At 35.0% G+C, this 115,343-nt stretch carries 105 protein-coding genes, 1 pseudogene and 3 riboswitches (2 of these 109 running past the window's edge); of the genes and pseudogenes, 89 read left to right on the forward strand and 17 right to left on the reverse strand.

All coding sequences use genetic code 11. From position 1 onward, the window contains the following. The 3 genes in view from NSQ89_RS05140 to NSQ89_RS05150 are tightly spaced (at most 20 nt apart) and all read left to right on the forward strand, a layout consistent with a single transcriptional unit that may run on beyond the window. On the forward strand, positions 1 to 297 hold the end of the coding sequence (locus NSQ89_RS05140) for a cytosine permease (RefSeq protein WP_047941537.1). Its footprint begins 978 nt before the window's first position; the window shows 297 of its 1,275 coding nt (coding positions 979–1,275); the start codon falls outside the window, past its left edge; it ends in the stop codon at positions 295 to 297. Positions 298 to 317: 20 nt separating this feature from the next. After that, positions 318 to 1,406, forward strand: a complete 1,089-nt coding sequence (locus NSQ89_RS05145) for a DUF917 domain-containing protein (protein ID WP_047941538.1) — start codon at positions 318 to 320, stop codon at positions 1,404 to 1,406. A gap of 3 nt (positions 1,407 to 1,409) precedes the next feature. Beyond that, positions 1,410 to 2,960, forward strand: a complete 1,551-nt coding sequence (locus NSQ89_RS05150; protein WP_328283114.1) for a hydantoinase/oxoprolinase family protein — start codon at positions 1,410 to 1,412, stop codon at positions 2,958 to 2,960. Positions 2,961 to 3,016: 56 nt separating this feature from the next. On the opposite strand, the gene NSQ89_RS05155 is transcribed toward NSQ89_RS05150, so the two are convergent. Next, positions 3,017 to 3,229, reverse strand: a complete 213-nt coding sequence (locus NSQ89_RS05155) for a helix-turn-helix transcriptional regulator (protein ID WP_047941540.1) — start codon at positions 3,227 to 3,229, stop codon at positions 3,017 to 3,019. A 239-nt stretch (positions 3,230 to 3,468) separates the two neighbouring features. Between NSQ89_RS05155 and NSQ89_RS05160 the strand changes: the two genes are divergently transcribed. The 7 genes from NSQ89_RS05160 to NSQ89_RS05190 all read left to right on the forward strand — a co-directional run bounded on the left by NSQ89_RS05160 (position 3,469) and on the right by NSQ89_RS05190 (position 8,349). Beyond that, complete coding sequence (locus NSQ89_RS05160; protein ID WP_095320348.1) at positions 3,469 to 4,350, forward strand: CPBP family intramembrane glutamic endopeptidase; 882 nt, start codon at positions 3,469 to 3,471, stop codon at positions 4,348 to 4,350. A 106-nt stretch (positions 4,351 to 4,456) separates the two neighbouring features. After that, a riboswitch (PreQ1 riboswitch) is annotated at positions 4,457 to 4,499 on the forward strand. A gap of 36 nt (positions 4,500 to 4,535) precedes the next feature. Then, a complete protein-coding gene (gene queC, locus NSQ89_RS05165; protein ID WP_141232321.1) occupies positions 4,536 to 5,213 on the forward strand; it encodes a 7-cyano-7-deazaguanine synthase QueC in 678 nt (225 codons plus the stop codon). 4 nt (positions 5,214 to 5,217) lie between these two features. Next, positions 5,218 to 5,700 carry a 6-carboxytetrahydropterin synthase QueD gene (gene queD / locus NSQ89_RS05170; RefSeq protein ID WP_047941544.1) on the forward strand — a complete coding sequence of 161 codons (483 nt, stop codon included), beginning with the start codon at positions 5,218 to 5,220 and terminating at the stop codon, positions 5,698 to 5,700. Further along, entirely contained in the window at positions 5,693 to 6,421 is a 729-nt protein-coding gene (gene queE, locus NSQ89_RS05175) for a 7-carboxy-7-deazaguanine synthase QueE (protein WP_047941546.1), read from the forward strand. Before queD ends, queE begins: the two co-directional genes overlap by 8 nt. A 32-nt stretch (positions 6,422 to 6,453) precedes the next feature. Then, a complete protein-coding gene (gene folE, locus NSQ89_RS05180; RefSeq protein ID WP_047941547.1) occupies positions 6,454 to 7,017 on the forward strand; it encodes a GTP cyclohydrolase I FolE in 564 nt (187 codons plus the stop codon). Between the two features lie 152 nt (positions 7,018 to 7,169). Next, the gene (locus NSQ89_RS05185; protein WP_235850579.1) at positions 7,170 to 7,658 is read left to right on the forward strand and encodes an RNA polymerase sigma factor; all 489 of its coding nucleotides are present in this window, start codon (positions 7,170 to 7,172) and stop codon (positions 7,656 to 7,658) included. Further along, on the forward strand, positions 7,648 to 8,349 hold the full coding sequence (locus tag NSQ89_RS05190; protein ID WP_047941550.1) for a hypothetical protein: 702 nt from the start codon (positions 7,648 to 7,650) through the stop codon (positions 8,347 to 8,349). Before NSQ89_RS05185 ends, NSQ89_RS05190 begins: the two co-directional genes overlap by 11 nt. A 41-nt stretch (positions 8,350 to 8,390) precedes the next feature. Here the strand turns inward: NSQ89_RS05190 and NSQ89_RS05195 are convergent, their stop codons facing one another. Next, positions 8,391 to 9,782 carry an L-cystine transporter gene (locus NSQ89_RS05195; protein ID WP_172866135.1) on the reverse strand — a complete coding sequence of 464 codons (1,392 nt, stop codon included), beginning with the start codon at positions 9,780 to 9,782 and terminating at the stop codon, positions 8,391 to 8,393. A 183-nt stretch (positions 9,783 to 9,965) separates the two neighbouring features. Between NSQ89_RS05195 and NSQ89_RS05200 the strand changes: the two genes are divergently transcribed. The 3 genes from NSQ89_RS05200 to NSQ89_RS05210 all read left to right on the forward strand — a co-directional run bounded on the left by NSQ89_RS05200 (position 9,966) and on the right by NSQ89_RS05210 (position 11,569). Beyond that, entirely contained in the window at positions 9,966 to 10,445 is a 480-nt protein-coding gene (locus NSQ89_RS05200; RefSeq protein WP_095320349.1) for a methylated-DNA--[protein]-cysteine S-methyltransferase, read from the forward strand. 367 nt (positions 10,446 to 10,812) lie between these two features. Further along, positions 10,813 to 11,016, forward strand: a complete 204-nt coding sequence (locus NSQ89_RS05205; RefSeq protein WP_341132339.1) for a hypothetical protein — start codon at positions 10,813 to 10,815, stop codon at positions 11,014 to 11,016. Between the two features lie 307 nt (positions 11,017 to 11,323). Continuing rightward, positions 11,324 to 11,569, forward strand: coding sequence for a DUF1450 domain-containing protein (locus tag NSQ89_RS05210; protein WP_047941554.1), 246 nt, complete (start codon positions 11,324 to 11,326; stop codon positions 11,567 to 11,569). Between the two features lie 92 nt (positions 11,570 to 11,661). Here NSQ89_RS05210 and NSQ89_RS05215 read toward each other — a convergent pair whose 3' ends face one another. Next, the gene (locus NSQ89_RS05215; protein WP_047941555.1) at positions 11,662 to 12,321 is read right to left on the reverse strand and encodes a helix-turn-helix transcriptional regulator; all 660 of its coding nucleotides are present in this window, start codon (positions 12,319 to 12,321) and stop codon (positions 11,662 to 11,664) included. 256 nt (positions 12,322 to 12,577) lie between these two features. Between NSQ89_RS05215 and NSQ89_RS05220 the strand changes: the two genes are divergently transcribed. The 9 genes from NSQ89_RS05220 (at position 12,578) to NSQ89_RS05260 (ending at position 23,020) form a co-directional block, all read left to right on the forward strand. Continuing rightward, entirely contained in the window at positions 12,578 to 13,195 is a 618-nt protein-coding gene (locus NSQ89_RS05220; RefSeq protein ID WP_095320351.1) for a superoxide dismutase, read from the forward strand. Positions 13,196 to 13,249: 54 nt separating this feature from the next. After that, positions 13,250 to 13,774 carry an NADPH-dependent FMN reductase gene (locus NSQ89_RS05225; protein ID WP_047941557.1) on the forward strand — a complete coding sequence of 175 codons (525 nt, stop codon included), beginning with the start codon at positions 13,250 to 13,252 and terminating at the stop codon, positions 13,772 to 13,774. Positions 13,775 to 14,415: 641 nt separating this feature from the next. Further along, the gene (locus tag NSQ89_RS05230; RefSeq protein ID WP_095257741.1) at positions 14,416 to 15,750 is read left to right on the forward strand and encodes an ABC transporter substrate-binding protein; all 1,335 of its coding nucleotides are present in this window, start codon (positions 14,416 to 14,418) and stop codon (positions 15,748 to 15,750) included. Positions 15,751 to 15,969: 219 nt separating this feature from the next. After that, positions 15,970 to 16,812 (forward strand): carbohydrate ABC transporter permease, encoded by an 843-nt coding sequence (locus NSQ89_RS05235; RefSeq protein WP_047941630.1) that lies wholly within the window; start codon positions 15,970 to 15,972, stop codon positions 16,810 to 16,812. 13 nt (positions 16,813 to 16,825) lie between these two features. Continuing rightward, complete coding sequence (locus NSQ89_RS05240) at positions 16,826 to 17,662, forward strand: carbohydrate ABC transporter permease (protein ID WP_047941559.1); 837 nt, start codon at positions 16,826 to 16,828, stop codon at positions 17,660 to 17,662. 16 nt (positions 17,663 to 17,678) lie between these two features. Further along, positions 17,679 to 18,947: an arabinan endo-1,5-alpha-L-arabinosidase gene (locus tag NSQ89_RS05245; RefSeq protein ID WP_341132340.1), complete on the forward strand. Its 1,269-nt coding sequence runs from the start codon at positions 17,679 to 17,681 to the stop codon at positions 18,945 to 18,947. A 3-nt stretch (positions 18,948 to 18,950) separates the two neighbouring features. After that, a complete protein-coding gene (locus tag NSQ89_RS05250) occupies positions 18,951 to 19,574 on the forward strand; it encodes a YesL family protein (RefSeq protein WP_047941560.1) in 624 nt (207 codons plus the stop codon). A gap of 193 nt (positions 19,575 to 19,767) precedes the next feature. Further along, the gene (locus NSQ89_RS05255; RefSeq protein ID WP_047941561.1) at positions 19,768 to 20,730 is read left to right on the forward strand and encodes a glycoside hydrolase family 43 protein; all 963 of its coding nucleotides are present in this window, start codon (positions 19,768 to 19,770) and stop codon (positions 20,728 to 20,730) included. Positions 20,731 to 21,322: 592 nt separating this feature from the next. Continuing rightward, positions 21,323 to 23,020, forward strand: coding sequence for a sigma-54-dependent Fis family transcriptional regulator (locus NSQ89_RS05260; RefSeq protein WP_341132341.1), 1,698 nt, complete (start codon positions 21,323 to 21,325; stop codon positions 23,018 to 23,020). 461 nt (positions 23,021 to 23,481) lie between these two features. Here the strand turns inward: NSQ89_RS05260 and NSQ89_RS05265 are convergent, their stop codons facing one another. Then, positions 23,482 to 24,756, reverse strand: coding sequence for an IS110 family transposase (locus tag NSQ89_RS05265; protein WP_047945042.1), 1,275 nt, complete (start codon positions 24,754 to 24,756; stop codon positions 23,482 to 23,484). Positions 24,757 to 25,200: 444 nt separating this feature from the next. On the opposite strand from NSQ89_RS05265, the gene NSQ89_RS05270 reads away from it, so the two are divergent. Genes NSQ89_RS05270 through pdxA form a run of 3 tightly spaced genes read left to right on the forward strand, consistent with a single transcriptional unit; the run spans position 25,201 to position 28,502 of the window. Continuing rightward, positions 25,201 to 26,184, forward strand: a complete 984-nt coding sequence (locus tag NSQ89_RS05270; protein WP_047941563.1) for a 2-keto-3-deoxygluconate permease — start codon at positions 25,201 to 25,203, stop codon at positions 26,182 to 26,184. An 18-nt stretch (positions 26,185 to 26,202) separates the two neighbouring features. After that, on the forward strand, positions 26,203 to 27,504 hold the full coding sequence (locus NSQ89_RS05275) for a four-carbon acid sugar kinase family protein (RefSeq protein ID WP_341132342.1): 1,302 nt from the start codon (positions 26,203 to 26,205) through the stop codon (positions 27,502 to 27,504). Continuing rightward, on the forward strand, positions 27,501 to 28,502 hold the full coding sequence (gene pdxA / locus NSQ89_RS05280; protein ID WP_047941564.1) for a 4-hydroxythreonine-4-phosphate dehydrogenase PdxA: 1,002 nt from the start codon (positions 27,501 to 27,503) through the stop codon (positions 28,500 to 28,502). Before NSQ89_RS05275 ends, pdxA begins: the two co-directional genes overlap by 4 nt. Before the next feature lie 208 nt (positions 28,503 to 28,710). Here pdxA and NSQ89_RS05285 read toward each other — a convergent pair whose 3' ends face one another. After that, positions 28,711 to 30,324: a response regulator transcription factor gene (locus NSQ89_RS05285; RefSeq protein ID WP_047941565.1), complete on the reverse strand. Its 1,614-nt coding sequence runs from the start codon at positions 30,322 to 30,324 to the stop codon at positions 28,711 to 28,713. 3 nt (positions 30,325 to 30,327) lie between these two features. Further along, positions 30,328 to 32,031, reverse strand: a complete 1,704-nt coding sequence (locus NSQ89_RS05290) for a sensor histidine kinase (protein ID WP_341132343.1) — start codon at positions 32,029 to 32,031, stop codon at positions 30,328 to 30,330. 236 nt (positions 32,032 to 32,267) lie between these two features. Between NSQ89_RS05290 and NSQ89_RS05295 the strand changes: the two genes are divergently transcribed. The 6 genes from NSQ89_RS05295 (at position 32,268) to NSQ89_RS05320 (ending at position 39,158) form a co-directional block, all read left to right on the forward strand. Further along, on the forward strand, positions 32,268 to 33,230 hold the full coding sequence (locus tag NSQ89_RS05295) for an ABC transporter permease (protein WP_217275619.1): 963 nt from the start codon (positions 32,268 to 32,270) through the stop codon (positions 33,228 to 33,230). A 17-nt stretch (positions 33,231 to 33,247) separates the two neighbouring features. Next, positions 33,248 to 34,168 (forward strand): carbohydrate ABC transporter permease, encoded by a 921-nt coding sequence (locus tag NSQ89_RS05300; protein ID WP_235850429.1) that lies wholly within the window; start codon positions 33,248 to 33,250, stop codon positions 34,166 to 34,168. Between the two features lie 17 nt (positions 34,169 to 34,185). Then, entirely contained in the window at positions 34,186 to 35,727 is a 1,542-nt protein-coding gene (locus NSQ89_RS05305) for an extracellular solute-binding protein (RefSeq protein WP_047941567.1), read from the forward strand. Positions 35,728 to 35,831: 104 nt separating this feature from the next. Then, the gene (locus tag NSQ89_RS05310; protein WP_061799610.1) at positions 35,832 to 36,470 is read left to right on the forward strand and encodes a YesL family protein; all 639 of its coding nucleotides are present in this window, start codon (positions 35,832 to 35,834) and stop codon (positions 36,468 to 36,470) included. 1 nt (position 36,471) lies between these two features. Next, a complete protein-coding gene (locus tag NSQ89_RS05315) occupies positions 36,472 to 37,530 on the forward strand; it encodes a Gfo/Idh/MocA family protein (protein ID WP_047941569.1) in 1,059 nt (352 codons plus the stop codon). Positions 37,531 to 37,640: 110 nt separating this feature from the next. Continuing rightward, on the forward strand, positions 37,641 to 39,158 hold the full coding sequence (locus tag NSQ89_RS05320; protein ID WP_047941570.1) for a glycine betaine uptake BCCT transporter: 1,518 nt from the start codon (positions 37,641 to 37,643) through the stop codon (positions 39,156 to 39,158). 19 nt (positions 39,159 to 39,177) lie between these two features. On the opposite strand, the gene NSQ89_RS05325 is transcribed toward NSQ89_RS05320, so the two are convergent. Then, entirely contained in the window at positions 39,178 to 39,570 is a 393-nt protein-coding gene (locus NSQ89_RS05325; RefSeq protein WP_047941571.1) for an SET domain-containing protein, read from the reverse strand. Positions 39,571 to 39,875: 305 nt separating this feature from the next. Here NSQ89_RS05325 and truA point away from each other — a divergent pair, with 305 nt between their 5' ends. The 4 genes from truA (at position 39,876) to NSQ89_RS05345 (ending at position 44,491) form a co-directional block, all read left to right on the forward strand. Next, positions 39,876 to 40,613: a tRNA pseudouridine(38-40) synthase TruA gene (gene truA, locus NSQ89_RS05330; protein ID WP_341132344.1), complete on the forward strand. Its 738-nt coding sequence runs from the start codon at positions 39,876 to 39,878 to the stop codon at positions 40,611 to 40,613. A gap of 314 nt (positions 40,614 to 40,927) precedes the next feature. Beyond that, positions 40,928 to 42,379, forward strand: coding sequence for a nicotinate phosphoribosyltransferase (locus NSQ89_RS05335; protein WP_047941573.1), 1,452 nt, complete (start codon positions 40,928 to 40,930; stop codon positions 42,377 to 42,379). 15 nt (positions 42,380 to 42,394) lie between these two features. Continuing rightward, a complete protein-coding gene (gene nadD / locus NSQ89_RS05340) occupies positions 42,395 to 43,009 on the forward strand; it encodes a nicotinate-nucleotide adenylyltransferase (protein ID WP_061799595.1) in 615 nt (204 codons plus the stop codon). A gap of 92 nt (positions 43,010 to 43,101) precedes the next feature. Beyond that, positions 43,102 to 43,181: riboswitch (ZMP/ZTP riboswitch) on the forward strand. Between the two features lie 110 nt (positions 43,182 to 43,291). Next, complete coding sequence (locus NSQ89_RS05345) at positions 43,292 to 44,491, forward strand: phosphoglycerate dehydrogenase (protein WP_095257723.1); 1,200 nt, start codon at positions 43,292 to 43,294, stop codon at positions 44,489 to 44,491. Between the two features lie 195 nt (positions 44,492 to 44,686). On the opposite strand, the gene NSQ89_RS05350 is transcribed toward NSQ89_RS05345, so the two are convergent. After that, positions 44,687 to 45,643, reverse strand: coding sequence for a ribose-phosphate diphosphokinase (locus tag NSQ89_RS05350; RefSeq protein WP_061799589.1), 957 nt, complete (start codon positions 45,641 to 45,643; stop codon positions 44,687 to 44,689). 354 nt (positions 45,644 to 45,997) lie between these two features. Between NSQ89_RS05350 and NSQ89_RS05355 the strand changes: the two genes are divergently transcribed. The 6 genes from NSQ89_RS05355 to NSQ89_RS05380 all read left to right on the forward strand — a co-directional run bounded on the left by NSQ89_RS05355 (position 45,998) and on the right by NSQ89_RS05380 (position 51,174). Beyond that, entirely contained in the window at positions 45,998 to 47,350 is a 1,353-nt protein-coding gene (locus NSQ89_RS05355; RefSeq protein WP_047941577.1) for an amino acid permease, read from the forward strand. Between the two features lie 158 nt (positions 47,351 to 47,508). Further along, positions 47,509 to 48,486 (forward strand): ABC transporter ATP-binding protein, encoded by a 978-nt coding sequence (locus NSQ89_RS05360; RefSeq protein ID WP_336044771.1) that lies wholly within the window; start codon positions 47,509 to 47,511, stop codon positions 48,484 to 48,486. Further along, positions 48,483 to 49,295: an ABC transporter permease gene (locus NSQ89_RS05365; RefSeq protein WP_235850058.1), complete on the forward strand. Its 813-nt coding sequence runs from the start codon at positions 48,483 to 48,485 to the stop codon at positions 49,293 to 49,295. The genes NSQ89_RS05360 and NSQ89_RS05365 overlap by 4 nt, the downstream gene beginning before the upstream one ends. 5 nt (positions 49,296 to 49,300) lie before the next feature. Then, on the forward strand, positions 49,301 to 50,083 hold the full coding sequence (locus tag NSQ89_RS05370) for an ABC transporter permease (RefSeq protein WP_047941579.1): 783 nt from the start codon (positions 49,301 to 49,303) through the stop codon (positions 50,081 to 50,083). Between the two features lie 85 nt (positions 50,084 to 50,168). Continuing rightward, positions 50,169 to 50,327, forward strand: a complete 159-nt coding sequence (locus tag NSQ89_RS05375; RefSeq protein ID WP_082138285.1) for a YozQ family protein — start codon at positions 50,169 to 50,171, stop codon at positions 50,325 to 50,327. Between the two features lie 139 nt (positions 50,328 to 50,466). Then, positions 50,467 to 51,174 carry a polysaccharide deacetylase family protein gene (locus tag NSQ89_RS05380; protein WP_047941580.1) on the forward strand — a complete coding sequence of 236 codons (708 nt, stop codon included), beginning with the start codon at positions 50,467 to 50,469 and terminating at the stop codon, positions 51,172 to 51,174. Positions 51,175 to 51,243: 69 nt separating this feature from the next. Here NSQ89_RS05380 and NSQ89_RS05385 read toward each other — a convergent pair whose 3' ends face one another. After that, entirely contained in the window at positions 51,244 to 52,272 is a 1,029-nt protein-coding gene (locus NSQ89_RS05385; RefSeq protein ID WP_061799585.1) for a DUF3231 family protein, read from the reverse strand. Between the two features lie 183 nt (positions 52,273 to 52,455). Between NSQ89_RS05385 and NSQ89_RS05390 the strand changes: the two genes are divergently transcribed. From NSQ89_RS05390 to NSQ89_RS05440, 11 genes are all read left to right on the forward strand, one after another. Continuing rightward, on the forward strand, positions 52,456 to 53,139 hold the full coding sequence (locus NSQ89_RS05390; RefSeq protein WP_061799584.1) for a response regulator transcription factor: 684 nt from the start codon (positions 52,456 to 52,458) through the stop codon (positions 53,137 to 53,139). Between the two features lie 2 nt (positions 53,140 to 53,141). Beyond that, the gene (locus NSQ89_RS05395; RefSeq protein ID WP_095257719.1) at positions 53,142 to 54,146 is read left to right on the forward strand and encodes a sensor histidine kinase; all 1,005 of its coding nucleotides are present in this window, start codon (positions 53,142 to 53,144) and stop codon (positions 54,144 to 54,146) included. A 16-nt stretch (positions 54,147 to 54,162) separates the two neighbouring features. Then, entirely contained in the window at positions 54,163 to 54,321 is a 159-nt protein-coding gene (locus NSQ89_RS05400) for a hypothetical protein (protein ID WP_176474005.1), read from the forward strand. Positions 54,322 to 54,676: 355 nt separating this feature from the next. Further along, positions 54,677 to 55,360 (forward strand): ABC transporter ATP-binding protein, encoded by a 684-nt coding sequence (locus tag NSQ89_RS05405; RefSeq protein WP_047941584.1) that lies wholly within the window; start codon positions 54,677 to 54,679, stop codon positions 55,358 to 55,360. After that, positions 55,357 to 57,948 (forward strand): ABC transporter permease, encoded by a 2,592-nt coding sequence (locus NSQ89_RS05410; RefSeq protein WP_341132345.1) that lies wholly within the window; start codon positions 55,357 to 55,359, stop codon positions 57,946 to 57,948. Before NSQ89_RS05405 ends, NSQ89_RS05410 begins: the two co-directional genes overlap by 4 nt. A 119-nt stretch (positions 57,949 to 58,067) precedes the next feature. Further along, positions 58,068 to 58,301, forward strand: coding sequence for a hypothetical protein (locus NSQ89_RS05415; protein ID WP_341132346.1), 234 nt, complete (start codon positions 58,068 to 58,070; stop codon positions 58,299 to 58,301). Continuing rightward, on the forward strand, positions 58,273 to 58,449 hold the full coding sequence (locus NSQ89_RS05420) for a hypothetical protein (RefSeq protein ID WP_176473240.1): 177 nt from the start codon (positions 58,273 to 58,275) through the stop codon (positions 58,447 to 58,449). Before NSQ89_RS05415 ends, NSQ89_RS05420 begins: the two co-directional genes overlap by 29 nt. A 317-nt stretch (positions 58,450 to 58,766) precedes the next feature. Next, the gene (locus NSQ89_RS05425) at positions 58,767 to 60,260 is read left to right on the forward strand and encodes an aldehyde dehydrogenase family protein (protein WP_095319870.1); all 1,494 of its coding nucleotides are present in this window, start codon (positions 58,767 to 58,769) and stop codon (positions 60,258 to 60,260) included. A 162-nt stretch (positions 60,261 to 60,422) separates the two neighbouring features. Then, positions 60,423 to 60,941 carry a sigma-70 family RNA polymerase sigma factor gene (locus NSQ89_RS05430; protein WP_047941587.1) on the forward strand — a complete coding sequence of 173 codons (519 nt, stop codon included), beginning with the start codon at positions 60,423 to 60,425 and terminating at the stop codon, positions 60,939 to 60,941. Then, positions 60,934 to 62,247: a DUF4179 domain-containing protein gene (locus NSQ89_RS05435; RefSeq protein ID WP_328283103.1), complete on the forward strand. Its 1,314-nt coding sequence runs from the start codon at positions 60,934 to 60,936 to the stop codon at positions 62,245 to 62,247. The genes NSQ89_RS05430 and NSQ89_RS05435 overlap by 8 nt, the downstream gene beginning before the upstream one ends. Positions 62,248 to 62,337: 90 nt before the next feature. Then, positions 62,338 to 62,610: a hypothetical protein gene (locus NSQ89_RS05440; RefSeq protein WP_341132347.1), complete on the forward strand. Its 273-nt coding sequence runs from the start codon at positions 62,338 to 62,340 to the stop codon at positions 62,608 to 62,610. Between the two features lie 58 nt (positions 62,611 to 62,668). Here NSQ89_RS05440 and NSQ89_RS05445 read toward each other — a convergent pair. Continuing rightward, positions 62,669 to 64,017, reverse strand: a protein-coding gene (locus NSQ89_RS05445; protein ID WP_095259293.1) for an IS3 family transposase whose coding sequence is annotated in 2 segments (ribosomal slippage) — positions 62,669 to 63,561 and positions 63,561 to 64,017 — 1,350 coding nt in all. Because the reading frame shifts where the segments join, the coding sequence is not laid out codon by codon here. 363 nt (positions 64,018 to 64,380) lie between these two features. Between NSQ89_RS05445 and NSQ89_RS05450 the strand changes: the two genes are divergently transcribed. The 19 genes and pseudogenes from NSQ89_RS05450 to NSQ89_RS05540 all read left to right on the forward strand — a co-directional run bounded on the left by NSQ89_RS05450 (position 64,381) and on the right by NSQ89_RS05540 (position 90,106). Beyond that, positions 64,381 to 65,388 (forward strand): LacI family DNA-binding transcriptional regulator, encoded by a 1,008-nt coding sequence (locus NSQ89_RS05450; RefSeq protein WP_341132348.1) that lies wholly within the window; start codon positions 64,381 to 64,383, stop codon positions 65,386 to 65,388. Between the two features lie 66 nt (positions 65,389 to 65,454). Further along, positions 65,455 to 67,083, forward strand: a complete 1,629-nt coding sequence (locus NSQ89_RS05455; RefSeq protein ID WP_095257714.1) for a glycoside hydrolase family 13 protein — start codon at positions 65,455 to 65,457, stop codon at positions 67,081 to 67,083. 282 nt (positions 67,084 to 67,365) lie between these two features. After that, positions 67,366 to 68,418, forward strand: coding sequence for an aldose epimerase family protein (locus tag NSQ89_RS05460; protein ID WP_047941594.1), 1,053 nt, complete (start codon positions 67,366 to 67,368; stop codon positions 68,416 to 68,418). A gap of 255 nt (positions 68,419 to 68,673) precedes the next feature. Continuing rightward, positions 68,674 to 69,618, forward strand: a complete 945-nt coding sequence (locus NSQ89_RS05465; protein WP_341132349.1) for a carbohydrate ABC transporter permease — start codon at positions 68,674 to 68,676, stop codon at positions 69,616 to 69,618. A 13-nt stretch (positions 69,619 to 69,631) separates the two neighbouring features. Further along, entirely contained in the window at positions 69,632 to 70,465 is an 834-nt protein-coding gene (locus NSQ89_RS05470) for a carbohydrate ABC transporter permease (protein ID WP_341132350.1), read from the forward strand. A 15-nt stretch (positions 70,466 to 70,480) separates the two neighbouring features. Continuing rightward, positions 70,481 to 72,322 carry a heparinase II/III domain-containing protein gene (locus NSQ89_RS05475; RefSeq protein ID WP_341132351.1) on the forward strand — a complete coding sequence of 614 codons (1,842 nt, stop codon included), beginning with the start codon at positions 70,481 to 70,483 and terminating at the stop codon, positions 72,320 to 72,322. Between the two features lie 11 nt (positions 72,323 to 72,333). Continuing rightward, the gene (gene rhaM / locus NSQ89_RS05480; protein WP_047941597.1) at positions 72,334 to 72,648 is read left to right on the forward strand and encodes an L-rhamnose mutarotase; all 315 of its coding nucleotides are present in this window, start codon (positions 72,334 to 72,336) and stop codon (positions 72,646 to 72,648) included. A 30-nt stretch (positions 72,649 to 72,678) separates the two neighbouring features. Continuing rightward, positions 72,679 to 73,335 carry a YesL family protein gene (locus tag NSQ89_RS05485; protein WP_095319876.1) on the forward strand — a complete coding sequence of 219 codons (657 nt, stop codon included), beginning with the start codon at positions 72,679 to 72,681 and terminating at the stop codon, positions 73,333 to 73,335. A 159-nt stretch (positions 73,336 to 73,494) separates the two neighbouring features. After that, positions 73,495 to 74,838: an ABC transporter substrate-binding protein gene (locus NSQ89_RS05490; protein WP_445668957.1), complete on the forward strand. Its 1,344-nt coding sequence runs from the start codon at positions 73,495 to 73,497 to the stop codon at positions 74,836 to 74,838. Positions 74,839 to 74,864: 26 nt separating this feature from the next. Continuing rightward, complete coding sequence (locus NSQ89_RS05495; protein ID WP_176473241.1) at positions 74,865 to 76,682, forward strand: cache domain-containing sensor histidine kinase; 1,818 nt, start codon at positions 74,865 to 74,867, stop codon at positions 76,680 to 76,682. Beyond that, positions 76,675 to 78,276, forward strand: a complete 1,602-nt coding sequence (locus NSQ89_RS05500; protein WP_341132352.1) for a response regulator transcription factor — start codon at positions 76,675 to 76,677, stop codon at positions 78,274 to 78,276. Before NSQ89_RS05495 ends, NSQ89_RS05500 begins: the two co-directional genes overlap by 8 nt. 185 nt (positions 78,277 to 78,461) lie before the next feature. Next, positions 78,462 to 79,601 carry a glycoside hydrolase family 88 protein gene (locus NSQ89_RS05505; protein WP_095319879.1) on the forward strand — a complete coding sequence of 380 codons (1,140 nt, stop codon included), beginning with the start codon at positions 78,462 to 78,464 and terminating at the stop codon, positions 79,599 to 79,601. A gap of 42 nt (positions 79,602 to 79,643) precedes the next feature. After that, positions 79,644 to 81,476, forward strand: a complete 1,833-nt coding sequence (locus tag NSQ89_RS05510; protein WP_341132353.1) for a DUF2264 domain-containing protein — start codon at positions 79,644 to 79,646, stop codon at positions 81,474 to 81,476. A 228-nt stretch (positions 81,477 to 81,704) separates the two neighbouring features. Continuing rightward, positions 81,705 to 81,786, forward strand: a riboswitch (cyclic di-GMP riboswitch). Between the two features lie 226 nt (positions 81,787 to 82,012). After that, a complete protein-coding gene (locus tag NSQ89_RS05515) occupies positions 82,013 to 82,438 on the forward strand; it encodes an ATP-binding protein (protein WP_047941603.1) in 426 nt (141 codons plus the stop codon). Between the two features lie 166 nt (positions 82,439 to 82,604). Next, positions 82,605 to 83,363, forward strand: a complete 759-nt coding sequence (locus NSQ89_RS05520; RefSeq protein WP_144579894.1) for a GNAT family N-acetyltransferase — start codon at positions 82,605 to 82,607, stop codon at positions 83,361 to 83,363. Between the two features lie 65 nt (positions 83,364 to 83,428). Next, positions 83,429 to 84,447: pseudogene (locus NSQ89_RS05525) on the forward strand (asparaginase). Between the two features lie 21 nt (positions 84,448 to 84,468). Further along, positions 84,469 to 85,368 (forward strand): CPBP family intramembrane glutamic endopeptidase, encoded by a 900-nt coding sequence (locus NSQ89_RS05530; RefSeq protein WP_095257698.1) that lies wholly within the window; start codon positions 84,469 to 84,471, stop codon positions 85,366 to 85,368. 350 nt (positions 85,369 to 85,718) lie between these two features. Beyond that, entirely contained in the window at positions 85,719 to 86,684 is a 966-nt protein-coding gene (locus NSQ89_RS05535) for a S8 family peptidase (RefSeq protein WP_095257696.1), read from the forward strand. 239 nt (positions 86,685 to 86,923) lie between these two features. Beyond that, the gene (locus tag NSQ89_RS05540) at positions 86,924 to 90,106 is read left to right on the forward strand and encodes a DEAD/DEAH box helicase (RefSeq protein ID WP_341132354.1); all 3,183 of its coding nucleotides are present in this window, start codon (positions 86,924 to 86,926) and stop codon (positions 90,104 to 90,106) included. 48 nt (positions 90,107 to 90,154) lie between these two features. Here the strand turns inward: NSQ89_RS05540 and NSQ89_RS05545 are convergent, their stop codons facing one another. The 4 genes from NSQ89_RS05545 to NSQ89_RS05560 all read right to left on the reverse strand — a co-directional run bounded on the left by NSQ89_RS05545 (position 90,155) and on the right by NSQ89_RS05560 (position 93,226). Then, positions 90,155 to 90,319 (reverse strand): ribbon-helix-helix domain protein, encoded by a 165-nt coding sequence (locus tag NSQ89_RS05545; RefSeq protein ID WP_047942897.1) that lies wholly within the window; start codon positions 90,317 to 90,319, stop codon positions 90,155 to 90,157. Between the two features lie 12 nt (positions 90,320 to 90,331). Next, entirely contained in the window at positions 90,332 to 91,174 is an 843-nt protein-coding gene (locus tag NSQ89_RS05550) for an SPFH domain-containing protein (RefSeq protein WP_047942898.1), read from the reverse strand. A 129-nt stretch (positions 91,175 to 91,303) separates the two neighbouring features. Beyond that, entirely contained in the window at positions 91,304 to 92,179 is an 876-nt protein-coding gene (gene dpsA / locus NSQ89_RS05555) for a dipicolinate synthase subunit DpsA (RefSeq protein ID WP_341132355.1), read from the reverse strand. Between the two features lie 129 nt (positions 92,180 to 92,308). Further along, a complete protein-coding gene (locus NSQ89_RS05560) occupies positions 92,309 to 93,226 on the reverse strand; it encodes a helix-turn-helix domain-containing protein (RefSeq protein WP_095257691.1) in 918 nt (305 codons plus the stop codon). A 181-nt stretch (positions 93,227 to 93,407) separates the two neighbouring features. On the opposite strand from NSQ89_RS05560, the gene NSQ89_RS05565 reads away from it, so the two are divergent. From NSQ89_RS05565 to NSQ89_RS05615, 11 genes are all read left to right on the forward strand, one after another. Next, positions 93,408 to 94,124, forward strand: coding sequence for a ThuA domain-containing protein (locus NSQ89_RS05565; protein ID WP_047942901.1), 717 nt, complete (start codon positions 93,408 to 93,410; stop codon positions 94,122 to 94,124). A 19-nt stretch (positions 94,125 to 94,143) separates the two neighbouring features. Then, entirely contained in the window at positions 94,144 to 95,169 is a 1,026-nt protein-coding gene (locus NSQ89_RS05570; RefSeq protein WP_095257689.1) for a Gfo/Idh/MocA family protein, read from the forward strand. A 53-nt stretch (positions 95,170 to 95,222) separates the two neighbouring features. Beyond that, positions 95,223 to 96,191 (forward strand): sugar phosphate isomerase/epimerase family protein, encoded by a 969-nt coding sequence (locus NSQ89_RS05575; RefSeq protein WP_095257688.1) that lies wholly within the window; start codon positions 95,223 to 95,225, stop codon positions 96,189 to 96,191. Positions 96,192 to 96,261: 70 nt separating this feature from the next. After that, positions 96,262 to 97,311, forward strand: a complete 1,050-nt coding sequence (locus NSQ89_RS05580; RefSeq protein WP_341132356.1) for a Gfo/Idh/MocA family protein — start codon at positions 96,262 to 96,264, stop codon at positions 97,309 to 97,311. 624 nt (positions 97,312 to 97,935) lie between these two features. Further along, positions 97,936 to 98,943 carry a metal ABC transporter substrate-binding protein gene (locus NSQ89_RS05585; protein ID WP_341132357.1) on the forward strand — a complete coding sequence of 336 codons (1,008 nt, stop codon included), beginning with the start codon at positions 97,936 to 97,938 and terminating at the stop codon, positions 98,941 to 98,943. Positions 98,944 to 99,081: 138 nt separating this feature from the next. Then, entirely contained in the window at positions 99,082 to 99,726 is a 645-nt protein-coding gene (locus NSQ89_RS05590) for an SGNH/GDSL hydrolase family protein (protein WP_176473244.1), read from the forward strand. 177 nt (positions 99,727 to 99,903) lie between these two features. Next, a complete protein-coding gene (locus tag NSQ89_RS05595; protein WP_095319897.1) occupies positions 99,904 to 101,184 on the forward strand; it encodes an MDR family MFS transporter in 1,281 nt (426 codons plus the stop codon). A 227-nt stretch (positions 101,185 to 101,411) separates the two neighbouring features. Next, the gene (locus tag NSQ89_RS05600; RefSeq protein WP_341132358.1) at positions 101,412 to 101,963 is read left to right on the forward strand and encodes a sigma-70 family RNA polymerase sigma factor; all 552 of its coding nucleotides are present in this window, start codon (positions 101,412 to 101,414) and stop codon (positions 101,961 to 101,963) included. Further along, entirely contained in the window at positions 101,948 to 102,364 is a 417-nt protein-coding gene (locus NSQ89_RS05605) for a PadR family transcriptional regulator (RefSeq protein WP_095257683.1), read from the forward strand. The genes NSQ89_RS05600 and NSQ89_RS05605 overlap by 16 nt, the downstream gene beginning before the upstream one ends. Beyond that, positions 102,357 to 103,592 carry an FtsW/RodA/SpoVE family cell cycle protein gene (locus NSQ89_RS05610; RefSeq protein WP_341132359.1) on the forward strand — a complete coding sequence of 412 codons (1,236 nt, stop codon included), beginning with the start codon at positions 102,357 to 102,359 and terminating at the stop codon, positions 103,590 to 103,592. The genes NSQ89_RS05605 and NSQ89_RS05610 overlap by 8 nt, the downstream gene beginning before the upstream one ends. Positions 103,593 to 103,608: 16 nt before the next feature. Then, positions 103,609 to 104,217: a VanZ family protein gene (locus NSQ89_RS05615; RefSeq protein WP_341132360.1), complete on the forward strand. Its 609-nt coding sequence runs from the start codon at positions 103,609 to 103,611 to the stop codon at positions 104,215 to 104,217. Between the two features lie 22 nt (positions 104,218 to 104,239). Here the strand turns inward: NSQ89_RS05615 and NSQ89_RS05620 are convergent, their stop codons facing one another. Continuing rightward, positions 104,240 to 105,127 carry a LysR family transcriptional regulator gene (locus tag NSQ89_RS05620; RefSeq protein WP_341132361.1) on the reverse strand — a complete coding sequence of 296 codons (888 nt, stop codon included), beginning with the start codon at positions 105,125 to 105,127 and terminating at the stop codon, positions 104,240 to 104,242. A 205-nt stretch (positions 105,128 to 105,332) separates the two neighbouring features. On the opposite strand from NSQ89_RS05620, the gene NSQ89_RS05625 reads away from it, so the two are divergent. Beyond that, positions 105,333 to 106,373 (forward strand): 2,3-butanediol dehydrogenase, encoded by a 1,041-nt coding sequence (locus tag NSQ89_RS05625; RefSeq protein WP_341132362.1) that lies wholly within the window; start codon positions 105,333 to 105,335, stop codon positions 106,371 to 106,373. 95 nt (positions 106,374 to 106,468) lie between these two features. Here NSQ89_RS05625 and NSQ89_RS05630 read toward each other — a convergent pair whose 3' ends face one another. Then, positions 106,469 to 108,001: a DHA2 family efflux MFS transporter permease subunit gene (locus NSQ89_RS05630; protein ID WP_047942913.1), complete on the reverse strand. Its 1,533-nt coding sequence runs from the start codon at positions 107,999 to 108,001 to the stop codon at positions 106,469 to 106,471. A 275-nt stretch (positions 108,002 to 108,276) separates the two neighbouring features. Between NSQ89_RS05630 and NSQ89_RS05635 the strand changes: the two genes are divergently transcribed. Beyond that, on the forward strand, positions 108,277 to 109,185 hold the full coding sequence (locus NSQ89_RS05635; protein ID WP_047942914.1) for a TetR/AcrR family transcriptional regulator: 909 nt from the start codon (positions 108,277 to 108,279) through the stop codon (positions 109,183 to 109,185). Positions 109,186 to 109,261: 76 nt separating this feature from the next. Here the strand turns inward: NSQ89_RS05635 and NSQ89_RS05640 are convergent, their stop codons facing one another. Further along, on the reverse strand, positions 109,262 to 110,608 hold the full coding sequence (locus NSQ89_RS05640; RefSeq protein WP_047942915.1) for an amino acid permease: 1,347 nt from the start codon (positions 110,606 to 110,608) through the stop codon (positions 109,262 to 109,264). Positions 110,609 to 110,823: 215 nt separating this feature from the next. On the opposite strand from NSQ89_RS05640, the gene NSQ89_RS05645 reads away from it, so the two are divergent. From NSQ89_RS05645 to NSQ89_RS05665, 5 genes are all read left to right on the forward strand, one after another. Further along, complete coding sequence (locus NSQ89_RS05645; protein WP_095319892.1) at positions 110,824 to 111,015, forward strand: hypothetical protein; 192 nt, start codon at positions 110,824 to 110,826, stop codon at positions 111,013 to 111,015. A gap of 885 nt (positions 111,016 to 111,900) precedes the next feature. After that, positions 111,901 to 112,326, forward strand: coding sequence for a DUF1641 domain-containing protein (locus NSQ89_RS05650; protein WP_047942916.1), 426 nt, complete (start codon positions 111,901 to 111,903; stop codon positions 112,324 to 112,326). 116 nt (positions 112,327 to 112,442) lie between these two features. Next, entirely contained in the window at positions 112,443 to 113,627 is a 1,185-nt protein-coding gene (locus tag NSQ89_RS05655) for an NAD(P)/FAD-dependent oxidoreductase (protein WP_047942917.1), read from the forward strand. Between the two features lie 279 nt (positions 113,628 to 113,906). Then, positions 113,907 to 115,091, forward strand: a complete 1,185-nt coding sequence (locus NSQ89_RS05660) for a Ger(x)C family spore germination protein (RefSeq protein WP_095257676.1) — start codon at positions 113,907 to 113,909, stop codon at positions 115,089 to 115,091. Positions 115,092 to 115,277: 186 nt separating this feature from the next. After that, a protein-coding gene (locus tag NSQ89_RS05665; RefSeq protein WP_095321836.1) for a nitroreductase family protein crosses the window boundary here: on the forward strand, positions 115,278 to 115,343 show its 5' end (the start). The gene runs 420 nt beyond the window's last position; the window shows 66 of its 486 coding nt (coding positions 1–66); the start codon lies at positions 115,278 to 115,280; its stop codon lies beyond the right edge, outside the window.

Consider the following 115,343-nt stretch of genomic DNA (forward strand, 5'->3'; position numbering starts at 1 on the left):
ATTATGTCCGTGCTTTCTGCCATGATTCCTCCTGTCGCAGGGGTAATGATTGCTTCTTATTGGGTTATTCAAAAAGGGGACAAATCAAAATGGGCTAGTAAAGAAGGAATAAATTTCTTAGGAGTAATCTCTTGGCTTGTTGGGGCAGCGATTGCAGGCATTCCTGTTATCTTCTCTTTTTTTCCAAGCTTACCACAGCTGCCAAATCAGCCATTGATTGGAATGGTTATTTCCTTTGTATGTTATCTAGTAGCCAGAAATATTATCGTTCAAAAACAAGTATCTATTAATCAATAATCACAACTGGAGGGTATCACATGCGATATTTAGATGAAGAAGCGATTGAAAATATAGCAGTTGGAGCAGCATTTCTAGGTACAGGGGGTGGAGGGGATCCTTACATAGGAAAAATGATGGCTCTTTCAGCGATAAAAGAAAATGGTCCCGTTCAACTTTTGTCACCCGAAGAAGTAGAAAATGATGATTTTTTTATCCCAGCGGCAATGATGGGGGCTCCATCTGTGTTGATAGAGAAATTTCCAAAAGGTGATGAATTCGTACGTGTATTTAAAAAACTAGGTCAATATTTAAATAAAGAAGTAAAGGGAACATTTCCCATGGAAGCAGGGGGAGTCAATTCCATGATTCCTATTGTAGTTGCTGCCCAGTTAGGATTGCCGCTCATTGATTGTGATGGAATGGGACGGGCATTTCCAGAACTACAAATGGTAACCTTCCATCTAAATGGCGTTTCTTCTACACCGATGGCTATAACAGATGAAAAAGGAAATATCGGTATTATGGAGACAATTGATAATAAATGGACAGAACGGATTGCTAGAGTAGCTACCGTTGAAATGGGTGCAAGTTCATTAGTTAGTATTTATCCATGTACAGGGGAGCAGTTGAAAAAATATAGTGTGAAAAATATTATTACCTTATCTGAAAAAATTGGACAAATTATCCGCTCCAATACAAAGGATGAATTAACCAAACTACACGAACTCTTAGATACTACTAGTGGATATCATTTGTTTGATGGGAAAATTATAGATGTTGAACGAAACACAATGGGAGGGTTTAATAGGGGCTGTGTAACATTAGATGGATTGGAGCAATTTACCGGAGAAGAAGTACAAGTATTTTTCCAAAATGAAAATTTAGTAGCCCAAAAAAATGGTAAACCATTAGCTATGACTCCTGACCTCATTTGTTTAGTAGATTTAGAAACATTAAATCCAGTTACGACAGAAGCGCTGAAATATGGAAAAAGAGTGAGGCTGCTGGCATTGCCTTCTGATCCCCAGTGGAGAACAGAGAAAGGGATTGAAACAGTAGGACCAAAGTATTTTGGTTACGATATTTCCTATACACCATTAGAGGATCTTGTGAGAAAGGAAGTGTGATAGATGTATAAAGTAGGAATTGATGTTGGGGGAACAAATACAGATGCTATTATACTTGATGAAGGTTTAAATTTAATCCATCAAGTAAAAATGCCTACAAGTGAAGATATCGAGTCAGGGATTGTCTCTTCCTTAAAAAGAGTATTAAAAGAAGCAGGGATTGATAGAAAAAAAGTAACCCATGCGATGTTAGGAACTACTCAGTGTACAAATGCTATTGTGGAAAGAAAAAAACTGGCTAAAGTAGGTGTGATTCGACTGGGATATCCAGCAACGGCCTCTGTCCTTCCTTATACTGCTTGGCCAAAGGAAATGGTCTCTGCCTTAACGGGAGAGTATCGTTTAGCCGGAGGCGGGTATGAGTATGATGGACAAGTACTGTCTAGCTTTTCAGAGGAAGAAATACGCTCCATTTTAAAGGAATGGAAAGGAAAAGTAGAAGCGATAGCAGTTGTTGGTGTTTTTTCTTCCTTGAAAAACGATCAAGAACTTCGAGTAGCCGATTTAGTGGCAGAAGTGATGGGAGAAAAAACCCCAGTATCTTGTTCTTCCTTAATTGGTTCTGTTGGATTAATTGAAAGGGAAAATGCAACGATATTAAATAGTGCTTTATTTAAGGTTATTGCAGCAACAAGCAATGGCTTTGAAAATGCATTAAGAGAAGAAGGAATAACAGATGCGCAAGTATTTCTCTGCCAAAATGATGGAACATTGATGTCGATAGAGTATGCTCGAAAATTCCCCATTTTAACGATTGCATGTGGACCAACTAATAGTATTCGTGGGGCATCTTACTTAGCTGGGATTAAAGATGCGATGGTATTAGATGTAGGTGGAACGACATCGGATATTGGTGTCTTAACAGCCGGATTTCCGCGTGAGTCTGCGCTTGCAGTAGATGTGGGCGGAGTCCGAACAAATTTCCGTATGCCGGATATTGTATCCATTGGATTAGGCGGGGGAAGTATTGTCCGAAACGTGAATAATGAAGTAACGATTGGACCAGACAGCGTAGGTTACCGAATTACTGAAGAAGCGCTTGTCTTCGGGGGGGGAACACTCACAACAACGGACATTGCAGTACGCTTAGGAGTTGCAGAGATAGGAAATCCAGAATTAGTGAAACATATTGATGAAGAATTCGCTCAACAAGCATACGCGAAAATAGCAGCAATGACGGAAGAAGCAATTGATAAAATGAAAACAAGTAATAATGATGCCACGGTTGTTTTAGTAGGAGGCGGCAGCATCATTATCCCAAGACAGTTAAAAGGGGTAAAAGAGATCATTCATAATGAGAATGGTGCGGTTGCCAATGCAATAGGCGCATCCATTTCGCAAATCAGCGGACAATATGAGCAAATATATATCTATTCACAAACTCCTCGTGATGAGGCGCGAAAAGATGCGGAAGAAAGAGCGAAACAGCAAGCAATATTAGCAGGTGCAAAAGTGGAAACAATTGAACTTGTAGAAATAGAAGAAATTCCGTTAGCATATCATCCAGGAAATGCGACAAGACTAAGAGTAAAGGTAGTAGGAGAACTAACGTAAAGCTAGCTGATTAAAACAATTGGACACTCAGAATAAAGAAAGAGAAAATGATTGCCTCATTTTCTCTTTCTATTTATATGTGCCATGATATCAGATTTTAAATAGATTCTTTCTTTATTGCCAACATTAAGCGGTTCTAGAATCCCCTTTTTTACACAGTCATGGATATATTGCCGTGTACACCCTAATAACTCGGTAACCTGAGAGGTAGAAACTAATTCTTCTTCTAAAAACTTTCTAAACTCCATATCATTTTTAAATTGAATCATAAAAATCGTCCCAATCTTTATAGTATATTATCGAGTAATTATTCAATACCCAAAATTTTAACGAACTAATCATTTCGATTAAATGAAGATATAGTAAGAATCATAAAAAATGGTCTGATTTTTTTAGAGATTCATTTTCTATTTATCCTAACGAATAAAAGCATATATTTTCCAAAAAGAAATAGATATAATGAGAAGGAGAATTTTTAAATTAAGTATGGTAAAAAGTGGAGGGGAATATGTTCAAAAATAAGTTGGGCAAGGTAAGATCTGGATGGATTATTTTGTTGGCCTTATTGGCTACTACGATAGCACAATTGCTGCTATCAGCGCCAGGTATGATTATTGCTATCATAATTGAATCACAAATTCACCCTAATCTTTCTGATGAGATGATTGATCAAGTATTAGACGGTTCACCGCTCTCGCTTTTGGCACAGGGGTTAGGATTAATTGGCGGTATTGCAGTATTATGTCTTTTATGGAAGTTTGTTAATAAGAAGAGAATTTCAGAAATGGGATTTAAAAGGCTTTCTCCAGATTTTATTATTGGGTTAGGACTTGGCGCATTGTCTATCGTCATTATCTTTTTTATTCTATTATTCACCCAAAATATAGAGATGGCTAATTCACTTGGTTCACCGGATTTTTCAACCTATACCATTTTGTATCTACTGTTTTTTATTTTAGTCGGTTTTTCTGAAGAATTGACCTTCAGAGGTTATATTATGTCTACACTTACCGATAATGGAAATTCAAAATTGGTAGTATATATCGTTTCATCATTAATTTTTGGGATAGCTCATTTATTAAATCCAAATGTAGCGGCTCTTGGAATTATCAATATTTTTCTTGTAGGACTTTTATTTGCTTATATGTATGATAAGACGAAAAGCCTATGGATGCCAATTGGTTATCATATAACGTGGAATTATTTCCAAGGAAATGTGTTTGGTTTTCCAGTTAGTGGTACCACTGCCTACGGGCTATACGGAATAGATGTTTCTGTGGGAAATGATTGGCTAACAGGTGGTTCTTTTGGGTTAGAAGGTGGTTTTCTAGCAACAATTATGATCATTATTGGCTTTATTGTTACCAAACTATTTACTATGAAAAGATAATTTTAATACACTTTGTCTAGATTTTAATCAATATTGTCATAGAATAATAGAGGAATATGCGTTATAATAAATCGAGCTGCATAATAGCATAATAAAATCCGTTTCGACGGTGGAGGTTCTAGCTACCCTCTTTAAAAAACTAAGAAAAAACAGTACTACTTTCTTAGTAGTGCTGTTTTTTCTATATGAAGGAGATTTGCGAAATGAAAAACGAAAAAGCGGTTGTTGTATTTAGTGGGGGTCAAGATAGCACTACTTGTTTATTTTGGGCTATAAAAAATTTCAAAGAAGTAGTAGCTGTAACGTTTGACTATAATCAAAGACATATTACAGAGATTGAATGTGCACAGAAAATCACCGAAGAGCTTGGCATTAAACACCATATTCTTGATATGTCTCTGCTAAATCAGCTGGCGCCAAATGCCTTAACAAGAGACGATATTGCAGTCGAAGATGGCAAGGAAGGAGAGCTGCCTTCCACATTTGTTCCAGGACGAAATTTATTGTTTATGTCGTTTGCTGGTGTATTAGCAAGTCAAATACAAGCAAAACATATTGTAACAGGTGTGTGTGAGACAGATTTTAGCGGCTATCCAGACTGTCGCGATATCTTTGTTAAATCATTGAATGTAACGTTAAATCTTTCCATGGATAACCAATTTGTCATTCATACTCCACTTATGTGGTTAAATAAGGAAGAAACATGGGGCCTTGCGGATGAGTTAGGTGCCTTTGACTTTGTTCGTGAAAAAACATTAACATGCTACAACGGAATTGTGGCAGATGGCTGTGGAGAATGTCCTGCTTGTAAGCTGCGTAAAAAGGGATTAAATGATTATCTCGCTGTTCGAAAGGGGTTATAAGAGAATGCATGACTTTCGAATAGTAGATAGACTGCAAAAATTTGGGGAAGATATTTCCTCTAAGCAATTAAAATATCATTGCAAACGTGTTATGGTTAGTAAAGAGTTTACCTTTGATGCAGCACATCACCTGCATGCTTATGAAGGAAAATGTATGAATCTTCATGGACATACATACAAGGTAGTTTTCGGAATTAGTGGATATTTAGATAACCGAGGATTAATGATAGACTTTGGTGACATTAAAAAAATATGGAAAACCGAGATTGAAATTTACTTAGATCATCGCTACTTGAATGAAACTCTTCCACCAATGAATACAACAGCAGAGAATATAGTATATTGGATCTTTGAAAAAATGGAAGAGGCTTTGAATAAAGATGAGGTAAAGCAAGCAGATAATGGGGCGAGAGTAGAATTTGTTCGTCTCTATGAAACTCCTACTAGTTATGCAGAAATGAGAAGGGAGTGGATGGAGAGTGAGTAAAGTACCTGTCATGGAGATTTTTGGACCAACGATACAAGGAGAAGGAATGGTCATTGGCCAAAAAACGATGTTTGTCAGAACAGCTGGCTGTGATTATTCCTGCGCTTGGTGTGATTCTGCCTTTACTTGGGATGGCAGCGGAAAAGAGCTGATTAAGCAAATGCAAGCAGAGGAAATATGGGAGGAACTAGTTCGACTAGGTGGAGACGGATTTTCTTTTGTCACCCTTTCAGGAGGAAATCCGGCCCTCTTGAAAAATCTTTCCTTTCTGGTAAATTTATTAAAGGAAAAGGAAATAAAGATTGGGCTTGAGACACAAGGGAGCAAATGGCAAGATTGGTTTATAGATATTGATGAACTTACTATTTCTCCTAAGCCGCCAAGTTCTAAAATGAATACGGATTTTGACATGTTGGATTCGATTGTGCAAAGATTAAGAGATGCTAATCGAAGTACTCATATTAGCTTAAAAGTTGTTGTATTTTCTGATGAAGATTACAACTATGCCAAAAAAGTGCATTTGCGTTATCCTGATATTCCTTTTTTCTTACAAGTTGGGAATGAAGATAATAAAACGACTGATGATACTAAATTAGTCGAACATTTATTGGCGAAGTATGAGTGGTTGATTGATAAAACCATGCTTGATCATCAATTCAAAAATGTGAAGGTACTTCCACAGCTACATACGTATATTTGGGGAAATAAGCGTGGAGTGTAGATAGTCGGGAAGGATTTTAGGAGGATTTTAGAATGAGTAAAATTAATACTCCTCAAATAGAGGAGGCTATTCGCTTACTATTAGAAGCAGTTGGAGAAGATCCAAATAGAGAAGGATTATTGGATACTCCAAAACGGGTAGCGAAAATGTATGAAGAGGTTTTTTCTGGTCTTACCATCGATCCAAAAGAGTATTTTGAAACGATTTTTCATGAAGACCATGAAGAATTGGTATTAGTAAAGGATATTCCTTTTTACTCCATGTGCGAGCATCACTTAGTCCCTTTTTACGGGAAAGCGCATGTTGCTTATATCCCGAAAGGCGGAAGAGTGGCTGGGTTAAGTAAGCTTGCTCGAGCAATAGAAGCTGTTTCAAAACGTCCTCAGCTTCAGGAACGAATAACGTCCACTGTGGCAGATACTATGATGGAAACACTTGAGCCCCATGGAGTAATGGTCGTGGTAGAGGCAGAGCATATGTGTATGACCATGCGTGGAGTGAAAAAGCCTGGTGCTAAAACAGTTACATCAGCTGTACGAGGTGTTTTTCAGACTGACAGTGATAAACGCGCAGAAGTATTTGCGTTGATTAAATAAGATAAAGCTAGTATTTATTAAAAATCCTGTGAGAGCAGGATTTTTTTATTGGAATTTATTTAAATTAACTTACATTTTTTATAATAAAAGGGGAACTTTTTGGTTGATAAACTGGTCTTAAAGTATAAAGGGAGGTGGTTAATATTACGAAAATGAATGAAAAGGAAATATATGAATACTTTTTTGAAAAGGTATATAAAGCAACTTTTTACATTCTGAAAAATGAGGAACTAGCGAAAGATGCAACACATGATACCTTTATAAAAGTATTTAAAAATTTAGGGAAAATAAATGATCATTCAAAGTTAAGTGCTTGGATAACTACTATTGCTACAAGAACTGCTATTGATATATATAATAAAAACAATAGACAATCAACACGTATGTTTGAAGAAGAAAACTATATTTCAACTACGAATGAATTTAATGATGAGAGAGATGAAATAGAATATTATTTAGCTGATTTACGACCAAAATACAAACAAATATTAATATTAAAATATTTGGATGGTTTATCAGAAAAAGAAATTGCTAATCTACTTTCCCTTAAATTAGGAACAGTTAAATCAAGGATATACCGAGCGAAACAGAAAATATATCGACAGTATCACTCTGGAGGTGAAAGTAAGCTTGAAGAATAATCAAGAAAATGAAAGATTAAAGGAGCAGATAAAGAAGGAATATAACTCCATTAATATACCTAAAGGATTAAAAGAAGAATTATGGACACAGATTTCTGTAACAAGAAAGAAAAGACGAATTTTTTCGAAACTTTTTCCGGTTATAGCTGTAGCTGCGTTTATCATTATATTAATTCCGCTTGGCTTAAGTTTAATATCTTCAGATTCAGCACAAAATCCAAGTGACAGTATTTCAATGAAAGAAGCAGCAGATATAAAAACAATTGAAGCTGTTATAACAAATAACTTTACAGGACCTGATGAGAATTGGTTAAAAATAATGAATGATACGAGTTCGGAAGAAGAAGAGGGAGAAATAAAGGGCTTAAGCGAATATGAAGAGGATTTATTTAAAGAGTATTTTGCAAGTGATAGAGCGTATGTTGAATACGTTTCAAGATATGGGTCCGTAATATGGAATGAACCTGCGAAAAATCATTACACTTTAAGAGTATTGGATATTAATTATGAAAAGACCAGTTCTGATGAGATTATATACAATTTTATGGCAAAAATAGAATATAAGAAAAAAGGCAGTAGTACAGCAAATGTTGGAACAATTACTGGGCAAGCTAATTTAAATGAAGAACATAAAATAGAAGTGATGATGATTGAATATTTTGATCTTATTAATGAATTAGAGTTGAAATAAATAAAAAAGCAAAGCACCTTAGAAGGAGCTTTGCCTTTTTATTATGCCATATTCTCACTAGTATCTATTTCATTCGACTGATACTGTTTTGTATCTAATTCACCAAGTGTTTTACTTGTTACAACACCTGACACCATTGATCCACTTACGTTTAGAGCAGTGCGCCCCATATCAATTAATGGTTCAACAGAAATTAATACCCCAGCCAAGGCTACTGGTAGGTTTAAAGTAGAAAGAACGATCAATGTTGCAAATGTTGCTCCTCCACCCACTCCAGCAACTCCAAATGAACTGATCATAACGACAATAATTAATGTCGCAATGAAAGATGGGGATAAAGGATTAATTCCTTGTGTTGGTGCAATCATGACTGCAAGCATTGCAGGATAGATACCAGCACAACCATTTTGGCCAATTGAAACCCCGAAGGATGCAGAGAAGTTAGCAATGGATTCAGGTACACCTAATTTATTCCTCTGTGCTTCAATATTTAATGGCATTGTTCCTGCACTTGTACGTGATGTGAATGCAAAGGTAAGAACAGGCCAAACTTTTTTTAAATATTGTTTTGGGCTGAGTCCCATAATCGCAAGAATAATTAAATGAATAATAAACATTGCAATTAAGGCAACATAGGACGCAATAACAAATTTTCCTAGCTTCACAATTGCATCAAGGTTACTTCCTGCAACTGTTTTTGCCATAAGCGCAAGTATACCATATGGAGTTAATCGCAGTACTAATGTTACAATTCGCATCACTATTGTATGTAATGATTCAACAATTTTTTGGAAGAAAGCTGCTTGCTCTGGATTTTTTCTTCTAATCCCTAGGAATGCAACTCCAACGAATGCCGCAAAAATTACTACCGCAATAGTAGAAGTTGGTCTAGCACCAGTTAAATCTTGAAATGGATTAGCTGGTAAAAAGCTAAGAATTTTCTGTGGTACAGTTGTGCTTTGGACTTCCCCTAAAGATTCTTCTAGTTGCTGTCCGCGAAGTACTTCAGCATCTCCAGCATTTACATCAATTGCTTTTAAGTCAAAACCTGCAGCAGAGGCGATTCCGATTCCTGCAGCTATAGCTGTTGTTAGTAATAATGTTCCGATTACGAGACCACTAATTTTCCCAAGGTTAGCTGATTTTTCTAACTTTGTGAAGGCAGCCACAATAGAAATAAAGACTAGTGGCATAACAATCATTTGTAGTAGTTTTACATATCCGTTTCCAACTAAACCGAACCAATCATTCGTAACCGTGATTACTTCTGAAGTCGGCTCAAAAAATAATTGTAAAATTGCTCCAAATAATACACCCAGTCCTAAAGCGGTAAACACGCGTTTAGAGAAGGATATATGTTTCTTTTGCATATAGAATAGAACACTAAGCAAAATAAGTAATATAATAATGTTTAAAATAGCAAAAAGGTTCAATGCTATGTCCTCCTTTTATTGTAATTCCTATAGGTTAAATAGGGATTGCGTAAATTCTTTAAAAGACTAACACTATTTTCCTCATTTGTAAATATGATTTTTGAAAAAATAAAAATGTTTTTTATGAAGCAAAATGATACTGTTCTGTTAAAATAATAGAAAATAGTTTTTCGGGGGGATAGGATGTTTGCACTAGATTATCAATCTCCAATTGGAGTAATAGAGATAATTGGAACAGAAAAGGCGATCTATTCTATCTTATTTTCAGAGAAAGAGTCACCAGAGAACCAGATAGATGATCAGACACCTCAGGTTTTAATTACATGCTATAAGCAGCTAGATGCTTACTTCAGTGGGAAAAGTCATAATTTTTCTTTTCCAATTGAAATGGGTGGAACTCCATTTCAAAGACAGGTATGGAATGCTTTAACTCATATTCCCTATGCGGCAACGGGATCATATAAGGATATTGCAAGCAGCATCGGTAACAAAAAAGCAGTTCGTGCAGTGGGAAGTGCGAATGGAAGAAATAAACTATGCATTGTCATTCCATGTCATCGAATTATAGGAGCGAATGGAACGCTGACTGGTTATGCCGGTGGTTTATGGCGGAAGGAATGGCTGCTTAGACATGAGCAGAAATGGAAAACTAACACCATATAATAAATCAAGACAAAATCCATAAACGGGGGACTTTTCCTTTAGCTAATGTTTATTTTGTAGGTTAATGAAAAGTATCCGATTCTTATTGAATCGGATACTTTTCTGCTTCTCATTTAGAACTAATAAAGCTCTATTGAAGTACCAGCTCCACCTACGCTGTGTACAGTGATAACCACTAATGTTATCCAACCTAATTTACATTATAAATGAAAACGATTTCAAAATCAAATATTGTGAAGTAATGAACTCTTTTTCAGAATATTATTTCTTTTTAGCGAGATGTTTTTTGTTCGCTAAAATATATATGTTAATGGAAGAGAATAATTTTCTGCTTTCTGTAAAACTTATAAAAAAAGGAGTGATTTGGATGAACGAACAAAAGGGAGCGAATATGTCTGATTTTGGCCAAATAAATGATAATATGATGGAAGCTGATTCAGATAAGACAAGTGTATCGATTAAGACAAATGTAGATCCTAAAAATGTGCTTGAAGATAATCCTTATTTTGAAAAAACAAAAACGTATAGTAAGGAAGAGTTGGAAAAGTTCAAGAAATTTTTTAGGGGATAAATAGAAAAAATTCACCTGTAAATTCATATCGGTAGGACATACTCCTTGGCAGCTGATGAAAAAACTTGTTAATACATAATATAACAGCTGTAAGGGAGTATTTTTATTCTTAGTCTATCAGAATTATGGAGAGCTTCTTTACTTGCATTTTTATATAGAAAATGATTAAATGTATATACTTGTTTTTTATACTGTATGGTATAAAAAACTTTTATAAAGTGTGATTTAGTTTTTTCCTTATATCTTTGGTCCATAAAAATAATCGTTTATATATATTGTTTGTAAAATAGAAGGGAGGAACGAGCAAATGGGGATTGTAGTTGTAGAAATTTGTGATGGAAGTTTGATCACTTCAATAAATTTAGAAGAAATACTAGAATCTAAATATCCAGAAGTAGCTGTGATTGAAAGCAGCTGTCTTTCCTTTTGTGGAATGTGTGCAAAACGTCCTTATGCAATTGTAAACGGAAAAAGAATTTTTGCAAAAACTACTGAGGAATGTCTTGAATTAATAATGAAACAAATTGAAGCAGAATTAGCTGTATTTGCTTAATAGAAGAAATACTAGAAAGGGGAAGTCTTAAGAATTAATTTCTTGATGACTTCCCTTTTCCTATTAGTTTAAGTTTTTTCTAAGAAAAAGCCTTACAATACTACGAACGAGGAATCATGCTGGGAAACAAACTTTACGACAAACTTACAGTGATTGTCTCCTTCTGTTCGGCAGTATGTTCTCGTAACATCCTTTGCATGGAGAACTTTTTTGAGCATTTCTGTCTCACATCTACAGGCTATTTTAAACTCCTTCGCTACCTCGAGGATAGGACAATTATATTCCGTTATTTCAAAAGTATGGTCGTCCACTTTTGTTAAATCGGCCATATATCCTTTTTCATTTTGGATAGTAATCATTTCTTGCATTTTTTCAGCAGGATCTTTGTCATCCATACGTGAAATATACTCTTTTGTTAGACGTTCTTCCCGTTTATTGAATAATTGCTGAACTGAATCTTTTCCATAAAGTTCTTTAATGTCGTGTAATAAATCGATGCTGATTCCTTCATAACTTTTTGGGAAAAAATGTTCTGCTTTTTCCGCCAATGTAAAGCTTTGAATAGGTCGGCCCATTGGCTGTTTGATAAATTCGGATTGGATTAAATTATCTTTTTCTAATATTGTTAAGTGCTTTCGCACAGCCATATGTGTTATTTTTAGACGATCGGTAAAATCGTTTACCGTTAAGGAGCCCTCTTTCTTAAGAAGATGCAGAATTTTATCTTTTGTCGTTTTTTGTGTTGGGACCATTTTAAACCTCCATTCTATTTCATTGGAGAAAAAAATCTAAATAATTTTAAGGTATAGAAATTAATTATACCAGAAAGTATAAAATGTTGAAAGTAGTTACTTGTACAAGAGTCAGTGCATAAGATTAGCTTAGTTAATAAAAAAAACATCCACCAATTTAGAATAAAGTAATTGCTTTTTTATTATGGATGGTTTATTGTTTAAATATATTTTTTAAACCAAAAAGTATAAAAAACAAAAAATGGTGGAAATACCAATGACTACATATTCATTACCAGCTTTATCATACGAATTTAATGCTTTAGAACCACATATTGACCAGAAAACGATGGAAATTCATTATGGAAAACATCATCAGACATACGTTAATAATTTAAATGCTTCTCTTGAAGGTCAGGATGCATTACAAGCAAAATCCTTAGAAGAGTTATTAAGCAATCTGAATGAGGTACCAGAACAAATCAGAACTGCTGTAAGAAACAATGGTGGCGGGCACTTAAACCACTCCTTATTCTGGGAAGTAATTGCACCAGCTTCAGGTGTGAATACACCTTCTGGTGAATTAGCAGAAGCAATTAATAAAGCTTTTGGAAGCTTCGATGAATTTAAGCAGCAATTTACTGCTGCTGCTACTACTCGATTTGGGTCTGGCTGGGCTTGGCTGGTTGTGGACGAAGTAGGCAGCTTAAAAGTAACAAGCACACCAAACCAAGATAATCCAATTATGAATGGCGAACGCGCTATTTTAGGATTGGATGTATGGGAGCATGCTTACTATTTAAATTACCAAAACAGAAGACCTGAATACATTTCCAATTTCTTCTCTATTATTAATTGGAGTGTAGTTGCGGATAAATTTGCGAATAATAATTAATATGATAGACAAAGATTAAGTGGTTCATGCTTATCTTTAAGCTTGGAGGATACTATGAAGCTTGTAGGGATTTCTGGATCATTAGTTGGTTCCAAAACAGCTAAAGCAGTAAATGAAGTATTAGTTGCTGCCAAGGCACTTGACCCAACGATTCAAGTAGAATTAGTTGATTTAAGAGAGTATGAGATCGAATTTGTTAATGGAGCGCCATTAAGTTATTATAATGATGATACCATTAAAGTGGTCAATACTATTTTGAGTGCAGATGCTCTTGTGATTGGAACACCAGTATATCAAGCCTCTATTTCAGGGGTATTAAAAAATCTCTTTGATCATCTACCAGTCGATGCATTTAAAACGAAAGTAGCGGGAATGGTTATCACAGGTGGTACGGATAAACATTTTCTTGTAATGGAACATCAATTAAAGCCGATTCTTACCTATTTTAAAGCATTGATTACCGTGCAAAATGTGTTTGTGCATAATGACTATTTTGATGAGGAGAATGAAATTATCGACAAAGAGGTCAAAGAGCGAATGATTAAACTGGCTGAGGAAATTATTTATTTACAACGTTAGTTATCCATTTAGAAATGTCCTAAAAAGGCAGATTCTGCGAAGTAGCAGGTCTGTCTTTTTTACTTATTAAAGAGCACACTGTTTCTCAAAAATCCAATTTGCAAGAAAAAATCACTTCTTCAAATTTTTAAATATACTTGTTAATAATTATGTAATGAAAAGTGTAAGGTTAATGCAAATGTTAACTTTGTTAAGGTGGTTAACTATGTGATGAATTAGATTAATAAATATGTTAACTTAATGTCTGAAAAATATATCTAAGTTTATATAAAAGTTATTGACAACGCTTACAGATAATTGTATAAATAACTTATAAGATATATTTTTAAAGGGTGTTTTATAAAAATGTTGTTCTCTATTTTGGGGGAATTCCACACAACGAGAGGCTATCTGTAATAACAACAAACTTTGTAAAAATCGCCTTTTGCTATTAAGTTGTATCATAGTGTCATATAAAAAGGGAGATGAGGAGGAATGCAAAAACAAATAAACTGTTGATACGTTGGTGAAAATGAAAGTAATTCTAAATTAAATGCTACATAAAGAGAACAAAGTAAGTCTACGCTTAAAGTGATAGAAATGCAGATTAGTATTATCCTTTTTGTTTTATAAAAGAAATTAAAAATAGGGGAGAATATAAAATGAAAAAAGTAAAAATATTACTTTCAAGTTTTGTGATTTTCAGTATGTTGCTTTTAGGTGCATGTTCAAGTAGCAGTAACGGTAATGCGGATGGGAAGAAAGAAATCACGTTTATGTTTAGAGGAGGGCCAGATGAGAAAACGGCTTATACAGCAGCGATTAAAAAGTTTGAAGATTCGCATGAGGGCGTGAAGGTAAAAATCATTAATACAGATGCAGATCAATATGCTACTAAATTATCTGCTGCTGTTTCCGGTGGGAATGTACCCGATGTTTTTTATCTTGATTCTGGAAGTATCGCAAATTATGTTGATAATGGCATCATTAAAGATATTACAGAAGAAGTTGAGAATGCAGATTTTGATTTAGATAGTATTTGGAAATTTGGTGTAGACATCTATCGCTATGATGGGAAAACTCCTGGTAAGGGTGCCCTTTATGGATTACCAAAAGATATCGGTCCATTTGCGCTAGGTTATAATAAAGACATGTTTGAAGAAGCCGGAATTCCGTTGCCAGATAAAGACAAAGCCTATACTTGGGAGGAATTCTTAAAAATTAGTCAAGAATTAACAAAAGATACAAATGGTGATGGTGAAGTTGATCAATGGGCAAGCGGTTTTAATGCCACGTGGACTCTGCAATCATTTGCTTATAGTAATGGTGCATCCTTTTTAAATGATGCTGGAGATACTGTAACAGTTGACACACCAGAGTTTGCAAGTTCTTTGCAGTTCCTTGCCGATTTAACTAATAAATATAATACAACACCGAATGCTTCACAAGCTGAAACATTGGACACATACCAAAGATGGATGAATGGCGAATTAGCATTCTTCCCAGTTGGTCCATGGGATATGAGTACATATGCCAAACTAGATTTTGAATACGATCTCATGCCGTGGCCATCTGGTACAACAGGTAAATCTGTTGCATATGTTGGTTCCCTGGGATTAGTAGTTTCAGAGACTACAAAATATCCCGATTTAGCGACTGAATTGGCCATTTACTTGTCTGCTGATGAAAATGCCCAACAAACATTATTAGATGCTAAAGTGCAAATTCCGAATTTAATTGATATGGCTGAAGAATGGGCTAGCGATACAGAAACGGTTCCAAATAATAAGAAAGAATTTTTAGATATTGTTCGAGATTATGGTGTTCCATACCCAACTTTCGCTACCTATAACTCCCAATGGTTAGATGAATTCTGGTCGAATATTACTCCCGTAATGCAAGGGAAACAGACTGCAGCCGATTTTGTAAAAGAAATACAGCCTAAAATGCAAAAGCTTTTAGATGAGGCCAATGAACAAGCAAAAATGTCTAAATAAACTAAAATATTAGGATGTCTTTTTACTAAGAGGAGAACTCACCAATTTTAAGTAAAACTTGTTGTGAGGTTCTCTTCTTTTAAGACACCCTTTAATTGCTAAAGAGGTGAGCATATGTCCAGTGTTATAGCTACAAACAGTGAAAAGAATAAAAATCCGAAAATAAAACCTAAAAGTAAGACTAGTAACTTGTATAAGCAAGAGCATAGAGTTGCACTGATGTTTGTGGCAGCTCCAATTATTGGATTTCTATTATTTTCTGTTTATCCATTTGCTTATTCTGTGTATGCATCATTTACGGATTGGAATGGATTGAATAGAATGAACTTTGTCGGCTTAGATAACTTTATTAAACTATTTCAAGATGAATATTTCTATCAAACTCTCTATAATACAGTTTTTTATATGATAGGAATTCCTATTGGATTAGGATTGGCATTGCTGCTCGCAATGGCTTTGAGCAGGGGGCTGAAAGGGACTACTGTTTTTAGAACAATCTACTACATCCCTGTTATCTCTTCTCTTGCAGCAATCTCTATAATGTGGGCATGGGCTTATAATGGAGATTTTGGATTGATTAATCAATTTTTGGATTTATTTGGAATTAAGGGTCCAAACTGGTTAGAAAATACTGCAACTGTTAAACCAGCAATTATCCTTATGGCAGTATGGAAAGGGTTAGGTTATTCGATGCTGCTTTATTTAGCGGCAATTCAAAGTGTTTCGAAAACCTATTATGAAGCAGCTGATCTAGATGGTGCAAATTCTTTCCAAAAATTTAAAAGTATCACATGGCCAATGGTTAAACCGGTAACGTTTTTCTTAGTTATTACAAATATAATTGGCGGATTCCAAATATTTACTGAAATTAACATTATGACCCCGACTGGCGGACCATCTTATAGTGCCGCGTCTATTGTTTGGTATGTATGGCAAAAAGCATTCAAATATTATCAAATGGGATATGGTTCAGCGATGTCACTAATTTTATTTATCTTTATCTTTATCGTAACTGTTATTCAATTCTATTTTAATAGAAAATCAGATTATAGTTTGGATTAAGGGGGTGTATAGCATGAAAAAGCAAAGGAAAATAACAGATATATTTATTTATTTCATTCTCACCATTGGTTCTCTGTTTATGATTGGACCATTATTATGGATGATTACTACTTCATTAAAAGACAAGACTGGTGTATTTGCCTTACCGCCACAATGGATACCAGATCCCTTCCAGTTTGATGCATACATTAAATTATTTCAGCTTGATACTTTGGGATACGGACTTAAAAATACTATAATTGTCTCTTTAACCGTAACTATTATTGGTACCATAACATCTAGTATGGCTGCTTTTGCTTTTGCGAAACTAAGAATGCCTTTTAAAAATACATTATTTTTAATTTTATTAGCTTCTATTATGATTCCTTATCCAATCATTATGATTCCCCAATTCGTAATGTTTTCTAAAATGGGTTGGGTAGATACACTATTACCATTAATTGTGCCAGGTTTATTTGGAAATATTACGATGATTTTCTTCCTTCGTCAATATCTAACCAATGTGCCTTATTCGTTAATTGAAGCAGCAAAGGTGGATGGAGCGGGTTACCTTCAAATTTTCTTTAAATTGATTTTTCCTGTTATTCGTCCGGCGGTAGCGGCACAATTTATTCTTTGGTTCATGGGTGTGTGGAATGACTATTTAGCACCATTAATCTATCTAAATAGTCCAGAGAAACAAACATTACAAGTAGTAATTGCAAACTTAAAAGCAACTTATGCTATTCAAACGGATTATCCATTGATTATGGCAGGTTCTGTTGTCTCTTTACTTCCAGTATTAATCGTATTCTTGATATTTCAAAAACAGATTATTGAATCAGTTGCCTTATCAGGTGTGAAAGGGTAAACAGGAGGACCAAGCTATGAAAATGAAAGAAGAAACAAAACAGTGCTTAGAATTAATAGAATCATACGGATGGGGAACCTTGGGAACCCATGACCCTACGATTATCAAAGAAGATGATTTCTACTATATGTTTTCAACCGATACACATATCGATAATGCGCCAACTGAGGGGGCGCAAATTAGAAAATCAAAGGATTTAATCCACTGGGATTATGTTGGAACTGCGTTAAAGGCTGTTCCTAAAGAGGCTAAAGAGTGGTCCAAGGCATTAGGCTTATGGGCCCCGGAAGTTATTAACTATAAAGGTCGCTATTATATGTATTATTCCGCTTCCACTTTTGGGAGTACGGTTTCTTGTATTGGATTAGCTACTGCTGACCATTTAGAAGGACCGTGGTGTGATCAAGGGATTGTACTTAAAACAAATCCAGAAATTGCGACACATAATGCGATAGATGCAAATGTAGTAATAGATAAATATGGTGAGTACTGGCTTGGTTATGGATCCTTCTTTGGAGGCATTTACCTTGTCAGACTTAATATGGAAACAGGGATGCCGGTTGCTGATGATGGTTATGGAACATTGCTTGCAATAAGACCAAAAGAAGTAGAAGGTGCGATAGAAGGCGCTTTTATTATCTACAATTCGACATTTGATTATTATTATTTGTTTACTTCTTATGATAGTTTGCATGATAGTTACAATATTCGTGTAGCGAGGTCGAAAGAAATTACTGGTCCTTACGTGGATGTGAACGGTAAAAATATGATAGACACAGAGGATGAACCACATACTATTGGTGTTAAGTTAGTGGGAAGCTATCAGTTTGAACATGATATTGCTTGGATTGGACCAGGTCACAATTCCATTTTTAGCGAAAAGAATAAACAATTTATGGTTCACCATGTTCGTTTAGAGGAATTTTCTCCCTATCATTATGGATTTATACGGGAATTATTTTGGCTAATGAGCGGCTGGCCGGTTGTATCGCCAGAATACTACTATCATACTGAAACACGCAATTATTCTGTTCTGGATCTATTGGGTGATTGGGAATATATTTCTTTTGATGAAGACAGAAGAGTTAAGCATAGTAAAAGGTTTTCTTTAAAAGAGGATAGTCTAACTAAGATTGATTCATTAGGTGATAATCAGTTTACCTTTGTGGATAGAAATTTTGAGTTTGTTATTTTTCCTGTTAAGGATTGGAAAAACAATATAGAGACAATAGCCTTCTCTGGTTTAACAAAATCAGGAGATACTATATTTGGAAAGAGGGTGTAATCTATGGTGTGGTCAAACAAAGTGATGATCGTTCTTGATAGGCTGTTAAGTGTCATCATTCTTAATCTGCTTTGGATTATGGGGAGTATAATTGGGCTTGGAATTTTCGGGATTTTTCCAGCTACCTATGCCCTTAATGTCCTAATTAGAAAAGAGGAGTTTTTCAATGATTTTCCGTCATTTAGAAAGCTTGCGAAGGAATACTTTTCTGCATATAAGCAGAACTTTCTAAAAATGAATGGTGTTGGAATCATTTATTTCCTTGTATTATATGTGCTTTGGATCGATTTACAGCTGGTACGAGGAATGACAGTTGGGGCTGCTATTTTCTATTATCCAGTTCTATGTTTCATTATTTATGTTTTGGCTACTATTCTTTATACATTTCCAATAGCCATATATACGCATGGTACGTTTAAGGAGAAAGCAAAATTAGTATTGAGTTTACCATTATTACTGCCTTTACATACAGTATTTAGTTTACTCTTCTTGTTAGTACTTTTAGCAGTAGCTTATAAGTATAGTATTGTAATACCACTATTTTTAATTAGTACCTATTTTTTATGTGTGGATAAGTTCATATCAGGAGAATTAGTCAAAAAAAGAATTATAAGAGGTTTTGAATAGATACATAGAACGCTAAAGGAATTGTTATTAGATGGAAATCAGACCAATGGCAGATTGAAAGTGATTGCATCTGCAGTTCTTAAATTTCTTAATCAGATAAGTCTTAAGATAATCACGTCTATGGTTATGGGATAATTTGATGGGAGATAATCTTTTTAGTTTGAAATGTAATGGATAAAAAGGAGAGAGTAAGATGACGAATGTTAAGACAGTTCATTATAACAACCCAATTGTTTTACAAAGAGCAGATCCTTGGGTATATAAACACACAGATGGCTACTATTATTTCACTGGTTCTGTCCCTGGCTATCAGAAAATAGAAGTCCGCAGAGCTAGAACATTAAATGGGCTGAAAAATGGTGAAAGTGCATTTGTTTGGCATGCTCATTCAACAGGCCCATTAAGCTCTTTAATTTGGGCTCCGGAAATTCATTTTATCCGTGGAAAATGGTACATCTATTTTGCCGCAGCAGAGTATGATTACCCTAAAAATGGGATTTTTCAGCATCGTATGTTTGTACTTGAATGCGCTGATGAAAACCCTCTAACTGGAAAATGGATTGAAAAGGGTCAAGTAAAAACGGCTCAGGAAAGTTTTAGTTTAGATGCAACTGTGTTTGAATTGCACGACAAGCTTTATTATGTGTGGGCACAAAAGGAACCGGCTATTCCAGGAAATTCTAATCTATATCTATCTGAAATGGAAAATCCTTGGACCTTAAAAGGGAAGCAGTTATTATTATCTATTCCTGAATACTCTTGGGAGAAAATCGGATTTTTAGTGAATGAAGGTCCTGCGGTGTTGATTAGAAATGGAAAAGTCATCATAACCTATTCAGCTAGTGCAACCGATGAAAATTATTGCATGGGAATGCTTTGGGCCGATATAAATTCCGATTTATTAGATGGATATTCTTGGACTAAATTAGATAAGCCAGTTTTTAGCAGCGCCCCAGAGAATCAACAATATGGACCAGGACATAATAGCTTTACTATTAGTGAAGATGGAAGGGAAGATGTTCTTATCTATCATGCAAGACCATATACAGAAATAGAGGGAGATCCTTTGAATAATCCAGATCGCCACGCGAGGGCACAAGTATTTACTTGGGATGAGAATGGGCTTCCAGTGTTTGGTAAACCGATTAAGGATTAGGAGATATACTAAGAGTCTAAAAAAAGAAAAAGGCTGGGATATAAGTATTAATTAAATTTAATCCCGAACAATTATACGTACACACTAAAAAACATTCGTATAATTGTTTGGGTTTTTTATTTATTTTAAGAAAGAAGCTTTGTGGTAATCTCACGCAGTCTGAATACACCTCGCTTCCCATGGGGCTACGTCTGAGTCTCCGCGTCACTAAACTGCACCCCAATTATTGGACACCACAAGAGCTGGGGTTTTTGTATGGATAAAAGATAACGGTGGAGCATAGAAGGTTGCTTCCCAGCGCAACGTGTGTCTGTAGTGTAATGTAATGGAACAAATTGGTTTCATTATTAATATAGAGATTGTCCGTCTTTAACCATTAATTATCCTAATCTTTTCAAGTATAAGACCAGATATGCATCCTTCAGTTAGAAGGTAAGACTGTCTGTTGCGGCATGGAACTTGTCTTTTACTTGACTTGTTTTTTTAAAAGTTTCTATTTACTTGTCAGTATCTAGTAAATTATGAACGAAACTTGACATCTAGACATAATTCTTTCAATGTATAAAGTAATAAATAATAATAGGTGAATAAAATGGGAATTAAAACGTTATTAATTGCTCCTTATCCTGCTTTGGAGCATGTGATGGAAGAATGCATAAAAGTAGAACCTGAACTTAATATGAAAATTGAATTGGCCAATCTTCAAGAAGCAATTCCAATTGCAAAGGAGGCTGAAAAACAGGGCATTGAGGTTATTATAAGTCGTGGGGGGACTGCTCAATTAATAGAGCAAGAAGTGACTATTCCAGTTGTTGACATACATGTTTCTGGTTATGATATGCTCCGTGTCTTGACCCTGGCAAATGATTATCCAGGCAAGAAAGCGATTGTGGGTTTTTCTAACATTACAATGGGCGCGAAGGCGATAACGGACTTGTTAGAAATACCTATTGAAGTATTTACAATCGAGGATGCTATTGAAGTTGATCCATTAGTCAATCAATTGAAAATAGATGGATATCAATTAATTATTGGAGATGTTATTACTCGTGATGCGGCCGCTAAATATAATCTAGAAGGAATACTAATACAATCAGGCAGAGAGGCAATATTTGAAGCCATTAAAGAAGTGAAGAGCATCTACCGAATGCTGAGAAAGCAGCGTTTTCAAATGACTATTATGCAAACCATTATAGAGAGACAGTTTTCGGATGTCATTGTAATGAATCGTGATGGAAATATTGTCTATGAAAATTGGAAACGATTTAGTGATTCCCCGCTTTCGGTCAAAAAAATGATAAATATCATTCAACAAAAAAGTGATAGTAAAGAAGAATTAGATATCATTGAAACGAATCAGTATAAACGAGTAAAACAGATGATGATTCCTATAAAGATAGAAGGGGAACTTCATTATTTATTTGCCTTTTCTTCTATGAAAGATTTAGTACTGGATAACTCCTTACATATTATAGATGTACCAACTCCGCCAGTTATCCTTTCTAAAAGTGATAGTATGAAGAGGTGCATAGAAAAGATTCAAAGTAATCTTAGCAGGAATGGCTGGATACTTATTGGGAAATCTGGCACAGGAAAAAAGTTAATCACCAAATGGATTCATTTCCAAAAAAATAGAGGAAATGGTCTTTTAGCAGTTATGTCTGCCAAAGCATTTATAAATATGAACCAACAGTTGGATCCTGATATAAAAACGATTTATTTGAATGAAATAGAGATGTTAAGCCTGGAAGAGTTAAGGATATTTGTTGGAAAAGTAAAGAGTAATTACAATAATGTCATCACAATTATAATAGCGATGGAGACGTCAGGCATAAATGGGTATACTGCTCTTCCGTATCTCGAATTTATCCGAGTTGATTTACCAATTTTGGTTGAACGTAAAGAGGATATCAGACCATTAGTGACCCACTTTTTAACTGCATTTCATTCTGAATTTGGCACCTCAGCAATCAAGATAAAGGAAGATGCATGGCAAGTGTTGGAATCTTATTCTTGGCCAGGAAATGTTGAAGAATTATATCTACTTATTCATGATGCTGTTAAGGAAGAAAAAGGGTTTGTAATAGGGAAAGGGTTGATACAACAGCTTCTTGGAGAGAGGTTGAATAAAATGGAAACTATGGATAATAAATATTTACAAGGTACATTAGAGGAAATAGAAAAAAGAATTATTGACGCCGTCATGGAAGAAGAACATTATAATCAAACAAAAGTTGCTGAAAGACTCGGGATTAATCGAACAACTTTGTGGAGAAAACTGAAACAATAACAGTTTCAGTTCAGCTTGTCGACAAAAAGATATTGGAGAAGTAAAAATGCATTTTCATGCGTTGCTTGGAGTGGAGGGGGTGAGACTCCCTCGAGGAAAGTTGATATACCAACGTTTACAGCGTTATTTTTTTAGTCCAATATTTTTTTAGGAAAACTCTTTGAATCATATTTTAACTAACTATTCCATTAATTATAATATTTGGTAAGTAAGTGGACGCGACGCTAGAGCCAATAGGGATTTATTGACAAATATACACTATTAGATGCATCCGGTATCTCTACTCTTCTTATGAGGACGTACCCTCCCATGTCTCTTAGCGTCGCGCGCTTACATTCCTTCGTTTGGTCTCATCATAAGGCAGAGGCTGGCATCATGCTCCTGTATGGACTCTAAGTCGTAAGTCTCTCTAAAAGCCAGCTTTCCTGTCATCTTTTTGAATATAACCGTCTTATAGATTTTTATTTGGGTTGGAGGATAGAGAGATCTTGTCTCATTCGCTCCTTATCAAACAGTACTTCTTGCTGACAAAGTCCATGAAAAATCTTTAACATTTTATTACATAGAACGACTAATGCTTCTTTCTTCTTCAAAGGGTTTTCTTTTCTAGAGATATAATACTGATATAAATCATAAAAGGTTTCATTATTTCTAATCAAAGGCAAGACAGCACGATAGAGAAGGGCTCGCAGCTTTCTTCTCCCTCTTTTGGAGATTCGCTTTTGTCCAATCATCTTTCCAGAAGAGTTCTCTCGTAAGGTTAATCCCGCTAATTTAATAAGTTGGCGTGGATGTTTATAATGCTTGAGAGAACCCACTTCTGCTAGTAAATCTATAACGGTAGTTTCCCCAATGCCAGGGATTGATAATAAATAATGATATTCCGCTTGTTGCTCTGCTAGTGTCTTTAAACTTTCATTTACCTGTTCTAATTGCTTTGTCAGAAGTTCGTATTGAGTAATTAAAGAGTAAATTTCTATACGAGCCATATTGGAGCCTTCTGTTAATCCAATAGATTGTACCGCCACTCTCTTTAGTTGTGCTATTTTAGGTCTTGCTGGATACTTTAGTTTTTCCTTTTCCAAGTATAAAAGGACTAACTCCTCGATTTCTTTTTCCATTAAGTCTACTGGTAAAGGGGTATGTTTTAATATGGCACATGCATTCAGCCCTAAATCTTTAAATGCTACTTTAAATTCAGGAAAGTAACGATCCGTCCAGCGAATGATACGATTCTTCACTTTCGAAATGTCCTTTTTCAGATTCCACCGAATAGAGGAACCTTCTCTAAGCTCTGCTTCTATTCCTTCTATTTGACGAGGATCACTAAAGTATCCATTGGTTATTAGTTTAGCAATGACTCTCGCATCCTTCTTATCATTCTTCGTTTGTAAGTTATCATCCAACTCCTTGGAACGATTCACATGTAGAGGATTGACCATGACAAAACGAATATCATTTTGGGTAAGAAAAGCAGCTAAATTCATCCAATAGTGCCCAGTAGGCTCGAATCCAATCAATAAATCATCCTTTTGATGAATTGCCTTTAGATTTTGAAGCTTGAGATAAAATTGATGAAAACCATGATGAGACTGGTGGATAGAAAAAGAGGTACTTAACTCAACCCCTCGATCGTCCACCGCACATGCATAGTGTGTATTTTTAGCAATGTCAATTCCAATGATTAAAGTGGAAGTAGACACTTGATTTAAACGGTGATTACGGGTATTATTCATAATAGATTCTCCTTCTGACGCTGTGTTGATTGGTCTCAATATAAGCATCATAAAGGAGGATCTTTTTTTGTGCAATACCACAGAAACTAATCCCACAGGAATGCTCCTGTGGGATTAGCGAGACAGTCTGAGACCCTGCAGGCTGAAAGCCGAAGCGGCTCAGCGCGAGCCCCACGGAAAGCGAACCCCCGGAGCGGAAAGTAACGTCTAAATTCAAAGAGATTAATAAATATACTTTACTCAAACTTCTATTTCCAAAATACAGGAGTTTGTCTACAGTCTGAACTGAAACAATAACAGTTTCAGTTTTTTTATTTTTTTGTTTCATTTTGCAACGTTTTATACTAATTCTATTGTGGTAATAGTTGAAAGCAGTTACAATTTTATTTGTAAACGATTACTTGTTGTTTAAAATTGAAACGTATAAAAAGGAGTGTTAAAATTATGAAGATTAAAGAGACGTTAGAACGGATTCCTGGAGGGATGATGGTAGTTCCGTTGCTAATTGCAGCACTATTAAATACATTTGCTCCAAACCTTCTCAGAATCGGGAATTTTACAGAGGCTTTATTTGTTAATGGATCATCTACTTTAATTGCATTATTTCTATTGTGTACGGGAGCGCAAATAAATGTAAAGTCATTTGGGGTATCTGTTGGGAAAGGGGCTACATTATTAATCACAAAATGGGTTGTTGGTGCAGCCTTTGGATTACTAGCGTATCTATTTGCTGGAGATAATGGTCTTTGGTTTGGTTTAGCTCCTATTGCAGTAATTGCCGCTATGACAAACAGTAATGGAGGATTATTTGTTGCTTTAGTTGGGCAATACGGAAGTAAGGAAGACAGAGCTGCGTATTCCTTATTAGCTCTTAATGATGGACCATTTTTGACAATGGTTGCTCTATCCATTTTTGGTGCAATGGGATTTGTGGACGGTTTATTTTCTATTACTTCTTTTATCTCTGTGCTTCTTCCGATCATAGTTGGGATGGTATTAGGTAATTTAGATGATAAAATGAGAGATTTCTTAGATAGTGGAAGTTCTATGTTAATTCCATTCTTTGCTTTTTCTCTCGGTATGGGCATCAATTTTTCTGCCATTCTTGAAGGTGGCTTGGCTGGTATTATTCTAGGCTTATTAACCGTTTTTGTAACTGGAACTGCTGGTTACTATGTGTTCAAGCTTTTAAAATGGAATCCGATTGTTGGAGCTGCTGAGGGCTCCACAGCTGGTAATGCGGTTGCTACACCTGCTGTAATTGCCGCTGCAAATGCTAGTTTTGCGTCAGTGGTCGATATTGCAACAGTACAGGTGGCCGCATCGGTGGTAACCACGGCAATACTGCTTCCAATCTATGTAGGTTTCTTAGTGAAAAGATTAGAAAAAAAAGGATATAAGTTTGAGGAACAAGGTATCAAAATGTAAGGTAAGGATGTGTTCGACGTGAAAAACAAAATGGGGATTATTTCTGATGATTTAACAGGCGCTAACGATTCTGGTGTGCAGCTGGCAATAAAAAAATTATCTACTAGTGTTGTGTTTGATTATAAAAATTTATCTAAAGATATGGTCTCTGATGTTCTAATAGTAGATACGGACAGTAGAGCGAAAGAGGAAGAGGATGCATATAAGGCAGTAGTAGAGGCAGCATCCTTTCTCAAAAGAAACGGGTATAAACATATTTATAAGAAGGTAGATTCCACGTTAAGAGGCAATTTAGAGGCAGAACTGGCAGCGCTAGAATCTGTTTATAAACCAGATATGATTGTTATTGCGCCGGCCTATCCTAAAATGAGACGTCAAACCATCAATGGACACCATTTTGTAGACGGTAAAATCATTACAGAAACCGAATTTTCCAATGATCCGAAGACACCTGTACAGGAATCGTTTTTGCCAAAGCTTTTAAATTCGAAAAATAACAGGAAAATTACATTGGTTAATAAGGAAGTTTGGCACAAGTCTAAAGAGGAGATAAACAGTTTTATACAATCATCCTTAGTGGAAGGGAATAAATGGTTTGTTTGTGATGCCGAATCTGAGGAGGATCTCATAAATATTGCTAAACTATTTTCTGAGCAAAATAAATCGATTATTTGGGCAGGATCTGCTGGACTGATAGAATATCTGCCGGGAATGCTGCATTTAATGCCTTCATCAGTAAAAGAACAGGAAGATATGGAAATCCAAACTACTTTGATCGTATCTGGAAGCTTATCTCCCGTAACGAAAAAACAATTATATAAGGTTGATAGACTGCAAGATTCTTATTTTATGCAGGTTGACCCTGTGGATTTAATAAATGGTAGCTATAGGCTGGATGAGTTTATGGAAATAATCCAGCAGAATAAAGAACACAACCATTTTGTACTTTATGTAGAAGCGGATGATGACAATAGAAAGCGTGCCATTGAAGCAGGTAAGATACTAGGATTAAGTAAAAATGATGTTAGTGAAGCAATATCAAATGGATTGGGTATCATTTCAACCCATATAGTAAAAAATGCTCCTTTTATTAAAGGGTTAGTCTTAACAGGCGGAGATACTGCCAAGGCAGTATGTCGTGCGCTGAGAGTAACAGAAATGGATTTATATATGGAAATTGAACCAGGACTTCCTTTTGGAAAAATTAGAACAGAAATGAAAAGCTATTGGGCGGTAACGAAAGCAGGAGGCTTTGGCCAAGAAGATTCATTAATAAAAGCATTAGAGTTTTTAATTAACAATAGAAGGGTGATAGTATGAGTATTGTAAAACCAATTGTAGGGATAACAATGGGAGATGCAGCAGGGGTTGGTCCAGAGATTATTTTAAAAAGTCTCGGTAAAGAGGAAATGTATACGATTAGCAGACCGTTGGTAATCGGTGATAGTAAGATTTTGAATAGAGCCAAACAATTTGTTAATAGTGATTTAGCTATCCAAAATATTTCCGTAGAGGAAATTAACGAAATAACCTATGATTATGGTACTGTTTATTGTTTAGATTTAAATTTATTGGATGAAACACTTCCGGTAGGAAAAGTGGCTCCAGAAGCTGGGAATGCGGCATTTCAATATCTTGCTAAAGCCATTGAGCTTGCAAAAGAAGATAAAATCCATGCAATATGTACAGCACCATTAAATAAAGAGGCATTGCATAAAGGGGGACATAAATATCCAGGCCATACAGAAATCTTAGCTGATCTTACTGGTACTCAAGATTTCTCTATGATGCTGTCTGCTCCGAATTTAAAAGTTATTCATGTTACAACACATGTTGGAATTCTTGATGCGGTTAAGATGATTAATCCCGAACGTGTCTATCATGTTATTAAACTTGCTCATGATACTTTACAAAAGGCAGGTATTTCTAATCCGAAAATTGCTGTTTGCGGCATTAATCCACATGCTGGTGAAAATGGATTATTTGGTTATGGAGAAGAAGAAGAAAAAGTAATTCCTGCTGTAGAAAGAGCACAAAAAGAAGGGATAGAAGCAGTAGGCCCACTTCCGGCAGATACATTATTTTTCCGTACTGTACGTGGGGATTTTGATATTGTAGTAGCAATGTATCACGACCAAGGACACGGTCCAGTGAAAGTACTAGGATTAGATGCCGGAGTGAATATTACCGTTGGTTTGCCAATTATTCGAACAAGCGTAGATCATGGAACGGCATTTGATATCGCAGGTAAAGGGATCGCAGATGAAAAAAGCTTAATGGAAGCAATGCGACAAGCTGTAGAACTAGCTCCTAAATGATAAAGAAAAAGAAGATAAATTTATTAGCTTGTTAATGTATTAGATAGACAAATAAGGCCGGAATTTTATCTTAACATCATCATTCAGTAATTCTAATCATCGCAAGCTGCTGAATTTGAGAAAGCTGGATGTTTTGGTGCTCGATGTAAAAGTTCGGAAGCGCAACTAACCATCAGTGGTAAGGGAAAATACTGATGGTTAGCTTTGTTTATAAAGCGGAGGATTTTTCTTTTCGTCTATATTCAAAAGGAGTGTAATTTGTTTCTTTTTTAAAAAGTTTGGTAAAGTAGGAGTAATTTCCATATCCGACTTTATCTGAGATTATATGTACTGGTAATGTAGTTTGAATGAGTAGCTCCTTAGCGATGTCTACTCTTTTTTTGATGATATAGTTTACAAGAGAGAGTCCAGTTTCTTTCTTAAAAATTCTTGCTATATAATCTGGGCTTAAATATACAATCTTTGCAATATTATCTCTTGTAATATTCTCATGATAATGTTCATCAATATAGTCACAAATTGTATTAACAACGGTTTTCTGAGAGTGAATAAAATCTACATATTGCAGCGAAATATCAACTAAGTAAGTAATATAAATCATCATATCATCGATTGAACGCAATGATTGTGTTTGTAAAAAGTTATTTGTATTTCCATCAAATAATTTGTGTGCAAGCACTTCCTTCTTTTTTAAGTGTGTAAATAACAATTGTGTAATATCCAAACGGAAATTACATAAAACATCAAGATTAAGAGCGTTTGATTCTTTCAAGTGAATTAAATACTGTCGACATTTAGCTAAAAAGCTTTGTTTGTTTCCATTTTGCAGATACTTCTCTAAAATAGCTAAATTAGGTTCTGTGTAACTAGTGACTGTTATCTCATAAGATAGAAAGTGCTGAACAGAATTTCTAAACTCAATCATATCGTCACTTTTTCGCTGGAGCTGCTTTACTGCTGACTGAATGTTGACTAACGGAGCAGGAAAACCAATACTAAAACGACTATCTATTGACAGCTCCTCCTTAAGCGTATGGATTAAGTTCTTGCATAATGAAACGAATGAGGTTTGTTCATCACTTTTTTTTAAAAGAAGTACATAGCTTTCTTTATTAATATCAAGGGTGACTATACTCTCTAAAGAAAAGCGCTTTTCTTTAAGGGTAGAGTTTAAATGGACAATTAGTTTAGAAACCAATGCTTTATCTATTTCAAAAATAGGCGTGCTGTTTTCTTTAAAAGACATATGATAAGGAAATATATTTAGTAAAATGGGCAAAAAATAGTCTTCTGTAGAATAATTTAAATGATTTTTTAGTAATTGTTCTTCTAGGTCTGCTTGAAGCCACTCATGGTTTCTTAAATATGAACTCCAAAAATGATCTACTAGCTTTTGTTTGTTCTGCTGCCAATACTGACCTACTTGGATGGCCTGTTGACTTTGTTGATTGGCTTTTACTTTCTTAATCGCTTTTAATATACTGAATTCTAATTTATCGATTTCAATTGGTTTTAAATAGTATTCAAAGCTCTGAAGCTCAATCGCCTTTTGGGCATAATGAAAATCAGCAAAATTAGTTAAGAAAATGGTCTGGATTGTATAGCCTTCTTGCCGCACCCATGCCAATAATTCGAGGCCGCTACCTTGCGGCATTTCAATATCTGAAATAAGCAAATGAATGCTTTGTTTTTTAAATATATTCTTTGCTTGGCGGATATTATGGGCCGTATAGACTCGCTCAATTCCTAGATTCTCCCAATTGACCTTCTCCTTTAATAAGGCAACGACAAAGCGATCATCATCTACAACTAAGACATTCATTGTTTATTCCTCCATTAATTGAGTTGGGATAACTAATTGAACAATCGTTCCACTTTCGATTCCGTTTGAAAAGGAAATGGAAAAACTATTCCCATAAAGCATTTGAAGCCTTTGAATGACATTGTTTATTCCAATTTGCCTGCCATTAATTTCTGAAATGGGCAGTTGGTTTTCGAGTTTATCTAGTATATCTGATGGATAGCCAGGGCCATTATCTTTTATCGTAATATTCATTTTTTGTTCAGCTTTCAAAGTGGATATGTTTAGAGAAATAATAAGTGTATCCTCGTCGTTTATAGCTGAATGTCCGTGTTTGATGCTATTTTCAATAAAAGTTTGCAGAATCAATGGCGGGATTTGTACTTCCCCCACGTCTAAAGCAAAGGATGTTTCAAATTGGAAAGTCGGTCCGTGTAATAATTGTTGAATAGCAAGATAATCGTGGATATGATCCAGTTCCCTTTTTAATGAAACAAAATGGAGATTTGTTTGAAAAAGATAGCGAAAGTAACGGGATGTAGCAATGGACATTTTTTTGATTTCTGCAAACATCTGCATTTCCGCCATACTGTGAATACTTGATAAACAATTAATATAAAAATGTGGCTTAATCTGTAATCGCAAAAAATCCATCTCTATTTTTTTCTTTTCAAGCTCTTGTTCATAAATATTAATTTTTAACTTTTTTATTTCTTGAATAAGGTTTTTAAATTGGGTGTTAGCTTGCTCCAGCTCCACGATACTGCTACTTTCAAAATCAATCATATTGGTACTATTGTTTAGTTCAGATAGATTTTTAGAGAATTTTTGAATAGGGAAGATTAACCGATTTTTAATATAAACCAAAATGAAAAATAAGATAATGCTAATAACAATGGTAGCTAAAATTAAGATGAATTGTGTAATAACAACATGTTTAAATGCTCCAAAATGATCTACGTTTATTTGTAGACTAAATGGCAATAAAGTTTGTTTTTCTTGAAACCGTAACTTACTTGTAAAAAAGTCATAGGATGCTGCGTCGTTTGCTGTTGACTGATTGGTGGTTAAAATTGTTCTTCTCTCTTGCTTCATTACGATGGAGCCATTTCTCCCTAAATTAAAGTTTTCTAGAGGCTTTAATAGGTCTTCAGCAGAAACTAGGCAAACAAAAATCCGATTTTCATAGCTTAATAGATGATAAAAATAAAAGGCGCCGTTTATTTTTATTGCTTTCCAAGTGCTAAAGTTTTCATATGTATGCAGAGAGTCATTTTTAGAGAAAAAGTAATTCTTTATTTGTAAATAATCTTGATAAGGCAGTTTAATTGGTGATGCATTGGTAAAAAAGGATTCTCTTTTTAGACCGAGAAAGAACTGAAACTCTTTACCTGTCGAGTATTGAAAGTCAATTATACGCGTTCGAAAATTAGTTAAGTCTCGGGGGAATTCGTCCATCTTCATGTTTTCTTCCATTTCTTCAATTAATGGCTCGTGCACGACCGTCCAAATCATAAAGTGGTCAACTGCTTTTAAGTTGGTACGCACATTCTCCATATAAAGATTGACCGTATTGGTAATCGTCTCAATGCTTTGTTTTCGTGTAATGGAGATGGTTAACATGCTAATAAACATGTTGATTAGTAAGATAATGACCATAATGATTAACAGTACTTTTAAATAGTAATTGATCGATCGGGATGGGTTTTTATCAATAAAACGGACCATTTACTCATCTCCCATGCTTATTATCATTATATTAATTTGTCAAACTATTTCTAGCAGTATTCCGTCAGAAAAATATAAAAAAGACAGAAAAATAACGGAATACTGCTATTTCTTCGTGTAATTAGAAAGGAATGATAAAATCTATCCTGTTTAGTATTATTTCAGGTCGGTATAGCTCTATTTTTATTGAATGCGCTTTCATATAATGATTATATCAAACAAAGGAGGTGGAAGAGTTGAAAAGTACGATAGCTACGGAAAAAAACACGCAAGTAACACCAAATATTCCAAACAAAATAAGACACATAAAGCAAATCAAAAAAAGTCTGCCCTTATATGTGTTGCTTCTGCCTACTCTCATTCTATTAATTTGTTTTACGTATATTCCGATGTATGGAATTATCATGGCATTTAAGGATTATTCTCCCGCTCTTGGAATTTGGAATAGTCCTTGGGTTGGAATGAAGCATTTTATCCAGTACTTTCATTCCTACCAATTTGGTTTAACGGTGAAAAACACCTTATATATTAGTTTATATAGTCTGTTAGTTGGGTTTCCTCTGCCGATAGCTTTAGCCATCCTCTGTAACCAAATGCGTATTGGCATGTTTAAAAAGGTTTTTCAAGTTACAACGTACTTGCCGCATTTTATTTCTACAATGGTAATGTGCGGGATGATATTAATTTTTTTATCACCGAGTACTGGGCTTATCGCAAATGTTCTATCTTTATTTGGGATGGAAATGCCGAACCTGTTATCAAAGCCAGCACTATTTAGCAGTGTATATGTGTGGAGTGATGTATGGCAGCATTTAGGCTGGGATAGTATTATTTTTTTGGCTGCCTTGTCAGCAATTGACCCAACTTATTATGAAGCTGCAACAATGGACGGCGCAAGCAGAATTCAAAAAATTATTCATATCGATTTACCGCTTATTATGCCTACGGCTATGATTCTATTAATTTTGCGTGCCGGCAGTCTTTTGAGTGTTGGCTTCGAAAAAGTATTATTATTACAAAATCCATTAAATTTAACGGGCAGTGAGGTTATCTCCACCTATGTATATAAAGTGGGGATGCAGAACTTCCAGTATAGTCTTTCCACAGCAATTGGGCTATTTAATACGGTAGTTAATGTAATCATATTACTTTTTGTCAATTGGCTTTCAAAGAAGCTTACGAAAACAAGTTTATTGTAGGAGGGGGGGCATTAGAATTGGAAGGAACACTTATTCAAAAATTCAATAAAAAGTTAAAAAGGAAAAAAAGGTGGAATGATCGCTTATTTGACATAGCTGTTTACACAATTGCTATTTTAATGATTTCAATGATTGTATATCCTCTCTGGTTTATTATTATTGCTTCATTTAGTAATCCAACAGATGTAACCAATGGGAATGTATGGTTTTGGCCAAAAGAGTGGCGCTTGGATGGCTATATTGAATTATTTAAGCAGGAGATTATTTGGAGATCGTATGTCAATACGATTATTTATACAGCAGCAGGGACGATTATTGCCATAATTGTTAATATTCCTGCCGGATATGCTTTATCAAGGTCTGACTTATTCGGGAAAAAGTGGCTTTCTATTTTTATCCTAATTCCTATGTTCGTCAGCGGGGGCTTGGTACCAACCTATTTAGTCGTAAAAGGCTTTGGATTACTTGATACCTTTTGGGTAATGGTATTGCCTTTTGCAGTGTCTTCCTTTCATATTATTATCGCTCGAACATTCTTCAAAAATAGTATCCCTGATACATTGTGGGAAGCCGCTCAAATTGATGGCTGCGGAACCATACGCTACTTTCTAACGATTGTGCTGCCATTATCAAAAGCCATTTTAGCTGTAATTGGATTGTGGACGGCTGTTGGTATTTGGAATTCATGGTTTAATGCATTAATTTATATTTCGAACGAAGACTTACAGCCACTCCAATTAGTGTTGAGAAGAATCTTAATTTCCAATGAATCCTTACTTGGTACTGCATCTGGTGAACTCGCATCGGAATTGAGAAGATTATCTGAAATGATGAAATATGCAGCGATTGTTGTATCAACTGCACCAATTATGTGCTTATATCCATTTTTACAGAAATATTTTAATCAAGGTGTCATGGTTGGTTCCATTAAAGAATAAGAGAGGGGAAGGAAAAGATGTTAGAGAGAAGCTGGAAAGGGTTATTGAGTGTCGTTTTAGCAAGTAGCTTAATAGTTGGCTGCAGTAATGCTAATACGAACCCAACAGAAAAGGAAGATGGAGAATACCGAATTGCAACCGTCCGCTGGTCAGACTGGGGAGATGATTTTCTAAAAGGCTTTGTAGAAGAGACGGAAAAAGAAGCAGGAATTAATGTCGATTGGGATATTTACTTGAATTCAGAATGGGGGGATAAGAAATCAGTTTTAATGGCAGGTGGAGATTTACCAGATGCATTTTGGGGATCACTTGCTTTAAGTGATGGAGATATTGCCCAAAATCAAAGTCTCTTTATTCCCCTAGAGGATCTCATTGCCGAAAATATGCCGAATTTAATGGCAGCATTTGACAAAGAGCCGTCTCTGCGAGCTTTAGTTACTTCTCCAGATGGTCATATTTATAGCTTGCCTAAGAAATTGCCTTTAAGACCATTGACAGGAAATCAGTTGTTTATTAATCAAAAATGGTTAGACAATTTGGGCTTGGAAATGCCAGATACGTATGAAGATTTCTATCATGTTCTTCAAGCATTTAAGGAAAAGGATGCCAATGGAAATGGCGACTTAAATGATGAAATTCCATATGGGGGGAATATTTATGGCTTTATATTACCGTTTGGTGTAACAAAGGGTAATGATAAAGCCGGCTTAATGACGCTAAAAGATGGAAAGCCTTCTTACATTCCAACACAAGAAGAATATAAAGAAGGGATTGCATGGATGCATCAAGCATACAAGGATGGCTTAATCGATCAGGAACTGTTTACACAAGATGATTCAATGGCAGAAGCAAAGCGTAAAGATGAAAACGATGCATTAGTAGGTGTTGCCTTCGGCTGGACTCCAGATGCTGTATTTGGTCCAAATGCCGAAGAATATGTACCATTAGCTCCACTAAAAGGTCCGGATGGAGAAAGATATGTCATTTCTGATACAGAAACATATTCGAGAAATGAACTACTAATTACTACCCAAGCTAAGGACCCGGCGAAATTGCTGCAATGGGCGGATAAGTTTTATACAGAGGATGCAAGCATTCAAACTTTTTATGGTTCCTTTGGAATTGGGGTAGAGAAGAAGGATGATGGATCATATCAAGTACTGGATGCACCAGAAGGCGAATCTGCAGATATTTTTGCCTGGACAAATTCATTCCGTGATTTTGGTCCAAAGTACATTGAGGACGGTTTTAATGAAAAGGTAACATTGCCTACAGACAGTGGGGATGGATTGAAGTTAGAATTGGACAAAAAAATAAGTGAATATGCAAGAGAGCAATTTCCAACAGTAAGTTTTACGGCAGAAGAAATGCAGCGTTTAAACACATTAAATGTAGATTTAACTTCCTATGTAAATTCCATGCAATCAAAATGGGTTGTAGAAGGTGGCATAGAAAAAGAGTGGGATGACTATATAAGTCAATTAAAGAAAATGGGCTACGATGAATTTATGGAAATTCAAAACAATGCGTTTAACCGCTATCAAGAATCATTAAAATAGTTCAAAAATATAACAGTCAGAGAATTGATATATTCTGGCTGTTACTTCTATATGGAGACTAGGTAACTTTTATAGGACTAATTCGGAAAAGGAAGGTGAATGAAATGAGTTCCCTTTTTCAAATAGATGGTCTGATTGGCAGAAAATTAGCGAGAATGGTGGATATATTTTTATTAAATTTAATTTTTATTCTTTTTTCTCTCCCTGTTGTGACAATAGGTGCTTCACTGACAGCTTTATATACAGTCAGTTTTAAAATAATAAATGGGGAAGATCCATCTGTCTGGCGAAGTTATATCAAAGCGTTTAAAAAGAATCTAAAACAAAGTTCTTTCGTTTGGTTTCTTTTAATAGGGATTGCTGTCATACTGTTTGGCGATATTTATTATCTTGTATACACAAGTGGTATTTGGAAAATCATTTTTATGAGTCTCACTCTTTTCTTTGGTTTTCTCTACAGTACATTAATCTTATATATTTTCCCCTACTTATCTAGATTTGAGGATTCAATAAAAACAGGTATGGTGAATTCTTTATTAATGGGAGGATTTCACTTTCCCTTCCTCGTCCTGTTATTAATCATTAATTATTTACCTATAATCTTCATTATTTCGTCTTTTACTGGCTTTATGACAGGTATCTATTTCTTTACATTCGGGGGATTTTCCATTTTTGCTTTGCTGAACACAATTATATTGAAGAGAATTTTTTCAAAATATGAAAATAAAAAAGGAGAGAAGTAGAATGGAAGTAATACGAATAGGAATAATTGGCGTTGGCGGAATGGCTCAGTCTCATATCAAAGGACTGCAAAATGTTGGAACATTTAAAATAGAGGCAATCTGTGATTCGAATCGTGTAAGACTAAAAAAAGTCGGCGAGCAATTAGCTATTAAAACAGAAAATCAATATCAAGATTTCCGTGAGCTAATTGATTCTCAAAAAATAGATGCAGTTGTTTCTGTCACCCCTAATAATGTTCACGCACCTATTTTAGAATATTGTATGGAACGGAAGATGCCTATTTTAACAGAAAAACCATTTACTTTGGATTATGAGGAAGCACAGCAGCTTGCAGAAAAATATAAAAAACAACCTATTCCCTGTATGGTAGGATTTAGTTATCGATACACTCCTGCATTTCGCTTTGTAAAAGTATTGCTGGAAAAAGGGGAAATCGGTCAAATAAGAAATTTTTCTATTCAGTATCTGCAAGGTTGGGGAGCTCCATCGTATCAAACTCCTTATATGTGGCGCTTTAATCCTGCCATTACAGGAACAGGCGTATTAGGAGATTTAGGTTCTCATATGATTGATATGGCACATTATCTATTTGGACCATTCCAAGAGGTATCGGCAATATTGGAAAGTTTTATTACCAAAAGAAAATTAGAGCATTCGAATGAATCGAAAGAATTCGCTATTGATGATTTTGCAAGCTTTCAGGCCCGGATGGAAAACGGCATTATTGGTACATTTCAAACAACTAGAAATGCGATCGGATCAGGAAATCAGCATGAGATAGCGATTTTTGGAGATAAAGGAACGCTTCATGCAAGTACAAAGGAAGAAGATATCGTTTATTTAATTCAAGTTAATGAGGAAACGGGTGAACTTGTGGAGAAAAAAATGCATGTTCCCAAATCGGTCTATTTGACAGAATGGGAAGATTTCTCCAAAATGCTAAATGGGGAGGTAAGATTAGGTTTCCCAGATTTTATGACGGGAGTAATGAATCAACAAGTATTAGAAGCAATTAGGGAGTCCAGTAGAGTTCCTGGAAAAAGAATAGCACCTCTCTAAGAAGCTGAAAGGGATAGTGTTTGTTTAATTCTCCTAATAAAGGATAATAATAACCTAGGCAGCAATTCTACATAGATTAGTATTCGATTATTAGAAGGAGAATTTATTATATGAAGTTTAAAAATCATCTTGTCTTTAATGTTTCTGTAATTATTTTATTAGTGATTGTATTAATAGGAGTATTTGCACCAGAATCGCTTGAACAAACCTCAGCTAATGCACAATCTTTCATTACAGATTCTTTTGGCTGGTATTATTTAATTGTCGTTACGTTTTTCGTGATAATATGTTTATACTTATTAATAAGTCCGGTAGGAAGAATTAAATTAGGAAAACCTGAGGATAAGCCAGAATTTTCTCGAATAGTATGGTTAGCAATGCTTTTTAGCGCGGGAATGGGAATCGGACTTGTGTTTTACGGGACTGCGGAACCACTTAGTCATTATGCAATTAGTTCACCTACAAATGAGATTGGAACAGAACAAGGCATGAAAGATGCTATGAGATTTACCTATTTTCATTGGGGAATTCATGCATGGGCAGTGTATGGAATTGTGGCATTAAGCCTTGCTTATACTACCTTTCGCAAGGGAGGAAAGACGTTAATTAGTTCGACCTTAAAACCATTACTAGGTAATTCTATGGATGGAAGATTAGGAAGAATCATTGATATTATCGCTGTGTTTGCGACAGTTACTGGAATAGCAACAACACTAGGATTCGGTGCGGTACAAATTAATGGAGGGCTTTCTTTTCTTTATGGGGTTCCTTCTAGTTTTTTAACTCAATTTATTATTATTGTAATAGTTACCATCTTATTTTTACTCTCTGCTGTTTCAGGTTTAGGGAAAGGCATTAAGATTCTTAGCAATATGAATATGATACTAGCATTTGTCTTATTTTTATTTGTATTTATTTTGGGGAATACAGTCTTTATCCTCAATTTATTTACAGATACAGTGGGGACGTATCTACAGAATATAGTGCGCATGAGCTTCCGGATTTCCCCTTTAAATGGTGAAAATCGTCAATGGATAAATACTTGGACCATTTTTTACTGGGCTTGGTGGATTGCATGGTCACCGTTTGTTGGAATTTTTATTGCTAGAATTTCCAAAGGAAGAACAATCCGTGAATTTGTTACGTTTGTCTTATTTATCCCCTCCATAATTGGGTTTTTATGGTTTACAGTATTTGGGGGTAATGCGATGTTTATCGAGCATAAGGGATTAGGTTCTATTTCCACCTTCGCAACGGAAGAAACATTATTTGCTCTTTTAGAACATTTTCCTCTTAGTGCGGTATTATCTATTTTAGCAATTGTATTAATTGGTGTTTTCTTTATTACCTCAGCGGATTCAGGTACTTTCGTTTTAGGTATGCTTTCTGCCAATGGTACACAAAATCCGAGCAATAGAATTAAAGTAATTTGGGGACTCTTACTTACCTCTATTTCGCTTGTCTTACTTTATTCAGGGGGATTAGATGGTTTACAAAATATGATGATTATAGCCGCTCTCCCTTTTTCCGTTATTATGATCTTAATGACGGTAAGTTTATTAAAGGAGGTCCATTTGGAAAAAGCGGAATACGAATCAAAATGGAAAAAGAAAAAAGGCTCGATGTGATATCGAGTCTTTTTTCTTTTTAATCTTCATTCTCTTTGTCTTTATTAAACCATAACGGCTCATAATCATCGACTTCGCCATTATAATTGATTAATATTTCTTCACCAGCTTTTATATCCTTATAAGCATAATAGTCAAATGTATGCTTATCAAAATTAATCTCATATGTTGCATTTGGTTCATAGGAATGGTTAAAGAGCATGCCGTATCCAAGAACAACAGCACTGTGGTTAATCCCATATTCATAAACATAATCTTCTAGCACGGTTCTTTCGATATATTTATGCTGCTCATTAGGATATGGAACAACGGGAGCTTCATGGAATAAAGTACCTTTTTTGATATCACATGTAGCAAATACGCCTCTATTGAATTCTCCATCACTTAAGGGAGATGTTTTAATTTCAATCATCATTGATCACCTACAACTCTTTCTAAAGTATACTGCTATATCATACTCTAACATTGTTTCTATTATTTAGGAAATAAATAAAATAATTTTTTATAAAAAAGAAATAATTCTTGTAATAAACTGAGTTTTTAGCTAATGAAGGTTTGAGGATTCATAGTGTATAATGAGATAATATTCATTAAGGAGTATGTTTTCTTAAAGGAATTCAGTTAGTAAGATGATTACGTGTTAATAAAGCGGTAAACAAGGGCGTTTATACATTGTTTATAATAAAGAAAATAAAGAGGGAAAGAACAGGAGAAAAAATGAAAAATTATAAAATGCTTATTCAATATGATGGTGGACGTTACAAAGGATGGCAGCGTCTGGGAAATGGAGACCAATCTATTCAAGGGAAAATTGAAAATGTCTTAACAGAAATGGCAGGAGAAAAGATTGAAATTATTGGCTGCAGCCGAACAGATGCAGGGGTACATGCCTTATCTCAAGTTGCCAATTTTAAAATGAAGAAAGAGATGACGGAAAAAGAAGTAATGAATTATTTAAACCATTACTTGCCAAATGATATTAGTATATCAAAAGTACAGATTGTACCTGATCGCTTTCATGCGAGATATAATGCGAAGGATAAAACATATTTATATAAAATATGGAATAAATCGTATACCCATCCATTTATGCGTAAATATAGCATGCATGTAGAGAAACGATTAAATCTAAAGAAAATGGAACAAGCAGCTGCCTATTTTGTGGGGAAACATGATTTTACAGCTTTCTCCAATGCTAAATTAAAGAAAAAGTCTATGGTGAAAGAAGTATACTTTGTTGATATAAAAGAAGTTGACGGATTTATAGAAATTCGCGTGAGCGGCGATGGCTTCCTTTATAATATGGTCAGAAAAATGGTTGGTACATTGATTGAAGTTGGCTTAGGAAAAATTGAAGCTGATGCTATTCCAGCAATTATGGAAACAAAGGATCGCAGCCTAACAGGCATGATGGCAGAAGCGAATGGGTTATTTTTAGAAAAAGTAAAGTTTTAATAGAAGTGAAGGCGAGCAAGTGGTTATTTTGAACTGCTTGCTTTTTTGTATCCTTTTAATGGTTAGGGAACAATAGTGAGGGACAGAGTGATTGAATTGCATCTAAACTTTAACAGCAAAAGATATACAAAGAAATTCATTATATTACTTTTAAAAATAAATTTTATACTATATATCTGAAAAGCTTTGCTAAAAAAAGAATGATTTGACGAATAAAAGGATAATTATATAAGATACAAAGATTTGTCATATCCTTTTGGTAATAAATAATTTTTGAATGCAGAAGTGAATTTATTTGGAGGAGGAAATTTTAGATGAAATATGCTGATGACAGTCTTATGCTTCATACCGATCTCTACCAAATTAATATGATGGAGACTTATTGGAGAGATGGAATACATGAACGAAAAGCTGTATTTGAACTTTATTTTCGCAAGCTGCCATTTGGTAATGGCTTTGCCGTTTTTGCTGGTTTAGAACGGATTTTATCTTATATAAAAAATTGCCGATTTACGGATAGTGATATTGATTATTTAAGAAGTGGAGTTGGCTATAAAGAGGACTTTTTAGATTATCTAAAAAATGTTACTTTTTCAGGAGACATTTATTGCATGGAAGAAGGAGAGCTAGTATTTGCTAATGAACCTATTCTACGTGTGGAAGCTCCACTTGCAGAAGCACAATTAGTGGAGACAGCATTATTAAATATTGTTAATTATCAAACACTTATTGCCACTAAAGCTGCGAGAATGAAACAGGTTATTGGCAGTCAAACGGCGATGGAGTTTGGAACAAGAAGAGCGCAGGAAATGGATGCGGCGATTTGGGGAACAAGGGCTGCCTATATCGGGGGATTTTCCGCCACTAGTAATGTAAGGGCTGGTAAGATTTTTGGCATACCTGTATCTGGTACACATGCACATGCATTAGTTCAAGCTTATCAAGATGAATATGAAGCTTTTAAGAAATATGCGGAGGCGCATACAGACTGCGTTTTTTTAGTGGATACATATGATACACTTCGTTCTGGTGTACCCAATGCCATAAAGGTAGCAAAGGAATTTGGTGACAAAATTCATTTTAAAGGAATTCGCTTAGACAGTGGAGATTTAGCCTATCTTTCTAAGAAAGCAAGAGCTATGCTTGATGAAGCCGGGTTCTACGATGCGAAAATTATCGCATCGAATGATTTAGATGAGTATACAATTATGAATTTACAGGCAGAAGGAGCAAAGATTGATATTTGGGGAATTGGCACAAAGCTGATAACAGCGTTCGATCAGGCAGCATTAGGAGCTGTGTATAAATTAGTAAGCATTGAAAATGAATCAGGTGAAATGAGAGATACAATAAAATTATCTGGAAATCCGGAAAAGATATCCACACCAGGGCAGAAAAGGGTATATCGAATTATTAATAAGGAAAATGGTCATGCAGAAGGTGATTACATTACCCTCGCAACTGAAGCTATCACACAAGAACCTTTAAAAATGTTTCATCCTGTTCATCCTTATTTGAATAAGGTGGTAACAAACTACCAGGCAATTGAACTACATCATCCGGTTATAAAGAATGGACAAATTCAAATAACTCCACCACTATTAACGGATATTCAAAAAAAGGTCGAGGAAAATCTAGAGTTGTTATGGAATGAATATAAAAGAACGCTCAATCCGGAAGAGTATCCAGTTGATTTAAGTAAGGCTTGCTGGGAAAACAAGCGCAATTATATCGAGAAAATGAAGAGGAAGACGAACCGAATTTAAAAGGGAGGAAAATATGTGAGAAAAATAGGGGTTTATGGATCATCCTTTGATCCTATTACAAATGTTCATCTTTGGACAGCTAGCACAGTTGCTCATCGATGTAAGTTAGATAAAGTTATCTTTCTTCCTTCTTCGAGCAAAAGAAGAGATAAAACAATGGAAACAGCTGATGAACATCGCATAGAGATGGTCAATATGGCAATAGCTGACAATGATAAATTTGCAGTCGATGACTATGAAATGAAGCAAGATGGCTGGGAAATCTATACGTATCACACAATGAATTATTTTAAAAAATTATTTCCAGAAGACGAAGTATATTTCATTATGGGAGCAGATTTACTTGTTGATATTGGACAAGGCAAATGGACCAAAGGGGAAGAATTGGTAGCGGAAAATCGATTTATTGTTATGGCCCGAAATGGAGTTGATATGCTTTCCACGATCAGCCGCTCACCACTTCTCCGCAATCATGATGATGGGAAGACCTTTCACTTGTTAGATAAGGGACTGTCCATGGAAATAAGCTCTACGTATATACGGGAAGAGTTTTCAATGGGGGGAGAACCAAGGTATCTTTTGCCAGAAAAGTGCTATCAATATATAAAGAAAAATAAGTTATATCAGTAAACCGTTCTAAAAAAAGCATAGAAAAGAACAAAATTAATAATAAATTAGTAATTGATGAATACTGAATAGTCTGATAGAATGGAGGCAATCTAAAGGCTATGTGTAACTGGCGAAATACGGATAACCGTAGGGGAGCACATAGTGTCGTATGCCGTTCGCCTGGGCAGAGGTAAGGGAATGAACTCCTTGCCTTTTTCTTTTTTTACTATTTCCGTAAAAAAAGGGAAGCAGTATGTTCCAAGCTTACAAAGAATATAATTGATGAAAAAGGGAGCAATGGAGATGAGCACTACGACTGTTAAAGAAGTAAAAACAATTAAGACGTTAAATAATATTGCAGCAAGTGGACTAAATGTATTTAAAAAAGGGAATTTTACAATGGATGATACGAGTGCCAATCCTGATGCGATTCTTTTGCGCAGCTTTAATATGCATGGGTTGGAATTGGGAGATAATTTAAAGGCAATAGCACGTGCAGGAGCAGGAGTCAATAATATACCGGTTGAACAATGTACAGCAAAAGGAATTGTTGTATTTAATACACCTGGTGCGAATGCAAATGCCGTAAAAGAGATGGTGCTCATGTCATTAATGGCTTCTTCCCGAAATTTATTTGAAGGAGTATCATGGGCCAAAACACTTGTTTCGGAAGGTGATCAAATTCCAAAACTTGTGGAAACAGGTAAAAAACAATTTGTTGGACATGAAATTAAAGGAAAAACATTAGGCGTAATTGGTTTAGGTGCAATTGGTGCTCTGGTAGCAAACGATGCTCTTGCCCTTGATATGGATGTTATTGGGTATGATCCATTTCTTTCTGTCGATACTGCTTGGAATTTATCACGTAATGTTAAGCGAGCAATGACATTAGATCAATTATTTGCAGAGTCTGACTATATTACGGTTCATGTTCCATTAACGGAAGACACGAAGGGAATGTTTAATAAAAAGGCATTTGCCTTAATGAAACCTGGTACGCAAATTCTGAATTTTTCTCGTGGAGAGCTAGTAAATGAAATAGACATGGCTGTTGCATTGGAAGATGGGAAGATAGGACGATATATAACAGATTTCCCAAATGAAAATGTTCTCCAAATGAAAAATACGATTGCGATTCCACACCTTGGTGCATCTACAGGAGAATCAGAAGAAAATTGTGCGGTAATGGCAGCGCGTCAGGTAAAGGATTTCTTGGAAACTGGAAATGTGAAAAACGCTGTGAACTTTCCGAATGCATCTATTCCCTATACGGGAAAACGTCGGGTGACGGCATTCCATTTAAATGTTCCTAATATGGTTGGTCAAATGACACAAGTAATTTCTACCTATCAGTTAAATATTGCCGATATGATAAATAGAAGCCGCGGCGAATATGCTTACACGATGATAGATATTGATAACCAAGTAGCGGATGAGATTGTTCCTCTTTTATCTAAGCAATTAAAGGAAATTGATGGAATTGTAATGCTGAGAGTAATCTAATTCGCGAAATAGTAAATAGACACTTACACTTATAGGCTCTCAGGCAAAATAGATTTTTGCTGGAGTCTATTTGTACCTAGTTGGATTATGACAGCGATGGAGTACGAGACAATGGAAAATTATCTATTTTATTAAATCAACATTTTTTTAACAAAAAGGGCTGTCCAACAGGACAACCCTTTTGCTTAAAGCAGTTTATTTAAATAACACACTTACTGACTTATGTTCATAAACGCGGCTGATGGCATCACTTAGTAATTCAGCAATAGATAACTGTGTAATCTTGCCGATTCTTTTTTCTTCTGTAAGTGGAATGCTGTTTGTTACAATCAATTCCTTAATTTGTGATTCTTGTATCATATCAATAGCGGGTTCAGATAAAACGGGATGAATACAACATGCGTATATTTCTTCAGCGCCATTATCAAGTAAGGCTTTCGCAGCAGTAGTTATCCGATAAGAAGTATCCACTATATCGTCTATAATAATTGCCGTTTTTCCTTCGATATTACCAACAACGTTTACTTCGCGGGGACCGAAATCTTTTGGACCTCGTTTATCGATAATAGCGATAGGTGCTTTTAAGCGGTCTGCGAGCTCACGTGCCCGGGTTACGCTGCCGTGGTCTGGGGCTACTACAACAACATCATGTGTAAAGTCTTTCGTATTTAAATAATCAGCAAGAAGCGGGATACCTACTAATTGATCAACTGGGATATTAAAGAAGCCTTGTGTTTGTGGAGCGTGTAGATCTAAAGTTATCACACGGTCTGCACCAGATTTTTGAATTAAATTGGCAACTAATTTAGCTGTAATGGGCTCTCTTGGTTGGGCTTTTCTATCTTGGCGTGCGTATCCATAATAAGGGATAACGACATTAATAGTGTTAACAGAAGCTCGTTTTAATGCATCTATCATAATAAGCAATTCCATAATACTTTGATTTACAGGATCGCATGTAGATTGAATAACAAATACTTCGCAGCCGCGGACACTTTCTTCAATATTGATTTGAATTTCACCATCACTGAATTTTTTGACTGTACACTTTCCTAATTCGGTACCGAGATGATTTACGATTTCTTGAGCTAGTTCTGGCGACGAATTGAGTGCGAAAACTTTTAATTTGGTTCCTTGATATGAATTGGGCATGAATGCTTCCTCCTATAATTTGAACATTCGTAGTGATGATTCATTTTCCTAAAGATACTTCTAACAAATATTGTAGGACACTGATATTTGCATTGCAACCTAATAATAGATTTTTTTCTTCCTGATGTATCTTTCTTCTTGTATGAGGGAGCAATGGAATTGTCTTAGTAATTTATAGCCTTATAATCTGCTTTTACAAACCTAAAATGAAAGATGTTTTTTTAAAAGAAACTTTTGCTATTTGATCATGCAGAGATTCGTGTATCTTGTCTTAGAATGTGCTAAACTATAATTCGTTAATTCTTATTACATAAAAAAATTTAAATAGTAGAACTGAAAAGAGAGTGATAAAACATGCAGCAAGAAACATTGTCTAGAGGGTTGAAAAACAGACATGTTCAATTAATTGCAATTGGAGGAGCAATAGGAACAGGGCTTTTTCTAGGGGCTGGTAAATCCATCCACTTAGCAGGTCCGTCTATTTTATTTGCCTACATCATAACTGGTATCATTTGTTTTTTGATTATGCGAGCACTAGGAGAGTTGCTTCTTTCTAATCTGGAATATCATTCCTTCGTTGATTTTGTAAATGATTATTTTGGCAATAAAGCTGCCTTCGTAACAGGCTGGACGTACTGGTTCTGTTGGATTTCGATTGCAATGGCAGATTTAACTGCTATCGGCATGTATACAAAGCTATGGTTTCCACATGTACCTCAATGGTTACCAGGGTTTATCGCTTTAATTGTCTTACTTATTATGAACTTAGCTACTGTAAAGCTTTTTGGAGAGATGGAATTTTGGTTTGCTTTAGTTAAAGTTATTGCCATTATTGCATTAATCATTATTGGCTTTATTATGATAGTAAAAGGCTTTTCAACAGATGCTGGTCCTTCAAGCTTTACCAATCTGTGGAATCATGGCGGCATGTTTCCTAATGGAATGAACGGGTTTATTCTTTCATTTCAAATGGTTGTTTTTGCGTTTGTAGGAATTGAATTAGTAGGGCTTACAGCTGGGGAAACAGAGAATCCTGAAAAGGTTCTTCCAAAGGCAATTAATAATATACCGATAAGAATTTTAATTTTTTATGTGGGGGCATTGCTTATTATTATGAGTATTTACCCTTGGAATGCCATTAATCCTGCTGAAAGTCCTTTTGTTCAAGTATTTTTGGCCGTTGGGATTACAGCAGCGGCAGGGATTGTGAACTTTGTTGTATTAACTTCCGCAGCATCAGCCTGTAACAGTGCGATCTTTAGCACAAGCAGAATGATGTTTGCGTTGGCAAAGGAAAAGAATGCACCAGAATCCCTTGCTAAATTAACAAAAAATCAAGTGCCATCAAATGCACTATTCTTTTCTGTGATTGTTGTGTTAATTGCGGTTATTTTAAATTACATCATGCCAGAAGGCGTATTTACGTTAATCACAAGCATATCGACCGTTTGCTTTATCTTTATTTGGGCAATTACTGTTCTTTGTCATTTAAAGTATCGTAAATCACGCCCAGCACTAGCGGCAAAAAATAAATTTAAAATGCCACTTTTTCCATTTGCAAATTATCTTATTCTTCTTTTTCTAGCGTTCGTCCTTGTTGTATTAGCGCTTGCTGAAGATACAAGAGTTGCATTATTTGTTACACCAGTCTGGTTTATCTTATTATTGGTGATTTATCAAATTAAGTGGAAACAATCTGCAAGTTGATAGATTTCTTTTATAAATGGAGCCTGAAATTGATTTGAATATCGATTTCAGGCTTTGTTTTATTAGTAGCGGAAGATTTGAAAAAATCAAAAAATATATTGACAAAATCTTCAATAAAATGCTATTATATTCTTCTTTTGAAAAGGAGGGAGAACGCAATGATTAAAGTTCAAGGAATTAATAAGTCCTTTAAGGTGGCAAAGAGGGCAGCAGGTCTACGAGAAGGACTGAAAGCTCTTGTTTCAAGGGAGCATACAATTGTCCATGCATTAAAGGATATAAGTTTTACGATAAATCCTGGAGAAATGGTGGGATATATCGGTCCAAATGGAGCAGGGAAATCAACGACGATCAAAGTAATGAGTGGTATTCTGGTACCAGACAGCGGCGTTTGTGAAATTATGGGTTATACCCCTTGGCAGGATCGTGTAGAATATGTGAAAAATATTGGCGTTGTTTTTGGGCAGCGATCCCAGCTATGGTGGGACGTTCCAGTAATCGATTCATTTGCCCTTTTAAAAGATATATATCATGTACCAGACAAGGGCTATAAGGACACACTGTCGTTATTAATGGACACACTCGAGTTAAAAGATATCCTGCATTCACCAGTAAGACAGCTCAGCTTAGGACAGCGTATGCGTTGTGAAATTGCTGCTTCTCTTATCCATAATCCACAAATTCTCTTCTTAGATGAACCTACCATTGGTCTTGATGCCGTAAGCAAGATAGCAGTTAGAAATTTTATAAAAAAAATCAATAAGCAAAAGAACGTAACAGTTATTCTGACAACACATGATATGTTTGATATCGAAGCCCTATGTGACCGTGTTCTTCTAATAGGAAAAGGGAGCCTATTATATGATGGGAATTTGCAGGAATTAAGAAGCCGTTTTGGCTCCCATCGTACCATTACTGCAGACTATAAATCTAGCAATGCACCAGTCGAAATTCCTGGGGCCGATATTCTTTCTTGGACGGAGGAAAGAGCTATATTAAGTGTAGATACCTCAGAAATTTCTGTCTCGGAAGTTATTATGAAATTGTCTCATTCCCTGGATCTTGTTGACGTTTCTGTAACATCACAGCCGATTGAAGATATTATTGTACAGCTTTATAAGGAGTACGAAATATGAGGACAATTAAACCATATGTGGCTGTGTTAAGATTGCGATTATTAAATGGGATGCAATACCGGGCAGCGGCTTTAGCGGGTGTGGCTACACAGTTTTTCTGGGGATTTATTTATATTATGATTTTTCAAGCTTTTTATATGCAAACGCTGGGTGAACAGCCTATTTCTTTGGAAGAATTAGTTACTTATTTATGGTTACAGCAGTCTTTTTTAGCGTTTATTATGCTATGGTTTCGTGATAATGAATTATTTGATTTAATAACGACAGGAAATATTGCTTATGAGTTATGCAGACCAATCGGAATTTATGAATATTGGTTTAGTAAGTTATTAGCACAGCGGTTAGCAAGTGCGCTGCTAAGGTGTTTTCCAATACTATTACTGGCATTTCTCCTTCCGCCAGCTTATCGGCTAATGCTGCCGCCAGATCTAAAAACATTTTTATTATTTTGTATTTCCCTCTTATTAGGATTGTTCGTATTAGTGTCTATTTCTATGTTTATTTATATTTCCGTTTTTATAACGCTTTCGCCAATGGGATCTCTGTTAGTATTTGGTGTAGTAGGGGAGTTCTTTGCTGGGATGGTAATACCTATTCCGCTTATGCCAGAGTGGCTTCAGCAAATTGTTTACCTTCTACCATTCCGATTAACGGCAGATTTTCCGTTTCGAGTCTATTCTGGCAACATTCCGAATACTGAAGCAGTTGAAGGAATCATAATTCAATTAATATGGCTGGCAGCACTTGTGTTTCTTGGGAAAATGGCATTACATAAAGCGATGAAAAAAGTCATTGTACAAGGAGGGTAAATAGTATGCGCCTTTATTTTCAATACCTTCTGCTCTTATTTAAATCACAAATGCAGTATCGAACGTCTTTCTGGCTATTGTCATTAGGGCAGTTTCTTGTGCCCTTTTCTGCCTTTGCTGGATTATATTTTTTATTTGAAAGGTTTGGTCAAATTAAAGGCTGGGATTTTTATGAGGTGGGTCTTTGTTTTGCTGTCATTCATATGGCTTTTGCATTAAGTGAATGCTTCGCAAGAGGATTTGATAATTTCTCCAGCCTTGTTGCCAGCGGTGATTTTGATAGATTGCTTGTTCGACCAAGGACGACTTTTATTCAAGTGTTAGGTTCGAAATTTGAATTTACAAGAGTGGGAAGGTTATTACAGAGTGTTATGGTTCTAGGGTGGGCATTATTTAATCTAGCAATTGATTGGAACATAATGAAGTGCATCACGCTGTTGTTAATGATTTTAAGCGGTGTTTTTATTTTTACAGGAATTTTTATTTTGGCAGCGACTCTTAGCTTTTGGACCATTCAAGGATTAGAGATTGCTAATATTTTTACCGACGGCGGCAGAGAAATGGCTCAATATCCATTAAATATTTATCAAAAATGGGTGACGCGTTTTTTTACTTTTGTTATTCCTTTTGGTACTGTCAATTATTTGCCTTTGCTTTACCTTCTTGGTAAGGGCGGCGAAGCGGAATGGTTATATATGCTAACCCCGCTTGCAGGGATTTTATTTATCCTTCCTTGTATTCTTGTGTGGATAGTTGGTGTGCGTCACTATCGGTCAACTGGTTCTTAAAATGGGATGTTTCTTAAACTCGTAATGGTGGTATAAATCTAGTAGATAAATATATGCATCATGAAATATTGGGAGGCGTTTTACAATGAATAAAGATTCAAACACAAACCCTGCAGGCAAAACTCATCAGCCTGACGAGAAGAAACAAAAGGATGAAGCTTCAAAAGGATTGAAAGAAACGCATGATCAAGCAAATGATAGTTTAACAGAGGGAACCATTGATAAGAAAAAAGACAAAGAATAACCATTTTTAAGCGTCAAGAAGATGGAGAAAACGAGGAATCGTTTTCTCCATCTTCTTTCATGTCACTAAATAATAGATAAGGGAGCAAAAAGAGGATATAATTATATCCGCAAAAGTAAAGGAAAGAAAGGCTGATGGAATGAAAAAAAGATGGAGGATATTAATTGGCTTTTTGGTTTTATTGTTTATCCTATTTGGTGCCTATCAATTAATGAACGCTCGATCTTTTCAATTATTCGGTGGATTAACAGATCATGTGAAGACAAAGAAAAAAGTAGTTGCCTTAACATTCGATGATGGACCTACCAAAAATGTAGATGATATTCTGTCCTTACTAGATGCTTACGATGCAAAAGCAACTTTTTTTCTAATTGGAAATGAAATAGAAAAAAATCCTCTTTTGGCAGAGAAAATTGCGGAAAAAGGACATCAACTTGGAAATCATACATACTCTCATGAGCGTATGATATTTAAGTCGCAAGCTTTTATAAGGAATGAAGTAGAAAAAACAAATCAATTAATTGAAAAAGCTGGTTATACAGGTGAAATAGATTTCAGACCGCCAAATGGAAAGAAGCTAGTTGGGCTTCCTTATTTCTTGAAACAAGCAGAAATAGATACGATTCTATGGAACATGGAGCCTGATACGTATTATCAGACGGCAGAAGACAAGATAAACTATGTGAAAGAGTCAGTAAAGCCAGGTTCCATTATTTTGATGCACCCAATGTATGATAAGACAGGGCAAGAACAAAAAGCGTTAAAAGGAATTTTAAGTACACTAACAGAAGCTGGGTATACATTTGTTACGGTTAATGAGCTTCAAGAGATGGCAGATAGCAATTAATTGTTAAATAGCAAATAGAAAAAGGTATGTGGATTTTAGCCAGATACCTTTTTTTATGAATGAAATACCTTAGCTTTCACGTTTCACTGCAAAAGGTGGTTGCTCCATCCAGCCATTTTTAATCATAATTTTAGCAGCATCTTCTGTAAATAAACCTATCTGTGTTAATGCTCTTGTATACATAAAGGCAATATCATGCCGACCATTTACAGCTATTGAGTTACCAAAGGATCTAATTTTCATCGAAAACATATCCATTTTATGAAATAACATTATTTTATCCGAAAAAGGAGAAACAGTTGATGTTGTAATTAAGTGATCAAGAAACGATGGTGTTGGTAAATGATCATTATGTAGTTTTTCCATATACTGTTCAACATGCTTATCGGTAAAGTTCTTTCCTCTAATAAAGAGTTCCCGAATCTCTTCTTGTTGGACAACTTGACTAAATGCCATAATCAATGCTTTACTCGCTACATTGTTCTCGATATTATCGTAAAGATGTGCTATTTCTAATGCATGTAATGATCTTACATGTCCAAAATAACCATTTAAAAAATCCTTTTGAACAAACATTTGACTTTCAGGAATGGGAATAATAGGCGGTTTACGGGTAAAGCCCTTTTTCATTAATATTTCCTTAATTTGCTCTATTAAACGTACGGTAGAACTCATACAATATTGGAAAAATTCTTTTACATCCTTTCGAAAAACAAGGGGAATAGCTACGTTATAAATGCTTATTCCAGCCTTAGCGGCATACTTAAGATAATGAACATAGTATTCATCTTCAAACAAACGAGGTGCATGAAGGTTTACATCTTCTTCTAGGGAAAAACCTTTTGGCAATGGAAAATTCTCCTTTGAAAGTATTTCTGCTGATATAGATAAAAATTCTGTGCTCAACTTTAAGGCATTTTTCAATAGCTTTTTAATATCAGAATCCTCGACATGCTGAAGGAAATAATGGAGAAAACATTTTGACATGCTGTTGCCCATATACGTTGCCCAAAGTTTACCTAATTCTGCTGATGTTAGCTTTTCACTTAGGTCAGTTTGTTTTAAATCTATATTCAATGGTTTTGGTTTCGCGTCCATCTCAAAAAACTCCTTTAGTTGGTTTTGTTTTAGTATTCACAGACATATTTAATCGTATGCTAAATTTACCTATTAATATTGAATCAATTTTTTAGCTTTTTCCTTTTTATAAGGGAAGACCTTTCACTCTATGTACCAATCGTTTAGAATAATTACAGAAAAGAAATATTATGGGAGTAGAAAATGAAAATACTAATAGTTGAAGATGATAAAACAATTGCTTCTGGTTTAGATTACAGTTTACAAAGTGAAAATTATGACACAATTATTTGTCATGATGCCAAAGGCGCGAGAAAAACGATAGCGGCAGAGCTTAACCATATTGATCTATGTTTATTTGACTTGTCTCTGCCAGATGGTTCTGGTTATGAATTATGTGAGCTTGTGAAAAGTAAATCAGATAAGCCCGTTATCTTTTTAACGGCATTAGATGATGAAGTTAATGTAGTAATGGGCCTTGATATGGGGGCAGATGACTATATTACTAAACCGTTTCGCCTGAGAGAGCTTCTTTCAAGAATAAAATCCGTATTGCGCCGCTACAATGTACAGCAACAAAATACTCCTTTCATCGAAATAGACGATATTCGTATTAATACATTGGAAGGAAAGATCTATAAAAAGGCTGAAGAAGTGGTAGTCACGGCCCTGGAATACCGGTTATTTCTGATATTCGCCAATAATTTAGGCCAAGTTTTAACAAGGACACAGCTATTGGAGCGAATCTGGGATGTTGCAGGGGATTTTGTTAATGACAATACCTTAACAGTTTACATTAAAAGGCTCCGCGAGAAATTAGAAGATAATCCCCAAAAGCCAACCATTATAAAAACTGTCCGTGGTCTTGGCTATAAGGTAGGTGACTAGTAATGCTTCGTAATCGTGAAGTGAAAGTAATGATGATCGTTTTAGTATGCATAAGTATCTTAGCGATTATATATGCACTGATCTCCTTTTCTTTCGCTGCAGCCGTTTATTTGTTTATCGTTATCAGCATTATTTTTATTATCTTTTTTTTATTTACAAGATTCCGTTATAAGGAAATAAAACAGCTTTCGAGCTACTTACAGCGAATAAGTAATGGAGATGAAAGTCTGGACATCCGCGATAATGTTGAAGGCGAATTAAGTATCTTAAAAAATAATATCTATAAAGTTACCTTAATGCTTTCAGAACATAGCACACTTCTTCGTCAGGAAAAATTGAAACTGACAGATGCAATTTCTGATATCTCTCATCAATTGAAAACACCGCTGACTTCCATGGTGGTAATGACTGATTTGTTAAGCAATCCCCATCTGGAAGAATCAAGAAGGCGTGAGTTTACGAATAATATCTCGATACAGCTGGAAAGAATGGAGTGGTTAGTTTCTTCTTTACTGAAATTATCGAAAATGGATGCTGGGACGATTCCTTTTAAAAAGGAAAAAGTAGTTGTGAAAGCACTAATTCATAAGGCGGTTGAACCAGTATTAATTCCGATGGATATAAAAGAACAGACTTTGCAGATTACTGGAGATGATAGTGTTACATACATAGGTGATTTTAACTGGACAGTAGAAGCAATAATAAATATCTTAAAAAATTGTGTAGAGCATACCGGAGAAGGTGGACAAATACACATTAACTTCGCGGAAAATGTCTTGTTTACAGAAATGGTTATTCAAGATAACGGCAAGGGCATCGCTAAAAAAGATTTACCTTACATTTTCAAACGATTTTATAAAGGGGAAAATGCTAGTGAAGACAGCATCGGCATCGGCTTAGCAATGGCCTATAGTATTATAAAAAGCCAGCATGGGGATATTGAAGTAAGAAGTAAGATAGGAGAAGGAACTACTTTTCATATTAAATTCTATAAACAAGTGATTTAGTGTAATTGAGTTATGAATGATAGCGGAAATTAGAATAGATGAAAAAGAGAATTCGTTTTACTGTGGGGAGGCGTTCATTGAAGGAATGAACGCCATAATTTGTTCGGCAGGAAGGGAAAGCGGCGTTCATAAAGAGGATGAAAACCAAAATTGGTTCGGCATGAAGGAAAAGTAGTGTTCATAGAGGGAATGAAAGCCAAAATTGGTTCGACCGGAAGGAAAAGTGGTGTTCATAAAGAGGATGAAAGCCAAAATTGGTTCGACCGGAAGGAAAAGTGGTGTTCATAGAGGGAATGAAAGCCAAAATTGGTTCGACCGGAAGGAAAAATGGTGTTCATATAGAGGATGAAATCCATATCTGTTCGGCAGCAAGAAAAAGTAGTGTTCATCCAAAGGAGCCCCCAATACCATCATAAATAAACACAAAAAAGCTATAACCATTTAAAGTGACTAAATTGTCACTTTAAAGTCACTCAATAGTCACTTTAGACAGTTAGACTAAGAGCATCAAGTAATTGGAGGGCGAATAAATGGAAATTTTAAAAATAGAAAATCTGTCTAAAGTATATGGAAAAGGGGAAACAGCTGTTAAAGCATTGGATAACGTATCCTTTTCTGTTAATAAGGGGGAGTTTGTAGCAATAATTGGACCATCTGGGTCAGGGAAATCGACTTTGCTTCATATGCTAGGTGGAGTAGATAGACCAACAAGTGGAAAAGTTTTTGTAGATAATACAGATATATATCAATTAAATGAAACACAATTAGCTATTTTTAGGAGAAGACAAATTGGTCTTATCTATCAATTTTATAACTTAATCCCCATTTTGTCGGTAGAAGAAAATATTACGCTGCCTCTTCTATTAGATAATCACAAGGTAGATAAAGAACAATTTAATCGCATTGTTTCGATATTAGGTCTGCAGCAAAGATTAGATCACCTGCCTAATCAATTATCAGGGGGACAGCAGCAGCGCGTATCCATTGGACGAGCACTTATCAGTAATCCCGCAATTATGCTGGCAGATGAGCCTACAGGGAATTTAGACAGTAAAAATAGTGAAGAGATTATGGAACTATTAAAAATGTTTAATAAAACCTATAATCAAACACTTATTGTTATTACCCATGATGAACGGATTGCATTACAAGCGGATCGTGTCATTTCTGTTGAGGATGGAAAAATCGCCAAAAATGAGGTGATTCGTCCATGAATATAATGAATAAACTTACTTTGAGAAATTTAAAGGAGAATAAGCGAAGAACGCTAGTGACGATTATTGGCGTTATTATTTCTGTCAGTATGTTGACAGCTGTTGCCACTCTTGGTGTTTCTTTTATTGATCTATTAAAAAGAGATACGATAGCAAGGGGCGGAGAATGGCATGCGCAGTTTATAGGTGTGAATAGCGAGCAAGCTAAAGAGATAAAAAAAGATAGCAAAATTGAAAAAGTTATCTTATCAAGTGATTTGGGTTATGCGGAATGGAAGGATTCGAAAAACGAAAATAAACCGTACTTATTTTTTAAACAATATGATGAGCAAGGATTTGAGCAATTTCCAATTCGTTTAAAAGAAGGAACGTATCCAAAATCCGCGGATGAAATTATCATATCTGATGAAATGAGGAAGAAAGGGAATAGTTCTTATGCCATCGGTGAGGAAATAAAAGTTAGTATTGGGGAAAGACATTTAAAATCAGATGGAGAAGATACGATATTAACACAAACAGATCCTTTGCAAAGGAATGAAGAAGGAGAAAAAACGGAGGAAATCCAGCAAGCAAAAGCAGCTACATTCAAAATTGTGGGGATTATGGAAACCCCATCATGGGAATCTTCATGGGCACCAGGCTATACAGTAATTAGCTATTTGGACCAAAAGGAGTTAACGACTAACAGCAGCGTCAATGCAAGTGTAGTCTTGAAAAAGGTAAAGCAATCTTTATATGAGGACTTGGAATCCTTAGCAAAGAAATTATCTATTGCCAAAGTGAATTTTAATGATGAGCTCCTGCGTTATGAGGGAGTATCTTCACATGATAATGTGCTTGTTACGATGTATTCTCTATTAGGAATTATTATACTTGTAATTGTAATTGGTTCTGTGGCATTGATTTATAATGCTTTTGCCATCAGTGTGTCAGAACGGGCAAGACATTTAGGCATGCTTTCTAGTGTCGGCGCAACTAAGAAACAAAAAAGAAATTCAGTGTTTTTTGAAGGCACAGTTATAGGAGGCATCAGCATCCCGATAGGAATCCTTGCGGGACTAGCAGGAATTGGCGCGACATTCTATTTTATAAACAAATATTTTAAAGTAGCTTTAAACACTACAGAAGGCCTGAATGTAGTAGTAACGCCTTATTCCATCTTATTTTCCATTCTGATTTCCATTGTAACAATTTTTATTTCTACCTATCTGCCAGCAAGAAAGGCATCAAAGATTTCAGCAATAGATGCAATAAGACAAACACAAGATATTAAATTAACTGGAAAAAAAGTAAAAACTTCTAAACTTGTGCGCAAGGTATTTGGTTTAGAAGCGGAAATTGGCTTGAAAAATTTAAAACGTAATAAACGAAGATATCAAACAACTGTTTTTTCGTTGGTTATAAGTATTTTGCTTTTCTTAACTGTAGCATATTTCACAGATAATATGAAAAAATCAGTTGGGCTATCACAGAAAAATATTGATTATGATATTGCAGTGTCTGCTGATTCTAATACTACAGAGGAAGAGATGCAGATTTTAGCCAATGCACCTAGTGTTACAAAAAGTAATGTAATTAAAAGCACCTATGTGAACACTTATCTTGCTGAAGATGTATTAAGTAAAAATAATAAGGAAAAAGTGAAGAAAGATAAAACTATTCTTGAGAATGGTAAACTATCATTTAATGTGAATTTCTTTGTGCTATCTGATACAGCTTTGCAGAAATATGCTAAAACTGCAGGCTTTAATTCCCAAGAATATACGAATCCTAATGTTCCAAAAGGTATTGTAATAGAGAACGTTTCTTATTTTGATCCATATGAAAAGAAATTTGTGGAAGAAAAAGTGATAAATGCAAAACCTGGTGATTATATGGATCTCTATCGCTACAATTTTGACAAGGAAAAGGATGAAAAGTTTAATAAGATTCAAATTGGTACTTTTACCAATGAAACGATAATGGGGATTGATGCTAATAGTCATGGAACAATTACCATGATTATATCCGACGAGGTAGCAAAGGAATTATTTAAAAATGAAAATATGGATATGAATTACACGCTCTATTTAAACAGCGATAATCCAGAGAAAACCCAAGAGGAATTAGAAGATCTAAAAACAAGCTCGGTCTATATCTACAATGTCGAAAAAGATCGTAAGCAATCAGAGCAGATGATTATGATGATGTCTGTCTTTATGTATGGGTTTATTACGCTCATCTCATTAATTAGTATTGCCAATATCTTTAATACCATTTCTACAAGCATTTCTTTGCGAAAAAGGGAATTTGCCATGCTGCGTTCGGTTGGAATGACCCCAACTGGCTTTAATAAAATGATCTATTTTGAGAGCATTTTTTATGGAATAAAAGCATTGATGTATGGTCTTCCAATTAGTATTGGAGTAATAGCTATCATATACTGGTCGATAAGCAATACATTTGAATATGGTTTTGCGCTTCCGTGGATGAGTATTCTCTATGTAGTTATTGCGATATTTATCATTGTCGCTTCTGCTATGCTATATTCAGTCAGCAAAATTAAGAAAGAGAATATTATCGATGGTTTAAAGCAAGAGAATATTTAATAGAAATAAAATAAGAATGAGAAAAAACTCGTCCGTTTTGGCGGGTTTTTCTCATAGGAAAAAGCAAGCAGGTAAGTGAAAAAAATATAGAATCGGTAAGTATGGTAGAGGAGGGGAATATGAAGAGAGATATTTTACAACAAAATAAAAAAGCTGGAATCAAGCAGCCCATCATTTTAACGGGATTTATGCACTACCTAGTTATGGCACGCTTAGCAAATAAAAGAAGAATGAAGGCAACAAATAAAAAATCCTTGATATCGGCTGTGGCAGCGGACATTCTTTTGCTTTATATGGCGGACAAAGGGGTTACCCAAAGTAAAAATGAGTACTTTTATAAAAGAATTGATTAAAGCAGGATTTACAATTGAATCTGTTATAGAAAGCGAGTTTTCCAAAAGCTTGGAAACGGTCGAGGCTGAAATCTCTCATCGCTATTATTCCTTATACAAAGCAAGGAAATTTCCAACTACTATGATTATTAAAGCGAGAAGAACATGACATGTGGGAAGCCGCATGTCCTTTTTAGTATTTCAAGTCTTTAAAAAAGAAAGCAAAAACTATTTCCGGCAATTGGGATTGTAACAAAAAGAAGTACAACGTTATTATTAGACATTCCTAATATTGGATTTTATAATTTAATTATCTGCTAGTTTGTTAAAGTTATCACATTGGAAGCAATCTTTGATTAATTGCATTTGTAAACGCATTCTTATAGGAGTATTGAAACCAGGATAAAAATAAGGTTGGAACTTTCCCTTTAATGTTCAGTGTAATCAATACCTTATTTTTAAATATATGAAAAAGGGGATTTGAAAATGGTAACTTCTTTAAATGCAGCAGCTGTATTGGACACAGAGTATGGTCTTTATATTAATGGACAGTGGCAAAAGGGTTCGGAAGGGAAGCTGATGGCAAGCTTCAATCCAAGTAACGGCGAAAAGCTAGCTGACTTTGTTGATGCAACCTATACAGATGTGGATCAAGCAGTGGATGCAGCAACAGAAGCTTTAAAATCCTGGAAAAAAGTAAGTTTATTAAATAGAAGTAACTTACTATTAAAAATTGCCGATTTAATCGATGAAAATGCGGAAAAATTAGCGTTAGTAGAAACATTGGATAATGGAAAACCGATAAGAGAAACAAGAAATATAGATGTGCCATTAAGTTCGGACCATTTCCGCTATTTTGCAGGGGTCATTCGCTCTGAAGAAGGAACTGCCCAAGCCTTTGATAAAGATACTCTATCTATTTCGATTAAAGAGCCGATCGGAGTTGTCGGACAAATTATCCCTTGGAATTTTCCCCTTTTAATGGCTGCGTGGAAAATCGCCCCAGCTATTGCTGCAGGCAATACGGTCGTTATTCATCCATCTTCTTCTACTTCTTTAAGTGTGCTGGAGCTGGCCAAAATATTAGATCAAGTTTTACCAAAAGGGGTAGTCAATGTAATTACTGGTCGCGGCTCTCATTCCGGGGACTATATGTTAAAGCATGAGGGCTTCGCGAAGATTGCCTTTACAGGATCTACAGAAATTGGCCAAGAAGTTGCTGTGGCTGCAGCAAAAAGGCTTATTCCCTCTACACTTGAGCTGGGCGGAAAGTCAGCAAATATTATCTTCAACGATGCGCCAATGGAGCGAGCTTTAGAAGGGGTTCAATTAGGCATCCTCTTTAACCAAGGACAAGTATGCTGTGCTGGTTCTCGAATTTTTATCCAAGAAGGAATTTATGAGGAGTTTCTTGCGAAAATGAAGCTGGCTTTTGAGGATGTAAAAGTTGGCTTGCCTTGGGAAGAAGATGTCGTGATGGGTTCACAAATAAATGAACGCCAACTAGAGCAAATTTTAGAATATGTAAAAATTGGAGAAGATGAGGGTGCTAGAGTTGTAACAGGTGGGTGCAGGCTCATAAATAACGGATTAGAAAATGGTGCATTTATGGCTCCGACGATTTTAGCTGATGCTACCAATGATATGCGTATTGCCCAAGAAGAGATTTTTGGCCCAGTTGCAGCAGTCATTAAATTTAAGACCGAAGAAGAGGTTATTGAGCTGGCTAACCAATCAGAGTTTGGCCTTGGAGGAGCGGTGTTCTCAAGAGATATTAATACAGCATTGCGTGTAGCAAGAGGTGTGGAAACAGGCCGGATGTGGGTGAATACGTATAATCAACTGCCAGCGGGAGCGCCATTTGGCGGTTACAAGAAATCAGGAATCGGCAGGGAAACATATAAGAGCATCTTAGAGGGCTATACACAGACGAAAAATATATATATTGTAACGAAAGAAGAAACAGAGGGATTATATTAAAGGGAGAGGAAGCTGTTAAGACATTGTCTTAGCGGCTTTTTTCTATGCTTGGAATTTCATGTATAATTTGCTCTTAGATAAAAAGAAATTTAATTTAGTACTTTCGTGAACTTTTTCCAAAGTAGAAAGTCTAATGTATAGGAACAAAGAGGAGGTGATTAATTGGAAGAATTAGAGATTAACAGAAAAGCTATTAAAGGAGATGATGATGCCTTTCTGGAAGTCATGCAATTACATAAAGAATCACTGTTAAGGGCTGCTTTAGCATTTCTCAAAGACGAAGACGCAGCAATAGAAGCCTTGCAGGAAGTAACCTATCGGGCATATAAAAAAATACATACCATTAAGGAACCAGCCTATTTAAAAACATGGCTGACAAGGATTATGATTAATTACTGTCAAGATCAAGTAAAGAGGAAGAATCGGATTATTTCTGATAAACAACTATATGACGTATCTGTCCACCAAAACCAATCGTTAATCGAATTAAAGGAAGCCCTTGGAATGTTATCATGTGAAGACCAGCAATTAATCTATTTAAAATACTTTCAAAATACGAAAATCAAAGAAATCGCCGCAATGGAAAATATTCCAGAAGGAACGGTAAAGTCTCGATTACATAAAGTACTGAAAACGCTTCGGCTATATTTTAAAGAGAAAGGAGCGAGTGATCATGTATGAAGAAGAGGAACAAAGATTGTCTAGGTTAAAGGCTGATTTAGAAAAAGCAGCATTACCGCTCGAAAAAGCAGAAGAAGCCATATTAAGCGGAATTTTGAAAGCTAAACAGGAAAAAAATCGGGCGAAGAAAAAACAAAAAAGATTAATCGGGCTTGCAATTGCTGCAATAATCATCATTTCCTTTGTAACATCTATTCGGATTTCTCCAACCTTCGCAAATGCTCTCTCGTCCATCCCTGGAATGGAATGGTTGATTGGTTATATTGAACAAGATAAAGGGTATTCTGCCATTATCGAAAATGATTATTATCAAAAGGTAGATGTTTCTGAGACAAAAGGTGATTTAACGTTAACGATTAACGGAGTGATTATAGATGAATCAGGAATAAATATTTTTTATACATTACAGTCTACTAAGTCTCTAACTGGTGGAAAGATAAAGGATGTTAATCTTTTTAATAAAGAAGAATTTCCTGAGCATGCACAAAGCAATAATGTCTTTTTTGCTGATGATATCGAAAATGAATTTCAGGATAAGGTGGAATACCAATTTGTTAAACCTTTTTCCTTTAAGGAATTAAAGTTTAACTTTGAATTCATTACAGTAATAGACAACAGAGAAATAAAATTTCTGATTCCTTTTGAGCTAAAGGAAAATGTAAAGAAGCAGATTACTTATCCAATAAACCAAGTGGTGGAAGTAGAGAATCAAAAAATGACGATTGAAGAAATGATTGTCTATCCTTTAAGAATTGGTGTAAAAGTAGCATTCGATCCAGCAAATACAAAGGAAATTTTGGGATTTGAAGATATGCGCTTAGAAAATGAGAACGGTGAAGTGTGGTCGTCTATTGCAAATGGAGTTGTAAATACAACTTTGAGTAAGTATGAAAAAATGTATTATCTCCAATCAAATTATTTTGAAAAACCAAAGGACCTTTATTTGCGGATCAATAAACTAATGGCGATTGATAAAGAAGAAGCGATGGTTATCGTGAATACAGAAACAAATACATTGATAAACAATCCGAAAGATGAAAGGCTAAAATTAGGGAAAACATCTAAAACACAAGTGGAATTTTCTATGGATTCGAATAGTGAGGAAGATCCAAAAGATCTCTTTAGTACTGCAATTGCTGCAGATGGAAAAGAATTATCCATTTCTAAGATAGAAAGTAGAAGCTCGCACAAAGAAATAAGTTGGATTTTATCTTTTGATAACACAATGTATAAAAATCCTTTAAAGCTCAAATTGGCTGCTTATCCAAACTATATTAAAGGAGATATAAAAGTAAAATTAAAATAAAAGGATAGGCTTTATTTAGTAAGGCAAAAAGGAATTCAAAAAAAATGAGAAACAATTTTTAGTATATAAATTAGGTATGGAGGTAGAAAAATGAAAAATAGTTCATCCATAATTTTTGGGGTAGCGATAATATTAGGTTTCACCATATTAGGTTTGTTCATATTGTCTGCATTCGGTAAAGAGTCTATAAAAGTAGAAAATGTTAATGAGGATTATAGATATGAATTAGTTCCTGCAAATGAGAATAATATTATCATTTTCGATAAAAAGACTGGTGAATATTGGAGCAAATTTATCCCAAGCAATGAAGGTCCTACTAATTGGGAGAAAGGCGATTTTCCAACAAATAATAGCAGTAAATAATAGACTAAGTGCATTGACCACCTTTCCTGATCTGAACCCAAAAAGTTAGACACGGGATTTAGGCAGCTACTAGGGCATGAGTTCGATATTGCACCGGACTCATGCCTTTTAATTTTGTCTTAATCCGTTTGTGGTTATAGTAGTGAATGTAATTCTCTAATTCTTCTTTAAAATGCTCCATACTCTCAAATTCTTTTAAATAGAGTAATTCAGACTTTAATAAGCCAAAGAAATTCTCCATGACTGCGTTATCTAAACAATTCCCCTTACGTGACATACTTTGAGTAATCTCATGTTTCTTTAAAGCATGTTGGTACTTCTTCATTTGATAATGCCAACCTTGATCCGAATGGAGGATAGGGGTGTCACCCTCTTTCAAATGCTCAAAAGCTTTGTCCAGCATTTTCGAAACAAGTAGATAAACAGGACGCTTTTCTATGTTATAAGCGATGATTTCTCCGTTGAATAAATCTAGAACGGGGGACAAATATAGCTTCTCCCCGTGTAGATGGAATTCTGTTACATCCGTTACCCACTTTTCGTTTGGTTTCGATGCTTTAAAATCACGTTCCAAAATATTTGGGGCTATTTTCCCTACTTGCCCACGGTAGGAACGATATTTTTTCATACGCACAAGACACTTTAATCCCATCTCATTCATAAGACGGCGGACTGTTTTATGATTTATTTTGATGCCTCGGTTATGTAATTCTAATGTGATCCGACGATATCCATATCGTCCCTGATGTTCATCAAAAATCTCCTGAATTAACTCTTTAACTTCCTTATATTTATCTGGGCGATCCATTTGTTTTACCCAATAGTAATACGTACTACGCGCAATACCAGCGACCTTTACTAGATCAATCACTTTAAATTCTTGCCTTAATTCATAAATTATTTGCGCTTTGTCCTGTTCTGTAGTTTTTCCTTTTCTTGAATTAAGGCATGTAACTTTTTTAAGTAAGCATTCTCCATCCGTAAACGTTCATTTTCAGCTCGTAATGCTTCTTCAGACCCTTCTACTGGTTGAGGTTTATTCGTTTCCTTTTTCATTGGTGGGCGCCCCTTTTGTGTTGGTTTCAGGGCGTCAATTCCATGTAATTCAAAACCTTTTTGCCATTTTAGAATGGTACTATGTGTTGCAATGTTAAATATTGCAGCAGTTTCCCTTATAGACGTCCCTGTCTCTCTCATATAATTCAGTACGTCTAGTTTAAACTGTGTTGTATAAGATGTATAGGGTTTTATTAAAGCATCGGCACCATGATATTCATATTGTTTTATCCAATTTAATAAGACTGTATGATGTACCCCTATGGATTTCGCAATAAATTTTACCCCCTCCGTTCCCTGTAGATAACGAATAACTGCTTCTATTTTTTCCTCTATATTAAATTTAGACATATAAAAACTGCACCTCCAACTGTTAGTTTGTGTCTAACAATTGGGGTGCAGTTCATCCTTGAGGTGGTTTTTTATTGTGCTTTTCCGTATCCTTATTGTTTTGTCGTTGATTTTATATAGTTTCGTTCAGTGTATTTCACTGTTCTTTCACGAAGATATATCTGAGAATAAAATATTAATCAAGTTTTTATATAGATAGCGTTGTCTTGCATAAATTTACCGATCTGTTTTACTGACTACATAATAGAAAAGAATAATCCCTGCTATCAAACTAACTATTTCTTAATCATTCGGGTGTTGTAAGCAGTATATTTTTATGTTATAGTGAAGGCAACGTAAACGTTTACGTAAAGGATGAAAAAAATGACGATAACGATAAAAGATATAGCAAATGCTGCAAAGGTGTCTACAGCAACTGTTTCGCGAGTTTTAAATGGAGCAGGTGGTTATAACGAAGAGACAAAGAAGAAAATCCTCCAAATCGCAGAAGAACTAGGTTATCGAAGAAATGAAATGGCGAGAAGCTTAGTAAAAAAATCTAGTAATTTAATTGGTATTATAATGCCGAGTGTATCAACCATTTTTTATGCAGATATTGTTAATGGAATAGAGAAGGTGGCACAAAAACAAGGTTTTAGTGTTATTTTATCTCATGCAGGAGTTAAAGGTAATCGTTTAATTCATTGCTTGAAGATGCTGGAAGAAAGAAAAGTGGATGGGCTTGTTATTGTATCCATTCCATTAATGGAAGACCAAATTCAAGCTATTGAATCATTGAGTATTCCATATGTGTTATTGTCAACAGATACACCGAATAAACAAATACCATTTATAAAAGTAGATGATTATGAAGCTGCTTATGCTGCTACAAAGTATCTAATAAATCATGGTCATCGAAAAATCGGCTTGGCAGGTGTTGATTACTCCGATCGAGTAGCTGGGACTCCAAGAATCGAAGGATATAAAAAAGCATTAAAAGATCATGGATTAAGCTTTTCTGCTAACGACATAAAAGCAGGAGACTATAGTTTTACGGCAGGAAAAGAAGCCCTTTATGCTTTTCGTACTGAAAAGAATGGAATAACAGCAGTATTTTGTGTAAGTGATGAGGTAGCACTTGGCATCATTTCAGCGGCTTATGAATTAGGGATAAAAATACCAGAGGACCTTTCCGTCATAGGTTACGATAATACGAGAGTTGCGGAAATGGCTGTACCACCCTTAACGGCTATTGAGCAGCCATTCCGATTAATGGGAGAGAAGGGCTGTTTCAAAATAATTGAGGCAATTCAGCAAAAGGCAGCAGTAAAAACAGAAATGCTTCCATTTAATATAGTAGAAAGAGCATCAGTAAAACATTGGAAGCATTAAATTTTTTTTAAGTTAAACGTAAACGTTTACGCTTAGACGAATAATGAATAGAAAGTGGGTAACGAAATGGAAAAGAAATGGTGGCAAACATCGGTTGTATATCAAATTTATCCAAGAAGCTTTCAAGATAGTAATGGGGATGGAATTGGCGATATAAGAGGAATCATTAATCGTTTGGATTATTTGCAAAAGCTAGGCATTGATGTAATTTGGCTAAGCCCTGTATATAAATCACCAAATGATGATAATGGCTATGACATTAGTGATTATCAAGATATTATGGATGAGTTTGGCACAATGGCAGACATGGATGAATTAATTGCTGCGGCGAATGAAAAAGGAATTAAAATTGTCATGGATTTAGTAGTCAATCATACGTCCGATGAACATAAGTGGTTTATAGAAGCAAAAAAAGGAAAAGACAATCCATACCGCGATTATTATATTTGGCGTGACCCAGTAAATGGCGAAGCTCCCAATGATTTAAAATCCACTTTTAGTGGTTCTGCTTGGGAATATGATGAAGAAAGCGGCCAATATTTCTTACATTTATTTAGTAAAAGACAACCAGATTTAAACTGGGAAAATAAAAAAGTCCGAGAAGAAGTTTGGAAAATGATGAACTATTGGTTAGACAAAGGAATCGGCGGCTTCCGAATGGATGTGATTGATTTAGTAGGAAAACAACCTGATCTCGGTATTACTGGAAATGGTCCAAAGCTTCATGATTATATCCGAGAAATGAATGAAAAATCGTTTGGCAATTATGATGTTTTAACAGTAGGAGAAACATGGGGAGCAACACCGGAGATTGCTAAATTATATTCCAATCCAGCTAGAAAAGAGCTTTCGATGGTCTTTCAGTTTGAGCATATTGGTTTAGATAAGCAAGAAGGCAAACAAAAATGGGATCTCAAGCCATTAGAAATCAATCAATTAAAAACCATTCTTGCTAAATGGCAGACTTCGCTTGGAAATGAGGGCTGGAACAGCTTATTCTGGAATAATCATGATTTACCAAGGATTGTTTCGCGTTGGGGGAATGATAAAGAATATCGGGTAGAAAGTGCAAAAATGTTTGCCATTCTCTTGCATTTAATGAAAGGAACACCTTACATCTATCAAGGTGAAGAAATCGGTATGACCAATTGCCCGATCACAGATATTAGTCAAGTAAATGATATTGAAAGCATTAATATGTATCATGAGCGATTAGCAAAAGGATATACGAAAGAGGAGATTCTTCATTCTATTAATGTAAAAGGCCGAGACAATGCAAGAACGCCTCTTCAATGGGATGATACGGAAAATGGCGGTTTTACCACAGGGACACCTTGGCTTCATGTAAATCCCAACTATACGGAGATAAATGTGAAAAATAATTTAGAAGATCCTAATTCTGTCTTTTATTGCTATCAATCTTTGATTCAATTAAGAAAGGATAACCCAATCATTGTATGGGGAGATTTCGAATTAATCGAAGATACAGAAGAAGAAATTTTTGCCTATACTCGCAAGTTTGAAGGAGAGACATGGATTGTAATTGCTAACTTTAGTGCGCAAGAAAGAAGTCTAAATATGCCTGTGTTTGGCGAGAGTGAGGATATCATCATTAGCAACTATCACCGACAGCATGCTGACTTTTCGAAATTACAGTTAAAGCCATATGAAACATTCGCCGTAAGAGTCCATTAATAATAGTAGAAAGCTGTTAACAACCAGAGGTGTTGGCAGCTTTTTTTTGTGAAATTCTGTCTTCCTAGTAAAAAAAGATATTATCAAGTTTGATAAAATAAAGTAAAATAGATAAATAGAATAGTTAATATGTTAAACAAACTACATTAGATACTACTAATGTCATGAAATTTTTTTTGAAAAGTGAAATGAAGGCGATTTCAGATTTAGATTTTAGGGTAAAGATATTCATTTGAATAATAGGAAAGATGTAGAGAATATACTTAAAGAGGAGAGGTTCATATGAATTACAGCAAAAGATCAATGGGAGAAGTAAATGGAGCAGATGTAACGGAATTTACTTTTACAAATAATAACGGAATGAGTTTTTCTAGTATGAATTATGGCTGCATTATTACGAAGATAATCGTACCTGATAAAGAAGGAAACAAGGAAAATGTAGTGCTTGGTTTTGAAACATTAGAAGAGTATCGAGAAAATAAAGGGCCATATTTAGGTGCAATTGTAGGAAGAGTTGCTGGGAGAATTAAAGAAGGAAAATTTGAACTTAATGGAAAAGAGTACCGCTTGAATACCAATACCCCTCCTAATCATTTGCATGGCGGAAATATAGGATGGAGTGAAGTAGTCTTTGCATCTTCAATAGTAGAAAAGGATGATGCAATAGGCATCCGTTATACATATCATAGTCCAGACGGAGAAGAAGGATATCCAGGTAATTTTGACTTAACTGTAGATTATCTATTAACAAATGATAATGAAATAATCTTATCTTATAGCGGGAAAACGGATAAAGAAACACCTGTTACCGTAACTAATCATTCTTATTTTAATTTAAGCGGTAATAACAAAAGAGATATTTTAGAGCATGAGCTGATTGCAGATGTCGATCGCTTTCTAGAGCTTAGGGAAGATTTTATTCCGACCGGAAAAATGATTCCAACAAATAACACTCCATTTGATTTTGCAGAAGGCAAGGCATTGAAAGAAGGAAAGGACAATGATTTTGAACAAAATAGAATAGTAGGAAATGGATACGATCATCCACTTGTGTTTGCAGAAAACGGCTCTCATTCTGCTATTTTGCGAGATCGAGAAAGTGGACGGGAAATGTCGTTAATTACAAATCAGCCTGCAGTCGTTCTTTATACAGGGAATATGTTAGAGGATCAATATCGTTTCAATGGGGTAATAGCTAAAAAGTATTTAGGGGTATGCTTGGAGACGCAGGGGCTTCCCGATGCAGTCAATCATCCTCAATTTCCATCCGTTGTTTTAAAGCCAGGAGAAACATATCATGCTGAAACAAAACTGAAATTCCGAGTAACGGAGTAGAAAAAGACGAAAAGAGGAAAAAATCAACTGGAATGGTTTTTCCTCTTTTTTTGCTGCAAAGGAGACGACCATTATAAATTTGTCACAAACCAACCTTTTCTTTATACCTTCATTCATCCTCATGATAACACCCTCCATTGTTACAAACCAAATGAAAGAAGTAAATATTGTCTCTGTATAGAGCAAAATAACGTTAATGTAAGTGCTATCATTTTTACTATAATGAAAGAAAATAAGATGATAGAGGTGAGTATCATGAGTGCTAGCACAGAGGTTAAGAGTTCAGATATAGTAAAGCCAGCTAAGAAAAAACGGCAAAGTAAAAATGTGAAAAATGAAAACTGGGCGGGGATTGCGTTTGTTTCACCAATGTTAATTGGTGTTTCCATCCTTGTCTTACTGCCAATTGTTGCAACCTTTATTTTAAGTCTTGCGGATTGGAGTTTTATTACTAATATTTCGCAATTGAAATGGGTAGGATTACAAAATTTTGTTGATTTATTTCAAGATAAGATATTTATACGCTCTTTAATGAATAATGCTATTTTTATGTTAACGGTACCAATTTGTATGATTATTTCTTTGTTTCTAGCTATTGCAATCGATCGAAATGTTTATTTTAAGAGTTATTTTAAAGTAGCATTCTTTATGCCGTATATCTCAAGTGTGGTGGCAATTGCAGTAGTATGGCAAGTATTGTTTCACCCATCTTTAGGCCCGATTAATCAAGTGCTTATGTCATTCGGCATTGATAATCCTCCCAAATGGATTGCAGATCCAAGCTTTGCATTAGTTTCCATTATGTTTATACAAATTTGGATTTCGATTGGTTTTAATATGATCATTTATTTAGCTGCACTGCAGTCCATTCCACGAGACCTATATGAAGCCGCTGATATTGATGGAGCAAGCGCATGGGTGAAATTTAAGAACATTACGCTACCAATGGTTTCACCGACTACTTTTTTCTTGTTGATTACTGGTATTATTTCAACCTTTAAAGTATTTGATTTAATATCTGTTTTAACAAAAGGAGGACCAATGCACGCTACAAGCATGATTGTATGGAACCTATACGACACTGCTTTTGTTAATTTAGATATAGGTCACGCTTCTGCAATGGCCGTTATTTTATTCTTTATTGTTTTTGCTATTACACTCATTCAATGGTTAGGACAGAAAAAATGGGTGAATTATTAAGGAGGGTTTGCGGATGCTTAAATCACTATCAATAAATAAAGCGATAATGACAGTCGTCATGTTAATGATAAGTATTATGTTTCTTCTGCCGTTTGTGTGGATGCTTTCTACATCATTTAAGATAGAAGCAGACGTTTTTAAATTTCCTATACAGTGGATTCCAGAAAGATGGAATGGTTTCAACAATTATAGAGAAGTTTGGTTTGGGGAAAATCCATTCTACATTTATTATGGGAATACCATAAAAGTGACAGTATGTACTACTGCTATTTCGGTAACTGTTTCTGCCCTGGCAGCCTATGGTTTTTCAAAAGTGAATTTTCGGCTAGGTAATTTCTTGTTTTTAATTGTATTAGCTACTTACATGGTACCTGCACAGGCAATTTTAGTACCGCAATTTATTATTTACCGTAAAATCGGGCTATTTGATAGTCATTTAGGGTTAATCTTATTAGGAAGCTTTAGTGTGCTTGGTACTTTTATGCTTAGACAGTTTTTTATGGGCGTTTCGAATGAGCTTGTTGAAGCTGCAAAAATCGATGGAGCTGGACACTGGAAGATTTTCTGGCGAGTCGTTCTTCCGATTGTAAAGCCAGCCATAGCCACCTATGCCATCCTTCGATTTATTTGGACATGGAATGATTATCAAAACCCATTAATCTTTCTTCGCTCGGATCATTTATTGACGATACAGCTTGCAATGCAGAAGTTTACGACAATCAATGGCGAATTTTACTCCTTGATTATGGCTGCAGCAGTCTCAGCTATTTTACCGCTCGTAATCGTATTTATTATTGGGCAGAAACAAGTAATTGAGGGGATAGCGTTAGGGGGAGTAAAAGGCTAAAGGGAGGGGTTATTATTGACTTTCGAAGAGTTGCTGGAGAAGCTAAATGGGAATTATTCTTTGTTTTTTCCAAATGTTGAAGTCAAAAAAGCATGGTGGAAATCCATTCAACGTAATGCTGATTTTGCTGATATTCTAAAACAAGTAAGAGAGACATTAAAGCAGATTCAACAAGAAAAAATAAATAATGAAGAACTGCCGTATTCTTTGTTTCAGTTATATGGAACAACAGGTACTCGAATAGAATATGAAACAGCATATTTTCGGAAAAGAAGAAAATTGAATACATATGCAATCATGTTACTTCTTGAACCAGAGAAGGAAGAATTTCGTAAAGGCCTACAAGATATTATTTGGTCTATTTGTAATGAATTCTCATGGTGTTTACCTGCTCATCTTATAAATAGTCCAGAAACTGATTGTGGTCAGTTATATTCACTTACAGAAAAACAAGATTCTACTTATACAATTGACTTATTTTCAGCTGAAACAGCCTTTGCATTAAGTGAAATATATACACTGACAAAAGAATATTTAGATCCATTAATAGGGAAAAGAATTTATGAAGAGGTATATAATCGTACGTTTATTCCTTTTCTCGAAGGGAATTTCAAATGGGAAACAGAAACCCATAATTGGGCTGCTGTTTGTGGGGGTTCTATCGGTTCAGCTGCCATCCATTTAATCCAAGATTCCAAAGAACTTGCGCTTATTTTAGAAAAAGTTCTCCCTGTAATGGAAAGTTATTTAAATGGTTTTACAGAAGACGGAATATGTATGGAAGGATATTTATATTGGCAATATGGATATGGATTTTATTCCTATTTTGCCGACCTAATAAACCAGAGATCGGATGGAATGATTAACTTGTTTATGCAGAAAAAAGTTCACCAAATCGCCCTTTTTCAACAACGATCGTTTTTAGAGGAGGATTTAGTAGTGAATTTTTCTGATGCACCGCCCAAAGCAAAAGTACATATAGGGATGAGTCATTTCTTAGCAAAGCAGTATGAGGATGTTATCGTTCCAGAACGTTCATTATATGCGCGTTATCAAGATGATCATTGCAGCAGATGGGCACCAGCCATCCGCGCGTTATTATGGTTTGATTCGTCATTATCACCAAGCAAATGGGAAGAAGGAACGTTTATTTCTGAGGACTCCCAGTGGTTAATCTCTAGAGTTCAATCAAATGCAGGGTCTTTTACTTTTGCAGCTAAAGGGGGAAGCAACAATGAGCCGCATAATCATAATGATATCGGACATTTTATCCTTCAAGCCAATAAGACAACTATGCTGCAGGATTTGGGAAGTGGCTTATATACGAAGGACTATTTTAATGAGAATAGATACACTTATTTATGTAATAGTTCGAAAGGCCATTCCGTCCCTATTATCAATCATTCTTACCAAGAAGCAGGAAAAGCCAGTTATGCTCGGTTAGTCACTGCCAATTCTGATAGAAAGAGAGATTTGTTTGAATTGGATATGACAAAAGCTTATAGAGATACATCTCTATTAAATGTCTCGCGGAAATTCACCTGGATTAAAACAGAGTTTCCAAAATTAATCGTGGAAGATATTTTTAAGTTTTCTGAAGAGCCAAAATCCATCATTGAACGCTTTATATTGCCCAATGTTTCGGTTGAAAGATTTGATGGTGGAATAAGTATCAAAGGAGAATCTTGCATCTATATTTATTTTGATTCCAATTACTATGAGGTAAGTATACAAAGAGATTCATTTGTTAACCATTTTAATAAAGGAGAAGAAGTGCTATTACTTGATCTCTCTCTTAAGAAATTAAGCAGGAATTTTCGTGTATATCTAGAATTTGAATTTAGTTCTGAAAAATAGGAGGAGATACAATGAAAAGATTAGCATCGATTATGTTTATTAAACCTGGATATGAAAACGAATACAAAAAGAGGCATGATGAGCTTTGGCCAGAAATGGAAGAGGCGCTGAAGCAACATGGCGCTTCCAATTATTCCATTTATCTTCATCATGAATCCCAAGTGTTATTTGCTTATTTAGAAGTAGAGGACGAGGCGGCATATGATGCGATATCCCAAACGGCAATATGCAGAAAATGGTGGAAGTACATGGCGCCAATTATGGAGACGAATGAAGATTATAGTCCTGTGTCACATAAGTTGGAGGAAGTGTTTCATTTAGATTAAGTTATATAGGATGAGATGGGGGATTGATTCATGAAAGCAGAAATTGGGGGATGGTCTGGAAAGGTTTATGATGTCTGTCAATGGATTACGAGATTAGCTTATATTAATTTACTTTGGATTATTTTCAGTGCGATGGGCCTCTTTATTGGGGGCCTTTTCCCTTCTACTGTAGCAATGATGACTATTATTCGTAAATGGCTTCAAAAGGAAACAGATATTCCAGTATTGCACACGTATTGGCAGACATTTAAGCAAGAATTCGGTAAAGCAAATAAATTAGGAGCAGTTGTGTTTGCTTTTATCATGTTCCTTTATATCGATTGGAGAATCATCGCGTCGCTAAAAGGATCAATAAATGTTGGATTAATAGGAATGTTAGTTGGCGGAGTGTTTCTTTTCTTATTGACGTTGCTCTATCTGTTTCCTGTATATGTTCATTATGAATTGAAGCTTTTTCAATATTTTAAAGTAGCCTTTCTGCTTGCATGTACTCATCCACTCCATACGTTGTCCATGACCATCGGTGTCTTTACGATGCTTTTTTTAGGCGTAGTATTTTCAGGTGCTGGTTTGCTTTTTATAGGTAGTGGACTCGCTACTATTCTTTTATATTTCTCTAATCCGATCTTTACGAAGATGGCTGAAATAAGAATAACGAAATTACAGGAAGGGAGGTTTCAAAGTTAATAGAGCGAAGGAGAAAATTGTATTCCTCCTATGGTGTTAAAATTAAAAGTAAAAATTGTTGCCGGATAAGTAAAATTATTTTTATTGGTAACATGGGAACTTCTGTTAATCTATTCCTGTAAGGGTTTACATGATATAATACGTAGGGGGAATAAACAGATGCAAAGAAAATTTTGGAAGCTATCAATTTTTGTTTTCATTCTTACTTTAGTCATGACAGCATGCAGTAGTGGAGAATCAGAAAAAGCTTCTGGCAATGAAGATGGAAAAGTAACAATTAAATTCCACACTCATGGTAATGAAGCATCTTATAACTGGAAAAAGACAATTGCAGCTTTTGAAGAGGCAAATCCAGATATAAATGTGGATTTAGTCATCTTAAGTGAAAAGGGAGATACACAAGAGGCAATTAAAAAGCTAGATTTAGCTGCTGCTTCTGGTGAACAGCTAGATGTACTAATGTTTAGTGATACAGCAAGCTATGCACAGCGTGTGAGTATGGGAATGGTGGCTCCCATTGATGAATTTATTGAAAAAGAGGGCTACACAGTCACGGATGAATATAAAGTAGATACCAAAATTGGTGATAAATATTATGCTTTACCAGGTAAATTTAATCCATGGTATGTTTTATTAAATAAAGACCATTTAGATAAAGCAGGCTTAGAAGTTCCGACAGATTGGACATGGGATGAATTTCAAACGTATGCGAAAGAATTAACAACGGATGATCATTATGGAACATTTTTCTTTGGTCCGCAAAATGGCGGATGGTTAGAATTTATGAAACTAGCATTAGCAAGTGAAGCAGAAAATACAGAATTTATTAAAGAAGATGGCAGCTCCAATCTTGAAAATCCGCTCTTTAAGAAGACACTGGAAATACGCTATCAAATGGAAAAAGTCGATAAATCAGCTGTCCCGTATACCGATATCATGTCTCAAAAACTTCATTATCGAAATCAATTTTTTAACCAGGATGCTAGTACAGTACTAATTGGCAGCTGGATGAATACAGAATTGGGGGGAAAGGACCAATTCCCATTGGAGTTTAACGTCGCAGTTGCTCCTTATCCAAAGAACACGAGTGACGCAGAAGGAGGATATACTCCGGTAACTACTGACTTTATGGCAGTCGCCAATAACTCAGAACATAAAGAAGAAGCCTATAAATTTATTCGTTGGTATACAACGGAAGGACAAATTTTACAAGGAAAAAATATTCCATCTTGGAATAATGTAAGTAATGATCAATTTGGAGAAATAATTGACAATATATTGGCTGATACGCTAAACCCAGAAAAGGTGGACAAAGAATCTTTAACGAATGTTCTTTCAAATGCGAAATCTTCTAAACTAGTATCACCAGTATCTTATCAGGCTGAAATTTACAAAGTAGTGAATGAAGAATATGAAAAATTAATTTTTGATGAACAAGATATCGATGAAACAATAAAGGTGACAAATGAAAGAGTACAAGAATTAATCGATAGCAATAAATAAAAAACAAGATGAGGGGAGGAAACATATTGCTTATTTGGTTAAAAAATATGTGGACTCCCCGTTCTTTTCGTTATAAGGTCCTTTTAATTTCTATCATCAGCTTGGTTATTCCAGCAGTTATCTCGCTTTTAATTTATAATTATATGACAAAAAATACAGTGAAGGAACAGGCACTTTCTAATGCGAATAGAGAGCTGAATATTACAAGTGAATATATAGAAAAGCTATTTAGCGATATGCTTTATGTTGCTAACTTCGTGCAGCTTGATCCGAAAATGAATACGGTATTAAAAGGATTAGCGAAAAGTGCTGCTGACAAGGATGGCTATGATCAATATCTATTGGAAAATGAAATAAACCGTACCATTGAGAATATCACACTAGTAGGAGAGAAATCCTATGTCACCATATTATTGAAAAATGGGAAATACTTCACAAACTATAATATCGCTGAATTTGATCCAAGAGATTTATTTAAAGAAAAGTGGTATGAAGACATCGAAGAAGCGGTTGGATATGAATCTACTTGGATTGAATCCCAGCCAACGATTTTTGAATTGGAAAAAAAGAATAATCCTTATCAAATTTCAATTGTCCGCACCTTAAGGGATGAGGGCATCCAAATCTATGGATATGTCGTTGTCACCATCATGGAAAATAAACTAAGTGAAGTATTTAATAAAATGGATGGATATAACGATGTCATGATGCTTAATCCATCTGGTAAAATCTTGTCGCATAGTGATGACGAGAAAATAGGAAGTGTTTTCACCTATCGGTCTAAGTTATTCAATCGAGATGGATCAGAAGTTCTGAAAATGAAAGATAACGAATATATCGTCACCGAACGTTCTTTATCTTTTTCAAATTGGAGATTAGTGTCATTTATTCCGTATGAACAATCGATAAATAAAATAAATGGAATATTCCAGAAAGTATTTCTTATACAAGTACTATCATTTATGCTTTTCTTGCTTTTACTTACCTATTCAATGAAAACTATTACGAAACCACTGGAATATTTAGCAGAACTGGCTGATAAAGTTCAGGCAGGTAATTTGATTGTCCGTTCAAAAATTAAAGGGAAGGATGAAATAGGCAGGCTAAGTAAATCAATTAATCTGATGCTAGACCATATTAATACAAAAATTGAAGAAATAACGGAAACGGAAGCTAGGAAAAGAAAAGCAGAATTTGCGATGCTGCAAGCGCAAATAAATCCTCACTTTTTGTTTAATGTATTAAATTCCATTCGTATGAAGGTAATGATAAGAGGAGACAAAGAAAGTGCTAATATGATCACATCTCTTACAAAATTACTGCGCATAACTATTGATAAGAATAAAGAAATAATCACATTTTTAGAAGAAATAGAAATTCTAGTCGATTTTGTGCACATTATGAATAGGAGACAAAATCGAAAAGTTTCCTTAGAGATGGATGTCGATCCAGATGCTTTTTCATTTGAAATTCCAAGGTTTATTCTCCAGCCTATTATTGAAAACTCGATTATTCATGGATTTAATCAGTCTGATGGATTAATCTTAATCCATGCAGCGATAGTAAATGAGATGTTAATCATTACGATTGAAGATAATGGTCTAGGAATGAACAAAGAGGATTTAGAACAATTAAAGAAAAAAACTTTTCAAGCCGCATCACTGGAGAATCCGCAAAGAAAGCAGCAAGTGAAAGGATTCTCGTCGTTAGGCTTAGCCAATGTCTATGAAAGATTATCAATTACCTTTGGACCAGCTTTTAATATGGATATTTTAAGCGAACTTGGAAATGGCACAAAAGTCATTTTGAAAATCCCAATGAAAGGTGGAAAAAAGAATGTATAAAGTGATGCTTGTAGATGATGACTATCCGGTATTAGAGCTATTGACGAAAACAATTGACTGGAAAAGCCTTGGCTTTGAAGTGATGAGTACCCATGATAATGGAGTAAGTGCCTTAGAAAAGGCAGCAGAATCAATGCCTGATGTGCTAATTTCTGATATTGGCATGCCTAAGATGAATGGAATTGAATTAACAAGAAAACTGAAGTCGATGAATGGAAGCTTGCAAGTTGCTTTGTTATCCTGCCATACAGAATTTAATTATGCCCGAGAAGCACTTAAATTACAGGTCAGCGATTATTTAGTAAAGGATACATTTGAACTAGAAGAGCTATATGAATTACTTCAGAAATTTAAAATACAACTCGACACCATGCAAAATAATAAACAAAAAGAACAAAAATTACAGCATATTCTTCATAAAAATATCGAAAAAGAAAAGACTGCATTCATAAAAAGATTAATAAATAATGGCTATTATAAAAAGGAAGCTGAATGGGAAAGTGATAGCAAAAAATTTGGCTTAATAGCGGACAAAGGATATATTGTAACACTGTTATCAATCCATCATCATCCTTTAGATTTATTTCCAGAAGAAACCCTATATTTTGCAGTTTCTAATATTGTGGGTGAATTATTAGAAAGACTAAATCCTTTAGCTGTTCACTTTCTTAATCATTCCAATAGGGTTTTTATCTTTTTTCCAAGAGACTTAGGATACCAGATGAACGCTTTATCAAATGCAAAAGAAACGTTGAAAATGATTCAGCTTTCGATTGACAAAGGATTAAATATTCACATTTCATCCATTATTGGTGAAACATCTGAAAGCTTATTTGACTATCAAAACACAGTTAACAGATTGTTAAATAATCGACAGCAGCTGTTTTATATGCTCCCAAGAACTGTGTCATCTCTAAAGGAGTCTGTAAAGAATACGGAGGAATTATTTGCTAAGTATGATGAAGCAGCAACAGAGATGAGAATGATTGTTCTGAATAAAAAGGTGGAGCAAATAAGTAATTTCATCCATAAATGGACGATCTATATCATGGAAAACGAATTTCCACCTGAGGTAGTAAAGGATTGGTTTTGGAAATTATTATTGGATTTAAATGTCAAGTTACAAGCGCTCCAATACTTTTCGGGAGAATATTGCTTTGAATCCAAACATCAAGAGATTTTTTTGATGGAGTATATGTATCAATTAAAGGACTGGCTTAAGCATTATTTTGAGAAAATCTTTCATTATCATGAAACGAATGATCAGACGAAAAGAAAAGAGATTATTGAAGCTTTTAAATTTGTTGCGATAAATTTAGAGCGAAAAATCACATTAGATGAAATTTCTAGTTATTTATTCTTAAATCCTAGTTACTTTAGTAGATTGTTTAAAAAGGAAGTAGGAGAAACATTTGTGGAATATGTAACACGGATGAAAATTAATCGTGCAAAGGAACTGTTAGAACAAACAGATGAATCGGTTGGGAAAATTTGCGAACGACTGGGCTATGATAATCAGAGCTATTTTATAAAATTATTTAAAACATATGCTGGTACAACACCAATAGAATATAGAAGCGGGAAAGTTAGCTAAGAAGGCAATACGAGTAAAATTATTTGGAAAAGTAGTAAAAATAATGCCTTGTTGAGGGAATATAGACTCCATATAATGATTATATCGTTACTTTTTAAAAAGAAAGGATGGATATTTTTAAAAAAATGAAAGCCTTTTCTTTTTTGTGTGTATTAGAAAACTATTGGAAGGAGTTGGGTGATTAGATGAGTAAAAAGGAGCAATGGGTGGATGAAGCGTGGGGGTTTGTCATAGAGAAAACGGTACGGAATAATGAAACGATTGGTGCTAATTTCCCCCATGCCAGTATAGAGAAAAGATATGTATTAGAAAGTCCGGAATGGTGGACGGCTGGTTTTTGGCCAGGGGTTTTATGGCAAGTATATCAAGATAATAAAGTGGAAGCACTTAGAAAAACAGCAGAACAGTGTGAAGAAAAACTGGATTATTTATTGTCAGATTCAGAGAAATTAGATCATGATATGGGATTTATGTGGACGTTGACAAGTCTAGCAAACTATAAACTTACGGGCAATAAAGAATCAAGAAGAAGAGGATTATTAGCAGCCAATTTATTATTAGGAAGATTTAATGTCCAAGGTAATTATATTCGTGCATGGAATGCATGGTCTAAGAAGGATGATAATCGCGGTGTCGCAATCATTGATTGTATGATGAACCTTCCACTGCTATACTGGGCTACAGCAGAAACGGGAGATCCACGGTTTAAAATAGCTGCAGAAAAGCATGCCGAAACGGTCTTGAAACATTTTATTCGACCAGATGGTTCCGTACATCATATTGTTGTTTTTAATCCAGAAACTGGAGAAGTAGTAAATAAGCTTGGTGGTCAAGGCTATGCACCAGATAGTGCATGGTCAAGGGGAACTGCCTGGGCTTTGTATGGACTGACACTATCCTACTTACATACAAGTAATAGCGCATTTTTACATGCAGCAAAATCAGTTTCCCACTTTTTTCTTTCTAATCTTCGTTCTAATGAATGTCCTGCTTGGGATTTTCGCATCCCTGAAGATGGCGAAACCAAATACCATTATCCTGATTCATCAGCAGGATCCATTGCAGCCTGTGGCTTACTCCTGCTTGGAACACTGGTAGCCGACTTTGAAAAGCCGGTTTATCAGGAAGCAGGCGCATCTTTATTAAAAACCTTATATATAACTTGTGCTACTCATGCAGATAAAGAAGAGGAAGGATTATTAGGACACGGAACAAGTCACTTTCCCGAGCAAAAAAATATAGACGTCCCATTAATTTATGGGGATTATTATTTTGTGGAGGGACTAAATTTATTGCGACAAAAGGGAGTATTATTCTGGCAGTAAGATTGAAAGGGGTAAGAAAATGTCCTTTAGGAGATGGATCGGTTGAATCAATATAATGTGAAAGTAAAAAAGAATCCATTAAAAACAAGAGAGGATTTAGAACGTGCTTTATATGACTTATACGAACCCTTATTTAAAATAGGGAATGAACAGAAGGCTGGTTTATTGAATCTTGGTACAAATGGCTCCGTATATGGGCAAAAAACAAGAGAATTAGAAGCGTTTTTGCGTCCCTTTTGGGGCTGGGGGCCATTATTTTCTGTAACACCTAATAAATATCCAGCAATAAAACAACAATTAGTAAAAGGGATGATAGAGGGAACAACGCCAACAAGTGATTCTTATTGGGGGATTGCCGGAGAGTATGATCAACGCTTTGTTGAAATGGCAGCACTTTCTTGTACGCTTATTCACAGTAAAGTTGATTTCTGGGATAGTCTATCAACAGTGCAAAAGGAAAACTTAGCTAATTGGCTGTATCAAATCAATGAACATACAATCCCGAATAATAACTGGTTATTTTTTCGCGTATTAGTAAACATAGCATTAAAAAAATGCGGTAGAATGTATAGTTTAGAAAAATTAGAAGCAGATCTTCAACAATTAGATCAATATTATTTAGAAAACGGTTGGTATTTTGATGGATATAAGAATCAAATTGATTACTATATTCCTTTTGCCATGCATTATTACGGATTAATTTATGCAAAAGTGATGGAGGATGAAGATCAAGAAAGGGCAGCGATTTATAAGGAGAGGGCTATTCAGTTTGCTCAAGATTTTAAAGAATGGTTTTCTTCAGACGGATCTGCTATTCCATTTGGCAGAAGTTTAACCTATCGATTTGCACAATCCTCCTTTTGGGCTGCATTGGCATTTGCAGATGTAGAAGCATTGCCTTGGGGACAAATTAAAAAGTTAGTATTAAATAATTTACGGTATTGGTTTAAGCAGTCGATTTTTTCTCCGGAAGGTCTTTTAACGATTGGCTATGGTTACCAAAACTTAAATATGGCGGAAGGCTATAATGCTCCAGGTTCTCCTTATTGGGCTCTAAAGACATTTCTGCTGTTAGCTCTTCCAGAGAATCATCCTTTTTGGCAGGCAGAGGAAGAACCAGTAAAGTTCCTGGAGAAAAGCGTGCAAAAAAGTCCAAGGATGATCATTCGCCATGATTCTGAAGGAAAAGAAGTGCAAGCTTTCACTTCCGGACAGCATTCTCATGAACACGCCCACGCGGATGCAAAATATGAAAAACTTGTGTATTCCACCACTTTTGGCTTTAGTGTACCTAAAGGGAATGTTTTATTAAAGCAAGGAGCATTTGACAATTGTCTGGCACTGTCTGAATGTGATAATCGCTATAGAAGTCGTAGTGGCTGTGAGTCGTATGAAATACATGATGATTATATTGTATCTACATGGAAGCCTTGGAAGGATGTAATAATTGATACGTATCTAATTCCTTTAACTCCTTGGCATGTTCGCATTCATCGCATTCATACAAATAGAGAGCTAGAGACAGCAGAAGGTGGATTTTCTGCACCTGTAACTGAAGGGGCTGCATATGTAACGAAAGATGAACATAGTCTTTTTTACCCATCGGAAGTAGGAACTACAGGGATTATTGACATCGATGGAAAACGTAAAGCAGACTTAATAATACCTGAGCCTAATACCAATCTACTCTATTCGAAAACAGTATTGCCGACATTAACGTCGCGTTTAGCACCTGGAAAGCATTTATTGGTTTCAAGTATTCTCGGAACGGATAGAGGAGTAGAGGAGATTTCTTTTCAGCCTATCGTTAGTCTAGCACAAGAGTGTGTCATGATTCAGTATAGAAATAGAAAATATGAAATAAAGATAAAATAAGAGTTTATGAGCATCCTATTTAAAGTTAAACTCGAGCAATCATGCGAAAAGAAAATTTCGGATGATTGCTCGAGTTTTTTTCTTTTCCAGATATTTTCTATGGAATTAGAGGAATTTTAAAAAAATTATCGAAATTAAAAAGAGATTTCTTAACATTAGGTTTATGTTTAAATGATATGGGTATATAATACTATATAATTTAAAAATCCTATAGATAGTATGGGAAATGTAAAGGTAGAAAGCTATGATTAATCAACTTATTTGGGCGCTTTGTTGATTATGAGCTACTAGCGCAACCGGCTAACCAAACATGCTTGTTTAGTTAGCTTTTTTTTATTCAAAAACAAATCTTTAAATAAATTTTAAAGAATGTATAACTCCAGCAGCAAGCAACCGGCAATTTAAGATTCCCGCTTCCATATAAGTTTAACATCCGTTTTATTCCATTGGTGTTTCATTTATTTCAAATGAAGCTATTCTACTATTTTGTCGATTTAATAAGGAGTTTGTGCTTTTTTAAATTGGGGGGGCAGCTTATGAGTGGGCTTATTACTTATCAAACAATAGTAATACAAGATCATACGGAAAAAGAATGGAAAGAAAAGCTGAATAAAGAATTTAGAGATTTATTGGATGAGGATTTTTTGCTGAGTGTTGGAATAGGAGAAGCTGTTAATAATGCAATAGAACATGGTAATTATCCCGTTATATTAGAGCTGCAGTATAACCAGAATACACTTGATATGCGAATCAAGGATCACGGCAATGGATTTGATGTGAAGAAGAAATTTCATGATATCGAAAGGTACGGTACGGAAAAGCTTATGAGTGATATTGTGTTGGAGGAAAGAGGAAGAGGAATCTTAATGATGATGCAAATTTTCCAAAAAGTACAATATAATGAAACGGGGAATGAAGTAATTCTATGGAGAGAAACAAGGGAAGATGCGAAAGCAATTTAAATATTCTATTTCAGAGGCGCAGGACTGTTCCAAAGATGGGCAGTCCTATTTTGTTTAAATTTGCTTAATGTCATTTTTTTCTATTAATCTACTGATTTATAAGAATGAATCGTTTATTATAGATATAAAATGGTAAGAAGTTATTGGAAAGGGTAGGAGAAACATCATGGAAAAAGTAACCTATAAGAACATTCATAAAGAAGGAAAACGAATAAAAGAGCGTAGCGATTGGTTCCATGTTCATAATGAGGAAATGCTGCTTCAATATGACAGTAACTATATCCAATTTAAAAAGATGCCCTCTATTCAGGAATTTGAGCTAGTGGAAAATTATTTAAAAACATTTCATCAAAAAACTGGTCAGAAACATCTTAAATTTGTTTTTCCAGAAAATGAGAAATTCACGAAGGAGTTATTGGAGCATATTGTGCAAAATCTTCATTATGAAGTAGGAATGACTGAGCTTTATGCCATTGATCCTCACGAATTTCCGGTTTTATATCCTAGCGAGGACATACTTATTCAGAGTGTAACAGAAGAGAATTTTGAGGATTATTTACAATTAGAATATAATCAAGACTTAGAATATGGTATAGATTATGCAAAAGGGAAAACGGGAATCTATCGGGAAAATTTCAAAAATCCGCAATTTTTACAAGTCATTGCTTACTATAAAGGGCAAGCGGCTGGTGCTTTAGAAGTAATTATTGCAGATAAAACGGTTGAAATTGACGGAATCTTTGTAATTGAAGAATATCAGCGCAAAGGGATTGCTGCTCGCATGCAAAGACAGATCATGGATTTATTTCCTAATAAGACAATTATTTTGCTGGCAGATGGAGAAGATACTCCGAGAGAGATGTATCAAAGACAGAACTATCAAAAACAAGGGTTTCAGTATGAAGCGTTAAAAGAAAATTTCTAGACATGAAGTTCTATGAGTTAATAGCATCATTCAAGATAGAACTGGAAAAGGAGTAGATGAAAGTGATGAAGCCTATACAGGTCTACCGTGGACAATATCTTGAAAGCAGCCATTCTATTCATGTAGCTGTTGTAGACAAAGATGGTAGATTACTATATTTCTATGGGGATCCGGAGAGAATGACCTTTCCTAGATCCTCCATGAAACCCTTTCAAGCCATTCCACTTATAGAGACAGGAGCGGCAGATTCCTTTTCTTATGATAATGCTGAAATTGCAATTGCGTGTGCTTCTCATGCTGGGGAGTCATTTCATCAGGAGACAATCCTGCGCTTATTAGAAAGATTGGGGATTCAAGAAGATGACTTGCAATGTGGTACACATACTCCATGGAATTTAGAAAGCTATAAGGAACTGCTGCGAAAGCGCAAAGACGTCACCCCCGTATACAGTAATTGTTCTGGTAAGCATGCAGGTATGCTTGCTGCGGCGATTCATATGAAGGAGGACATTGCCACATATCGAGAAGTAGAGCATCCTCATCAACAGCGTATATTGGAAGCAATTGAAACAATATGTGATTTTCCGAAAGAAAAAATAAAGCTGAGTTAGATGGCTGCGGGGTGCCAGTACATCAATTGCCCCTCTATAATGCAGCACTTGGCTATGCTAGATTAGCAAACCCTGATTCTATTAAGTCGGTAAACCGAATAGATATAGTAAAACGAATTAGGGATAGCATGATGGAGTTTCCAGAAATGGTTGGAGGAACAAATAGGTTTGATACAGACCTAATGAAAGCTTATAAGGGGCGAATTGTATCGAAAGCAGGTGCAGAGGCTGTTCAATGTATGGGACTTATCCAGGAAGGAATCGGAATTGCCATTAAGGTGGAAGATGGCGGAACACGTGCTGTAAATGTCGCTGCAATGGAAGTGTTAAATCAACTAGGATATAAAGAAGAGAACCTATTTACAAATTTAGCTAGATATGTACATGCACCAGTTTTGAATGCTAGAAAAGAAAAAATAGGTGAAATAAGAGCCAACTTCCATTTGGAAGAGGCACTTTCAAGGGGAAAATAATCTATAAAAGGAGAAAGTCGCTTGAGACATTATTTGAATATAAAAGAAGGAAAAAATAGCTGGCCGCGTTATTTAGCGTCTATTTTATTAGCTGTTGGTTTTATGATTGCTGGTTCTATCGTCTATTTTATTGTAGAATTCATACGCGTAGAACTGGATGGGAACGAAGCCACCTATATTGATTTAGATACCGGCATGGTGATGGGCGGAAACGGTACAGTTAGTTTATTAATGACACATATTATTTATATTGTCGCTTTAATTGGTCTATGGATTGGAGTAAGATTTATTCACAAACGAAAATTTCGAACATTAATTACGGGAGAAGACAGAGTAAATTGGAAGAAGATAATCTGGGGATTTATTATATTTTCAGGACTTTTCCTACTTACATCAGCAATTGATTTCCTACTTAATGCTGACGATTATGCATGGAATAACGTATCTTTCGCCCAATTTTTCTTTTTATTCCTTGTGGTTCTACTGTTTGTCCCCATTCAAACAACAGTAGAAGAACTTTTATTTAGAGGATTATTGTTACAATTGGTTGGTAAAAAAATAAAAAATCCCATTTTGTTAGCACTGATAGTGGGATTAATTTTTGGATCGTTACACTTTTCCAATCCTGAAATGAATGATTCGGCCATTTTAGTAGGTTTAGATTATTTACTTGCTGGTTTTGCCTTGACATTTATTGCGGTGAAAACAGGAAGCTTAGAATTATCGATCGGTGCACATGCTGCAAATAATATGATGATTTTCTTGTTTTTTACATATGATGACTCTGTGGCAGGAAATATTCCAAGTCTATTTCAAATCCTTGAAACAAGTCCACAATACTCAATAATTTGGTCATTGCTAATATTCACGGCCTTTTATTTATTAAGTATAAAAAAATATGGTAAGAAGTCTATAAGCTAGTCTATCAAGTAGTTTAGGAATGAGAAAAATTCTACAATAGAAGACGGATATAAAAGACTAGTGTATAAAGGATTTCAGTCGCTCTGAAACCGAACAGTTATACGATGCTGCCGATAAAAATCGTATAATTGTTTGGTTTTTTTTGAATTGCATTAGAAAAAGCACTTACCATTCCTCTTATAGAAAAATTAGAAATTATACACTACATTTAAAAAAATATAAATAATTTAATAGAACTAGTTAAATAGAACAGATGTTCCTAAATTGAGTCTTAAGCCTCTTACTTTAATAATTCAGAATTGTTAAAATTGTTTTAGTGATATCCATTCTATTATATTAGGAGGCTGTTTATGAAAAAAGAATGCAGAGTAATTCCTTATCAAGTGAAAGAAGTAATGGACGTTTCTGCAGCAGTTCCAAAAGGAATTGAGCTAATTCAGGCACCTGAGTTATGGAATAAAACAAAGGGAAAAGGGATTACAGTTGCCATATTAGATACTGGCTGTGATATCAATCATCCAGATTTACAAGAGCGAATCATTGGTGGAAAAAACTTTACCGATGATGATAATGGCGATCCAGCTATATATATGGATTATAACGGTCATGGAACACACGTAGCTGGAACAATTGGAGCATCAGGAAAAGAAGATGGATTAACGGGAGTAGCACCAGAAATATCCCTTTTAATTGTAAAAGTTTTAAATGGACAAGGCTCAGGGCAGTATGAATGGATTATAAATGGAATTTATTATGCAATTGAGCAGGGAGCAGATATTATCTCCATGAGTCTTGGCGGACCAGAAGATGTGAAAGAATTGCATGAGGCAGTGAAAAAGGCAGTTGAAGCGCAAATTTTAGTCGTTTGTGCAGCTGGAAATGAAGGTGATGGTTTAGATTCTACAGAAGAATTAGGTTATCCAGCTGCTTACAATGAGGTAATAAGTGTAGGAGCAGTAGATTTACAGAGAAATAGCTCTCGCTTTTCTAATTCTAATCGAGAAGTTGATTTAGTAGCACCTGGCGAGGAAATTTTGTCTACCTTTTTAGATGGAAAATATGCTAAATTAACAGGAACATCTATGGCTGCCCCTCATGTGAGTGGGGCTTTAGCATTAGTTAAAATAATCAGTAATAAAGCTTTTGAAAGAAATTTAACAGAGCCAGAATTGTATGCCCAATTAATTAAGAGAACGATTCCATTAGGAAATAAACCAAGTTTAGAAGGGAATGGGATTCTCTATTTAACAGCTCCGGAAGCTTTGATGGAAAAACTTCAATCCACGGTTCAATTACTTGTGTCTAATAGTTTATAAGAAGAACATCCTTGTTAATAAAAAAGTGGACAAACTCCTAAAAGGGTGGTTTGTCCACTTTTCTTATAAAAGAGGAGAGGTGACAGGGCTTATGAATATAGGGAATAATAAAATTCCATTACTGAGAGGGAGCTACATAAATTTACCGTAACAAGACAATAGAAATGTTTTAAAAAAAGTAGTAAAGTGAAAGAGGATAATTGTGCGTAACTGGATTTTGATAGAAGGAGAATAAATTGTTGAATACTGTCATTACACGAAAAATGATTTTGGAAATGTGTGGTCCTGTTTCTTTAAAAAGAGGGGAAGCATTCTCGAAAAATCATAAGGTGATTTTTAAAGAATATAGAGATAATTATTGTGAAGCTTTCGTTCAAGCATCTGAAGATTTTGCGGTAATGGTTGCAATCGACGGGGAAGAAATAAAAGCAACATGTTCTTGTCCGAAACTAGCTTCTTTTCAAAAAGAATGTCAGCATATTGCAGCTGTATTAGTGGAAATAAAAAAATTTCAAATGAACGGAAAAGCTCCTTCCACTACCGATGAAAAAAACATGGATGTATCGGGAGATTTTTTTGCATTATTTAATCAGAGTGAAACTCTATCAACAAAAAAGCAGCGCCATTTTGAAAAGCGAGAAGTGATTCCAGTTGAATTTATGCTAAAAGTCATTCCAATCGACTCGGAAACCAATCTGTTTGGAATAGAAATTCAGCTATTATCCCATCCAATAAAAGATATTCGTTTGTTTTTAGAAAGAATAAAGAGTGGAAAAGCTTATTCATTTAGTTCAGAATTAGAATTTAATCCAAAGCTTCATTGTGTAAAGGAAGAAAGTGAAGCAATCCTACAAGAGTTAGGAAAAGTAATAGAGGATGAAAGGATATTTTTGAATCATCATCAGGGAGTAAGTAATATATGGGGAGACAGTATTTTGTTAATTCCCCCTTCCTCTTGGATTCCTCTTCGTTCTCATTGGAAGGAATTAGGTTATTATGATCCGAATAAAGGGACTATGGTGCCCTTAAATGTTTCAAATGAAGTCCTGCCTTTAAGATTTCATTTATACCAGCATGAAACTGGAAGCTATCAATTAAATGTACATGGAATGGAATCCATTCAGTTCCTGCATCAATATTATGCTGTTCTGGTAGAGGGAAATGTGCGGCAATTGGAAGCAGAAGACTTTAAAAGACTTATTGAGATAAAGAAAATGATGGAAAAAGTGGGCAAGAGCTTTATTCCTATTGCACTCAATCAATTGGATTTCTTTTTAGAAAAGATAGCCCCAAGCTTAAAAAAATTTGGGGAGGTTCAATTAGAGAGAGAGCTTTCCAAAAAAATGGGTAAGACTCCCCTGCAAGCTGAGCTTTATTTAGATAGAGTAAACAATCGATTGCTGGCAAGCGTAGAATTTCGCTATGATCATATTGTCATCAATCCAGTTCAAGAACGGAACAAAGAAGTAGAAGCAGTGCTACTTAGAGATTGGAAGAAAGAAGAGCAAATTATAGAGTTAATGGATAGCAGTTCATTTGCGAAAACAGATAGTGGTTATATGCTTTATAACGAGGAATTGGAGTTTGACTTTTTATATTATGTATTACCAAAGCTGCAAAAGCTTGTAAAAGTTTACGCAACAACAGCTATTAGAAATCGAATTTTCAAGGAAAAAACATGGCCAAGGTTTACGGTGAAATTAAAAAAAGACCGTATTAACTGGCTTGAATTTAAATTTGAGATGGAAGGTTTTCCAGAGCGAGAAATCAAAGGCTTGTTAGCTGCTTTGGAAGAAAAGCGGAAATACTATCGCTTGCAAGATGGCTCTCTTTTTGCTCTGCAAACAAGGGAGATGGAGGAAGTGCAAAGGTATCTTCAATCTCCGCAAATAAAGGACAAGGACTTTATAAGTGGGTTTGAGCTGACACTTTTAGAAAGCTTATCTTTTATAGAAGAAGATCGAAAAATCTTTGCTTTAGATGAATCGTATCAGCAGCTGATTGATTCCTTCTTGCATCCAGAAAAGCTAAATATTAAAGTTCCTGCGGATTTAAACAATGTCTTGAAATCGTATCAAATAGATGGCTATAAATGGCTGAAAACATTAGCGCAATATCAATTTGGCGGCATTTTAGCGGATGATATGGGATTAGGAAAAACATTGCAAAGTATTGCCTTTATTCAATCTGAATTGCCTGTGATGAGAAAAGCGAAACAACCGGTGTTAGTTGTATGTCCTTCTTCTTTATTATACAACTGGCAAAGAGAAATTATGAAATTCGCTCCGGAAATTCAGTGCCTTATACTTGATGGAGCTAAAAAGGAAAGAGCTGCGCTGCAAAAGGATTTAGAAAACATCGATGTAATCATAACGTCATATCCATTAGTTAGACAGGATATTTCATGGTATGAACAGCAAGTTTTCCATACAGTGTTTTTTGATGAAGCTCAGTATTTTAAAAATCCACTATCACAAACAGCAAAAACAGTGAAGAAACTAAAAGCGGTTAATCGCTTTGCTTTAACCGGCACTCCACTTGAGAATTCCATTGAAGAACTTTGGTCTATCTTCCATATTGTATTTCCTGAATTATTCAAAGGCCTGAAGGAATATGCGAATTTAACCAATAAACAAATTGCGAAAAAAATAAGACCATTTATGCTGCGCCGCTTAAAAGAGGATGTATTGGCCGAACTTCCTGAGAAAAGGGAATGGAGCGAAATAGTGGAATTATTACCAGAACAGAAAAGATTGTATGCAGCCTATCTCGCGAAATTAAGACATGATGCCTTAAAGCATTTAAACAAAGAAACCCTTCGAAAAAATAAAATTAGAATTCTTGCTGGATTAACGAGACTGCGGCAAATATGCTGTCATCCAGCCCTATTTGTTGACAATTATCATGGAAAGTCTGCTAAACTAAATCATCTAATGGAACTAATTGAGGAAGCACAGCGATCTAATCGCAGGGTGCTGATTTTTTCTCAATTTACAAGTATGCTTGAAATAATTGGCCAAGAATTAGCAAAAAAGGGATTAGCCTATTTTTATTTAGATGGGAGCACTCCTTCAGATGAGAGAGTGGAATTATGTCATCGCTACAATTTAGGAGAGCGAGATTATTTTTTAATAAGCTTAAAAGCAGGGGGAACAGGCCTTAATTTAATGACTGCAGATACTGTTATTTTGTATGATACGTGGTGGAATCCAGCGGTCGAAGAACAGGCGGCGGATCGTGCTCACCGCATAGGACAGGAGAATGTAGTGGATGTAATTAAGCTCTTCTCTAAAGGCACAATTGAAGAGAAGATATATGAATTGCAGGAAAAGAAAAAGACTTTAGTAGATGAAATTATCGATTCAGATGATAAAGTAATTTCTTCTCTAACAGAAGAGGACTTAAGAGAATTGTTAAGTTAATCCATTAAAAAAGGAGGCCATTATTTGGGCCTCTTTTTTTAATGTAAATCAATTTTCTTTTTGTTTTGGATACCGCTTGGCTTTTTTGGCAGCTTCACGAAGTAAATACTCAATATGACTATTTATACTGCGAAAATCATCCGCAGCCCATTTTTGCAGGACTTCGTATAGCTCTGGATCAATGCGTAATGGAAAGCTTTTTTTCTTCGTCATTTATACCACTCATTAATATAAAGTACCTGTATTAATTACAGGAGTCGTAGGATTTTCAGAAACAATCGCTACTAGTAAATTATTTACTAATTGTACCTTTCTTTCATCATCTAATTCAATGATTTTATCCTGTTCCAGTTGATTAATGGCCATTTGTGCCATTCCAACTGCTCCTTCGACGATTTTCTGACGAGCAGAAATGATAGCAGAGGCTTGCTGACGCTGTAACATCGCTTGGGCAATTTCAGTAGAATAAGCTAAATGAGTTAATCTAGCTTCAATTACTTCCACTCCTGCGAGGTCTAGACGAGCTTGTAATTCGGTCGTAAGTTCATTGGAGACTTCCTCTGCATTTCCCCTTAAAGTTAGTTCTACATTTTCAAATGTATCATATGGGTATTTTGTTGCAACATGGCGGATAGCTGTTTCACTTTGGATTTCAACAAATTCTTCGTAATTATCTACATCAAAAATGGCTTTTGCAGAATCAATAACTTTAAAAACAATAACGGCAGCAATTTCAATTGGATTTCCATCAACATCATTTACTTTTAAACGTTTACTATTGAAATTACGCACGCGTAAGGAAATAGTTTTTCGTAAAGTAAGAGGGATGGTTAAAAATAATCCACTGCTGCGAATCGTACCAAGATATTTTCCAAAAAAGGTTACAACAACAGCCTGATTAGGTTGAATAATTGTTATCCCACTGCCTAGAAGAACAGCTATAAGGAAGAAGGGAATGGCAGCACCTGGAATTTCCTGCACAAGAAAATAGACACCGAGAAAAAGGGATATGGCAATAAGTAAAACGCCAATAAATCCATTAAAATGAAACGCATTTTTTTCTTTCAACTAAATCACTCCTATAATTTCAATTTGATATAATTATGATATCACTTTTGTATAAAATTGTAAAACGATTAATGCTGAAATTTTCATAAAAAAGGAGATAGCTATTAACTATCCCCTGAAAGTTGTACCTTAATTTATTTTTAGCAATTCCAGCAGTGTTTTGCCAATTATTGTACCAGCCCTCTTTGGTGCAACTTTTGCCGGTAAACCAAGGGCCCAAAGGGTTTGGATATTGTGTTCCTTGGCAGCTGCAAAATCGGTTCCCCCTGGTTTGCTGGCTAAATCAATAATTAAAGCATTGCTCGATAAATTCTTTATAAGCTTAGATGTTAAAAGCAGTGTTGGAACCGTATTGATAACAATCTGCTGAAGAGGTATTTCTGATTCTAGTGAAGATTCAAAAATTGCAGCTAACCTCATTTCTATCACTCTTGCCTCATCCTCTTTTTTTCGAACTAAAACAGTTACTTTTGCACCGACAGCAGAAAATAGACGAGCCACAGTCTTACCGACTCTGCCAAAACCGAGTACTAGCACTTGGGCATTATGTATTGTAATATCTGTATGCTTGATGGCGAGCATTAGCGCTCCCTCTGCAGTTGGGATAGAATTATGGATAGCCACATCATTTCTTGCAAAAAGAGCAACCAAGTTTCGATTTGTTTCTGCAGCCAATTGTTTTAAATAAGGAGTGATAATACCGGAATATATAGTACAATTAGATTTTGTTTTAATAATCAACTCTTTTGTTAGAACAATCTTTTCTTTAGAAAATACCGATTCAGCAATTCCATCTTCTTGAATGCCCGGAATGGGAAGTAGAATAGTATCCACTTCATGAAGTGGAGCTGTTTGCCAATTTATTTTCCGCACATTTTTATAAGAAACAGAAGCATCTTCGAAACCGATCAAATAAATTTTGTTTAGCTTTGGTGCAAGAAGGCGGATTACTTCGAGCTGTCTAGAGTCCCCGCCGATGATTAATAATACATGATTTTCGTTCAATTTTTTGCACCCTTTCCTTTGTAAATAGTACGCCTCCATACAGTAAATATATGGAGGTGTATAATGGTTCAGAATAATTTTTACGGAGAAAAAAGTGCTGGTGCACTAGGTGGCGGGTTTTATTATATATTATAAGGCGCTTGCATTTAACATTCTATTTTTAAAGGCTTTAGGCGAGCATTGATTTTCTCTTTTAAACAGTTTGTAGAATTGCGCCATATTTGTTATGCCGACTTCATAGCTTATTTCTAATATACTTTTGTCAGTTGTTAAAAGTAATAATTCAGCTTTTTTTATTCGCTTTATATTTATATAATCTACAAACGACAATCCCATTACTTTTTTAAAGTACTTGATAAAATAATGATAGCTGAAATTCAGTAGCTTACTGACATCTTCGACAAGTATTCTTTCTTCTAAATGGCTGTCAATATAATCTAAAACAGGTTTAAGTTTGGCAAGGTCTTGTTCTTCTGAATATTGGAGCATATTTTTAGTATCGTTTCGTACACATAAAAGAAGAAGTCGTTTGATGGAATAATTGATAGCTATCTCATAGCCCTTTTCTTTCGTTTGACTTTCTCTATGAATCTCATTTATTAAGGAATGTACTTCTTGTTTTATTTCCTTATTATCTTCAAATATGTAATTTATCTTGTCTAATGGATGTGTTAATTCTGAAAAACAATAGAAATAAGGAAGGATACTTTGGTCAAAGTGTTTATGTAGATCAATTTGTAAGACAATATAACGCAAATTGCCTTTCTTCACTTTACTTGTTCTGTGTGGTTGTGACGCTCCCATAATAAGAACGTCCCCTGAAGTAATCGATAGATACCTTTCTTTTGTTTGTACCGCCAAATCTCCATCTATCATGGCAAGTAATTCTACTTCTTTATGGTAATGCCAAGGGTAATCATCAACTGGAGTCATTACATCTTCCCTCTCATCATTTATCTCCCACACTTTTAAAGACAATAGAGGGTTTTGATAAACTACTTTTTCATTTACTGGTTGATTAAAGGTGTGCTTTGTCTCCCTTTCCACTTTTTGTTCCCCTCCTATTCGACGAGACTATATGGTTAGGTGCTCTTTTCTATTTTAGCAAAAAGCAAGCAAGTAAATGACATAATTGCATAAAAAAATGACAAGATTAAGCATTTTTTTATACGCTTACATTTCATATAATGAAGCCATCATATTGTAAGGGAGAAGGAGTGGCTACATAATGATCACAATTTGGAATGAAAACCGGCATGAAAAGAAAAATCCAACCGTAGCAGAAATATATCCAAATGGCATTCATGGTGCGATTGCTGCGTTTTTGGAGAAAGAAGGTTATGAAACACATACTGCAACATTAGATGAACCAGACCATGGATTAACGGAGGAAGTTTTGAATAATACAGACGTATTAGTATGGTGGGGACATTTAGCACATCACGAGGTAGAAGATGAAATTGTGTTAAAAGTAAAACAGCGTGTTTTAGATGGGATGGGGTTAATTGTTTTACATTCCGGTCATTTTTCGAAAATTTTTAAAGCGTTAATGGGCACAACCTGTAATTTAAAATGGCGAGAAGCAGATGATCGCGAACGCTTATGGGTAGTAGCACCTAATCATCCAATTGTGGAAGGAATTAATGAATATATCGAATTAGAAAAGGAAGAAATGTATGGCGAACATTTCGATATACCAGCACCAGATGAATTGATCTTCACAAGCTGGTTTGAAGGTGGAGAGGTATTCCGAAGCGGTTGTACGTATGCAAGAGGGAATGGAAAAGTGTTTTATTTTAGACCAGGACATGAAACGTATCCAACCTATCACCATCAAGAAATTCAGCAAGTTATTATTAATGCAGTAAAGTGGGCAGCACCAGTGAAAAGAGAGAAGCCTGTTTATGGCAACGCCCAGCCTTTAGAGACAATTTCAGATAAATAATATAGAGGGGGAAAATATAATGGTTTCATTAAAAGTAGGCGTAATTGGATGTGGAAGTATCGCACAGCATCGTCATATTCCTGAATATCTGTTGAATAAACAAGTGGAATTGGTAGCCGTCTGTGACATCAATGAGGAAAGAGCAGCTGAAATTGCGGAAAAATATCAAGCGCAAGCATTTACCGATTATAAAGAATTATTAAAAATGGATGAGTTAGATGCGGTTAGTGTGTGTACACCAAACTATCTTCATGCCCCTATTTCTATTGATGCTTTGAATGCTGGCAAACATGTTCTTTGTGAAAAGCCAATGGCAACATCAAAAGAAGAGGCTGAGCAAATGATACAAGCTGCTAAAAAAAGTGGGAAAAAATTGATGATTGGACATAACCAGCGTTTTGTTGCATCCCATCAAAAAGCACATCAATTAATTAAAAGCGGAGAAATTGGTAAAGTGTACAGCTTCCGCACAACATTTGGTCATGGTGGTCCAGAAGGCTGGAGTGTTGATGGTAAAGAGAGCTGGTTCTTTAAAAAAGAAGAAGCATTTATTGGTGCTATGGGAGATTTAGGTGTTCATAAAGCAGATTTATTAAGATTTGTATTAGGAGAGGAATTTACAGAGGTAGGAGCATTTGTAGAAACAAATGCAAAAGACTTCTCTACTGTAGATGATAATGCTGTTTGTATATTAAAAACAGATAGCGGCATTATTGGAACGTTGACTGCGAGCTGGGCTTATCGTGGAAAAGAAGATAATTCAACTGTTATTTATGCAGAAAAAGCCGTCATTCGTTTAGAAGATGATCCAAACTATTCGTTAATTATCCAATATACCAATGGGGAAAAAGTAAATTATGAATTAGGCAGAATTCAATCAAATAATGATGGTGGACAAAATAAGACTGGTGTTATAGATCATTTTGTGGAATGTATTTTAGAAGATAAAGAGCCGCTTATTAGCGGAGAAGAAGGAAAAAAATCTTTGGCGATCATTCTTGCAGCCTTGGAATCACAAGCATCGAAGACTATTACCAAAATATAGGTATATAGAAGGAAAGAATATAGGAAAATTGGAAGGAATGGAGAGGAGCTCTCATGAAATTAGGCGTGTTTACCGTATTATTTGCAGACAAATCATTTGAAGAAATGCTTGATGCAGTAAAAGAGGCTGGTATTCAAGCAGTTGAAATAGGTACTGGCGGCTATCCTGGAAACAATCATTGTAATGTAGATGAATTATTAGAATCAGAAGAAAAGAGAAAAGAATATCTAAAAAAGGTGACAGAACGTGATTTAATCATAAGTGCATTCAGTTGTCATGGAAATCCAATCTCTCCAGAAGAAGCATTTGCAAAGGAATCGCATGAGACATTGATTAAAACAATCAAACTAGCATCCTTGATGAATGTTCCGGTTGTAAACTGTTTTTCAGGAACGGCCGGGGATCATGATGGTGCGAAATATCCAAACTGGCCAGTTACGCCATGGCCAAATGAATATTCTGATGTGAAAAAATGGCAATGGGAAGAAAAGTTAATCCCTTATTGGAAAGAAGTAGGGCATATTGCAAAAGAGAGTGGTGTGAAGATTGGATTAGAGCTGCACGGCGGATTCCTAGTGCATACTCCATATACTTTATTAAAATTACGAGAGGAAACTTGTGATGCGATTGGCGCAAACTTGGATCCAAGTCATTTATGGTGGCAAGGTATTAATCCGGTTGCTGCGATTAAAATTTTAGCAAAGGAAAAAGCCATTCATCATTTTCATGCAAAAGATACGTATATTGACCAGGATAATGTTAATATGTATGGCTTAACAGATATGCAGCCATACGGTGAAGTTCAGACAAGGGCCTGGACATTTCGTTCCGTTGGATGTGGACATAGTGTAAGTGAATGGTCAGATATGATGAGTGCTTTAAGAACATATGGGTACGATTATGTTGTCAGCATTGAACATGAGGATCCAATTATGTCTATTAGGGAAGGATTAACAAGAGCGGTTACTAATTTGAAATCCGTTTTAATTGAAGATGCTCCTTCTCAAATGTGGTGGGTTTAGGTTTATTAAGTATAAAGAAATACTTGAATAAATAGACATTCATTAAATAGTGGAAACGGGGGAGAGAAACATGTCCAAATTAAAGGTAGCGATTATTGGTTGTGGTAATATTTTTCCTATGCACGCCCAATCAATTGTCTCAAGAGAGGATGCAGAGTTAGTAGCAGTTTGTGATGTAAAGCCTGAACGAGTAGAAGAAAAAGCCAAAATTTATGGCTGTGCCGCTTATACAGACTATAAGGAAATGTTTGAACAGGAAAGTTTAGATGTGTTGCATATTTGTCTGCCACATCATTTGCATGCACCAGTGACAATTGAAGCTGCGAAAAAACAGATTCATATATTAACAGAAAAACCAATGTCTATTCATTATGATGATGCTGTTGAAATGGTGGAAACAGCGAAGGAAAATAAGGTTACCCTTGGTGTCATTTTTCAAAATCGTTATAATCCTGGCTCCCAGCTCATAAAGAAAATGTTGGATAATGGAGAACTTGGCAAGATCAAAACAGGAAAACTATCTGTTACATGGGACCGTTCTGATGAGTATTATCAAAAAAGTGATTGGAAAGGGACATGGGAGAAAGAAGGTGGCGGAGTTATAATTGATCAAGCAATTCATACAATGGATTTGATGAGATGGTTTGTGAATGCCGACATTAACTATGTAGATGCATCAATAAGCAATCGTGCACATGAAATTATTGAGGTGGAAGATGCAGCTGAAGGAGTTATAGCATATAAGAATGGCATTGTTACTGCTTTTCATGCTATAAATTATTATACGTATGACGCGCCAGTTGAAATTGAGCTGCATTGTGAAAAGGGAATCGCCAAAATGGTAGCTGACCGGGCAACTATTCGATTAATGGATGGAAGAGAATTCATCGCAGATAATAATCCGCAAGAAACGTTTCATTATGAAAATGGAGTAAAAGGGTATTGGGGAGTAAGTCATGTAAAGCAAATCAATAATTTTTACGATTCGTTAGCAACAGGAATTCCTTTAGATGTCACGGGGGAAGAAGCGCTAAAAACCCAAAAAATGATTTGTGCCGTGTATGAATCAGGAAAGAAAAAAGAACGTGTTTACTTTAAATCGACGGTAGAAACCAAATAAAGCTAATAATAGCAGTAGATGTATTTAAGAAAGGCTATGTTACTTCCAGATCTTGGATGAATATAGCCTTTTTTCTTTTAAAATCAATTTACAGGTTCTTTAAATAGTTAGGATAAAAATAAAAAAAAACACTTTACAAATCGTAATCGTTACGGTTAATATAAGAAAGTCGATGGAATAATCTTTTAATCTTAATGTAATTTTATAAATCGTAATAGTTTCGGTTTGTTTGGAATGGAGTTTATTTAATCCTAGTAATTCCTAGACGTGCATGAATCGCCGGCAGGTGGTAAAAAACATGTTGAGAGAATAAGTGACATTCAGGTTTCTCGGTGGATAGGTGTAAGGCAAAGTGAGAATAGTAGTTTTTGAACAAATGCGATATCCATAGTTTTCATACATAATTTAAACTTTGATCTTACAGGGCTATATTATATCTTGGGTATGAACAAACAAAGGTTTGGTCATTATGAGAGTAAAAAAACACTAGTTTTTACAGAAACAGAGATCGTAATTAAAATTTAAAATTAAGGAGAACAGAATAATCCAGATCGAATGGAGCTTATATTGTTTAATATTAAAAGAAATGCATAAAGAAAGTAAATAAAAGGCAGGGTGATAAAAATGGGGAAAAAATTTACATTAGTAACTATTATGTTACTTGCAATATTGGTGATAGCTGCATGTGGAAAAGGAGAAAATAATACTTCCAACGGGGCAAATAAGGAGAAACTGAAGATCATGACTACCTTTTATCCTATGTATGAGTTTACCAAAAATATAGCTGGTGACAAGGCAGATGTAAACTTACTTATTCCTTCGAATCAAGAACCACATGGATGGGAGCCAACACCAAAAGATATCGCCAATGTGCAAGCTTCAGATTTATTTGTTTTTAATAGTATATATATGGAAAATTTTGTAGATACAATTAAATCTGCTGTTGATAATAAAGAAACAGTGTTTGTTGAAGCAAGTAAAGGTATTACATTAAAAGAGGGAATAACAGATGAGCATGATCATGAAGGCGAAGAAGGAGAGCACGAGCATAATGGGGAAGAAGCTGACCATGACCATGAAAGTGAAGAAGCAGAGCATGAGCATAGTCATGAGAAAGATCCCCATGTCTGGTTAAGTCCAGCACTAGCGATTAAAGAAGTAGAAACAATTACAGAGAGCATGATTAAAGCGGATCCAGACAATAAAGAAACATATCAAAAGAACAGTGAAAAATATATTGCGAAATTAACTGCACTTGACCAAAAATATCAGGATGAACTAAGCAAAGTAGCGAAAAAAGAAATGATTACACAACATGCCGCATTTGGATATTTAGCAAGTGAATATGGACTAACTCAAGTACCAATCTCTGGGATATCACCAGAACAAGAGCCAAATGCACAAAGATTAGCTGAATTAAAAGATTTTGCAAAAGAACATGATATTAGCGTTATTTATTTTGAAGAAACGGCTTCGCAAAAAGTTGCAGATACGCTTGCCACTGAAATTGGGGCAAGAACAGAAGTACTAAGCACCTTAGAAGCGTTAAGCAAAGAAGATGAAGAAAGTGGAATGGATTATATTAAAGTAATGGAACGTAATTTAGAAAAAATTGTCCAGGCACAACAATAATTGAATTTCTTACAGCCTCTCTTGGAGTTTTTTAATTTCCGATTGAGGCTTTTTGTATGGGAAGAAATGGAAGATTGCTTTGTGAAAGAAATACATGCTATTGTATAAATGAAAACGTTCTATGGAGGGATAATTGGGATGGAAGCAAATCAACGATTCGTATTTATAGGAGATAGTATTACATATGCGGGAAAAATGGAAGATAGGGAAGGCATTGGTTATGGGTATGTTCGTTATATTAAAGACTACTTTACTATTAATCAACCAGAAGCATTGCCAAGTATTGTTAATAAAGGGATAAATGGAAATAGAATCACTGATTTAGAACAACGCTGGGAAGCAGATGTCCTCTCCTTACGTCCAGATCTAGTCTCTATATCAATTGGAATTAATGATGTATGGAGACAGTTAGACCAGCCTCAACTAGAACAGGTTACTCCAGCTAAATTTAGCACTATTTACGATCGTTTATTAGAAAAAGTAAAAAAGGAAACAGATGCTAGTATTTTTTTGATGGAGCCAACCGTAATTGAAGAAGCGATTGAAGCAGAAGGCAATATTCTTTTAAAAGATTATGTAACAGTCATTCATCATATAGCAGCCAAGTATGATGCAGTAGTTGTGCCTACACATCAAGTATTCATGGAATATTTACAAAAACAAAATCATCAAGTATTAACGACAGATGGAGTACATATGAATTCTGCTGGTAATATGCTAATGGCGCAAACATGGTTACAGGTTTACAAAAAGTTTAAGGAAGATAAAAGTAGTTTTAGATAATCGATAAAAAGAGGAAAGGACTGAAAACATGTCTCTTATCGATAGACTAACTAATATAAAATCTATTTAAAAGGATATAGAGACATCATTATAATAGAAAAGAAAGTCTTTCCTAAACCGAAATATCAAGGTATGATAGGGGAAATAAATAGAAAGAGAGTGACAACTATCATGACGATGCGACTTAGAGATTGGGATCGGAATTTAAAGATTCGTCTTGCTGGTGAATCAACTGTTAATGTAACATTTTGGATGTTTTTCCCATTTTTAGCAATATACTTTACAGAATCCTTTGGAAAATCAATTGCAGGATTCTTATTAATACTTTCTCAAGCCTTTTCTGTTGTTGCTAATTTGCTTGGCGGCTATTATGCTGATAAATTCGGTAGAAAGAAAATGATGGTAATATCAAGTCTTGCCCAAGGAATTGCCTATTTAATCTTTGCTTTTGCTAGCTCTCCGTGGCTTGATTCCCCAGCTATTAGTTTTATCTGTTTCACTGTAATCAGCTTGTTTACTAGTATTTATTGGCCAGCAAGCCAAGCGATGGTAGCTGATGTAGTAAACGAAAAAGACAGAAGCAGTGTTTTTGCTATTTTTTATACTTCTACCAATATTGCAGTAGTAATTGGTCCGATTCTTGGCGGATTCTTTTATAAAGATTATCGTTTTTTCCTCCTTTTAGCAGCTGGACTATTAAATATTATATTGAGTATAGTTTTAAAAACTTGGATTGCTGAAACAGCTCCGCCATATAAAGAACTAGATGATAAGAAAAAGAATTGGGCTATGGCGCTTGGGGCACAGTTAAAAGACTATCAGGTGATAGTAAGGGACCGAACGTTTTTACTGTTTATTTTAGCGGGAGTATTAATAGGGCAAACCTTTATGCAGCTAGATTTATTATTACCAGTTTATGTAGATGAAATGGTTGGTACGCAAAACTTATTTTCTTTTGGCAATTGGTCTCTAGAAATTCAAAGTACACAAGCTTTTGGATTAATACTAGCAGAAAATGGATTGGTCGTAGCCTTATTTACCATAATTGTTACAAGATGGATGTCTAAATTTAAAGAGAAGAATGTTTTTATTATTTCCTCCTTTATATATGCGATCGCAGTTATCATGTTTAGCCAAACTAGTTTAATTTGGGGGTTAATGTTCGCGATGCTCTTATTTAGTTTTGCAGAATTGATGACAGCAGGAATTCAACAAAGTTTTATTTCTGAGATTGCTCCCGAGGATCAGCGTGGTAAATATTTTGCTGCAGCAAGTCTGCGGTTCACTTTTTCAAAAATGATTGCTCCATTATCTATTCCGATGAGTGCCTGGTTCGGATTTGAATGGACATTCTTCATTATTGCTATATTAGCGATAATAAGTGCGTTCATTTATCAGGTGATGTTCAAACAATTTGAAACGAAAAAAAGAAAGTTAAATACAGTGAAACCACTATGAGGAGTATAAAAGGTATAATGTATGGGAGATTTCCAGCTTCGGACGTTTGCTTTATAATCTGATCATTTTCTAATATAACACTTTCCTAATGGCTATTTTTATAACTAATTAGGAAGGTGTTTTTCTTTTAAAGGCTTTATTTTAATAATGAGATTGATTTACACGATTTTATCCAAACCTTTTTCTCCTGTGTGTCGTCTAATTGTTAGGTAAGGAGGTTTATTGTTTTGGAAGAATTGTCAGCATGCTGGAAAGAAATAGACAATAAAGAAGAAATATTTGATGAAATTATGATTACATATGGACAAGAGCTATTACATTTAGTCTTTTCATATGTCAAAAATGAAGCGGTCGCAGAAGAATTAACACAAGATATTTTTGTGAAAGTATATTATTCCATCCATAAATATAAAGGCAAATCTAGTTTTCGAACATGGCTTTGGAGAATTGCTATTAACCACTGTAAAGATTATTTGAAAAGCTGGTATACAAAAAATGTCATAAAAGGCGATGACGAATATATTTATGGAGAAGACAGTAAAGAAAATATTGAACAAGCCATTGTTCAAAAAGAGGAAGAACAATGGCTTGTTCAGGCTGTGATGAGTTTACCTATTCTGTATCGAGAAATTATCTTCCTCTTTTACTTTGAAGAATTAACGATAAAGGAGATTGCCAGGATAATAGGGGTTAATGAAAATACGATCAAAACCCGATTAAGAAGAGCGAAGCAATTATTAAAAATGATTGGAGATGAAGAAAAATGGAAAAACGACTAAAAAAACTACAAGCTGGTTTAAAAAAGACTTATTTTAATCATCTTTCATTTACTGCTGAGCATCGCAAAGAAATTATGAAAAAAATTCAAATAAAGAATAAGGAAGAGGAAATTCTTTTAGCAGCTTTGCAATTACTTCATACTAGAAAAACTGGTTTTGAATTAACAGAGTTGTTACGTGCTCGCGGCTTTCAAAAGTTTGAGAATCAAGAAGGATTTATCTATACTTTTCTGCATCGATTGGAACAGAGAAATATAATTGCTTCAGAGTGGGACAATAACAAGGTTAAATATTACCAAATAGATCGCAAAGGAAAAAAGCTCGAAAAAAAGTTGGCAGCAGAAGGGGGACGCAGCAAAAATATTAGAGAACTGATAGATTGGGTGTACGTAAATGAATAATAAACATTTATTTTTAGATAAAGTGACGGAGCAAGTGAAATCGAAAGAAGCAAAGGAATCGATTAAATTAGAAATGGAGTATCATATCCAACTTGCAAAAAAAGGATGGATAAAAAAAGGGTTGTCAGAAAGTGAAGCAGAAGAAAAAGCAATTAATGAAATGGGAAGTCCTTCCCAATTGGGACGAGAATTAAGTGAAATCTACCGTCCGACGATTGATTGGGCTATTGTTACCCTAACAGTGAGTCTGTTAATGATAGGGATTTTGCCAACGTTATCTTCTTCTCATCATTTTATCATTCTTAAGTTATTAATGACTTGCTTAGGGATTGCAATAGTCATTGGCTTTATGTATGTAGACTATCGCAAATTTGCTGATTTTGGATATTTATTTTATGCAATAGGATCGTTGTTATTGATATCCATTATTTTCTTTAGCAATCATATGATTAATGGAGCGAACTATATAAAAATTGGACCAATTATACTCCAAGGCATAATGGCCATCCCCTTTTTTTTATTAGCTTGGGCTTCCTTTTTTAGTAAGAAAGAATTTACATATGTTTCTTTCTTGTGTTTATTTTTCTTTTCATGTGTCTTATTTCTCTTCGGATTTGATAGTATTTCTACTGTTTTTATTTATATTTTTACAGTCGCAATCATGCTATTTTGGAGCAGCTTTTCTAAACGGAAAGTCTTTATTACATATGGAATAGGAACAATTCTTCTTTTATGGCTTCTTTTTCTTACAAGAGGAAGTTATCAATTAAATAGACTAATGGCATTTCTATTTCCTGAAAGATATGCCGAAGAAGCTGGTTATTTTTATTTATATCGACAAAAAATGTGGGCTGATTTAAAATGGGTTGGTTCACCAGATATGGAAGTGTTAACTTTTATTAATAATACAGACACAGTTTTTCTGCAACTCACCTATCAATTTGGATATATGTTGGCTGTGTTTCTTGTATTATTATTTGGAGCACTTATTCTGAAGATGATTGGCAATGTCAAAAAAATAAAGAATCCATATGCGAAATTTCTATTAATAGGATCTATTACGCTGTATAGTGTTCAAGTTGTTTATAATTTAGGAATGTGCGTGGGATTTCTTCCGATTATTTCATTATCCTTGCCATTCATAAGCTATGGTCTTGTTCCAACCGTTATTAATGCTTTATTAATTGGTCTTATCTTAAGTATTATGCGCAGAAAAAACTTTCAATAATATTTGGGGGCACGATATGATTAGAATGTATCTTGAGTCAATGGTTATTTACATATTGATTGGAGCACCGATTTATCTGATAAGTCGATATTTATCTGTTAAATATAAAACACAACCAATAGTTTGGATGAAAGAAACTCTCCTCTTCCTGTTTGTGATGTTCTGCATAGGGGTAGCATCCCAGACTATTATTCCCCATTGGTATATAACAGTTGAGGAAGGTAAGCAGCAGCTTTATATTCAATGGTCTGAGGGACTAAGAAGCATTAATTTTATCCCTTTTGCCACGATTATTTCTTATTTTGCCCTAGAAAATGATCAAGTAAGTAATTGGAATGAAGTGTCACTGGTCAATCTATTAGGGAATATTCTTATTTTTGTCCCTTTTGGTATTTTTCTCCCATTATTATGGAAAGCATTTAGAACGTTTTCCTACATATTTTGGATAGCTATCTGTATTCCTCTTTTGATAGAAATAATTCAATTATTTATAGGGAGAAGTACGGATATTGATGATGTTATATTAAATGCCGTAGGAATTATGTTTGGGTTCGGTCTTTATAAGATGTTCCAGAATCTTTTTCATATAGGGAAAGATTCTGGCATTAGAAGGAATAGTAAATAATGCAGCTGGCAATAGGCTAACTTTATGTCAGCCTATTTAAGAACTCTTTAGCTACCTTAGAAATACCTTTATCTATTGGATAAATATATCCGAAGTAATAGGTATTTATTATGGTATCAACGAAAGGCAGAGTTACATAGCTATCATTGTTTGCTAACCCAGTTATTGTTTTAAATGCATAATCATAGCCAATGTTAATGGCCGTATTTCTTTCTAAGGCATACCGAATAGTTTCTACATTGTTGGTTGTAAATAATATTTCCATGTCATCATCGACAATATCTAAGTTTTGCACGAATTCTAAAATAGAAACATCATTATACAAAATAATAGGCTGGTTTATTAACATTTCCTCTGTAATATTTTCATTGTTTGCTAAAGGAGAGTCTTTATTTACTGCTACAACCATGCATCCATCATATAGTTTATGGAAATGCAAGCTGCTGTTTTTCTTGATATCCTCTTCGGTATAAATAATGAAACCAATATCTACTTCCTCTTTTTTTACTTTTTCAATTATATGCTGTGAGTTATCTTCCTCAATAGATGCCTTTATGTAAGGGAACTCTTTTTTGTATAAAGTAATTTGATCAGCTAATAAATCCAGCGGTCCAGGAAAGGTGGCAATTTTTAACTCACCTTTTAGGATATGGGCAAAGCTTTCAGCTTCGTCTAAAAACTCTTGGAATTTCTCTAGTACACCAGTAGCTTTTTGGATGAGTATTTTTCCTTCCTCTGTTGGATAGGTCCCCTTTCTAGAGCGATGAAAAATTTCAATGTTCAACTCTTTCTCTAGTTTTGTTACAGACTGACTAAGGGCAGGTAAAGAAATATTTAACTTAGTTGCAGCTGTCTTTAAAGAGCTGGAATGGGAGATTTCTACTATATATTTTAATTGTTCTATATTCATAAGTAGTTCCTTTCTAAAAAACTAGAATATAGTTAAGTAATCGTTAACTATAGTTAATTATAATATAATTTTAAATTAATTATATAAGTACTATAATTAAATTGTTTCTGAAACTTAAGTTTTTTAAGGCCTTAAATAACAAGTTGCTCAAAATAAAAGGATACGGCTATAAACCTATTAAGGTCAAAGGGGATGTTTGTTAAAAATGAAAGCATTAAGATGGCATAACCAAAAAGATATTCGCTTAGAAAATATAGAAGAACCGCAAGTAGCACCAGGAAAGGTAAAGCTTAAAGTAAAGTGGTGTGGAATTTGCGGGAGTGATTTACACGAATATTTAGGAGGTCCTATCTTTATACCTGTGGATCAGCCACATCCTTTAACAAATGAAGTGGCTCCTGTAACATTAGGACATGAATTTTCTGGGGAAGTAGTAGAAATTGGAGCAGGCGTAACCGACTATCAAGTGGGAGATCGTGTGGTGGTGGAACCTATTTTTGCTACACATGGACACCAAGGTGCTTATAATTTAGATGAGAATATGGGATTTCTTGGTTTAGCAGGAGGCGGAGGAGGTTTCTCTGAATATGTTTCTGTTGATACAGAATTACTGCATAAACTGCCGGATGAGTTATCCTATGAGCAAGGCGCATTAGTAGAACCTTCTGCTGTTGCTTTATATGCAGTAAGATCAAGTAAAATACAGGCAGGGGATACGGCAGCAGTTTTTGGCTGTGGTCCAATTGGCCTGTTAGTAATAGAAGCTTTAAAAGCAGCAGGGGCGACAGATATTTATGCAGTTGAGCTTTCTCCTGAACGTCAGGCAAAAGCAGAAGAACTTGGTGCAATCGTTGTAAATCCAGCTAATTATGAAGATGTTGTTGCAGAACTTGTTCGCCGCACAAATGGTGGAGTAGATGTCTCCTTTGAAGTAACTGGCGTTCCAGTAGTTCTAAGACAAGCCATTCAATCCACTACTATTTCTGGTGAAACTGTTATTGTAAGTATTTGGGAAAAAGGAGCGGAAATTCTTCCTAATGATATCGTTATTAAAGAACGTACTATTAAGGGAATTATTGGTTATCGAGATGTATTTCCAAGTGTGTTGAATTTAATGCGAAAAGGCTATTTTTCCGCAGACAAATTGGTGACTAAAAAGATTAAATTAGATGAAGTGATCGAGGAAGGTTTCCAATCACTGATTTCTGAAAAAAATCAAGTAAAGATTTTAGTAAGTGCTGAATAAACAAAGCAATGATCATAAACAAGGATGTCCATTAAAGGAACATCCTTGTTTTTTATACAAAAACAGTCAGCGATTGACGCTGACTGTAAGTAAGTTTATTCAACTGCTTCTTTCATTTTCGCTGGACTAGTTTGCTGCTCTGTATCTTTTGGCGGAACAGCCCGCTTTACAAATGCTGCAAGAACAAGTGCTACAATGACAATTCCGACAGAAATAAGGAAAGCATCATTAATTCCTTCCAGCATTGCCTGCATTCCCAGCTGTTCCTTCATAGTGGCAATTGCTTCAGGAGTTGGCTGAGTGGTTGTATTACTCATTTGCTGCATTGCATTAGCTGCTAGTTCCTCACCATGTGTTTTGGTACGTTGTGACATGATTGTAATCATAACTGCAGAACCAATCGCCCCAGAAACTTGAGACAATGTATTATTTAAAGCTGTCCCATGAGGATTCATTCGAGATGGTAATTCATTTAAACCATTCGTCATAATCGGCATCATAACCATGGACATACCAAACATACGCAAGGAATAGATAAGAACAAGTGTAGTTGTCGTAGTGGTCATGGATAATTGACTAAACATATATGTTGTAATGGCAGTCAATGTTAAACCAACTAAGGCAAGTGTTCTTGCTCCATATTTATCAAAAAGTCTTCCTGTAATAGGAGACATAATCCCCATAATAATAGCACCAGGCAATAATAAGAGACCAGAGTGGAATGGTGAAATGCCTCTCACGGTTTGAATGTACATTGGCATTAACAACATCGCAGAGAATAGTGCAATGTTTACCACAACAGTAATTACTGCTGATAAGGAGAATAACGGATACTTAAAGATTCGGAACTCTAGCATTGGAGTAGTCATTTTTAATTGACGAAGAACAAAGAAAATAAGGGCTATTGCACCAATAATCAAAGTTCCATAAACATGAATATTACTCCAGCCTTTTGTACCGGCAGAGCTGAATCCATATAGTAATCCGCCGAAACCTAAACTAGACAATATGACAGATAAAAGATCGATATGAATATCTACTTTTTCCTTTTTGTCTTTAATTTTAAAAATCGCTGATATTAACACAATAATAGCAATTGGTGAAACAACATAGAACAACATTCTCCATTCATAATGTTCAACAATATACCCTGATAATGTAGGGCCGATTGCTGGAGCAAAAGTCATGATTAGACCAAAAACACCCATAGCACTTCCACGTTTTTCAACAGGAAAGCTGGTAAGTAAGAAGTTCATTAAAACTGGCATCATAATGGATGATCCAGAAGCCTGTATCATTCTCGAAAGCAATAGTACTGGGAAAGAATGAGCCATGCCAGCCATTAATGTACCGATTGTAAATAAGGACATTGCTATTATAAACAATCTTCTTGTTGAGTATTTTTGAATTAAAAAGGCAGATGTTGGAATCATAATTCCATTTACAAGCATATATCCAGTTATTAGCCATTGGCCAACAGAAGGATCAATTTTGAAATCCGCACTAATAGATGGTAAAGCGATATTTAAAAGCGTTGAATTTAAAAATGCGACAAAGGCACCTGCCATTAAAATAACGATAATGCCATATGGCGGTTTTTTTTCATTCGATGTTGCATTTGTGTTCATTAAAACAATTCCTCCCTATGAACTTTACGTTCTTTTTATCCATTGGATCTAAGCTTAAATAATAATATACCTGTAGTATAAATAATGCAATAAAAATGTTTAGAATCCCTAAGTAAAAAATAATTTCTTAATAATTCTACTTTTTTTCTTTAGCTGAAACCTTGCTATTACAATAATCCACCATCACTTTTTTATTGGGATGATTGTAAATCTGTTCTAAATGACCTAGTATATAAATTGAACCGGTAGTCTAAATTTATATTCAAGGTGGTTAAATGAATAAACGTAAAAAGCAAGTAATGGATAAAGCACATGAATTATTTATTGAAAAAGGATTTCAGCAGACATCTATCCAAGATATATTAACTGCAAGTAATATTTCAAAAGGTACATTTTATAATTACTTTTCCAGTAAAAATGAATTGTTAATTTCAATTTTTAAAAATATTTATACGGAATTGGAATGGCAAAGAAAACAATTACTAATGGGTCAAGACGAAACAGATAGCACCCTGTTTATCAAACAAATTGAAATGTTGATTCGAACAAATAACCAATATAAAATCATTTCTTTATTTGAAGAAATTCTTTTTACAAAGGATGAAGAATTAAAAAATTATATTAAAAATAGAAGAATACATGAGCTTAGCTGGATCTATAATCGATTAGTTGATGTATGTGGTGCACAAAATAAAACGTATTTATTAGATTGTTCTATCATGTTAATGGGAATGATTCATTCTAGTATTTTTGTACATTCATTAATCTATCAAGACCACGCAAATATACATCAAATTGTTCAATACTGTGTAAATCGGGTGCTTGATATGGTTAACCATTTATCTAAATCTAATGAAGTCCTTATAAAACCAGATACGCTTTATAATTGGATTGCACTTCAATCCATGAACGATGATGATGTGGGAAAGAAGGAAATTCTTTGTATGCTTTATGCGTTTAAAGCAGATTTAAAAAAAGATAAAGAATTGCTATCTAGTCAAGAGAAAATAGAACAATTGTTAACATTTATCGAAGAAGAGGTAGAGATCAAATACCCAAGATATTTTTTAATGGAAAGTACATTAATGTCCCTAATGCAAGAGGTAAAAGAGACACCATATGCTAAAACGGTTCAAAAACTTAGTGATAGTATAAAAAAGGTATATTCCAAACGGAATCAATGACAGTGTAGAAGGAAAAGTCACAGCTTAAACGTTGACTTTTCCTTGTTTTATTCTGTTTATATAATTGAAATCTGATTTACTCTGCACACCCCGCCTTGTTTTTTCCCAATTTATGTCGCATGAAAAAAGTTGCTGATGCGATAATTAGGACAAATGCTAAGCTTACAAAAAAGCCGATCCGGACTTCCTTTTCAATAATGGTACCTGCGATAGCTGTGACAATAAGTAAAATCCCAAAGGAAGACTTTAGTTTATCCCATAGTTTTCCTTTAAGTATTTTAAAGGAGGAAAGGAGGATAAAAGTCCAGTTATATAATAAAAGAATCCCAGCAGCTGTTGTAATGTATTCGAATATTTTTCCGGGTAATAAAAGGGCAGCGACAACAGATGCAAAGAGCCCTATTCCTCCAAGAATAAAAGAAGGGAGAGGCAGCTCATTAAACTTTTTTAATTTTTTTTGGAAAATTTTCGGAGCGTCTCCATCTTTCGCTAAAGTTACCAATAGACTTGTTACACCGAATAACGAAGCTGTCATGGTGGAGAATCCTGCAATAATGATAGCACCATTAAAAACATGTGGGAAAAAGGTTAAGTGATAGTCCGATAACGCTGTTACGAAGGGACTTTCTTTTTCTGAAAACTGATCGAGTGGTGCTAATATTGTCGCTAATCCTAATGAGAGAACATAGATTATAACGAGAATGATAAGCATATTCGTACCTGCTTTTGGTGCATCTTTCTTATCTTTCAACTGCATTGCCATTAACCCAATAACCTCAATTCCTCCATATGCATAAAATGCAAATAGTAAAGAAATCCAAAATCCTTTGTAGCCTTTAGGAAAAAGGTCGTCTATAGATTTAGGGACAGAAACAGCACCATTGCCTCCATGAATCCAACCAAAAACAGCAGCAGCAGCTAAACCGATAAACATTATAATGGCCGCTGTCTTAATAATAGCCAAATAATTTTCGACACGATCGAATCCTTTTGTTCCTAGAAAAACAACAAATAAAGAAAGAACAGCATAAATACAAGCGAATACCCATAATGGGACTTTAGGAAACCAGAATTGAGATAACAAGGAGAGAGCGGTTAATTGGCTTCCCATGATTAGAATGTTAGAAAACCAATAATTCCAGCCACAACTAAAGCCGGCCCATGGGCCAAATGCTTTATTTGCATAATAACAAAATGACCCTTCCTGTGGATCCTCCGCAGTCATTTTTGCCAATTGATTAAAAACGATATACGTTCCAATCGCTGCTAAAATGAAGGTGAAAACAATGGAGGGGCCTGTTTCCATAATTCCAAGGCTGGAACCAAGAAAATACCCCGTTCCAATTGTACAGCCCACACCAATTAATGATAACTGCCACCATTTAAGATTTTCTGTTTTTGAATCTGCTTTTTTATTTGTCATTGTGTTCTCCTCTTTAAGTAATAATGAAGGGATTACAAAAAAGATAATGTTAATCTCTATTAGTATGGCAGCTTTTTCTGCAATTATTTGTGTAACTAATAAACATTAAAAAATAGATTGGAACTATAGCACCTATGTAATAAAAAGAAAAAATATTTACTGATGAAATAATGGTATCTCAGATAACAGGGAGATATAATTTTAGAGGAGAAAAAATGATTGGATTTGCCAATTGTTTATTTGTTTTATTATGGAATCGTACCAATATTTACAACTATTTATTGTTCCACGATATTGATTTTAGTCATGTCGTTTTCATTAGAAATTGGTCAGGACATATTTATGATTTAAGGAAGATTCCATTGTTGGCTGCTTTTTTTATGGGGGTTTATCAGCTGGATTATTAACTACTATTGTTATGGCGATTTACCGATATATGATTGGATATAAAAAATGTGATTGAAGCAATTTAAGACAAGTTGGGAAGTGATTATTTCCGAAAAGCTTTCAGAAACTCATATAAAGATATCAGGATAATGGTAAAGGAATGTCGGAAGAGGAACTTAAGAGACTCGGAACGCCTTTTTATTCAGCAAAAGCACAAGGAACGGGAATTGGGATATGGTATCTTTTAATATTATTCAACTTTGAATGGCAAAATTAAAATCAAAAACAAGGGAACGACTTGTTCTGTATTTTTTTCACTTAACCATAAAGAAGAAAGTAGGAATGGGCAGAGATTAAGACCTGCCTCTATTTTTGATGAAAATAAGTAACGTTTACAGGGGTTTATAAGTCGTTTGGAGAAGTATAAAGGAGTAATAGATACAGTTTGTCGACATAAAGAGTTTTTAATCTGCTATGTAAACTTTCGATTATCAAGAGAGGGGGGGACAGACTAAATGAATAGTAACTTGTTTTTTTAGCATAATAGTTTATAGAGTAAAAAAAATAAGACAATTTTGATTAATAATTTATTTTGTTGGTTTTATGGCTTTATACTCTCTTTTCGTGATAAATATCACTTTTCTTGAAAAAAACTCTGATTTTTTGTCAAACTTACATTTATTTTTGTTCAAAAAGTGGTATTATATTAAAGGAGTTTAATGATGGAGAGGTTGTACATCTTCTTTTAGTATGTAGAAAAAGAGTTTAAAAAGTTTTGTACATACCTTCATTCATTCTAACTAGAGTTGGTTAAAAATTATCTTTTGCAAATTTTTGTGCATAGAATCACAAAACATTTGTTAATAACATTTAAGCTAAGTGCTTATAGTAAAGGAGAATCAGTTATGTCAGAAACTACTGCGCAAACCAATGCTGAAAAACAACTGACTGCAACAAATCAAGATTTATTGGATCAGTTGCTAAAGCCTGAGGTACAAGAATCATTGACAACATTAATGGAACAACTACCAAAGTTAACTGAAATGATTAATGGTTTATCTAAAACTTATGATGTTGTTCAATCATTATCCCAAGATGATGTATTTAAAAACGATATTGTTGGGGCAACAACGGAAATGTTCGAACCAGTTATTCATTCTGTTAAAGGAATGGCATCCGCTGCTATCGAAGCCAAGGATCGTGCAGATGCAAGCAATGAAACAATTGGTGTATTCGGTTTAATGAAAATGTTAAAAGACCCACAAGCACAAAAGATGTTCCGTTTTTTACAGAGCTATCTTCAAATTATGTCAGAACGCAATAATAAATAATCTTTCAAGTAGTCTTCCTCAGTCAGTAATGACGTTAATAAAAGAATTTATTTATGTGAAAACTAACAGGGAAGCTTGCCAATACTTTTAAATGTAATAAGGACGGGGGATTTACTATGTCAAAACATATTGTTATTTTAGGTGCTGGATACGGTGGCCTGCTAGCAGCTTTAAATGTTCGTAAATTTTACAGTAAAGCGGAAGCTACAGTAACCGTTATTAATAAATATCCAACACATCAAATCATTACTGAATTGCATCGCTTAGCAGCAGGTAATGTTTCTGAAAAAGCTGTTGCTATGCCACTAGAAAAATTATTTAAAGGCAAAGATATCGACTTAAAAATTGCTACTGTTGATTCTTTCAATGTAGATACAAAAGAGGTTGCTTTAGGCGATGGAACTAAATTATCTTATGATGCATTAGTAGTAGCGCTAGGAAGTGTAACAGCATACTTCGGTATCCCTGGTCTTGAAGAGAACAGCATGGTTCTTAAATCTGCAGATGATGCAAACAAAATCTACAATCATGTAGAAGAGCGTATTCGTGAATATGCTAAATCAAGAAAACAAGAAGATGCTACTATATTAATTGGTGGCGGCGGACTAACAGGTGTAGAACTTGTTGGGGAACTTGCTGATATCTTACCAGGATTAACGAGAAAATATGGTGTTGATTTCCGCGATATTAAATTACTATTAGTAGAAGCAGGTCCGAAAATTCTTCCTGTTTTACCAGAAGACTTAATCGAACGTGCTACTAAGAGTTTGGAAAACCGTGGCGTTACTTTCTTAACAGGCTTACCAGTAACAAATGTATCTGGCAATGTAATTGATTTAAAAGATGGTCAACAAATTGTTGCTAATACATTTGTATGGACTGGCGGCGTGCAAGGAAATCCACTTGTTGGTGTTTCTGGATTAGAAGTAAATCGTGGTCGTGCAACTGTAAATGAATTCCTACAATCTACTTCACACCCTGATGTATTTGTAGCTGGTGATAGTGCTGTTTACTTCCCAGCTGATGGGGATGGTCGTCCAGCACCACCAACAGCTCAAATTGCTTGGCAAATGGGAGAATTAATTGGATATAATCTATATGCTTACCTTGAAAATAAAGCATTAGACACCTTTAACCCAATTAACTCCGGTACACTTGCAAGTCTTGGTAGAAAAGATGGTGTAGCAATCGTTGGCGGCAGCTCGACTCCATTAAAAGGGTTACCTGCTTCCTTAATGAAAGAAGCAAGTAATATTCGTTACCTATCACATATTAAAGGGCTATTCAGCTTAGCTTACTAATAATAAAGAAGGAAAAGATGAGAGACAGTGTATTAGCCCTGTCCTCATCTTTTTTATTTGTATCCACTTGAGAAAGAGATACTAATCATATTATTGCCAGCTATCCCTGTCATTCCTCAATAGAATTGTAAGGATATATAGGATAAATTTCATTCTTTTTCACAAACTATTATTATCTTTGAAAAAGGTGTGATTGTCTGTTTTTCCAGATTCTCTATCATACCAATTAGTGATGGAGGAAGGAAGATATTGACGATACAAAGGGAGTAGTCTAAAAATATGAAGCGCTGTTTATTATGTATATCTATTGTATCCATCTTGTTTTTAGCTGGTTGTTGGGACCATTCGGAACTAAATCAAAATTCGATTGTAACGGGGATAGCAATGGATAAGGGGAAAGAACATAAATACAAACTTTCGATAGAGAGTACTTCTGCTGCAGAATTAAATCCTAGAACTGCTCAAGGTTTGGCTCCTGCGATTGTCTACTCTATAGAAGGGGATACGGTAGGGGAGATTATCCATAAGTTTAATTCTGCAATATCAACTCATCTGGTTCTTTCTCACATGAGAATCCTTATTATCGGAGAGGATATGGCGAAAGAGGGTATTTTAAGTTTTATGGATTATTTTGATAGGGATAGAGAGATAAGAGACGACTTTAATATAGTTGTTGCAAGGGATACGGAGGCTGTAGATTTTTTACGAGTAACGAACGATTATCAAAAAGTTTCATCTTTGAAAATATTTCCCCAACTCGATCATATGTTAGAGGAATGGGGAGGAACTCCAGGTATTAAATTAAATGATTTTATCCGTACCTATTCATCATCTGGTCAAGTCCCAGTTTTGTCCGCTATGAAAATTCAAGGCGAAAAAGAAAAAGGGTGGGACCTTGATAATATTAAAACAACAGTGCCAGGGGCAATAGCAAAAATTGATTCATTGGCTATTTTTAAGTATGGAAAGCTTCAAGGGTATTTGGATTTAAATGATACAAGAATGTTATTATGGATTCAAAATAAGTTGGAACAGACCTCGTTGAGTATTCCATACAATGATAGCAAATATTTTGGGTTGCGTGTTAATCATTCTAAGACAAAGATTAAAGCTAGACAAGTGAACGGCCGACCTAAATTTGATATATTTATTCAAGCTGAATCGATTCTAGATGGATCCGAAAAAGGGATAAAAGCTGCAAAAGTAAATGCGTTTGAAGATTTTGAAGACAAAACAAACCGTTATCTTGAAAAAGAATTTAATAAGTTGATAAAAAAAATGCAAAAAGAATATGTCGCTGATATATTTGGGTTGGGAGAAATATTTAGAGATCAAGATTACAAGCATTTTAAACAATATGAAGATAATTGGGATACAGGTTTTAAAGATGCGAAGATTAATGTGCATGTAAATGTAGAAATAAAGAGGAGTGGGTTCCGCAACAATAGTAATAATATAAAATAAGCAAATGGCAAACTTGTTCAGGGGGCGACTTAAGAAACGTTTCAGTTACCATTAGGATAGTTATCAATGTTCTGAAGGTAATTATTTTGTATTTTAGAAAGAGGCATTATTTAAAAAAATAGAAAATAGGATTATTATAATAAAGAGAAATAAGCAATAATTCATAATAAAGGGGAGAGTTAAAAAGTGAATATAGCTGAATTAATTACAGGGAGAAGAACAGTAAAAAAATTCAAAACGAAGGATGTAGAG

The sequence above is a fragment of the Niallia sp. FSL R7-0648 genome, from assembly GCF_038007005.1.
Taxonomy (GTDB): domain Bacteria; phylum Bacillota; class Bacilli; order Bacillales; family Cytobacillaceae; genus Niallia; species Niallia circulans.

Excerpts from the sequence above, each read along its gene's own strand:
- NSQ89_RS05145 (WP_047941538.1), top strand. The coding sequence starts at position 318 with ATGCGATATTTAGATGAAGAAGCGATTGAAAATATAGCAGTTGGAGCA.
- NSQ89_RS05150 (WP_328283114.1), top strand. The coding sequence starts at position 1,410 with ATGTATAAAGTAGGAATTGATGTTGGGGGAACAAATACAGATGCTATT.
- NSQ89_RS05155 (WP_047941540.1), bottom strand. The coding sequence starts at position 3,229 with ATGATTCAATTTAAAAATGATATGGAGTTTAGAAAGTTTTTAGAAGAA.
- NSQ89_RS05160 (WP_095320348.1), top strand. The coding sequence starts at position 3,469 with ATGTTCAAAAATAAGTTGGGCAAGGTAAGATCTGGATGGATTATTTTG.
- queC (WP_141232321.1), top strand. The coding sequence starts at position 4,536 with ATGAAGGAGATTTGCGAAATGAAAAACGAAAAAGCGGTTGTTGTATTT.
- queD (WP_047941544.1), top strand. The coding sequence starts at position 5,218 with ATGCATGACTTTCGAATAGTAGATAGACTGCAAAAATTTGGGGAAGAT.
- folE (WP_047941547.1), top strand. The coding sequence starts at position 6,454 with ATGAGTAAAATTAATACTCCTCAAATAGAGGAGGCTATTCGCTTACTA.
- NSQ89_RS05185 (WP_235850579.1), top strand. The coding sequence starts at position 7,170 with ATGAATGAAAAGGAAATATATGAATACTTTTTTGAAAAGGTATATAAA.
- NSQ89_RS05200 (WP_095320349.1), top strand. The coding sequence starts at position 9,966 with ATGTTTGCACTAGATTATCAATCTCCAATTGGAGTAATAGAGATAATT.
- NSQ89_RS05205 (WP_341132339.1), top strand. The coding sequence starts at position 10,813 with ATGAACGAACAAAAGGGAGCGAATATGTCTGATTTTGGCCAAATAAAT.
- NSQ89_RS05210 (WP_047941554.1), top strand. The coding sequence starts at position 11,324 with ATGGGGATTGTAGTTGTAGAAATTTGTGATGGAAGTTTGATCACTTCA.
- NSQ89_RS05215 (WP_047941555.1), bottom strand. The coding sequence starts at position 12,321 with ATGGTCCCAACACAAAAAACGACAAAAGATAAAATTCTGCATCTTCTT.
- NSQ89_RS05220 (WP_095320351.1), top strand. The coding sequence starts at position 12,578 with ATGACTACATATTCATTACCAGCTTTATCATACGAATTTAATGCTTTA.
- NSQ89_RS05225 (WP_047941557.1), top strand. The coding sequence starts at position 13,250 with ATGAAGCTTGTAGGGATTTCTGGATCATTAGTTGGTTCCAAAACAGCT.
- NSQ89_RS05230 (WP_095257741.1), top strand. The coding sequence starts at position 14,416 with ATGAAAAAAGTAAAAATATTACTTTCAAGTTTTGTGATTTTCAGTATG.
- NSQ89_RS05235 (WP_047941630.1), top strand. The coding sequence starts at position 15,970 with ATGTTTGTGGCAGCTCCAATTATTGGATTTCTATTATTTTCTGTTTAT.
- NSQ89_RS05240 (WP_047941559.1), top strand. The coding sequence starts at position 16,826 with ATGAAAAAGCAAAGGAAAATAACAGATATATTTATTTATTTCATTCTC.
- NSQ89_RS05245 (WP_341132340.1), top strand. The coding sequence starts at position 17,679 with ATGAAAATGAAAGAAGAAACAAAACAGTGCTTAGAATTAATAGAATCA.
- NSQ89_RS05250 (WP_047941560.1), top strand. The coding sequence starts at position 18,951 with ATGGTGTGGTCAAACAAAGTGATGATCGTTCTTGATAGGCTGTTAAGT.
- NSQ89_RS05255 (WP_047941561.1), top strand. The coding sequence starts at position 19,768 with ATGACGAATGTTAAGACAGTTCATTATAACAACCCAATTGTTTTACAA.
- NSQ89_RS05260 (WP_341132341.1), top strand. The coding sequence starts at position 21,323 with ATGGGAATTAAAACGTTATTAATTGCTCCTTATCCTGCTTTGGAGCAT.
- NSQ89_RS05265 (WP_047945042.1), bottom strand. The coding sequence starts at position 24,756 with ATGAATAATACCCGTAATCACCGTTTAAATCAAGTGTCTACTTCCACT.
- NSQ89_RS05270 (WP_047941563.1), top strand. The coding sequence starts at position 25,201 with ATGAAGATTAAAGAGACGTTAGAACGGATTCCTGGAGGGATGATGGTA.
- pdxA (WP_047941564.1), top strand. The coding sequence starts at position 27,501 with ATGAGTATTGTAAAACCAATTGTAGGGATAACAATGGGAGATGCAGCA.
- NSQ89_RS05285 (WP_047941565.1), bottom strand. The coding sequence starts at position 30,324 with ATGAATGTCTTAGTTGTAGATGATGATCGCTTTGTCGTTGCCTTATTA.
- NSQ89_RS05290 (WP_341132343.1), bottom strand. The coding sequence starts at position 32,031 with ATGGTCCGTTTTATTGATAAAAACCCATCCCGATCGATCAATTACTAT.
- NSQ89_RS05305 (WP_047941567.1), top strand. The coding sequence starts at position 34,186 with ATGTTAGAGAGAAGCTGGAAAGGGTTATTGAGTGTCGTTTTAGCAAGT.
- NSQ89_RS05310 (WP_061799610.1), top strand. The coding sequence starts at position 35,832 with ATGAGTTCCCTTTTTCAAATAGATGGTCTGATTGGCAGAAAATTAGCG.
- NSQ89_RS05315 (WP_047941569.1), top strand. The coding sequence starts at position 36,472 with ATGGAAGTAATACGAATAGGAATAATTGGCGTTGGCGGAATGGCTCAG.
- NSQ89_RS05320 (WP_047941570.1), top strand. The coding sequence starts at position 37,641 with ATGAAGTTTAAAAATCATCTTGTCTTTAATGTTTCTGTAATTATTTTA.
- NSQ89_RS05325 (WP_047941571.1), bottom strand. The coding sequence starts at position 39,570 with ATGATTGAAATTAAAACATCTCCCTTAAGTGATGGAGAATTCAATAGA.
- truA (WP_341132344.1), top strand. The coding sequence starts at position 39,876 with ATGAAAAATTATAAAATGCTTATTCAATATGATGGTGGACGTTACAAA.
- NSQ89_RS05335 (WP_047941573.1), top strand. The coding sequence starts at position 40,928 with ATGAAATATGCTGATGACAGTCTTATGCTTCATACCGATCTCTACCAA.
- NSQ89_RS05345 (WP_095257723.1), top strand. The coding sequence starts at position 43,292 with ATGAGCACTACGACTGTTAAAGAAGTAAAAACAATTAAGACGTTAAAT.
- NSQ89_RS05350 (WP_061799589.1), bottom strand. The coding sequence starts at position 45,643 with ATGCCCAATTCATATCAAGGAACCAAATTAAAAGTTTTCGCACTCAAT.
- NSQ89_RS05355 (WP_047941577.1), top strand. The coding sequence starts at position 45,998 with ATGCAGCAAGAAACATTGTCTAGAGGGTTGAAAAACAGACATGTTCAA.
- NSQ89_RS05360 (WP_336044771.1), top strand. The coding sequence starts at position 47,509 with ATGATTAAAGTTCAAGGAATTAATAAGTCCTTTAAGGTGGCAAAGAGG.
- NSQ89_RS05365 (WP_235850058.1), top strand. The coding sequence starts at position 48,483 with ATGAGGACAATTAAACCATATGTGGCTGTGTTAAGATTGCGATTATTA.
- NSQ89_RS05370 (WP_047941579.1), top strand. The coding sequence starts at position 49,301 with ATGCGCCTTTATTTTCAATACCTTCTGCTCTTATTTAAATCACAAATG.
- NSQ89_RS05375 (WP_082138285.1), top strand. The coding sequence starts at position 50,169 with ATGAATAAAGATTCAAACACAAACCCTGCAGGCAAAACTCATCAGCCT.
- NSQ89_RS05380 (WP_047941580.1), top strand. The coding sequence starts at position 50,467 with ATGAAAAAAAGATGGAGGATATTAATTGGCTTTTTGGTTTTATTGTTT.
- NSQ89_RS05385 (WP_061799585.1), bottom strand. The coding sequence starts at position 52,272 with ATGGACGCGAAACCAAAACCATTGAATATAGATTTAAAACAAACTGAC.
- NSQ89_RS05390 (WP_061799584.1), top strand. The coding sequence starts at position 52,456 with ATGAAAATACTAATAGTTGAAGATGATAAAACAATTGCTTCTGGTTTA.
- NSQ89_RS05395 (WP_095257719.1), top strand. The coding sequence starts at position 53,142 with ATGCTTCGTAATCGTGAAGTGAAAGTAATGATGATCGTTTTAGTATGC.
- NSQ89_RS05400 (WP_176474005.1), top strand. The coding sequence starts at position 54,163 with ATGATAGCGGAAATTAGAATAGATGAAAAAGAGAATTCGTTTTACTGT.
- NSQ89_RS05405 (WP_047941584.1), top strand. The coding sequence starts at position 54,677 with ATGGAAATTTTAAAAATAGAAAATCTGTCTAAAGTATATGGAAAAGGG.
- NSQ89_RS05410 (WP_341132345.1), top strand. The coding sequence starts at position 55,357 with ATGAATATAATGAATAAACTTACTTTGAGAAATTTAAAGGAGAATAAG.
- NSQ89_RS05415 (WP_341132346.1), top strand. The coding sequence starts at position 58,068 with ATGAAGAGAGATATTTTACAACAAAATAAAAAAGCTGGAATCAAGCAG.
- NSQ89_RS05420 (WP_176473240.1), top strand. The coding sequence starts at position 58,273 with ATGAGTACTTTTATAAAAGAATTGATTAAAGCAGGATTTACAATTGAA.
- NSQ89_RS05425 (WP_095319870.1), top strand. The coding sequence starts at position 58,767 with ATGGTAACTTCTTTAAATGCAGCAGCTGTATTGGACACAGAGTATGGT.
- NSQ89_RS05435 (WP_328283103.1), top strand. The coding sequence starts at position 60,934 with ATGTATGAAGAAGAGGAACAAAGATTGTCTAGGTTAAAGGCTGATTTA.
- NSQ89_RS05440 (WP_341132347.1), top strand. The coding sequence starts at position 62,338 with ATGAAAAATAGTTCATCCATAATTTTTGGGGTAGCGATAATATTAGGT.
- NSQ89_RS05450 (WP_341132348.1), top strand. The coding sequence starts at position 64,381 with ATGACGATAACGATAAAAGATATAGCAAATGCTGCAAAGGTGTCTACA.
- NSQ89_RS05455 (WP_095257714.1), top strand. The coding sequence starts at position 65,455 with ATGGAAAAGAAATGGTGGCAAACATCGGTTGTATATCAAATTTATCCA.
- NSQ89_RS05460 (WP_047941594.1), top strand. The coding sequence starts at position 67,366 with ATGAATTACAGCAAAAGATCAATGGGAGAAGTAAATGGAGCAGATGTA.
- NSQ89_RS05465 (WP_341132349.1), top strand. The coding sequence starts at position 68,674 with ATGAGTGCTAGCACAGAGGTTAAGAGTTCAGATATAGTAAAGCCAGCT.
- NSQ89_RS05470 (WP_341132350.1), top strand. The coding sequence starts at position 69,632 with ATGCTTAAATCACTATCAATAAATAAAGCGATAATGACAGTCGTCATG.
- rhaM (WP_047941597.1), top strand. The coding sequence starts at position 72,334 with ATGAAAAGATTAGCATCGATTATGTTTATTAAACCTGGATATGAAAAC.
- NSQ89_RS05485 (WP_095319876.1), top strand. The coding sequence starts at position 72,679 with ATGAAAGCAGAAATTGGGGGATGGTCTGGAAAGGTTTATGATGTCTGT.
- NSQ89_RS05490 (WP_445668957.1), top strand. The coding sequence starts at position 73,495 with ATGCAAAGAAAATTTTGGAAGCTATCAATTTTTGTTTTCATTCTTACT.
- NSQ89_RS05500 (WP_341132352.1), top strand. The coding sequence starts at position 76,675 with ATGTATAAAGTGATGCTTGTAGATGATGACTATCCGGTATTAGAGCTA.
- NSQ89_RS05505 (WP_095319879.1), top strand. The coding sequence starts at position 78,462 with ATGAGTAAAAAGGAGCAATGGGTGGATGAAGCGTGGGGGTTTGTCATA.
- NSQ89_RS05515 (WP_047941603.1), top strand. The coding sequence starts at position 82,013 with ATGAGTGGGCTTATTACTTATCAAACAATAGTAATACAAGATCATACG.
- NSQ89_RS05520 (WP_144579894.1), top strand. The coding sequence starts at position 82,605 with ATGGAAAAAGTAACCTATAAGAACATTCATAAAGAAGGAAAACGAATA.
- NSQ89_RS05535 (WP_095257696.1), top strand. The coding sequence starts at position 85,719 with ATGAAAAAAGAATGCAGAGTAATTCCTTATCAAGTGAAAGAAGTAATG.
- NSQ89_RS05545 (WP_047942897.1), bottom strand. The coding sequence starts at position 90,319 with ATGACGAAGAAAAAAAGCTTTCCATTACGCATTGATCCAGAGCTATAC.
- NSQ89_RS05565 (WP_047942901.1), top strand. The coding sequence starts at position 93,408 with ATGATCACAATTTGGAATGAAAACCGGCATGAAAAGAAAAATCCAACC.
- NSQ89_RS05570 (WP_095257689.1), top strand. The coding sequence starts at position 94,144 with ATGGTTTCATTAAAAGTAGGCGTAATTGGATGTGGAAGTATCGCACAG.
- NSQ89_RS05575 (WP_095257688.1), top strand. The coding sequence starts at position 95,223 with ATGAAATTAGGCGTGTTTACCGTATTATTTGCAGACAAATCATTTGAA.
- NSQ89_RS05580 (WP_341132356.1), top strand. The coding sequence starts at position 96,262 with ATGTCCAAATTAAAGGTAGCGATTATTGGTTGTGGTAATATTTTTCCT.
- NSQ89_RS05585 (WP_341132357.1), top strand. The coding sequence starts at position 97,936 with ATGGGGAAAAAATTTACATTAGTAACTATTATGTTACTTGCAATATTG.
- NSQ89_RS05590 (WP_176473244.1), top strand. The coding sequence starts at position 99,082 with ATGGAAGCAAATCAACGATTCGTATTTATAGGAGATAGTATTACATAT.
- NSQ89_RS05595 (WP_095319897.1), top strand. The coding sequence starts at position 99,904 with ATGCGACTTAGAGATTGGGATCGGAATTTAAAGATTCGTCTTGCTGGT.
- NSQ89_RS05605 (WP_095257683.1), top strand. The coding sequence starts at position 101,948 with ATGGAAAAACGACTAAAAAAACTACAAGCTGGTTTAAAAAAGACTTAT.
- NSQ89_RS05610 (WP_341132359.1), top strand. The coding sequence starts at position 102,357 with ATGAATAATAAACATTTATTTTTAGATAAAGTGACGGAGCAAGTGAAA.
- NSQ89_RS05615 (WP_341132360.1), top strand. The coding sequence starts at position 103,609 with ATGATTAGAATGTATCTTGAGTCAATGGTTATTTACATATTGATTGGA.
- NSQ89_RS05620 (WP_341132361.1), bottom strand. The coding sequence starts at position 105,127 with ATGAATATAGAACAATTAAAATATATAGTAGAAATCTCCCATTCCAGC.
- NSQ89_RS05625 (WP_341132362.1), top strand. The coding sequence starts at position 105,333 with ATGAAAGCATTAAGATGGCATAACCAAAAAGATATTCGCTTAGAAAAT.
- NSQ89_RS05630 (WP_047942913.1), bottom strand. The coding sequence starts at position 108,001 with ATGAACACAAATGCAACATCGAATGAAAAAAAACCGCCATATGGCATT.
- NSQ89_RS05635 (WP_047942914.1), top strand. The coding sequence starts at position 108,277 with ATGAATAAACGTAAAAAGCAAGTAATGGATAAAGCACATGAATTATTT.
- NSQ89_RS05640 (WP_047942915.1), bottom strand. The coding sequence starts at position 110,608 with ATGACAAATAAAAAAGCAGATTCAAAAACAGAAAATCTTAAATGGTGG.
- NSQ89_RS05645 (WP_095319892.1), top strand. The coding sequence starts at position 110,824 with ATGATTGGATTTGCCAATTGTTTATTTGTTTTATTATGGAATCGTACC.
- NSQ89_RS05650 (WP_047942916.1), top strand. The coding sequence starts at position 111,901 with ATGTCAGAAACTACTGCGCAAACCAATGCTGAAAAACAACTGACTGCA.
- NSQ89_RS05655 (WP_047942917.1), top strand. The coding sequence starts at position 112,443 with ATGTCAAAACATATTGTTATTTTAGGTGCTGGATACGGTGGCCTGCTA.
- NSQ89_RS05660 (WP_095257676.1), top strand. The coding sequence starts at position 113,907 with ATGAAGCGCTGTTTATTATGTATATCTATTGTATCCATCTTGTTTTTA.